Below are 103,307 nucleotides of genomic sequence, written 5' to 3' on the forward strand. Positions count from 1 at the left end.
CTGGGCACGCGCGCGGCGGGCCTCGTCGGACTCCCGGCGCGCCGCCCGCAGGTGCTGTGCCACGGCCGGGGCCGCCGCCCGCAGAGCCGCGCGCTGACCGGCGTCCGGGGCGGCGTCGGTGACCGCCCAGATGGATCCGAGCAGTTCGCCGTGCGCGCGGACCGCGATCACCGCCCGGGGCAGCATGTCCAGCTCGGCCACCTCGACGACGACCACGTCGTCGGAGGTGCGGAGCCGCTCGAACACCCCGGCCCGCTCCAGCGCCTGGCGGACCTGCCGCGGGACCTGCCGGTTGAGGATCGTCTCGACCCGCGTCCGGTCCGCCCCCGCATGGTCACCCGCGTGCGCGACGACGACGGTGTCGGGATCCTCGATGGTGATCGGGCAGCCGAGGCGCTCGGCGAGGTCGCGCGCCAAGCCGAACAGGTCGTTCTCGCCGGACATGCACCCTCCTTTCCGGGATCGTCGCACGGGCTGTGCCGGTTCCGTCCAATACCTCGGTGCCGACGCCCGGATAGGTTCCGTCGCGACCCGACGGTGACGACCGACGACACGAGACGATCTGCCAGGAGGAACCGGTGACCCGCGAACTCGTCTACACGGGATTCATGACGCTCGACGGTGTGCTCGACTCGCCGGGCGGCACGGAGGAGGGGCACCGCAGCGGCGGGTGGGTGATGAAGACCGAGTTCGTGCCGGAGGCCTTCTCGCTCAAGGAGGACGAGCTCGCCGAGACCTCGGCACTGCTGCTCGGGCGCCGCAGCTACCAGGCGTTCGCGCCCTACTGGTCCACCTCCGAGGACCACGCCGCCTACCAGGACCTGCCGAAGTACGTGGTGTCGTCCGGCCTGACCGACGCCGATCTCGTCGACGGGTGGGGGCCGAGCACGATCCTGCGCTCGCTCGACGACGTCGCCGAGCTCAAGCGTGGTGACGGGGGCGCGCTCTTCGTGCACGGCAGCGCGGAGCTGGCCCGCGGCCTCGCCGACGCCGATCTGGTCGACCGCTACCACCTACTGGTGTTCCCGGTGCTGCTCGGCGCGGGCAAGAGCCTGTTCGACCGGGCCGATCGGGACGCCCGCCGGCTCCGGCTGCGCGACACCGCGTCCTACTCGAACGGGGTGGTCAAGCTGGTGTACGACGTCGTCCGGTGAGGCTGCGGTCCGGCGTCGCGGCCCGCCCGAACGCGTCCAGCGCGATCGCGCCGCCGGTGCCGCTGCGCAACCGCCCGGCGGTCCGGCCGACATAACGGCGCAGGTCCCGGGCCAGGTGCGGCTCGTCGTAGAAGCCGTGGGCGGCGACGACAACGGCCACGTCCTGTCCGGCGGCCAGCGCCTCGGCCGCGGACCGGGCCCGCCTGATCCGGCGGACGCCGTTGCGGGTCAATCCGGTGGCGCGGCGGAAGCGGCGTTCGACGGTGCGTTCGTGCGCGTCCGGCCGGGCACCACCGGCGACGGCGGTGACCAGCGGGTCCCGCTCGACGGCGCCGTCCCGCACGAGCCGGGCGACCAGTGCCTCGGCGTCGTCCGCCGACGGGATCTCCCAGCTGCCGCCGGGAAGCTCGAACCGCCGGCGGACGGTGTCCGGCAGCGTGATCCCGGAGTCGAGCAGGTCGGGCATCCGGGCCGCCCGCAACGTCGTGCCGACCGCGAACTGGATGCCGACGAACCGGGCGTCGCTCGGGACGGGTGCGGTGCCGGTGCGGGTCTCGGGACCGGTGACGGCGGCGTGCACGGCGCCGTGCCGCTCCCAGAACACCAGGCCCCAGGTCTCGCAGGCCACCGAGGTCATCGAGGTGACACCGTCGCTGGTCGAGGTCCAGACGGAGTCCACCCACGACGAGTCGGACTCGCGGGTGTCCAGCACCAGCAGCGGCTCCATGGCGGTCATCATCCCGCGGCGGCGGAGCCGGTGCGGCGCGACGGCCGTCCCGCTCAGCGCAGGGCCTCGACCACCCCGGCGACGAGGGGATCGACGTCGGCGCCCCGGTCGGTCTCCTCGACCAGGTTCGCGATCATCACCGGTGCCCAGAACTTGCGCAGGTGCCCGGCGATGGTCTCGACCGCCTCGTCGTGCGGGCGGCCGGCGAACTGGCGGGCGATCTCGTGCGCCATCCGCAGCTCCGGGGTGGTGGTGCCGGACATCGTCAGTCCCCCGCCACGGCGACGGCGGACTCCCGCCCCGATCCCTGCTCCGCGGCCTCCGGCTCCACCCGCAGCGCGACCTGGACCGCGGTGACCTTGTACTCCGGGCAGTTGGTCGCCCAGTCCGAGTTCTCGGTGGTGACCACGTTCGCCCCGGACACCGGATGGTGGAAGGTCGTGTAGACGACGCCGACCGGCATCCGGTCCGACAACCGGGCGCGCAGCCGGGTCGAACCGACCCGGGAGGTGATCTCGACGAAGTCCCCGTCGGAGATCCCGCGGTCCTCCGCGTCGTGCGGGTGGATCTCCAGCAGGTCCTCGGCGTGCCAGGACGAGTTGGCGGTGCGCCGGGTCTGCGCACCGACGTTGTACTGGCTGAGGATCCGTCCGGTGGTCAGGATCAGCGGGTAGCGCCGTGTGCTGCGCTCCAGGGTCGGGACGTAGGTCGTGGCCATGAGCTTGCCCTTGCCGCGGGCGAAGCCGTCGACGTGCATGATCGGCGTCCCGAGCGGGGCGGCGTCGTTGCACGGCCACTGCACCGAGCCGACCTCGTCGAGGTAGCGGTGGCTGACCCCGGCGAACGTCGGGGTGGTCGCGGCGATCTCGTCCATGATGTCCGACGAGCTCTGCCAACCCATGTCGAAGCCCATCAGGCCGGCGATCTCGGCGACCACCTGCCACTCGTGCTTGCCGGTGCGCGGCGCGGTCGTCGGCCGGACCCGGTTGATCCGGCGTTCGGCGTTGGTGAAGGTGCCGTCCTTCTCCAGGAACGACGTGCCGGGCAGGAAGACGTGCGCGAACCGGGCGGTCTCGTTGAGGAACAGGTCCTGCACGACGAGGCAGTCCAGCGCGGTGAGCGCCGCCTCGACGTGGCGGGTGTTCGGGTCGGACTGGGCGATGTCCTCGCCCTGCACGAACAGGCCGCGGAAGGTGCCGCGCACGGCGGCGTCGAACATGTTCGGGATCCGCAGCCCGGGGTTCGGGTCGAGCGTGGTGCCCCACAGCTGCTCGTAGATGTCGCGGACGGACTCGGTGCCGATGTGCCGGTAGCCGGGCAGCTCGTGCGGGAACGACCCCATGTCGCAGGAGCCCTGGACGTTGTTCTGCCCGCGCAGCGGGTTCACCCCGACGCCCTCGCGGCCGATGTTGCCGGTCAGCATGGCCAGGTTGGCCATGCCCATCACCATCGTCGAGCCCTGGGAGTGCTCGGTGACGCCGAGGCCGTAGTAGATGGCGCCGTTGCCGCCGGTCGCGAACAGCCGGGCCGCGGCGCGCACCTCGTCGGCGTCGACGCCGGTGACCTCCTCCAGCATCTCCGGCGAGTGCTCCGGGCCCGAGATGAACTCCAGGTACTCCTCGACGCCCTCGCAGCGGCCCGCCAGGAACTCCTGGTCGGTCAGGCCCTCGGTGACCACGACGTGGGCCATCGCGTTGATCAGCGCGACGTTCGTGCCGGGCTGCAGCTGCAGGTGGTGGGCGGCCTCGATGTGCGGTGAGCGGACCAGGTCGATCCGGCGCGGGTCGGCGACGATCAGCTTCGCGCCGGCGCGCAACCGGCGCTTCATCCGGGACGCGAACACCGGGTGCGCGTCGGTCGGGTTGGCGCCGATCACCAGCAGCACGTCGCTGTGCTCGACCGAGGCGAACGTCTGGGTACCCGCCGAGGTCCCGAACGTCTGGTTGAGCCCGTAACCGGTGGGGGAGTGGCAGACCCGGGCGCAGGTGTCGACGTTGTTGTTGCCGAAGGCCCCGCGCACCATCTTCTGGACGGCGTAGACCTCCTCGTTCGTCGTCCGCGACGAGGTGATCCCCCCGATCGCGCCCGGCCCGACCGCGGACCGGATGGCGGAGAACCGGCGGGCCACCTCACCGAGCGCGGTGTCCCAGTCGACCTCGCGCCACTCCTCGTCGATCGAGTCGCGGATCATCGGCGAGAGCACCCGGTCGGGGTGGTCGGCGTAACCGAAGGCGAACCGTCCCTTGACACAGCTGTGGCCCTCGTTCGCGCCGCCGTCCTTGTAGGGCACCATGCGGACCAGCTGGTCGCCGCGCAGCTCGGCCTTGAACGAGCAGCCGACACCGCAGTAGGCGCACGTGGTGAGCACCGTGCGGTTCGGCATGCCGAGATCGACGACGCTCTTCTCCTGCAGCGTCGAGGTCGGGCAGGCCTGCACGCAGGCGCCGCAGGAGACGCACTCGCTGGACAGGAAGTCGGCTGCACCGCCGGGGGCGATCCGGCTGTCGAAGCCGCGGCCCTCCATGGTGAGCGCGAGGGTGCCCTGCACCTCGTCGCAGGCGCGCACGCAGCGCGAGCAGGCGATGCACTTGCTGGGGTCGTAGTCGAAGTACGGGTTGGAGGTGTCCTTGCCCTCGTCGAGGTGGTTCGAGCCCTCGTAGCCGTACCGGACCTCGCGCAGCCCGACGACACCCGCCATGTCCTGCAGCTCGCAGTCGCCGTTGGCCGGGCAGGTCAGGCAGTCCAGCGGGTGGTCGGAGATGTAGAGCTCCATCACGCCCCGGCGCAGCTCCTCCAGCTGCGGGGTCTGCGTGGACACCGTCATACCGTCCGCGCACGGCGTGGTGCAGCTGGCCGGGGTGCCCTTGCCGCCCTCGATCTCGACCAGGCACAGCCGGCACGAGCCGAACGGTTCCAACGAGTCGGTCGCGCACAGCTTCGGGATGGCGATCCCGGCCTCGGACGCCGCCCGCATCACCGAGGTGCCGGCCGGGACCTCGACGGTGTGCCCGTCGATCTCGACGGTGACCGTGGTGTCCGAGGTCCGGGCGGGCGTGCCGTGGTCGGTCTCCTTGAGCAGGGCCATGGCTACTCCTCCGTGCCCATCAGTGCCGCATTGCGGGCGGCCGTGTCGGCGGCGAACTTGTCCGGGACCGGCGGTCCGGTCGGTGCCGGGGGCCGGTCGAAGTCCTCGGCGAAGTCGGTGACGGCGCTGCGCACCGGCATCGGGGTGAGGCCGCCCATCGCGCACAGCGAACCCTTGGTCATGGTGTCGCAGAGGCTGTCGAGCAGGACCAGGTTCCGTTCCCGGTCCACCCCACCGATGATCTTGTCGATGGTCTCGACGCCACGCACCGCACCGACCCGGCACGGCGTGCACTTGCCGCAGGACTCGATCGCGCAGAACTCCATCGCGAACCGGGCCTGACGGGCCATGTCGACGGTGTCGTCGAAGACCACCACGCCGCCGTGCCCGATCATCGCGTTCGCCGCGGCGAACCCCTCGTAGTCCATCGGCAGGTCGAACCGGTCGGTCGGCAGGTAGGCGCCCAGCGGGCCGCCGACCTGCACGGCGCGTACCGGCCGACCCGACGCGGTGCCGCCGCCGTAGCCCTCGACCAGCTCGCCGAGGGTGATGCCGAACGCGGTCTCCACGATCCCGCCGCGGCGCACGTTGCCGGCGAGCTGGAAGACCTGGGTCCCGCGGGAACGCTCGACGCCCAGCTCCTGGTAGGCGGCCGGACCGTCCGCCATGATCATCGGCACGGAGCCGAGGGTCAGCACGTTGTTGACGACCGTCGGCCGGCCGAACAGCCCCTGCAGCGCCGGGATCGGTGGCTTCGCCCGCACCGTGCCGCGTCTGCCCTCGAGGCTCTCCAGCATCGAGGTCTCCTCGCCGCAGATGTAGGCACCGGCACCGACCCGCACGAACAGGTCGAACGACAGCTCACTGCCGGCGATCCGCTCGCCCAGTCGGCCGCGCGAATAGGCGATCTCGATGGCCTGGCGCATCACGCGGACCGCGTCGGGGTACTCCGAGCGCAGGTAGATGTAGCCCTCGGAGGCGCCCACCGCGTACGCGGCGATGGTCATGCCCTCGATCAGGGTGAACGGGTCACCCTCCATCAGCATCCGGTCGGCGAAGGTGCCCGAGTCGCCCTCGTCGGCGTTCGCGCAGACGAACTTCAGCCCGGCCGGGGCCTCGTGCACGGTCTTCCACTTGATCCCGGCGGGGAATCCGGCGCCACCGCGACCGCGCAGGCCGGACTCGGTGACGGCCGCGACCACCTCGGCGGGCGACATCTGCAGGGCCCGGTCGAGGCCTGCGTAGCCACCGTGGCGGGTGTAGTCCTCGATGCTCAGCGGATCGACCACCCCGACCCGCCGGAAGGTGACGCGCTGCTGGGACGCGAGCCAGTCGATCTCCTCGGTGCGGCCGTGGCAGAGCCGGGTCGGCGCACCGTCGAGCAGCCCGGCGCCGACCAGCTCAGCGACGTCGGCGGCGTCCACCGGCCCGTACGCCACCCGGCCCTCGGGCGTCTCGACCTCGACCAGCGGTTCGCGCCACAACATGCCGCGGGAACCGTTGCGGACGATCCGGATCTCGCGCCCGGCGTCGGCGGCGGCGGAACGCAGGGCGTCCGCGACCTCGTCGGCGCCGACCGAGCGTGCCGCGGAGTCGGCGGGGACGTAGACCGTGGTCTGTGCGCTGGCCGGCGTGCTCGTCGGTGTGCTCATGGGGCGGCCTCCCGCAGGAGCGCGTCGAACCGGTCGGGGGTGACCCGCCCGTGCAGCCGTCCGTCGACGGTGACGGCGGGGCCGAGCGCGCAGTTGCCGAGGCAGAAGATCTGTTCCAGCTCGTAGGTGCCGTCGTCGGTGCGGGCGTCCATGGCGATGCCGAGCGCGGTCGTGGCGTGCTCGACGAGCTCGTTCGCGCCGACCGCCTGGCAGGCCTCGGCCCGGCAGATCTGCACCACGCACCGTGCGGCCGGGGTGCGCCGGAAATCCTTGTAGAAGGTCGCGACGCCGTGCACCTCGGCCTCGGAGAGGTTGAGCACCTCGGCGATCACCGTCGTGTCGGCGTGGGTGACGTGGCCCATCTCCTCGACCACCCGGTGCAGGATCGGCATCAGCGCGCCGCGCTCGCCGGACAGGCCGGCGGCGATCTCCCGGACGGCGGCGGCCCGCCCGGTGTCGAGTGCCACCTCGGACATGTGCCTCCCCATCGCCGGTGATGCTCCTCACACAGTGACAACAGGGGGCGGCAACGGACAAGGGGCCTGTGAGTCGACCTGTCGATCTGCTGATAAGTAACGTCGATCACAGCTGGTTAGACTCGTGCAGATGGCGGCCGACATCCTCATACGTCAGCTGGAGTACGTCGTCGCGCTGGCCCGCGAGGAGCATTTCGGCCGCGCGGCGGTGGCCTGTCACGTCAGCCAGCCCGCGCTGTCCGCCGGGGTCCGCAAGCTGGAGCGGGAGCTGGGCGTGACGATCGTGCGCCGGGGCCGCCGGTTCGCCGGGTTCACCGAGGAGGGCCGCAGGGTGGTGGCCTGGGCGCACCGGATCCTCGCCGAGCGCGACGGGCTGCGCAGCGACCTGGGCCGCATGCACGACCAGTTGACCAGCACCCTGCGGATCGGCGCCATCCCCACCGCGGTGCCGCCGAGCCCTCTGGTGACGATCCCGTTCCGCCACCGGCATCCGCAGTCGCGGGTACGGATCGAGGCCCTCCCCTCGACCGAGATCCTGCGCAGGCTCGACGGGTTCGAGATCGACGTCGGTCTCACCTACATCGACCAGCACACGCCGGAGTCGACCTCGGCGATCCCGCTCTACCGCGAGCACTACCTGCTGCTCACCCCGTCCGGCGGCGAGCTCGCCGCACGCGAGGTCGTGCGCTGGACCGACCTCGGTGCGCTGCCGCTGTGCATGCTGGACACCAGCATGCAGAACCGCCGGATCCTCGACCACTCCGCCGCCGCGGCCGGGGCCCGGCTCGCCCCGGTCGTCGAGACGAACACCGTCGACTCGCTGTACGCGCACGCCGCGAGCGGTGGGTACTCCAGCATCATCGCCCACACCTGGCTGCACGCGTTCGGCATCCCGGCGGGCATGACGACCGTCCCGCTCGCCGGGCCGGGGCCCCGGCCGACGGTCGGGATCGTCACCGGCCGCCGGCCCCACTCGATCGCCGCGCAGGCCCTGCTGGAGGTCGTCGGCGGGCTCGACGTCGCCGCCGAGCTGGACCGTTCGGCGACCGCGGCGACCGCGGCGACCGGGTGAGCGGCCCGGGGGCACCGGCCGGCCTCACTGCCCGACGAGCTCGATCCAGCCCCGGATCATCTCCGGTGTGACCTGCCCGACGAGCTCGGGATGGTTGTCCCGGACATGTCGGCGCACCGTCTCGACGAGCGCCTCCTGGTCGGTGTCGCGCGCCTGGTAGCCGCACTCACAGGTCACCTGATGCTGCATGACGGTTCCTCCGCGGGGTCGACGGTCCTCCGGACTGATGAGAACGGGACTATGGCCACCGCCGGTTGCCGCGGGGCGGTCGCGACGTTGCAGGAACCTTGTCACCATGGCCGGGTGCGCATCCAGCTGCACGGGCAGTTCATGGTCGTGGTCGACGGCCGGGTGGTGCAGGGCCGGCTGCCCGGCCGCCGGGCGCGCATGCTCGTCGCGTACCTGGCGGACCGTCCGCGGCCGATCGAGCGGACGGCGCTGATGGAGGTCCTCTGGGAGCCCGGGCCCCCCGGCCCGGGCGGCCCGCGGGTGTTCGACGCGCTGTTGTCCAAGACCAGGGCGGTCCTGAGACCGGTCGAGATCCGCGGCCGGGACGCGGTGAACCTCGTCGTTCCCCCCGGCGGGCTGGTCGACGCGACGACGGCGGCGATGGCACTGCACGAGGCGGAGGCCGCCGCGGGCGTGCGGGACTGGCGGCGCGCCTGGGCGCACGCGCTCAGCGCCGTGTTCGTGACCCAGCGCGAGTTCCTGCCCGGCTTCACCGGGGAGTGGGTCGCGCGCCGCCGGGACGAGGCCCGCCTGGCCCACACGGCGGCGACCGCCTGCTACGCCGAGGCATGTCTGGAGCTGGGCGGGTCGGAACTGGCGAGTGCCGAGCGCTGTGCGCGCCGGCTGCTGGCCGACGACCCGCTCGGTGAGCGGGGATACCGCCTGCTCATGCGGGCGGTGGCCGGCCGGGGCGACCGGGCCGCTGCCCTGGCGGTCTACCAGCAGCTCCGGCGGACCCTGCGCGACGAGCTCGGCGTGTCACCGGACCGCCGGTCGACCGAGCTGAACCGGGCCCTGCTCGCAGGCGAGGTCTGAGCGGCCCGGGCGGAGCGGCCGCCGAGGTCCTCGGCCGCAGAGCCGAATCAGCCGGCGCTTCACCTCGCCGTCGCGCGGCCGTCACCGGGGACACCACGGCGGTCTCCTGGCGGGGCGGCGCCACACGGGGTCAGGCCCGGCGGGCCTCCTCGGCCGCACGCGGGCCGTCCCCGGCCGACCCGGTCGCGGTACTCCACGAACACCACAGCTGGGCGTACGGTCCGTCGGACGCGGTCAGCTCCGCATGGCTGCCGCTCTCGACGACCCGCCCGCCCGCCATGACGACGATCCGGTCGCACACGGCTGCCTGGGAGAGGCGGTGCGCGATCACCAGGCCCGCCCGGCCGTGCAGCGCGGCGTCCGCGGAGCGGTCCAGGAGCTCCGCGTAGCTGGATCCGGCCTCCGCGGTCGCCTCGTCGAATATCGCCAGTTCAGGGTCGGCGAGCACCACTCTGGCCAGCGCGATCTGCTGGGCCTGGGCCGGTGTGAGCGCCCGCCCGGCTGCGCCGAGTGCGGTGTCCAGGCCGTCCGGCAGGTCGAGCAGACCGGCCGCACCCGTCCGGTGCAGCGCCGCCTCGAGATCGAGGTCGGAGGCCCCCGGCGTGGCCAGGGTCAGGTTGTCCCGCAGCGTCCCGGCGAAGACGTGGGTGTCCTGGCTGATCATGACCGTGTCCACCGGGCGGGTCACGGTCCCCTCGTCCGGGATGTGGATTCCGGCGAGCAGCGCCGCGAGGGTCGTCTTCCCGGCCCCGGACGCGCCGACGACCGCCACCCGCTCGCCCCGCCCGACGGTCAGGTCGACGCCGTGCAGCACCCGGCCGCCACCGGGATAGCCGAAGGCCACCCCGCAGAGCCGGGCGACGGCCGGATCGGACGGCGGCGCGGAGGGTGGCGTGTCCCCGGTGGTCGGCATGGTGACCACACCGATGATGCGGTTGAGCGAGGCCAGCGCCGACTGCAGGACGTCGATGACCATCAGCAGCTGGGTGACCGGCCGGGCGAGCCGGAGAAAGACGAGCATCGCCGTGGTGGCGGCTCCGATCGTGGACTGTCCGGCGCCGATCAGCAGGCAGCCGGTGACCAGGATGGCGGACAACCCCACGTACTCGGCGACGTTGAGCCGGCCCACGAACATGTTCTGCACGGTCCGGGCGCGCAGGCTGTGCCGCACCACCTCCCAGGACGCACGGATCACCCGGTGGTGCCTGCGGTCGCCGAGCCCGAGCGCCTGGACGGTCTCGAAGCCGCGCAGAGACTCCAGGATCTGCTGGGCGCGGTCGCCCGTCGCCGTCCGTTCCGCCTGGTACACCTGCGGCGCCGTGCGGAGGTACCAGCGCAGGGCAAGCAGGTACACGGGCAGCGTCACGGTCAGGGCCAGCCCGTAGCGCCAGTCCAGCGCGGCCATCCCGGCGAACGAGACGACGATCGTGAACGCCGCCGAGGTCAGGGCCGGGACGACCCGCTGTGCGGCGTCGGCGACCTGTGCGACGTCGTCGCTGGCCCTGGCCACCAGATCCCCGGTGCCGGCGCGTTCGACGACGCCCTGCGGCAGCTGCATCGCCTTCGACACGAGGCGCTCGCGCAGTTCGGCCAGCATCGTCTGGTAGATCCGCCCGGCGAGCACCGCGGTCACCGCGGCACCGACCGCACCCGCCGTCGCCGTCGCGACCATGACCGCGACGGTCCACCAGACGGTGGCGGCGTCCGCGGTGCCGGCGTGCACCGCGTTGATCAGGGTGCCGAGCACCACCGGCATCGCCAGCCCGAGTGCCGCGGACACCAGCCCGACCACCGCGACGGCGAACATCCCGGCGCGACGGCCGCGACTGGTGCGCCACAGCTCGCGCCCGGTCTCCCGCCAGCCGGCGACCGGCAGGCCCGTGGCGTCCGGCCGGCTCCGGGTGGACGTCATCGGGTCCCTCCGTTCTCGTCGCCGTCCACCGGGGGGAGTGCCGGCGCCAGCTCGACCACCCGGTCGCACCCGCCGAGCAGGGCCGGGGACGCGGTGATCACCAGTGTCGACCGGGGGTGCCCCGACTGCGGTTCCCGGGCCCGGCGCAACCGGGCGGCGATGGTCGTCCCGGTGACGGAATCGACCGCGGTCGCCGGTTCGTGCAGGACCAGGACGGGGGGATCCGCGGCGTACGCCCTCGCCAGCGCGAGGCGCTGGCGCTGGCCGCCGGAGAGCCGGTTGCCGTTCTCCCCGACCTCGGTGCCGAGCCCGTCGCGCGAGCTGTGCACGAAGTCGTCGCAGGCGGCCGCCCAGAGCGCGGTACGACGGTGCTGGGCGGTGGCACCGGGCAGGTCCAGGTTGTCGGCGACGGTGCCACTGAACATGGTCGCCTCGTGCGGTGCGACGACGATCCGCGAGCGGTACTGCGCGGGATCGAGCCGGTCGGCGCGGATCCCGTCGACCCGGACGTCGACGAGATCGTCCGGCGCCCGCGGGGCGAGCAGGGCGGTGACGATCCGGGCGGCCGTACGGTCGTCGGTGCGCAGACCGACCAGCGCGCCGGGTTCGACGTGGACGGGCTCGTGCCCGCCGACGGCGAGCTCGAGGGACGGAACCGGGGTGACGTCCGGTACGCGGCCCTCCGGCGTCGGTGCGGACGTGGCGCTCCGCAGCAGGTCCAGCACCCGGCCGCCGGAGCCGACCGCGGCGGCACCGACGGCGCCGGCGTTCGCCGTCAGCAGGTTCAGCGGCACCAGCAGCGCCTGGGTGAGCCCGGCCACCGTGATCAGCTCGCCGATCGTGATGTCTCCGGTGACCGCGAAGAAGCCCGCCAGGCCTGCGACACCGGCGACGAACACTCCACTGATCGAGTTGCTCCCGGCGAGATAGCGGCCCAGCGAGCCGGTGTTGCGGTACGCGCCGTCGAGCGCTGCCCGGCTCTCCCTGCGGTAGCGACGGGTCGCTTCCTGCTCGGCGCGGACACCCTTGATCACCCGGTAGCCGGTCACCAGGTCGGTGGCCCGCCCCACGGCATCGGCGAGCAGCGCCTGTGCGTGTCGTGCACTGCGGGCGAACGGTCCGCTCAGCGCGCCCATCAGCCACACCATGACGGGGGCGCCGAGCAGCACGGTCAGCCCGAGCGGCCAGTGGATCGTGAACAGCGACACCGCGACGAACGCGATCCCGGCGAGCTCACCCACCGGGTACACGCCCAGGTTCACCGCAGTGGACAACCGGGTGAGGTCGTTGGTCGTGGTGGCCAGAATGACGCCGTCGGCCTGCGGCACCCGCCCGTCGGGTGGATGCAGCACCGACCCGGACAGCGTGCTGCGGAGCCGGTGCTCGACCAGTTCGACGGCCCGGGCGGCGAGCAACGCGCTGAACCGCAGGGACAGGGTCAGCGCGACGAAGACGGCCCCGAGCAGAACCAGCCAGCCGCTCAGCCGGGCCAGGTCCCCGGTCTGCAGGGCCCGGTCGATGGCCAGCCCCATGATCACCGGCACCAGCGCCCCGGCCACGTTCTGGACGATGCAGAGTGCTGCAGCCGGAACGGTGAGCCGCTTCGCCGAGAGCGCCACGCGGGTGGTGAACCGGCGGGCCCCCTCGCCCGCCACGAGGGGGAAAGGGGTCGTCGCCGGCGGCTCGGCGGACGCCTGCCCGAACACCGGGAGCCTGCGGGTGAGCGGGCCGCGCCCGAGCCCCGCCCGGTCCCCGGGGCTCACCGGGCGCCCGGCCGGCGGTGACCGGTGTCCGCCACGAGGTGGCGCGAGCGGTCGTCGACGGTCAACCGGAGTGGGCCGGGACGGCGGCGGACGGGGTCGCAGGACGCCTCCGCGCGGTGTTGGTCATATCGTCCTCTCCGGTCGTCGACGGTCCGGTCGGGTTGCACGCCCGGCGTGCAAAGGGCAGCCTAACCATCAGAGATCCGCAACGAGGGCGGTACTCACGGTGATCGTGACCACGAAGGTAAAGGTAGCCTCAGTTAACTTCACGAGATAGCCTCCGTTTCGGCGCGACAGCCTGCCGGTCCGCGTGTCGGTCCACAGCCGGTGCGAACCCGTGACCCGGCGCTGTGGGTATCGCGGATGCGGATGATTCGCGGGAATTCGACGACGATCCGCGTCGACCGAGGCCGCACGTCCGGTGACGGTTCGGATCGGCGACGGCACGGACCCGAGGACACGGACCCCGACGGAGAGGACCGAACGATGGCCCCCAACCCGTTCGACGACGATGAAGGCGCGTTCTACGCGCTGGTCAACCATGAAGATCAGTACTCGCTCTGGCCGACCTTCACCCCGGTTCCCGATGGTTGGACGGTCGCCTTCGGTGGTCCCGGCGGGAAGCCGCGCCAGGAGGTTCTCGACTGGATCGAGGCCACCTGGACCGACCTGCGACCGAAGTCGCTGCGTGACCACATCGCCGCGCACACGGCCGCCGCGACCGCCGACGGTCCGCGGGCCGGCGCCGAACGCCCAGCTGACACCTGATCAGGAGAGGAATCCGATGCTTCGCACCGTGCTCGGCGGGAAGATCCACCGCGCGACCGTGACCCAGGCCGACCTGCACTACGTCGGTTCGCTGACCCTCGACACCGAGCTGGCGGGTGCCGCGGGTCTCGTCGAAGGCGAGAAGGTCCAGGTCGTCGACATCACCAACGGGGCCCGGCTCGACACGTACGTGATCCTCGGTGAACCCGGTTCCGGTGTGGTGTGCATCAACGGTGCGGCGGCGCACCTCGTCCATCCCGGCGACCTGGTGATCATCATCTCCTTTCTGCAGGCCGACGATGCCGAGCTGACCGGGTACGAACCACGGATCGTCCACGTCGATGCGGACAACCGGATCGTCAAGCTCGGTGAGGACCCGGCCGAGCCGGTTCCCGGGGCGACCGACCAGTTCGCGTCGAGGACCCTGTGAGCGCTGTGATGCCCGAGCCGGCCCCACTGGTTCTGGACGGTGTCGTCCCGTATCCCGAGGAGTTCGCCGATCGTTACCGCCGGGAGGGTTACTGGACCGACCAGACCTTCGCCGAGATGCTGTTCGAGACGGTCGAGCGGGTGCCGGAGGACATCGCGCTCGTCGCCGGGGACGTCGAGCTCAGCTACGCCGAGCTCGGTGACCGGGTGCTGCGCCTGGCCGCCGGGCTGGAATCGCTCGGCATCGGACGCGGTGACCGCGTCGTCGTCCAGCTTCCCAACGTCGTCGAGTACGTGCCGCTGGTGTTCGCGCTCTTCGAGATCGGGGCGATCCCGGTTCTCGCACTCGCCGCGCACGCGCGCAACGAGATCGCCTACTTCGTCGACCTGGCCGACGCCCGTGCCTACATCACCGTCGAGTCGCACGACGGCAGCGACCTGGCCGCACTCGCCGCGGAGCTGAAGGGGGCCTCGCCGACGCTGGAGCACACGATCCTGCTCGGCCGCGGGGGCGGTGGCCCGGACCTCGATCGGCTGCTGGCCCACGAACCGCTCCGGCACGAGCGCCGCTCGCTGCCACAGGACGTCGCGTTCCTGCAGCTCTCCGGCGGGACCACGGGAACGTCCAAGCTGATCCCGCACACCCACGAGGCGTATCTCGGCTCGATGCGGGAGGCGGCGCGCGTCGGCGGGGTCACCGCCGCGTCGGTGCAGCTGGTCGTCCTGCCGATGCCGCACAGCTTCGCGATGCGCTCACCCGGGTACCTGGGTGCACTGCACGCCGGCGCGACCGTCGTGCTCGCGCCCGACGGCAGCCCGGACACCGCATTCCCGCTGGTCGAGCGGCACCGTGTCACCGAGACCGCGCTGGTGCCGCCGCTCGCTCTGGCCTGGCTGAACTCGTCGCTGCGGCCGCGGTACGACCTGAGCAGCCTGCAGGTGGTGCGGGTGGGCGGCGCGAAGTTCGGCGCCCAGGCCGCCGGCCGGATCCGTACCGAGCTGGGTGCGACCCTGCAGCAGAGCTACGGCATGGCCGAGGGCCTGCACACCTTCACCGAGCTGGACGAGGACGAGGAGACGATCACCACCTGCCAGGGCAGGCCGACCTCGCCCGCCGACGAGATCCTGATCGTCGACGAGCAGGACCGGCCGGTGCCGCCCGGCTCCGCCGGGCACCTGCTCACCAGGGGGTTCGCCACGATCCGGGGTTACTACCGCGCCCCCGAGCACGACGCGCAGGCCTTCACCGCTGACGGCTTCTACCGGGTGGGTGACCTGGTCCGCCAGGATCCGCGCGGTTACCTGACCGTCGTCGGGCGGGCCAAGGACCAGATCAACCGGGGTGGGGAGAAGATCGCCCCGGAGGAGGTGGAGAACCTCCTGCTCGCCCACCCCGCGGTCCACGACGCCTCGGTGGTGGGCGTCCCCGACGAAGTACTCGGCGAGCGCACGAAGGCGTATCTGGTGCCCCGCGCGGACACCGACCGGTCGGGGCTGGACCTGCCCGGCGTCCGGTCGTTCCTGCGCGAACGGCAACTGGCCGCGTACAAGCTTCCCGATCTGGTCGAGGTCGTCGAGGCGTTCCCGAGCACGGTCGCCGGCAAGGTCAGCAAGCGGGCTCAGCGGAAGAAGGCGTGATACGAATGCCCTCGGCACCCCTCCCGTTGTCCGTCGCACAGCGCGGTGTCTGGTCGGCGCAGGTACGGTTCCCGGAATCGCCCGTCTACCGGGTCGGCCAGGTGATCTGGCTGCAGGACCCGATCGACCCCGACGAGTTCGTCCGCGCCGTGGACGACGCGGTGGCCGAGACGCGGGCGCTGCACGCCCGCTTCGGCGAGATCGACGGGACGCCGGTCCAGTGGCTCGACCCGTCCACGGCGGTGCACACCGAGGTGGTCCGCTACCCGCTCGACGACGGTGAGATCGTCGACCGGGTCCGGGTGGACTACGACGCCCCGATCACCGGGGACGCGCTCTACGCGCCGGAGTCCCGGCTGCTGTGCCGCTCCGGAGGGGGGTGGGCGTGGGCCTTCACCCACCACCACCTGATGCTGGACGCCTACGGGACCTCGTTGTTCGTCCGGCGGGTGTCGGAGCTGTACACGGCCCGGGTCACCGGTACCGCGGCGGCGGAGCCCTGGTACGGCGATCTGGCGGACACGCTCGACACGGAACGGTCCGAGGCCGGTGGACCCGGTCGTTCCGGCGGTCCGGCCGGCCGGGACGGGGACCAGGCGTACTGGCAGCGGATCCTGGACGTCGACCCCGGCCCGTCCGGTGCGGATGAGCTGGACGGGGCGTTCTCCTTCCGACCGCACACCGTGCAGGTGCCTCTGCCCGAGGACACCCGCGACCGGCTCACCGCGTTCGCGCGAGCGGCCCGGTCCAGCTGGCCCGACGCCCTGGTGACGTTGTGGGGCCTCTACACGGCGCGGGTGCAGCACCTGGACCGGGTCGCGGTCCGGGTGCCCTTCATGATGCGTAGCGGCGGTGCGCTGCTGCGTACCCCGTCGATGTCCTCACGGATCCTCCCGGTCGTCACGGGGATCGCACCGGCCGGGTCACCGGCCGGAATCCTGCGCGAGATCACGGCGCAGATGCGCGAGGTCGGAAAGCACGCCGCGGTAGAGGACTCGCAGATCGCGCGGCTGTGGCCCGGTGGCGAGGTGGGTTACCTCGAGCTTCCGATGATCAATATCCTGGCGCTCGACCAGACCACGGACTTCGACGGCGCGCCCGGAGTTCCGGACACGGTCAACCCCGGACCGGTCGGGCGGCTCGACCTCTGGGTGCACCACGGTCCCGTGCACGGGTTCCGGTTCGACCTGCGCGGCCGGGCGCCGGTGTTCGCAGGACTGACCCTGCAGGAGCACGCCGCCCGGTTCGTCGCGTTCCTCGACACCGCGTTCGCGCTGTCCCCTGACACAACCCTCGCCGAGCTGGACCGGAGCGCGTCACCGGCCGAGCGCACGCCGGAGCCCGCCGGGGCCGACGGCGTCACCCTCGATCTGCCCGCCGAGACGGTCGACGCCATGGTGCGCACGCAGGTCGCCCGGACCCCCGACCGGCTCGCGGTGCTCGACGACGCAGGCAGAACCCGCTGGACGTTCACCGAGCTGGACTCCCGGGTCAACGCGATCGCCGCCCTGCTGGTCGAGCGCGGTGTCGAGCCCGGTGACCGCGTCGGCGTGCTGCTGCCCCGCAGCCCCGACCTGGTGGTGGTCCTCGCCGGGGTCCTCCGGGCCGGTGCGGCCTATCTGCCCCTCGATCCCGGCCGGGCCGCGGAACGGTCGGCCGCGATCCTGGAGGATGCGGCGCCACGGCTGGTGGTCACCGTCGGGGAGCTCGCGCGGCGATCGGTGCCGGCCGACGAGAGCGTCCTGCTGGTCGACGACCCCGCCGTGGCCGCTGCGCTGGACCGCGGCCGGCTGAGCGCCCCGGAACCGGTGCGCCGGACCACGGCGGACGACCCGGTGTACGTCATCTTCACCTCGGGCACGACCGGACGCCCCAAGGGTGTCCAGGTGCCGAACCGGGCCCTGGTGAACCGTCTGACCTGGGGCCGGGACCGGTACCCGCTCGGCGACGACGGGATCGTCCTGATGAAGACCCCGGTCACGTTCGACGTGTCCGCACCCGAGGTGTTCACCCCGCTCACCTCCGGTGGGGCCCTCCTCGTCGCGGCCGACGGCAGGCACGGTGACCCCGACTACCTGCGTGCGGTGATCCGGCGGCACGGGGTGACCCGGGCGAACTTCGTGCCGTCGATGGGCGAGGTGTTCGCCGCGGCCGACGCCGGCCCCGCCACCTCACTGGCGACGACGATGGTCGCCGGGGAGGCGTTCCCGACCCGGCTCGCCGAGGCGCTGTCCGACCTCACCGGGGGCACCGTCGTCAACATCTACGGCCCCACCGAGGGCGGGGAGATCACCTTCCACGAGTTCGATCCTGCGGCGGGCCACCGGGCCCCGGTCGTACCGATCGGGACGCCGGTGTCGAACACCCGGCTGCGGGTCCTCGACGCCTGGCTCCGCCCGGTCCCGCCCGGTGTGCCGGGGGAGCTCTACCTCGGCGGCGCGCAGGTGGCGCACGGCTACGTCGGCCGTCCCGGCCTCACCGCCGAGCGGTTCGTCGCCGACCCGCACGCAACGGCCGGGGAACGGCTCTACCGCACCGGCGACCTCGTCGCGTGGAACGCGGACGGCACGCTCGACTACCTCGGCCGCGCGGACGACCAGATCAAGATCCGCGGGCACCGGGTGGAGCCCGGTGAGGTCCGCAGCACGCTGGAGGCACATCCCGACGTGTCCGCAGCGGTGGTGGTCGCCCACGACAGCCCGGTGGCGGGCACCCGGCTCATCGCCTACGTGACCGGCCCCCACCAGCCCACGGACCGGTCCAGGGACCTGGCGCGGGAGCTGCACCCGTACCTGGCGGCCCGCCTCCCGGACCACATGGTCCCGGCGGCCGTCGTCGAGCTGGACGCGTTCCCGGTGACCGCGAACGGCAAGATCGACCGGCGCGCCCTGCCCGAGCCCGGTCCCCTCGCGACCGCGTCGGCGACCGGGCGGCCGCCGCGCACGCACACCGAGATCGCGCTGGCCGACGCGTTCCGCGACATCCTGGCGCTCCCCGACGACACCGAGCTGGGTGTCGACGACGACTTCTTCCGGCTCGGCGGCCATTCGCTTCTGGCGACCCGGCTGGTCGCCCGGATCAACGCGGTGCTGGGGGCCGGGGTGACTCTGCGCGAGGTGTTCACCCGGCCCACCGTCGCCGGGCTCGCCGGGCTCGCCGAGATCACCGGGAGCGCCGGCACGTCGTCGGCACCGGTGCCGGTCGTCCGGCCCGAGCGGATCCCGGCGTCACACGGTCAGCGGGCGCTCTGGCTCGTCGACCGGATGGGCGGGCCCGGCGGGCGCTACGTCGTGCCGACCGTGCTGCGGCTGACCGGTCGGCTCGACGCGGACGCGGTCGATGCGGCGCTGCGCGACGTCGTCGCCCGGCACGAGGCGCTGCGCACCGTGCTGCGTGAGGACGACGAAGAGCTGATCCAGGTGATAGTCCCGCCGCAGGAGGCCGTGGACCGGCTCACCGTCACCGTCACCGACCTCACCGGTGAGGCACCCGAGGTCGTGCGCGAACGGACCGCCGAGGTGGTGCGGGCTCCGTTCGACCTGGGCGCGGACCTCCCGGTCCGGGCCGGCCTCTTCCGCACCGGTGCACAGACCTGGCGGCTCGTGCTCGCCGTGCACCATCACGCCGTCGACGAGTGGGCGCTGCCGACACTGCTCGCCGACATCGCCACCGCCTACCGGGCGCGCAGCACCGGCGGGGCCCCCCGCTGGGCGGCCCCGGCCGCACAGTTCGCCGATCACGCGCTGCGCCGGCTCGCGGCCCTCGGCGACCCGGAGGACCCGGGCTCCGCGATCGCCGGGCACCTGCGTCACTGGCGTGAGGTGCTCGCCGACGCCCCCGACGAGTCCACGGTCGGCCTCGACCGGCCCCGCCCGGCCCGGCCGACGCACCGCGGCGTCGACGTCGGGTTCGCGCTCGAACCGGCCACGGTCACGGCACTGCACGCGACGGCCCGGGACCGTGGCGTCACCCTGTTCATGGTCGCCCAGGCCGCGGTCGCGCTGACCGTCTCCGCGCTGGGCGCCGGTGACGACGTGGTGATCGGTTCGCCGGTCGGCGGCCGGACCGACGAGGGGGCGACCGAGGTCGTCGGCTACTTCGCCAACACCCTGCCGCTGCGGCACCGGATCGGGCCCGGTGACACCGTCGCCGACGTGCTCACCCGTACCCGGGAGGCGGTGCTGGACGGGTTCGCCCACCAGGACGCGCCGTTCGAGCAGATCGTCGCCGCGCTCGGCGCGCGGCGCGACACCAGCCGGAACCCGGTCTACCAGGTGATGCTGACCCACCAGCACGGCACGGGGGAGCGGCACCCGCTCGTGCTGCCCGGGATCGACGTCGCGCCAGAGCCGGTGAGCATCGGTGCCGTCAAGACCGATCTGGACATCTACCTGACCGACACCCCGACCGAGGTCTCCGGGTTCGTCAGCGCGGCGACCGACCTGCTGGACACGGCGACCGTCGAGCAGTTCGTGGCCGTGTTCACCCACGTCCTGGCGACGATCGCCACCGACCCGCAGCGGCCCGTCGCGCGGTTGCAGATCCGGCCGGACGAACCGGATGGCCGGACGGCCGGCCCGGCGGCACCGCCCCCGGACACGACCGTCGACACCCTCCTGCGCCGCATCGCACTGTCCACGCCGGACACGACTGCGGTGGTCGGTGCGGACGGCGAGCGGTGGACGTTCGCCGAGCTGGACGCCCGGATCGACGCCCGCGCCACCGCGCTCGCCGAACGAGGCGTCACCGTCGGTGACCGGGTCGGGGTGCTGCTCCCGCGCAGCGCCGGGGCCGTCGTGACCCTCGCCGCGGTGCTGCGTGCCGGGGCGGCGTACGTACCTCTGGACGCCGCCCACCCGCCGGCTCTCGTCGCGCGGATCGTGCAGGCCTGCGAACCCCGGCTGGTGGTCGGCGACCGCACTACGCTGGCCGCGCACCGGGCGGACCTCGACCGGGTCGGCACCGCGCTGCTCGACACCGACGAGCTGCCGGCGGGACCGGGGGCGGTACCACCCCCGGTGCTGACGCGGCCGCTGACCCCGCAGGACACCGCGCAGGTGATCTACACGTCCGGAACGACCGGGCTGCCGAAGGGGGTCCAGCTCTCGCACGGCGCCCTCGTGAACCGGCTCCGCTGGGGCGCGGACCTGCTCGAACTCGACGGTGACGCGATCGGCCTGGTCAAGAGCGGTGTCGGCTTCGTGGACGCGGTCACCGAGCTGTTCGGCCCGCTGACCGCGGGCTCCGCGGTGGTCGTGGTCTCCGACGAGACCGCGCGCAGTGCCGGCGACCTGGCCCGGACCGTGCGCGCGCAGCAGGTGACCCACCTGCTCACGGTCCCCGGTCTGGCCGACGCCCTGGTCGATGACGGCACCGGGGGCCCCGAACTCGGATCGTTGCGGCACTGGGTGTCGTCGGGGGAGCCACTCACCCCGGACACCCGGGACTCCATGCACCGCGCCGCGCCGGACGGCGTCCTGCACAACTTCTACGGATCGACCGAGGTCACCGGGGACGCGACCGTCGCCCGGGTCGACCTGGACCGGAACGGGGACAGGGTGCCGATCGGCCGCCCCCAGCCGGGAGTCTCGGCCCGGGTGCTCGACCGATGGTTGCGACCGGTGGCCGACGGTGTCGTCGGGGAGCTGTACCTGGGGGGCGCACAGCTCGCCGACGGCTACCTGGGGCAGCCTGATCTGTCCGCGTGCCGGTTCGTGGCCGACCCGTTCGACGGCTCCGGCGCCCGGCTCTACCGGACCGGGGACCTCGTGCGCCGCAACCGCCGCGGCGAACTGGAGTACCTCGGACGGGCCGACGACCAGATCAAGATCCGCGGGCACCGGGTGGAGCCGGACCAGACCCGTGCCGTGCTGCGCGAACATCCGGCCGTCGCCGACGCCGTCGTCGTGCCGGGCGACCACCCGGCCGACGGGAGACAGCTGGTCGGGTACGTGGTTCCCGTCCCCGGTGCCGAGCCGGTCGAGTCGCTGTACGAGTACCTCGCCGCCCGGTTGCCGGGGCACCAGGTTCCGGCCGCGATCGTGGAGCTGGAGACGCTCCCGCGCACCCCGAACGGCAAGCTCGACCGGCGTGCACTCCCGCCACCGGTCCGAGCCACGGCCGCCGACGGGCGGGTCCCGGTCACCGGGACCGAACGTGTGCTGGCCGCCGGCTTCCGCGACGTCCTCCGGCTGGGCGACGACGCCCCGGTGGGGGTCGACGACGACTTCTTCCGCCTCGGCGGGCACTCGCTGCTTGCCAACCGCCTCCTGAGCCGGGTCAACGCCACGCTCGGTACGGAGCTGCGGATGCGCGACCTCTTCACCACCCCGACCATCGCCGGGCTGGCCGCCACCGTCGACACCGCGTCCGGTGGGCGCGGTGCCGGGCGGTCGGGCCCACCGCTACCGTCGATCACCGGGTTCGCCGGGGCCGCCCGGCCCGACCCGATCCCGGCCTCCTACGGTCAGCAGGCGCTCTGGCTGGTCGACCAGCTCGGCGCAGGACCGGCCTACCAGGTCGGCATCGTGCTGCGGATCCCCGGTAGCGCCGACATCGGTGCGCTGCGGGCAGCACTCCGGCGGTTCACCGACCGGCACGAGATCCTGCGTACTGTCTTCGTCGACGACGGCTCCGGCGGTCTGAGCCAGGTCGTGCGACCGAGCGGGGCCGCACCGGGCCTCACAGTCGAGGACGTCGATGCGGGTCGCGCCGCGGCCCGCGCCGGTGAGCTGCTCCGAACACCGCGGGACCTGGCCGTCGACGGCGGAGTCGCCTTCACCCTGCTGCGTACCGGCGACGAGAACCGGTTGGTCGTGCACGGTCATCATGTCGTGATCGACGAGCGTTCGGTCCGGCCCCTGGTCCGCGATCTGAACGTGCTCTACGACGCCGAGCTGACCGGTTCGCCCGCTGAGCTGCCGGTGCTGCCCGTGCAGTACGCGGACTTCGCGATCTGGCAGCGCCGGGTGCTCGGTGACCGCGCCGATCCGGCCTCCCGGTTGCGGGCCGAGCTGCAGTACTGGGTGAACGAGCTGGCCGACCTGCCGGTCGAGACGCCGCTGCCGCTCGACCGGCCGCGGTCGGGGACCACGACCAGGACGGTCCGGAACACTCGGGTCGGCCTGGCCCCCGAGGAGACCGCGGCCGTCGAGGAGACGCTCGCCGAATGCCGGGCCACCCCGCTGCAGGGACTCGTCCTGGCGCTGGCGCTCGGCCTGTGGTCGGCGGGCGCAGGGCGGACGGTGCCGGTCGGGACCCCGGTGGACCTGCGCGACCAGCCCGAGCTGGACGATGCGATCGGCTACTTCGTCAACACCGTCGTCGTCCGCGCGGACGTCGACGAGGCGGCCGGTTTCGGCGCGTTGCTGCGCAGCGTCCGTGACCGGACCCTCGAAGCGGGTGAGCACAAGAGCGCGCCGTTCGACAGCGTCGTCGAGGCGGTCGGCCCGCGACGGGTCCCCGGCCTCAGCCCCCTGTTCCAGGTGATGGCGGCCTTCATCGACGACGGTGAGCGGCTCGGAGACCCGGCAGCCCGGTTGGTCCCCGACGACCCACCGGCACCCGACGACGAGGACGGTTCGCCCCGGCCCGCGTTGTTCGATCTGGTCTATGCGGTGGTCCGGCACCCGGACCGCACCCTCGGACTTCGACTGAACAGCACCCGCGAGTTGTTCGACCGGGAGACCGCGGAGCGTCTGCTCGCCGAGACCCACCGATTCCTGGTGGTCGGCTCCCGCTACCCGACACTGCCGGTCCGGCATCTCGCTCAGCTGGTCCGGGCCGGCCTCGGAACCCCGGACGCCCCGGGCGGCGGTCCCCGCACCCGGCTGCCGCTGCCCCGCTTCGACGTGACGCGGGCCTCGTGGTGGCGTGCCGCGATCGAGTACCTGGATCACACGGTGCCCGGTGTCGGGCCGCTCGCGTTGCACGTGCGCGACGACGGGAGCGGGGAGCTGTCCGGAGTGTCGGGGGAGGGTACCCCGCTGGAAACCGTGTGCGAGCTGGCGGCGGAGGTGGTCGAGTCCTACCGGTCGGACACCGCGGTCGGCATCGAATGGCCCACCGTGGGGGACGGGGGTGGTCCGCGGCTGCGTCGCGCCGACCGGATCCACCTGCCGCGGGCCGCCGCGGACCGGATCCGCGGCCGCTACGGCGAGGGCAGCCGGTTGCTGCCGCTGTCCGCGCTGCAGAGCGGGCTGCTCTACCACATGGTGCGGGCCCGGGAGGCCGGTGACCACAACGCCTACGTGTCCCAGGTCCTGCGGGAGGTCACCGGCGAGCTCGACCCGGTGCGTCTCGAGCGGACCGTCGCCCGTGTGGTCGCACGCTATCCGAACCTGCGGGCCGCGTTCGTGACGCTCGGTGACACCGAGGTGCAGGTGATCCCACCGTACTCCGACGTCCCGTTCCGGGTCCTGCGCCTCGCCGACCGGCGGGACCGGGTGGAGACCCCGGCCGCGTTCCTGGAGCGGGAACGCCGGGAACCGTTCGACTTCGAGACCGGGCCGTCGATCCGGTTCACCCTCATCGAACACGCCCCGCGGGCCTGGACGCTGGCGATGACCTTCGAGCACATCCTGCTGGACGGCTGGTCCATCACCGCGCTGCTCGACGAGGTGTTCGCCGCGTACACCGATCCCGGCGTCCTCGACCGGGTGCAGCCGGCGTCCTTCCTGGACTATCTGGACTGGCTCGACAGCCGTGACGCCCGGGCGGCCCACCGCGCGTGGGACGACTACCTGGCCGACGTCACCGAACCCACGCTGCTGTGGCCCGAGGGCGGCGACCTCGGACTGGCCCGGGTGGAGACCGGTGACATCCACCGTGACCTGGCCCCGGCGGACGCGGCCGCGGTCGTCGACACCGCACGCCGGGCCGGTGTCACCCTCGGTACGTTCCTGCAGACCGCATGGGCCCTCACCCTCGGCCGGATCACCGGTCGCGGTGACGTCCTGTTCGGCAACACGGTCTCCGGGCGGCCGCCGGAACTGCCCGGCTCGGACCGGATGGTCGGGCTGCTGTTCAACACCCTGCCCATGCGGGTTCGTATGCGGCCGTCGGAGACGGTCACCGAGCTGCTGACACGTGTGCAGTCCGAACAGCTCGCGGTGATCGACCACCCCTACGCCTCGCTGACCCGGATCCAGCACACCGCCGGTCTCGGGGCACTGTTCGACACCTTGTTCGTGGTACAGAACCTGCCCCCCGAGACACCCGGTGGGGGCCCGGCCGGACCGGACGCCCCGAGGGTGGTCGGTGCGACGGTCAACGACGCCACGCACTACCCGGTGACGTTCGCCGTGAACCCGGGCGAGCGCGCCGGCGCGGCGTCGGTCCACGTCCGGCTCTCCTATCGCCGTGACGCGTTCGACCCGGGGGAGGCCGGGCGACTCGTCGACCGCTACCTGCACGTCCTCGGTGAGCTCGCCGGGCACCCGGACATCCCGGTCGGCCGCGTGTCGGCCTACCTCCCCGATGAGCGACCACCACCCGCGGGTGAAGCCGGACGCGAGGTGCCCGACGTCGTGGTGGCCGATCTGCTGCGCGAGCAGGTCGAGCGCTCACCGGCGGAGACGGCGCTCGTCGCGGGGGGGACGACCCTCACCTTCGCCGGGTTCTCCGAGGAGGTGAACCGGTACGCACGCCAGCTGCTCACCCACGGGGTCCGCCCCGAGCACCGGGTGGCGCTGCTGCTGCCCCGCGACGAGCGGATGGTGGTCGCGATGTTCGCGGTCTTCGCGGTCGGTGCGGCCTACGTCCCGGTCGACGCCGAGCACCCGGACGACCGGATCGCGACGATGCTCAGGATCGCCGGCCCCACGGTGACCCTGGTGACCGACCGCGACGCGGGCCGGCTGCACACCACCGCGACCGGTGAGGTGGTGAACCTCGACGACGCCGCGGTCCGCGCGGCGATCACCGCCCGGGCCGCGGGCCCGATCACCGACGCCGAGCGTGGTGGCCCCGTCTCACCGGAGCACCTGGCGTACATCATCTTCACCTCGGGATCGACCGGGCGGCCGAAGGGCGTCGCCGTCGGCTACCGCGGCCTCACGAACATGTACGCCAACCACGTCGAGAAGATCTTCGACCGGGTCGTCGCCCACCAGGGCGGGCGCCGGATGCGGATCGCGCACACCACGTCGTTCTCCTTCGACGCCTCCTGGGAACAGCTGTTCTGGCTGCTGGACGGGCACGAGGTGCACGTGATCGACGAGGAGCTGCGCCGCGAGCCGCAGCATCTGCTGGCGCACTACGACGACGTGCGGATCGACGGGTTCGACGTCACCCCGTCCTACGGGCAGCTGCTCGTCGACGAGGGGCTGCTGGAGCGTGACCGCCCGGCGGGACGTTCCGTCGCGGCGGACGCTCCCGGCGTGGTGTTCGTGTCGCTGGGCGGCGAGGCGGTCCCGGACACCTTGTGGAGACAGCTGCGCGAGGCCCCCGGAGTGGAGGCGTACAACCTCTACGGCCCGACCGAGTACACGATCAACGCACTCGGTGCCGACCTCGCCGACAGCCCGACCTCCAGCGTCGGCACGCCGATCTTCAACACCCGGGCCTACATCCTCGACGAGAACCTGCAACCCACCCTGCCGGGCGTGCCCGGTGAGCTGTACCTGGCCGGTGCCGGGATCGCCCGTGGCTACTGGTCGCAACCCGCGCTGACGGCCGAGCGGTTCGTCGCCTGCCCGTGGGAGCCGGGCGCCCGGATGTACCGGACCGGTGACCTGGCCCGGTGGACCCCCGAGGGCGACATCGACTACCTGGGCCGGATCGACGACCAGGTCAAGATCCGCGGATACCGGATCGAACCGAGCGAGGTCGCCGACGTGCTCGCCGGCGACCCACAGGTCGCCCGCGCGGCCGTGATCGCCCGGGAGGACGGCCGGGGCGCCACGGTGCTCTACGGCTACCTGGTCCCGGCCGCCGGCCGGGCCACCGAGGTGGACCTGGACGCCGTGCGCGCCCGGGCCCACACGATCCTGCCCGACTACATGGTCCCGGCGGGCCTCACGACCGTGCCGGACATCCCGCTGACGGTGAACGGGAAGGTCGAGACCCGTTCGCTGCCGGTCATCGAGGCCGCCGCGAGCGAATACGTCGAGCCGGCTACGGACACCGAGGCCGCGGTCACCGCGACGGTCGCCGAACTGCTCGGCGTCGAGCGGGTGTCGGCGGTCGCGAACTTCTTCGAGGTCGGTGGGAACTCGCTGCTCGCGATGCGGTTGGTCGCCCGGCTCAACGAGCGGCTCGGGACCTCTCTGCTGGTCAAGGACGTCTTCGCGGCGCAGGGGATGCGCGCGCTGGCGGCGGTCGCCGACGGTGGCGCGGCGGAGGACGGCGACGGCCTCGTCGACGCCGTGCTGGTGCCGCTGGCGGCCGCGTCGAACGGCCGCCGCCTGTTCTGTGCACACGCCCGCTACGGGCACGCATCGCTGTACTCGGCGCTCGTCGCCCACCTGCCCGAGGGGGTGGGCGTGGTCGGGTTGCAGGATCCGGCGCACGCCGGGTTCGACACCGAGTTCGACGACATGACCGCGTTGGCCGCGCTCTACGCGGACGCCGTGCAGCGGGTCCAACCGGCCGGCCCGTACGACCTGCTCGGCTGGTCGTTCGGCGGGCACATCATGTTCGCCGTCGGACAGGAGCTCGTCACGCGGGGGGAGACCGTCGGCTCGCTGACGATCGTCGACACCACCCCGACCGGTCCGGACCACCGGCCCGGACCGGGGGACGTCCTGCCCCGGCCGGGGGTCCGCGTCGCCGACGACGACGTGGCACAGCGCGAGTTCCTGGAGGCGAACCGTGCCGAGCTGCGGGCCGTGCTCGGCGAGCGGGCGAGCGAGGAGGTGTTCGCCGACCGGGCGCAGCTCACCGCGTTCGCGGTGTCCGGGTTGCGCTGCGAGCGCCTGATGGCCCGTCAGACCATCGGTCACCTGCACTGCCGGACGCTGCTGGTGGCCGCGGGCGACGCGGCGGAGTCCGGCGCCGGAACCGGCACCGGGATCGCCGCGTGGCGGCGGCACACCCCCGACCCCGAGATCGTCCACCTGGCGGAGGAGGACCACCACTCCGTCATGCGTCCCGATCGCGGCCTGCTGCGCTGGGCGCACCGCCTGACCGGGTTGCTCCGACCGGGCGACCCGGCCACCGAGACCGAAGAGGATGAGAGATGAGCCCGAGCGCCGACCAGATCGTCGCCGACGTCGCGGAAGTCCTGTACCTGGAGCCCGCCGATCTCGACCATCAGCTCGACCTGCGCGACCAGGGGATGGATTCGGTCCGGATCATGGAGCTGGCCGACCGGTGGCGACAGAACGGCGCCGGGGAGGTCAGCTTCATCCTGCTGGCCGAGGACCGGCGGTTGGAGCGCTGGATCGAGCTGGTCGGTGGGCCGGCCCGGGAACCGGAAGACCCGGCCCAGCGGTTCCGCACCGTCATGGCGACGGTGTCGCTCGGCGGGACGCTCGTCGAGAAGCTCGACGCGATCGCGGCGGCCGGGTTCGACGGCATCGAACTGCTCGATTCCGACCTGCGGGACGCGCCGGTGTCCGCGGCGCAGGTCGCCGCCCGGTGCGCCGACCTGGGACTCACCATCGACCTCTACCAACCGTTCCGGCGGGCCGAGGGCGTGTCCGACGCCGAGTTCCCCGATGTGCTGGAACGGTTCCGGCGTGAGCTGGACGTGATGGCCGAGCTCGGTGCTACGTCGATCCTGGTCGTGTCGAACACCGACGACGACGCCGACCCGAGCCCCGACCGTTCCGCGGAGCAGCTGTGCGCGCTGGCCGACACCGCGGCCGCACACGGCATGACGGTCACCTACGAGGCGCTGGCCTGGGGCACGCACATCGGCCGGGTGGCCGAGGCCCGTGACGTGGTCCGACGCGCGGCCCACCCCGCGTTGTCGCTCACCGTCGACACCTTCCACCTGGCCAGCCGGGGCGACGGCAGTGACGTGCTGGGCGGCATCACGGCGGACGAGCTGGGCCTGATCCAGGTCGCCGACGCGCCGTGGCGGTCGATGGACCTCGTGCAGTGGAGCCGGAACCACCGTTGCTTCCCCGGCGAGGGCGAGTTCGACCTCGCCGGTCCGCTGGCGGTTCTGCTCGCAGCAGGGTACCGGGGGCCGCTGTCGCTGGAGATCTTCAACCCGGAGCTGCGTGCGCTGCCGCCGCACGAGGTCGCCGCCCGCGGCGCCGGGGCCCTCGACACCCTGGTGGCCGATCTGGGCGGTACGACCGGCGCGGGCGCGGGCGCGGTGCGGGATCCGGCGCTGCGCGGTTCGGGTTGACCCCGGCTCCGGCCCCGGACTCAGTCCGGGGCCGGAGCCTCCGCGCCGTTCCGCTCCGCGGTGCGGGGGTCCAGCGGTACCACGGTGGGGGTGCCGGTCACCGGATCGGGAACGACGAGCGAGCGGAGTCCGAAGACCTCCTCGATCAGCTCGGTGGTGATCACCGCGTCCGGCGGCCCGGTGGTGACCACCCGGCCCTGGTCCATCACGATCAGGTGGTCGGCGTAGCGAGCGGCCTGGTTGAGGTCGTGCAGCACGGCGACGATGGTCCGCCCGTCCTCGTGCAGGCTGCGGAAGAGCTCCATCAGTTCGTACTGGTGGGCGATGTCGAGGAAGGTCGTCGGCTCGTCCAGCAGCATGATCGGGGTGTCCTGGGCGAGCAGCATCGCCACCCACACCCGCTGCCGCTGCCCGCCCGACAGCTCGGCGACGAGCCGGCCGGACAGATCGGTCAGCTTCGTGGCGGCCAGCGCCGCCGCGACGGCGTCCTCGTCGGACGGGCGCCACTGGTGAATCAGGTTCTGGTAGGGCGCCCGGCCACGGGAGACCAGGTCGGCGACCCGGATGCCGTCGGGCGCCGGCGAGCTCTGCGGCAGCAGTCCGAGCAGCCGCGCGGCCTCCTTGGGCGGGTAGCTGTTCACCGCCCTGCCGTCCAGCAGCACCGAGCCTGCGCTCGGCGGAAGGATCCGGGACAGCGCGCGGAGCAGGGTCGACTTGCCACAGCCGTTGGGGCCGATGATCGCGGTGAAGGTCCGGTCCGGGATGTCCACCGTCAGGTTCTCGGCGACCACCCTTCTGCTGTAGCCGATGGTTGCCTCGCGGGCGACCAGCCGCGCGGTCGCGGCCGGTGCCGTCGTGTCGAGGGGCTCTGTGGTCATCGAGGAGGGGTTCTTCCGTGTCGGGTCATGGGAGCGTCCCGTGCTGGCGGCGGGCCTCGTACACAAGGAGCCAGATCAGGTAGACACCACCGAGGCAGACGGTGAGCAGCCCGACCGGGATGGCCCGGTACACCTCGGCGATCAGCAGGGTCAGCAGGTGCGCGGACGCCAGGAGCGCGGCGCCCATGGCGGCGGCGGAGAGCACGCTCACCCCGGGTGAGCGGGTGAGTCGTCGGGCGATCTGCGGGGCCAGCAGCGCGATGAACGCGATCGGCCCGGCCGCGGCGGTCACCAACGCGCTCGTCGACACGCCGACGACCAGCAGGAGGAGTCGCACGGTGCCGACCCGGGTCCCCTGGGTGACCGCGGCGTCGTCCCCGAGCTCCAGCCGGCGCAGCGCCGGAGCCAGCACGATCGTCGCACCCATGATCACCGTCGCGGTCAGCAACGCCGGGAGCATCCCCGACCAGGTCACCCGGGAGAGCGAGCCCGCCTGCCAGAACCCGACGCTCATCGCCTCGTCGATCTGCGCCCGGGTGATCAGGTAGGCGTTGACCGAGTTCAGCATGGCCGAGATCCCGATGCCGACGATGATGAGCCGGAACCCGGAGATGCCCCCGCGGTAGGCCAACAGGTACACCGCGAACGCCGTCAGCAGGCCGCCGGCCAGCGCGGCGCCCGCCACGTTCCAGTAGCTTCCCGCACCGAAGAGCAGGATCGTCAGGACCACCCCGGTGTAGGACCCGGCGTCGAAGCCGATCACGTCCGGCGAGCCCAGCGGGTTGCGGGTCAGGGACTGGAAGATCGCCCCGCCGATCCCCAGCAACGCCCCGAAGACCAGCGCGGCCAGGGCCACCGGCAACCGCCACTCCGTGACGATGATCCGGTGGAAGGCCTCGCCACTGCCGAGCAGGGCGCGCCTCACCTCGTCGAGGCCGAGCCCGTAGTCGCCGAGTCCGAGAGACAGGACGCTGACGACGACCCCGAGGGTGAGCAAGCCCGCCGACACCGCCATCAGCCGGACGCCGATCCGCCCGGAGAACCATCGGGTCCGGACGGTGCGCGTCGGGTAGCCGAAGTCCACCCGGTCCCGCACGGTCGTCACAGTCCGCTCGCCCCCCTCCGGCGCACCAGCGCGATCAGCACCGGCGCCCCGATGACGGCGGTGAGGATGCCGACCTCGATCTCACCCGGCCGGGCGATCACCCGGCCCAGTACGTCGGCGACCAGGACCAGCGCCGGAGCGGCGAGCGCCGAGTAGGCGATGATCCACCGCTGGTCGGGTCCGACGAACCAGCGCACCACGTGCGGCACCATCAGCCCGACGAAGGCGATTCCGCCGGTCAGCGCGGTCGCACCGCCGGCGAGCAGGGTCACGACCACGACGCCCAGCACCCGTGTGCGGCCGACCCGGGTGCCCAGCGACGCCGCCAGGTCGTCACCGAGCGCGATCGAGTTCAACGAACCGGACAGCAGCAGCGCGCCGAGCAGCCCGACCAGCAGGAACGGCGCCACGAGCAGCGTGTCCTCCAGACCGGTGCGGGCGAGCGACCCCAGCCCCCAGTTCCGGATCGCGCGGAAGGTGTCCGCGTCGATCAGCGTGAGGAACGTCGAGAACCCGTTCAGCACGGCACCGAGCGCCACCCCGGCCAGGACCAGGGTGATCGGCGAGGCGGTGCCGCCACCGGCGGAACCGATGACGAACACGGTCACCGTCGTCACCGCGGCGCCGAGGAAGGCGAACCAGACGTACTGGCTGATCCCGTCCAGGCCGAGGAGGCCGGCCCCGAGCGTGGCCGCGAACCCGGCGCCCGCGTTGACCCCCAGGATCCCGGGATCGGCGAGCGGGTTGCGGGTGAGCGCCTGGATGAGCGCCCCGGCGACCCCGAGTGCGGCACCCACCAGGATCGCGACGACGGTGCGCGGCCATCGCTCGGTCCACACGATCAGGGACGCCTCGGATCCGTCGGGCGACCGGAGCGCGGACCACACCTGCATGTACGAGAGCGGGTTCGCCCCGTGCATCAGACTGACCGTGACGGCCACGAGCACGGCGCCGAGAATGCCGACGAGCCCGAGGGCGCGACGACGGTGCAGCGACGACCGGGCGGGAGGCTCCTCCCGCCCGGTCCGCCGCTCGGTCCGGGCCGTCACCGCGGGACGACCGCCCGCGCCCGGCCGGCCACGTTTAGCCCGGGTGTGTGCGACAACGGATCGGCCCCTCAGGTGAGGTCGACCTGGTTGACCCGGTCGGCCAGTACCTCGACGGTCCACGGAAGGCTCGACGCGCTGGCACCGCGGCGAAGCACCCAGGTGATCTCGCTACCCGGGTCGTCGGCGAGGAGTGACACGTACCGGTTCTCGGCGACCGCCGGTAGCGACCGGAACAGCGGGTTCTGCTCCCGTTCGGCACGACCGGCCTCCTCGGTGAAGTAGAACATCACGAGGACGTCGGCATCCAGCGAACCGATCTGCTCGTCGGCGACCTTGCGCTCGGCGACGAAGTTCTCCGCGAGCGGGTTCGGTGCGAAGCCCATCCGGCGGATGACCCCCTCGGCCGTGGACCCGGTCGCGGTCAGGTACTCGATCCCGGTCTCGGCGTAGTCGGTGGCGATGGTGATGGTCCTGCCCGCGAACTGCGGGTTGGCCTGTCCGACGGCGTCGATGGCCTGTTCGGCCTCGGTGACCACCCGATCCGACGCGGCGGAGAGGTCGAGTGCCTCCCCGATCAGTCGCTGGGTGTCCTGCCAGCGGATCTGGTCACCGGGAACCTGCTCGGGGTTCTCGAGCACCGGGGCGATGGTGCTCAACCGCTCGAAGTCGACCTCGTCCTGGATGTAGTTCACCGCGACGATCAGATCGGGGTTCGTCGACGCGATCCCCTCGAAGTTGATCGGGTCACGGCGGGTGGCGGTGTCGGTGAACTCGATCTCGGAGAGCCATGCCTGGTCACGCCACGGCCACTCGCTCTCCTCACCCTGGGCGTAGACCGGCGTCACGCCGAGGACTTCCAGCGCGTCGTAGTTGGGCGAGAACCCGATCACCGCGACGCGCTCGGGCCGCTGCTCCAGCACCGATTCCCCGGCCCACGTGGTGAGTGTGAGCGGGTACTGGGTCGTACCCTCACCGGCCGGGAGCGCGCTCGCGGCCGGATCGCCGCCGCCGGCCTCCTCGGTGTCGTCGGCCGGCGCGCAACCGGTGAGCGCGATCAGTGCGGCCAGCGCGATGGCGGGCACGGCCGACCACCTGCGGCGCCGGAGCGTGGAGAGTGCCATGACGTCCTTTCGGATGCGAGGGGTGCTCGCGGTCGCCTCACGGGTGAGGCGACGCGGCGCTCAGGCTAGGTTAGGCATCGCTGTGCAAGGCGGCATGCAGATTGCGACAGGATACGCGCAGTTTGCGGCAAGATCGGGAGGTGGGCCCGTGCGAGGGCGAAGACTGGGGAGATGTCGGACCCGAGAGCCGTCGATCCAGGGTCTGCCATGACTCCCTGGCGTGTCCATGTGCCGTCGGTCTCCATCGACAGCCGGGTCGAGCGCGATCGGCACGTCCTGTTGTGGCAGGTGCAGGGGCGGTCCGACTTCACGATCGAGGGCCGGCCGCTGTCCCTGCGGGACGGCACGGCGGTCTGGATCCCGGTGGCGACCCGGCACTGCTTCACCACCCGGGTGAACTCGGTGGTGCTGCCGATGTCCTTCGACGCCGCGACGACCGCCACCACGCTGCGCACCCCCACCGTCATCTCTGCCGACCGGGACCTGTGCACCCTGTTCCTGGCCTTCATCCAGGCCACCCACAGCATCATCCGGCCGAGCACGAACATCGCCCGCCAGATCCTCGCCCTGATCGAGGAGTCACCGGTGCTGGTCACCGCGCTGCCGCTGCCGACCACCGAGTCGGCCCTGGTCGTGGCGGAGGCGCTGCGTTTCAACCCCGGCGACGAGAGGGGGGTCGAAGAGCTCGCGGAGTCCGCACACACCTCCGTCCGCACGATCGAGCGGGCGTTCCTCGCGGAGACCGGCATGACCCTGCGGCAGTGGCGGATCAGGAACCGGATGGAGGCGGCCGCGATCCTGCTGCGGTCGCGGACCACCTCCGACGCCGTCGCGCGCCGGGTCGGTTATGCGAACACCAGCGCCTTCCGGCGGGTGTTCAAAGGGCACTTCGGGATGACTCCCGGCCAGTACATCGAGCGGTTCCGGACCGACACCTGACCGGACGCTACGTTGTGTCACGCAACACTGTCGCACCGTGCATCTGTCGGAACCTGGTCACGTGGCCGCAGGCCGGTAGGTCAGCCTGCGCAGCAGGGTCTCGGCCGGGCCCGGCCTTACCCGTCGCTCCAGGACGACTGCGTAGCCGACGGTGAGCAGCCAGACTCCGACGGCGAACGCGGCCGTTGCGGCGCTGTGCATGTCCGCGCCGAGGCCGAGGCCCCATGCGGCCAGCAGTGGAGCGCAGAGCACCGACTGGGCGAGGTAGCAGGTCATCGACCGCTTCCCGACGGCCGCGACGGCGCCGGCGACCGGCCCGGCGGGGCCGGCCGGTCGCCGGGTTAGCCGGTCGCCGATCAGCCCGAAGGCCGCGACGTAGCCGAGTCCGCAGGCCAGCCCGGTCACCATCTGCGGCAGGGAGAACGAGGTCAGCACCGGCGTGAGCGCGTCGAGCACGCCGATCTGGGTCAGTGCGTGCGGGAGGCCACCCAGCCAGCCGATCGCGATCCCCGTCGTCGCTGTGATCCACAGAAGGCGCCGATGCTCCCACGGCCGTTCCAGGACGCCGCGGCGGGCAGCCCAGAACCCGAGCAGGATCGACACCGGCACGACCATCCCGACGAGGCCCTGGATCACCAGCACCTGGATCGGCCACATCGTCATCCGGGCCAGGGCGGACGCCAGGTAGTCAGGGTCGGCCACGCTGGCGGTCGCCAGCGCGGTGACCGTGCTTCCGACATCGTTCGACACCCCCTGCCCGGCCAGTACGGCCAGTGCCTCCAGGGTCGTCAGCACGGTCAGCACGAGGAGCAGACCGGTCCCGATCCCGGCCCAGACCAGCAGGGCCCGGTCGGATCGGCGCAGGAACAACCACCCGAGGACGAGCCCGCACACCCCGTAGGCACCCAGCACGTCACCGCCCCACAGCAGGAGGGCGTGCACGGCACCGAATGCGACCAACCAGAGGTTGCGACGGCGCAGCAACCGCATCGCATCGGGTTCGGACAGTCCGTTGCGCAGCTGCCTGCGCAGGATCATCACGAGTCCGTAACCGAAGAGGAAGGCGAACATCGGGTACACCCGCAGGTCCACCGCGGTGATCAGCACGGCCTGCACGATCCGATCACTGACCGATCCGCCCGCCGGGTGCGCAGCGGCGCCGGTGTGCTCACCCGCGTAGAGGTAGTACGGGGTGTTCGCGAGGACGATCAGGAGCAGCATGAACCCCCGCGCCAGATCCGGTGCGGGCAGCCGTCGCCCGGCGCCGGGCGGCCCGGGTGCGTCCCTGATGTCCGACGTGCCTGAAGCCATGGTTTCCCCCCTGGTCGTGGTGTATCGCTGCTACGGCTGTGGTGTCGCGACGACGGCACGCTCGAAGAGGTCCCCCAGCTCCTCGGCGTGCCGCTCGATGTCGTGCTCGGGATGGGAGTCGGTGTAGGCGACCATCGCGTCGATGGCGGCCTGGACTGTCACCGCCATCACGCGGGTGTCGAAGGTGCGCAGCTCGCCGGACTCCTGTCCGGCGCGGAAGACGTCCTCGAGGCTGCGGTAGTACGGCTCGTTGACGGCGTCGCCGTAGCGGAGCCGGCCGTTCTCGTCGCGCAGGTTGTCGAAGATGACGCTGAGGGCGACCATCTGCGCCGGGTGGGTCCGCATGTAGGCGGCGACCGCGCGGATGCGTGCCCGCAGTCTGCCGACCGCGGTCGACTCGGCGCTCACGTGCGGCACGACGAACTCGATGATCTGCTGGTAGAGGTGGTCGACGACCTGCTCGACCAGGTTGTCCCGCCCGGCGAAGTGGTAGGCGATCACGCCCTTGCTGATGCCCGCGCGCTCGGCGATCCGGGCCAGCGAGGTCTGGGCGTAGCCGAACTCGGCGAACGTCGCGACGGCGCTGTCGATGATCTGTGCGCGCCGGACCTCCTCGATCGCCGACCGCCGCTTCTGACCGCTCGGACTTTTTTCTGACCGCATGGATTAGAAGTAGCACGGGTGGTCAGAATCATGCAATCGTGGGGTGGCGGCGACGAGGAGGGCCGGATGGGCAGTGGTGAGACCTGGACGACCGCCGTAGTGACGGAGCCGTCGGTGCTCGTCCGGAACGGAGGCTTGTTCGATCGCCCTGTGACCCTGCAGGGGGCCGGCGACTTCCTGCGCCGGCAGGGGCACGTGCTGGTTCTGGCGACGGTCCCGGACGGGACCGGCATCGGCTTCGTCTCCGGTGTCGTGATGCGGCACCCGGACAAGGCTCCCGAGATGTTCGTGTACGAACTCGCCGTCGATGAAGCGTGGCGGCGCCGCGGAGTGGCGGGCACGTTGCTGCGTGCACTGCGCGACGACGCTCTCCGGCGGGGGTGTGACGGCATGTGGACGGGGGCCGGGCGCGACAACGCCGCCGCACTGGCGACCTACCGCTCGCTGGGGGCCGCGGTCGACGACGGTTCGGTGTTCGTCACATGGGACGATCTCGCCCAGCGGGGCTGAACCGGGCCGGTCCCGAAACGGGCGCCGGCGCGCGTCGTCTCCAGGAGTGGTCCCGGGAGGCGCTACGGCGCTCCGCCCTCGCAGGAATGCTGCTGGCCGCATCACCACGGCCCGTCCGGCGGTCGTGAGCCGGGGGATCGGCAGCACTGCGACGGACCGGGACGGAATGGGGATGATCGGTTACCGCGCCGAGTGACCCGGCGTGACGGTGTCCGGTTCGCCTGTCCGTCCCGTTCGAGGTAACCGTCCCTTTCTGTTCGCCCCTCGGTCACCACGATGCAGACGCCTCGGCACGAGCGGGGGACAACCTCCTTTCGTCCTCGCCTGCGTGCACCCGGCACGCGGCGGACCCAAGGAGAACTCATGACGTCGTATCGTCGCCGTGCAGCGGCCGCCCTGATCGGCGCCGCGGTGCTGGCACTGGCCGCGTGCGGGCAGAGTGCCGCCGACAACTCCGACCCGGCCGAGCCGGCCGGTGGGGCGGCGGCCGGCGGAGCCGGTGAGACGCTGGTGTTCGCGGCCGTGCCGTCGGAGGAGTCGACCAGCCTCCAGCAGGGCTTCGAGTCGATCATTGCGATGCTGGAGGAGGAGACCGGCGCGACCATCGAGTTCCAGAACGCCACCGACTACGCGGCCGTGGTGGAGGGCATGCGCGCCGGGCAGATCGACATGGCGATGTACGGGCCCTTCACCTACGTGCTGGCCAAGGAGCAGGACCCGGGCATCACCCCGGCCGCCGCGGTGATCGACTCCGAGGGTGCCGAGCCCGGTTACGAGTCCTACGGCGTCACCCGGCCGGACACCGGCATCACCGACATCGCCGGGTTCGCCGGCCGCACGGTGTGCTTCGTCGACCCGAACTCCACCTCCGGCTACCTGTACCCGACCGCCGGCCTGATGGAGGCCGGGGTCGACGTGGAGAACGGCATCACCCCGATCTTCGCCGGTGGTCACGACGCCAGCGCCCTGGCCGTGGTCAGCGGCCAGTGCGACGCCGGGTTCGCCTACGACGCGATCATCGACACCCAGCTGATCGAGTCCGGGCAGCTCCAGCCGGGCCAGCTGGAGACGGTGTGGGTGTCGGAGACCATCGCCGGTTCGCCGATCGCGCTCGCCTCCGGTCTGTCCCCCGAGCTGCGCGAGCAGATCTCGACCGCGCTGATCGAGCGGGGCAACGTCGATCGGCTGGTCGCCGACGGCTTCTGCGACACGGCCGACTCCTGCTCGGTCGGCGAGGTGGACAGCTGGGGTTACACCGAGGTGGACGACTCGTTCTACGACGGTGTCCGGCGGGTCTGCGATGTGACCCAGGCCGAGTCCTGCACCAGCCTCGGCTGAGCGGCGAGATCACGATGACCACGGAGAGGACCGGCGCCCCGGTGCTGGAGCTCAGCGGTGTCGACAAGTCGTTCACCCCGCAGGTGCGCGCCCTGCAGGACGTGTCGCTGACCGTGCGGGAAGGCGAGTACGTGGTGCTGCTCGGGTTGTCCGGATCCGGCAAGTCGACACTGTTGCGCCACGTCAACGGCCTGCACCGGCCGACCCGCGGCACGGTGCGGGTGCTGGGCACCGACGTGGCGACGGCGGGTGTCGCGGAGCTGCGCCGGTTGCGGACCCGGATCGGGTTCGTGTTCCAGCAGTTCCACCTGGTGGGGAGCCTCTCGGTGCTGGAGAACGTCTGCACCGGGGCGCTGGGCGGCATGCGGTGGCCCAGGATCGGCCTGCCGACCTACCCCCGGTCGGTCCGGCGGGCCGCGCTGGAGCAGCTCGACCGGGTCGGCCTGGCCGACCAGCGTTTCCAGCGTGCCGACACGCTCTCCGGTGGTCAGCAGCAGCGGGTCGCCGTGGCGCGGGCGCTGCTGCAGCGCCCGCGCATCCTGCTCGCCGACGAGCCGGTGGCCTCGCTCGACCCGGAGTCCTCGGCGCAGATCATGCAGCTGATCGCCGACGTCAGCCGGGAGGACGGGCTCACCGTGCTGTGCAGCCTGCACCAGGTCGACGTCGCACTCACCTTCGGTGAACGGATCGTCGGCCTGCGCTCGGGGCAGGTCGTGCTGGACCGGCCGGTCGCCGGGATGGACCGCTCCGAGGCGATGGCCATCTACGGCCGGATGGTCGAACCGGCGGCGGCGCTGCAGTGACCGCGGCCCGGACGCACCCCGAACCGGTGCGCACGCTGCCGCGGCCCACCGGCTCGGGCACCGCCGTGGTGCTGGTCCTGCTGGGTCTGTTCGCGGCGAGCCTGTGGGCCGTCGTCGACCTGCGGATCAACGTCGCGACCCTGGTGGACAGCGTCGGCAACGCCGCCGACTTCCTGTCCCGGACGCTGCCGCTGGACTTCCCGCCGCTGATCGAGGTGCTGGCCCTGACCGGCCAGACACTCGCGATCGTCGTCTGCGCGACGTTGCTGGCGGTGCTGGTCAGCCTGCCGGTGGCGGTGCTGGCCGCGGCCAACACCAGCCCCGGCCCGGTGTCGCGCTACGGCGCCCGCGGGCTGATCGTGGTGGCCAGGGCCGTCCCGGACATCGTGCTGGCGATCGTGTTCTTCCGGCTGTTCGGCCTCGGCGGGCTGGCCGGGGTGCTCGCGATGGGGCTGCACTCGGTCGGCATGGTCGGCAAGCTCTACGCCGACGCGATCGAGCAGATCGACGAGGGCCCGCGGACCGCCGTGCGCTCCACCGGGGCCCGGCGGCTGCAGGAGCTCGTCTCCGGGGTGCTGCCGCAGGTGCTCCCGGCCCTGGTCGCCACCGCGCTGCACCGGTTCGACATCAACCTGCGGATCTCGGTGCTGCTCGGCTTCGTCGGTGTCGGCGGTCTCGGGTTCGAGATCGCCGGTGCGCTGCGCAGGCTGGACTACCAGCGGGGCATCGCGCTCGCCCTGGTCGTGCTGCTGCTGTGCATCGCGGCTGAGCTGCTCTCCGGCGTGATCCGCCGGGCGCTGCTCGGCGCCGACCGGGACGGCACCCGGCCGGTGGGTCCGCTGACCCGCCGGATCCGGGGGATCCGGGCCGAGCTGGCGGCCGGGCCGGGACGTGCACCGGGCACCGGGCCGCGAGCGCTCGCACCGGACGTCGTCACGCCGCCGTGGACGGCGCGGCGGATGCGCGGCGCCGGCTACGCGGTGCTGACCGGGCTGATCGTGGTGGCGTCCCTCTGGGGCGCCGACCTCTCACCCTGGCACGTGCTGGCGGGCCTGCCGGGAGCGATCACCACCATCGGGCTGTTCTGGCCACCCGACACCGGCGGCATCCTGGACACCCTGTTGGCCGAACTGCTGGTCACCGTGCAGATCGCGCTGGCCGCGACGCTGCTCGGGGCGGCGCTGGCGCTGCCGATCGGGTGTCTCGCCGCCCGCAACGTCGCACCCGCCCCGTGGGTGGCGAGCGCGGCCCGCTTCGTCGTCGTGCTGGTGCGCGGACTGCCGGAGCTGGTGCTCGCGATCGTGTTCGTGGTGATCACCGGGCTCGGACCGGTGGCCGGCACGCTCGCGCTCGCGATCGGTTCGGTGGGGCTGCTCGGCAAGCTCGTCGCGGACTCGCTGGAGGAGACCGACGAGCGGGTGCAGCAGGCGGTGTACTCGGCGGGGGCGGGCCGGGCACAGGTGTTCGTGGCCGTCACGCTGCCGCAGGCGGCGCCCGCGTTCGTCGGGCACGTGCTCTACCAGCTCGACGTCAACCTGCGGTCGGCCACGCTGCTCGGCGTCGTCGGTGCCGGCGGCATCGGGTTCTACCTGCTCAATGCCTCCCGGGTGATGGAGTTCGGGGTGGTGACCACCGTGATGTTGATGATCTTCGCGGTGGTGATGGCGGTGGAGCTGCTCGCCCTGTGGCTCCGTCGCCGGGTGGCCTGAGCCGGGACCGGACAACACGCGCGGTCGTTCACCGTCGTTTCCCTGCGGGTTACCTCCCGTGCCGTCACCCGGACGGCGCGGGAGGGCACCGTCACAGGGGTGACGGAGGGCAAGTACCTGAAGATCGCGGACGAGCTGGCGGACGAGCTCGCCCGCTCCGCGCCGGGCACCCGGGTGGCGGGGGAGTACGCGATCGGACGCCGCTTCGCGGTCGGCCGGGCGGCGGCCCGGGCCGCCCTGCAGGAGCTGGAGCGCCGGCTGGTCGTGCGCCGGGTCCAGGGCGTCGGGACCTTCGTCAACCGCAGGCTGGACTACACGATCTCGCGGGACCGCCGCCCCTCGTGGCACGAGACCGTCACCGCGGCCGGCGGGGCCCCGCGCTCGGTGATCCGCGAGATCGACGTGCATCCGCTGCCCGAGCAGTTCGCGGCGCTGCTGCGCAGACCGGTCGGAACCCCCTGCCACCACCTCGTCCGGCACTCCTACGCCGACGACCTGCTCGCCGCCGTCGGGCACGAGTGGGTGCCGACCGACGTGGTCACCGACCTCGAACCGGCGATGCGCGCCGGCGAGTCGCTGGACCTGGTGCTGCGCCAGATCGCCCCGGCCGACCCGGAACGGGTGTGGTGCCGGGTGAGCCTGGACGTCGCGCCCGCCGAGGTCTGCGCCGGTCTGCTGGTCGACCGCAGCCGCCCGGTGTGGCTGGTGGAGAGCCTGAGCCGGGACCGCACGAGCGGGCGGCCACTGATGTGCAGCACGTCGTGGATGCGCGCCGACGCCGTCCGCGTGGTGGTCGAGATGGGCTCGACCGCCGACGACAGCAGGAAGGGAGACGATGGTGCGCACTCGTGAGGAGCGGGCGGGCCTGCTGGCCCTGGCCACCCGCGCGGAGCTCGTCGGGTTGGCCGACGCCTGCCTGGCCGAGTCGGAGCCGCCCCGGCTGCTGCGCGGCCCGGAGGTCGGCTGCGTGTCGACCGAGGTGATCGAACCGATCGCCGGTGACCGGTTCCTGCTCGGCGACGTGCTCGCCTGCCGGGCCGAGGTCGAGCTCGGCGGGTCGCGGGGCTGGGCGATGCGCCTGGGCGACGACCGCACCGCCGTGCTCGCCGCCGCCGTCTGCGACGCCGCCGCCGAGTCGGCGACCGCGAGTGCCGGCGCCGTCGACGCGCTGTGCGATCGGGTCGCGGCGCGAGAGGCCGCCGCGGAGACGGCCGAGTGGGCCCGCCTGGCCCCGACCGTCGTCGAGTTCGAGGAGCTGCCATGACCGCGCTTGCCCCGTTGCGCCCGGAGCGCACCCAGCAGATCTTCCGGGTGGTGTTCGAGGCGCTCGCCCGGCCCGGCACGGTGCAGCGGCTGCCCGCTGCGGACGCGCCGCCCGGTGTCGCACCCGCACTGCTGCCGGTGCTGGCGCTGGCCGACCTGGACACCCCGGTCGCGGTACTGCACGACGCAGACGACGGCTGGCGCGACGCGATCGGCACCGCCACCGGTGCACCGGCGGCCGAACTGTCCGACGCCCGGCTGGTCGCCGCCCTGCGGCCGCTCGCCGCGGACGAGCCCGGCCGGTTCGCTACCGGCTCGGCCGCCGCGCCGGAGGCCGCGGCGCTGATCAGCCTGTCGGTCCCGGCACTGCGCGGCGGACCGGACCGGACGCTGCGCGGCCCCGGCGTCCCGGGGACCCGCACCATCGCCCCGCTCGGGACCGTCGCGCAGCTGTGGTCGGCGCGCCGGGCCACCGCGTTTCCGGCGGGGTTCGACCTGCTGCTCGTCGACCCGGCCGGACAGGTCGTCGGAATCCCGCGCAGCACCCGGATCGAGGAGGACTGATGGGGTACTCGGGAGCACGTGGCGGACTGGCGGCGATCCTCGCCGCCGAGGAACTGGTCCGCACCGAACGGGACCACGCACCGGATCCGCCGGTGTCCACCGGGCAGATCACCGGCCGGTTCCGGCTGGCGGTGGACCGGGTCCAGGGAGAGGCGGGCCTCTACCACGAGGAAACCTCGGCCGATGCGTTCCGGCAGGCGGAGGGGGACACCCTGGAGGCGGCGCACCTGGTCCGGGCCCACCGGTCGACGCTGCCGCAGCTCGCCAGGAGCCTGCCCGTCGACCCGGACGACATGGTGGTGGCACGCCGCATCGTGCCCGCGCACCGCACGCCCGACGGCCCCCAGCTGCTCGGGCGGACCACCGACTACACGGGACGGATGCTGCAGCGCGACGCCGACCCGGGGCCGCCGCCACCGGATCCGGCACCGGCCGCGGCACGGACGGACGCCCAGCGCCACCCGGGTCGCTTCTCGGCGTTCCTGCGCTCGGCCGACCTGCTCGTCGAACATCCCCGCGACGAGTCCGAACCGTTCGACGTCACCCGCCGCCCGGCCCGCCCACCGGCGCCCCGGTCCGCGGTGCTGGCGTCGATGGCCCGCGCCGAGACCGGTGCGCTGGTCGGGCTCTGGTACCGCTCGATCCTCGGCCCGGACGGTGACATCCACGAGGTCACCCTGGGCGAGGTGCGGCACGGCAGGCTCCCGTTGCAGGTGACGCACCCGCACACCGGACGTCCGGTCCGGATCGGGTGGTTCCGGGCCAGCGAGGCCGAGGCGATCGAGGACCTCGACGGTGCCGACGAGGACCGCAGCCGGTTCGACGTCGGTTACGGCCTGGTGTTCGGCCACAACGAGCGCAAGGCGATCGCGATGGCCAACCTCGACGTCGCCTGCCGCCGGTTCGGCCGCTCCGGGCCGCTGGAGCAGCTGCTGCTGATGACCACCGACGGCCTCGACTCGGCCGGGTTCCTGGAGCACCTCAAGCTCCCGCACTACGTCACGTTCCGCTCGATGGTCGAGCGCAAACGGGCGGTGCGGGCGTCCGGCCCGGCCGCCCGCACCACCGAGCCAGCCGGGAGGGACTGCCGATGACCACCACCACCGTCGCGACCGGTGTCGCCGATCTCGTCGCCGCCGCCGGCCCGGTCCCGGCCGACATCCTCGACGAGGGTGCGCGGCGGGAGATCCGGCGGGCCGTGCTGAGCGCGATCTGCGTACCCGGCTACCAGGTGCCCTTCGGGTCCCGGGAGATGCCGGTGGCCCGCGGCTGGGGCTCGGGCGGCCTGCAGGTGACCCTGGCCGTGATCGGGGCCGACGACACCGTCAAGGTGATCGACCAGGGCGACGACGCCGGGGTCAACGCCACCAACCTGCGACGGCTCATCGTGGACAGCACCGGCTGCGCCGACACCGACGACACCCGGGAGTCCACGGTGGTGCAGAGCCGCCACCGGGTCCCCGAGGAGCCGATGGTCGAGGGGCAGACCCTGGTGCTGCAGGTCCCGGTGCCCGAGCCGTTGCGCGGCGTACAGCGCTCGGTCGCCGAGTGCGCCCGGATGCACGCCGAGGGCGACTACGCCGCGATGTGGGTCAGCCTGTACGAGGACGTGGTCCGCAACGGCGTGATCACCGCCTCCACCGGCTACCCGGTGCTGGTCGGGGGGCGTTACGTCGCCGCCACCACCCCGATCCCGCGCTGGGACGTGCCGCGGCTGCACCACAGCGCGTACCCGGTGCTGTTCGGCGCGGGCCGGGAGAAGCGGATCTACGCGATCCCACCGGACACCGACGTCGAGCCGCTCACCTTCGACGACATCCCGTTCGAGGTCGAGGGCGACCCGGCCGAGCGTTGCGCACGGTGCGGGTCCGACGACACGTTCCTGGTCGAGGCCGGGACGGACCGGTTCGCCTGCAGCGACATCGAATGGTGCTCGCGGGTCCTCGACGGCGACGTCGACGCCGCCGCGCACCGGGCCGTCGCTCCGCTGCACCTGCTGCCCGACCCGCGCCGGCGGGCCCGTGCCGTGACCGCCACGACCACGACCACCCGGGGGCCGGCAGCGGAGCCGGCACCGCGGGCCGACCCGGTGGGGGCGGGCTGGGCGCTGTGCGCCGACGGGATCGGCAAGGTGCACGGCCCCGGCGGGGCCGCGGCGGTACCCGGGACCGGGCCCGATCACGGGACCGCCGTGAGCCCGGTGACCGGGGCGGTCGTCGCGGCCTGGGACGTGGGGTTCGACGTCGCGCCCGGCGAGGCGATCGGCCTGATCGGCGAGTCCGGTTCCGGCAAGTCGACGGTGCTGCGCTGCATCGTGGGTGACGAGCAGGCCACCGCGGGGAGACTGCTGCTCAGCGACGTCGACGGGGGCCGCACCGACGTGCTGACCCTCGACGGCCCCGCGCGACGCAGGCTGCGGATCGCCACCCTGGGCATCGTCCACCAGGACCCGGCGGCCGGGTTGGCGATGGACGTCTCCGCGGGCGGCAACGTCGCCGAGCGGCTGACCGCGGCCGGTTGGCGCAGCTACGGCGCGATCCGGGCCCGGGCGGCGGAGCTGCTGGACCGGGTCGAGGTGCCACTGTCCCGGATGGACGACCCGGTCCGCACCTTCTCCGGCGGGATGCGCCAGCGGGTGCAGATCGCGGCGGCCCTGGCCAACGATCCGGCGGTGCTGCTGCTGGACGAACCCACCACCGGCCTGGACGCCTCGGTGGCGGCAGGCGTGCTCGACCTGCTGCGCGGCCTGCTGGCCGAGCGGGACGTCGCCGCGGTGGTGGTCAGCCACGACTTCGGCGTGGTCGAGACGCTCACCGACCGGACCGTGGTCATGCAACTCGGCCGGGTCGTCGAGCGCGGCCTCACCGACCAGCTGTTCGGCGACCCGCACCATCCCTACACCCAGCGGCTCGTCGCCGCGGCCCGGAGGTGACCCGTGACTCCCGTCCTGGAGATCCGCGAACTGCACAAGACCTTCACCCTGCACGCGGTCGGCCGCACCGTCACCTCGCTGCGCGGCGTGGACCTCGACGTGGCGGCCGGTGAGCACGTGGCGCTGGCCGGGTCCAGCGGGGCCGGCAAGTCCAGCCTGCTGCGCTGCGTGCACCGCAGCTACCTGCCCGACTCGGGCACCGTCGTGCTGCACACCGAGGACGGTCCGCGGGAGCTGACCGGGCTCGACGACCGCGCCCTGGTGCGGTTGCGCTCGCGCGAGCTCGGCTACGTGTCGCAGTTCCTCGCCGCGCCCCCGCGGACCGGGCCGTGGGCGCTGGTCGCCGCGGCGGCCCGGCGGCGCGGGATCGAACCGGCCGACGCCGCCGACGCGGCAGCGGCCTCGTTGCGCCGGTTGGCGCTCGACGAGGCGCTGTGGGACGTCGACTGCGGGGTGCTGTCCGGCGGTGAACGCCAGCGGGTGAACCTGGCCGCGGCCACCGTCGCGCCACCGCGGCTGCTGCTGCTCGACGAACCGGTGTCGGCGTTGGACCCGGCCAACCGGGAACGGGCACTGGACCTGGTGGCGTCGCTGTCGGACCGGGGTGTGGCGGTACTGGCCGTGTTCCACGACGGCGACGCGATGCACCGGCTGGCGACTCGGGTCGTCGAGCTCCGGGACGGCCGGGTGCTGCGCGAGGGCACGCCGGCCCAGGTCCTGGCCGGTGCCGCATGAGCGCCCCGGCCACGACCGGTCCGGCGTGGACGCTGGACGCGCCGCCCGCCGACTACGTGCTGGGCCACGTCCGCGCGGTGCTGCCCGACCGGGTGGTCGACGATGCCTGGGTCGCCGTGCGGGACGGACGGATCGCGCAGGTCGCACCGCACCCGGGCGGGGCGTCCGCGGACGTCGACGGCCGGGGCCTCTACTGCCTGCCCGGGCTGGTCGACGTGCACTCCGACGGTCTGGAGCGCGAGCGGCTGCCCCGGCCCGGCGCGGAGCTGCCGTGGCCGTTCGCGCTGCGCTCGTTCGAGGGGAAGCTGCGCGCGGCGGGGGTGACGACGGTGTTCCACGGCGCCTCGTTCGAGCAGGCCGTCGCGCCGTCGTTCCCGCGGACCGTCGCGACCACCCTGGAGCTGTGCCGGGAGGTCGAGCACCGGGGCGCTGCTCCGGTCGAGCACCGGATCCTGCACCGGCTCGACGTCCGCTGCCCCACCGGGCTGGCCGCGTTGCGCGAACGGCTCAGCACCCTCGACGAACAGGCCGTCGTCTCGCACGAGGACCACACCCCGGGGCAGGGCCAGTACGCCGACCGCACGTACTTCGAGCGGTACGTGTCCGGGACCCAGGGACTGAGCGAGGCGCAGGCCCGAGCCCATGTGGACGAGATGATCGCCCGCCGGGAGGCGCTGCTCGACGTGCGGGACGAGGCGCTGGAGCTGCTCGGCGAGCGGGCCCGGTCGGGGGCGGTACGGCTGTTCGGGCACGACCCCGCCTCGGCCGAGGAGATCGCGGTCCTGGCCGAACGGGGTGGCGCGGTCGCCGAGTTCCCGACCACCGTGGAGGCCGCCCGGGCGGCGAGAGCCGCCGGGATGCCGGTGGTGATGGGCGCACCGAACGCGCTGCGCGGGACCTCGCACGCGGGCAACGCCTCGGCCCGCGAGCTGGTGGCCCGTGGACTGGTCACCGCGCTCGCGTCGGACTACCTGCCGTCGGGGCTGCTCGCCGCGGTGTTCCTGCTCGCCGCCGAGGGGCTGGCCGACCTGCCGGCCGCGGTCCGGCTGGTGACCCTGGGCGGCGCGGAGGCGGCCGGGCTGGCCGACCGCGGAGCGCTCACCCCGGGGCTGCGCGCCGATCTCGTGCTCGCCGAGCCGGGCCGCCCGTGGCCGTTGGTCGGCGCGGTCCTGCGGGCCGTGGAGAGGGGACGGTGAGGGCTCCGGCCGGTCACCCGGGCTCGTCCGCCTGCTGCTGACGCAGCAGTGCCCCGAGGCGTTTCATCACGTCGATCTGGGCCGGGTTGTAGAGGTCCTGCATCGCGGCGCCCATCGTGCGCTGGGCGAAGCTCGCCCCGCGCGGGGCGTCCTCGCGGATCGTCCTCATCGACGGGTGTGCCGCGTGCAGGTCCCGGACGTAGGGTGTCATCCGTTCGGCGAGGTCCTGGCGGGTCTGCTCGTCGGCGTCGGCCGGCAGGTTCTCGAACTCCTCCGCGTGCGGGTCCGGCGGCATGTCCCGCAGCATGTCCGCATATGCTTGCAGGCTCTGCGGGCCCAGCACCCGGGTCATCACGACGATCAGCGAGCGGTCGCTGTCGGAGAACTCCGGCTTGGCCGTGACCGGAGCGAAGCTCGGCGGCAGATCGGTGGGCGTGCCTTCGCGAATGATCACGCCGAGTTCGGCCCGGATCCGCTCGAGCCGTTCGATGGTCTCGGTGAGTTCGGCGTCGAGGGTGCGCAGGGCCTGTTCGGGATGGTCGTCGGCGTCACCCATGGCGGCGACCTGGGCGAGCGAGAAGCCGAGATCGGTGAGCCGCTTGATGCGCAGCAGCCGGACCAGATGCGCGACGCCGTACTGCTTGTATCCGTTGGAGCGCCGCTCGGGTTCCGGGAGCAGACCGACCTCGTGGTAGTGCCGCACCGCGCGCAGGCTGGTGCCGGCGAGCTCGGCGATCTCACGCGTGCTCCAGGCCATGGCCTTTTCCCCTCCCCGGATCCCGCACGTCGCGGCCCCGCCCCGAGATCGTGCCGTTGCGCCGCGGACCGGTACAACCCGGCCCGTCACCAGGGGTGAAGGTGCGACCACCGGGGACGATTCCGGGGTGTGATGCAGGTCGCGCCCGGTCGCTGCACGGGGACCGGCCGGGGTGTCGGTCCCACCGGATCCGCTCACCGGGTGAGCGGATCCGGTGGGCACGCAGTGCCCGGGATCAGGTCACCGGCCCGAGCCCCAGGTTGCCGCGCAGCGTCTCGTGCGCATAGTCGGTCTGGAACGCCCCGCGCTCCTGCAGGATCGGCACGACCTCGTCGGTGAGCAGCGTGAACCCCTCCGGCACGTAGGACGGCAGCAGCACGAACCCGTCGGCCGCGCCCGCCTCGAACCGGCGCAGCAGCAGCTCCGCGATCTGCTCGGACGACCCGACCGGGACGTGGTGCCCGGCGGAGGCGACCTCCCACTCGATGAGCCTGCGCAGCGTCCACCCCTCCTCGACGAGCGCCCGGTAGACCCCGAACCGGGACCGCCGCCCCTGCACCTGCGACTCCTGCGGCAGCCGCTCCAGCGGGACCGGCTCGTCGAGCTCGAGATCGTCGAGGTCGACACCGGCCAGCTGGCGGGACAGCTTCGCCCGCCCCGAGACGAGGTCGATGAAGCCGTTGAGCTCCCGCTGCACGGCCTTCGCCTCGGTCTCGGTCCGCCCGATGATCGGTGAGACGCCGGGCAGGATCTTCACCGAGCCCGGGTCGCGGCCGGTGCCGGCGACCCGCTCCTTGAGCGACCGGTAGAACCGTCTGCCGTCCTCGACGGTGGTGCGTCCGGTGGTGAACACTACGTCGGCGAACCGGGCCGCGACGTCCTGCCCGACGTCCGACGATCCGGCCTGCGCGACGATCGGGCGGCCCTGCGGCGGGCGGGCCACGTTGAGCGGCCCGCGCACGTCGAAGTGCTTCCCGACGTGGTCGATCGCGCGGACCTTCGCCGGGTCGGCGTAGACCCCGGTGGCCCGGTCGATGGTGATCGCGTCGGCGTCCCAGCTGTCGAACAGTGCGAACAGCACCTCCGCGAACTCCGCGCCCCGCTCGTAGCGCTCGTCGTGCGGGGGCAGCGTGCGTCCGTAGTTCTCCTCGCCCCACGCCGAGGTCACCAGGTTCCACCCGGCCCGGCCGTTCGAGATGTGGTCGAGCGAGGCCAGTTGGCGGGCCACGGTGTAGGGCTCGGAGAACGTCGTCGACACGCTCCCGATCAGCCCGATCCGGCTGGTCACCGCGGCCAGCGCGCTGAGCAGGGTGATCGGTTCCAGCCCGGCGAAGGGCTGGCTGCGCAGGGTGTCGGTCTCCAGCCGCAGGCCGTCGGCGAGGAACACGGCGTGCAGCTTCGCGGCCTCGGCGCGGCCGACGAGATCGGCGAACAACCGCAGGTCGTACTTCTCCTCGACCCTGCTGTTCGGGCGCCGCCAGGCGCCGGCGTGGTTGCCGACACCGCCGATCAGGGTGGCGAGCACCAGCTGCTCACCGCGGGCGACCCGATCGTCTCCGGGAACGGTCATGATGGCTGTACCTCTCGCTCGGGTCAGGACCGGGAACGGAACTCCTGCGGCACGAGCCAGTGCTCGGGGCGCGGGGTCCACTCCAGGTCCTTGCGGACGACGTAGGTGAGCGGCTGCGGCCACAGGAAGACCACGTGTGCCTGCTCCCGGAAGTGCGCGGTCGCCCGGTTCACCAGTTCCTGCTGCTGCTCGGGTGTGGTCGCCGCGGTGACCTGGGTGACCAGGTCGTCGTAGACCTCGTCCGGCTGGGCGTACTGGCTCTGGCCGTTGCCCGAGGTGTAGATCCGCAGCCGGTCGGCGGGCGCACGGTAGCCGGAGGTGTAGCCGATGTAGTACAGCGCCGGGGCATCCTCGGCGCTCCGGGTGCGCTCCACCCAGTTCGGGAACGACTGGGTGGTGATCTCGACGGTGATCCCGACCTCGCCGAGCTGGCGGGCGATCGCCTGGGACACCGGGTCCTGCGCCACGTAGCTGCCGTTGGACAGGCCGAGCTCGACGGTGAACCCGTCGGCGTGCCCGGCCGGGCGTACGTGGGGGTCGTCACACGGCGGGTGAGTCCACGGTGGGCGGGTATGCCCCTCACCGGGCCGCCACCGGCGGACCCGTCCGTCCGACGGAAGGCGCCCCGTGACCGATACCGCCGCGGCCCCGGTGACCACGTTCCTGTTGAGCCCGCCCGGGGTCTACCGGCCGCAGTCCGACACCGGTGCGCTCGCCGCCGTGATCGCCGCCGGCGGCGCCGCCCGGGGCCGGGACGTGCTCGATCTCGGCACCGGTACCGGCGCCGTGGCGCTCGCCGCGGCCCGGTCCGGCGCGCGGTCGGTGACCGCCGTCGACCTGTCCCGGCGCGCGGTCGCCGCCGCCCGGCTCAACGCCCGGTTGCACCGGTCCCGGGTGCGGGTGCACCGCGGTGACCTGTTCGGCCCGGTCCGGGGCCGCCGGTTCGGCCTGATCACCGCCAACCCGCCGTACGTGCCGTCGCGCTCGGACCGGCTCCCCCGGCACCGCAGCTCCCGCAGCTGGGACGGTGGCCGGGACGGCAGGCTGCTGGTCGACCGGATCTGTGACGGTGCCGCCGAGCATCTCGATCCCGGTGGCGTGTTGCTGCTCGTGCACGGCGGCGCCTGCGGTGCGGACCGTACGCTGGAGCGGCTCGCCGCCACCGGTCTGAGTGCCCGGGTGACGATGCGCACCCGGGTCCCGCTCGGCCCGGTGATGCGGGCCCGGGCCGCGCTGCACGAGGCACGCGGGCTGGTCGAACCCGGCGCCGTCGACGAGGAGCTGGTCGTGATCGAGGCGAGCCGTGCCTGCTGAGCCCACCCGCGTGACCCTGACCGACGACGGACCGGTGCTGGTGCACGGCCCGGTCGAGATCGAGACGGCCGACGGGCGCCGGGTCCGGTCCGACCGTCCGGTGACGGCGGTCTGTACCTGCCGCCGCACGCGGCGGCCACCGTTCTGCGACACCAGTCATCGCACCCGGGTCCGGGAGGAGCAGCGGACATGACGGTCGTACCCGCGACCCCGCACACCGGTCGGGCCCCGCTGCCCGGTGCCCGTGGCCCGTGGTCGGAGACGGTGCTGGAGCTGCTGCGCGGCGGGGACCCCCCGCCCGCCGGGGAGCCCGCGGACGCCGACCCGTACGGCGACGACCTGCAGCTGGCCCTGCACTGCTGCTACGAGCTGCACTACCGCGGTTTCGCCGGGGTCGACGACGACCGGGAGTGGGACCCGCGGCTGGTGACGCTGCGGGTCGCGCTGGAGGAGCGGTTCCTGGCGGCGCTGCGCGCCGACGTACCACCCGGTGACGACGTCGCCGCCACCGTCGAGGCGCTGCTCGTCGAGCCGGTCGGCCCGGCCGCGGAGACCGGGGTCTCGCACCACCTGTACCGGAGCGGGGAGCTGTGGCAGCTGCGCGAGTACGTCGTGCACCGGTCGGTCTACCACCTCAAGGAGGCCGACCCGCAGGCCTGGGTGATCCCGCGGCTGCCGGACGCCGCCAAGGCCGGGCTGGTCACCGTCGAGCACGACGAGTACGGCGCGGGCGATCCGGCCCGCATGCACGCGGTCCTGTTCGCGGACATGATGCGCGAGCTGGGACTGTCCACCGGCTACGGCCACTACGTCGACGTCGTTCCCGCGGCGACCCTCGCCGAGGTCAACTTCATGTCGCTGTGCGGGCTGCGGCGCAGCCTGCGCGGCGCGCTCGTCGGCCAGTTCGCGCTGGTGGAGCTGACCTCCTCGCCCGGGTCCGAACGGCTGGTGCGCGGGATGCGCCGGCTGGGTTGCGGTCCGGCGGCGATCCGCTTCTACGACGAGCACGTCGAGGCCGACGCGGTGCACGAGCAGGTCGTCCGGCGCGGCGTCCTGCGCCCGTTGCTGGCCGCGGAGCCCGCGCTCGCCGCGGACGTGGTGTTCGGGATCCGGGCCGCCGGGTTCCTCGGTGACCGGCTCGGGGAGCTGCTGCTGGGCCGGTGGTCGGCGGGCCGGTCAAGCCTGCGTGGACCGCTCCCGGACGGGCCGCCCCGGTGAGCGTCGTCGAGCTGGAGTCCGGCGCCGCCTTCTTCGACGACGTCGCCGGGATCCGGGCCTGCCTGACCGAGCCGTTGCCGCGGATCCCGCCCTGGTTCGGCTACGACGAGCGCGGCTCGGAGCTGTTCGAGCAGATCACCGAGCTGCCGACGTACTACCTCACGCGCGTCGAGTGGGCCCTGCTGCGCCGGCACGGCGCCGACATCGCGGCCCGGCTCGGCTGCCCGCGGGTGGCCGAGCTGGGCTCGGGCAGCGCCAAGAAGACCCGGTTGCTGCTGGCGGAGTGCGCCGCGCGACGCCCCACCCACTACCTGCCCGTCGACGTCAGCCGGGAGATGCTCGAGCACAGTGCCGACCGGTTGGGCGATCTGCCCGGCCTGTCCGTCACCGGTCTGTGGGGACGTTACGAGGCGGGTCTGGACCGGCTCCACGACGACGGCGGCGCCCCGCTGGCGGTGCTGTTCCTCGGCGCCAACGTCGGCAACACCACCCCGGGCGAGCGGTCGGCGCTGCTCGCCCGGATCGCCGCCGCGCTGCGTCCCGGTGACGCGTTCGCGGTCTCGGCCGACCTGCTGAAACCGGCCGCGGTGTTCGAGACCTGCTACAACGACCCGCCCGGGTACTCCGCGTTCGCCGATTTCCGGCTCAACCACCTCGCGCATCTCGCCCGCCGCTTCGGTGGGCAGGTCGAGCTCGACGACTTCCGCGCCGCCGCCCACTACGACCCGGACCACCAGGTCGTGGACGGTCGGTTGTGGGCGCGCCGGGACCGGAGCGTCGAGCTCCCGGTGCTGGGGCTCTCGCTGGACGTGCGCCGGGGCGAGGGGATCAACGTCGGGTTCTCCGCCAAGTTCGACCGCGACGGCTTCCGCCGCGACGTCGAGGCGCACGGCCTGCGGGCGGAGGCCGAGTGGGTCGACGACGAAGCGGGCTACGGCATCTTCCTGTTCCGGCGCTGAGCCCGCTGCGGCACCGTCCCCGTTCCGGCACCGTCCCTGTTCCGGCACCGTCCCTGTTCCGGCACCGTCCCTGTTCCGGTGCCGGCCTCTTTCCGTGCCGTCCGGGACCCGCCCGGGCACGGCCGGGCGATTCGGTGTGCGGCGAAATCCACGGTTGACGTGCGCCTCCTGCGGCCGCATCCTACCGTTGCGCAATACATGGCGAGTTCCGCGATGCGCAACGTGGAGGTAACAATGATCTTCGTGGGCGCGCTCTCCGACCTTCCGGCCGGGGAGTCCGTTCGGGTTCACGGTGAGGTCCCGATCGCCGTGTTCAACGTCGACGGCGAGCTGTTCGCGATCGACGACACCTGCACCCATCAGGACGCATCGCTCGCCGACGGCTGGCTGGAGGGCTGCGCGGTCGAGTGCCCGCTGCACGCCGCCTGCTTCGACCTGCGCACCGGCCGGCCCAGCGGCCCGCCCGCGAAGACACCGGTGCGCACGCACACCGTGCTCGTCGACGACGGCCGGGTGTACGTCCGCGAGTCCGCCCCGGTCACCGTCGCGCAGCCCGCCCGCTACATCGACGAGGTCGCGAGCTGATGCCGGCCCCGGTCGGGTCGGTCACCGTCGTCGGCGCCTCGCTCGCCGGGCTCGCCGCGGTGCGGGCCCTGCGCGCGCAGGGGTTCACCGGTGCGGTCACCGTCGTCGGGGCGGAGCGGCACGTCCCGTACGACCGGCCACCCCTGTCGAAGGGCTACCTCGCGGGCACCGTCACCGACGAGGAGCTCGGCCTCACCGGGCCGGACGACGCGGCGCTCGGTGTGCGGTGGCGGCTGGGCCGCACCGCGGTGGCCCTGGACGGGCCGAACCGGGTCGTCTCCCTCGACGACGGGGAGGAGCTGGCCGCCGACGCGGTCGTCCTCGCCACGGGCGCCCGGGCCCGCCGGTTGCCCGGGCCGGTCCCGGGTGGCGTGCACACGCTGCGCACCCTCGACGACGCCCGCGCCCTGCGCGCCGACCTGGCGACCGCCCGCCGGCTGGTCGTGATCGGCGCCGGGTTCGTCGGCGCCGAGGTCGCCTCGACCGCGGCCGGGCTCGGGCTGGGCGTCGACGTCGTCGAGGTCGCCCCGGTGCCGCTGCAGCGCGCGCTCGGCGCGGAGATGGGTGAGGTCTGCGCGCGGTTGCACGAGGCGAACGGGGTGCGGCTGCACCGGGGGGTCGGCGTCGAGCGGCTGCTCGGCTCGCCCCGGGTGCGCGGCGTGCGGCTGGCCGACGGACGGGAGCTGCCCGCGGACGTCGTGCTCGTCGGGATCGGCGCGGTGCCGAACACCGAGTGGCTGGCCGGTTCCGGGCTCACCCTCGACGACGGTGTCGTCACCGATGCGCAGGGGCGGACCGGCCTGCCCGGGGTGGTCGCCGTCGGCGACTGCGCCAACTCGCACCGGGACTACACCGGCGGTCTGCTCCGGCTCGAGCACTGGACCAACGCGCTGCAGCAACCCGCGGTGGCGGTGGCCGCGCTGCTCGGCGCCGAGCACGCGCTGCCCGCGCACCACGCCGTGCCGTACTTCTGGTCCGACCAGTACGGCAGGCGGATCCAGTTCGCCGGGCACCGTGCGCCGGGCGGTGCGGTGCGGCTGGTGGAGGGCGAACCGGACGGGCCCGGTGGTTTCGTCGCCGTGTTCGACGACGCCGCGGGCCAACCGGTCGGCGTGCTCGGGATCGACCGGCCACGCCCGTTCGGCGGCTGGCGCAGGCGGCTGGCCGCGCGCGTGTAGCCGGACGGCCGCAGGGCACCGACCGGCCACCCCGCCGGCGATGGATGTACCAGTCCGCACGATCAGATGTCCGAGGTGACGGCATGAGCAGTTCCCCGCCGGTGGAGCTCCCGGAGCACCCCGACTTCCTCTGGCGCAACCCGGAACCGAAGCGGCACTACGACGTCGTGATCGTCGGCGGCGGCGGGCACGGTCTGGCGACCGCCCACTACCTGGTGCGCAACCACGGCATCACCGACGTCGCGGTGCTGGAGAAGGGGTGGCTGGCCGGGGGCAACATGGCCCGCAACACCACCGTGATCCGGTCCAACTACCTCCTGGACGCCTCGGCCGCGATCTACGAGCACGCGCTGAGGCTGTGGGAGGGGCTGGAGGACGATCTCGGCTACCCGATCCTGTTCTCCCAGCGCGGCGTGCTGAACCTCGCGCACACCGAGCAGGACGTCCGCGACTCGGTCCGCCGGGTCGAGGCCAACCGGCTGGGCGGGATCGACGCCGAATGGCTCGGCCCGGACGACGTCGCCGAGCTGTGCCCGATCCTCAACGTCTCCGACGACATCCGGTACCCGGTGCTCGGCGCGACCCACCAGCCGCGCGCCGGGATCGCCAAACACGACTACGTCGCCTGGGGTTTCGCCCGCCGGGTCGACGCGGCCGGGGTCGACCTGATCCAGGACTGCGAGGTCCTCGGCTTCGACACCGACGGCGACACCGTCACCGGGATCCGCACCACCCGCGGCGAAATCGGCTGCGGCCGGGTCGCGCTGTGCGCCGCCGGGCACACCTCGACGCTGCTGGACCGGCTCGGGATCCGGGCCCCGCTGCAGTCGCACCCGCTGCAGGCGCTGGTGTCGGAGCTGCTGGAGCCGGTGCACCCGACGGTCGTGATGTCCAACGCGGTGCACGTGTACGTGTCCCAGGCGCACAAGGGCGAGCTGGTGATGGGCGCCGGGATCGACTCCTACACCGGGTACGGGCAGCGCGGCGCGTTCCACGTGATCGAACGGCAGATGGCCGCCGCGGTCGAGTTGTTCCCGGTGTTCGCGCGGGCGCACGTGCTGCGCACCTGGGCCGGGATCGTCGACACCACCCCGGACGCGTCGCCGATCGTCGGCCGCACCCCGTTCGCGAACCTCTACCTCAACTGCGGCTGGGGGACCGGCGGGTTCAAGGCGACCCCCGGTCTGGGCTGGTGCCTGGCGCACCTGATCGCCCACGACGAGCCGCACCCCTACATCGCCCCGTTCGGCCTCGACCGCTTCGTCACCGGCGCACTGGTCGACGAGCACGGCGCCGCCGCCGTCGCGCACTGACCCCGTCACCCGAGGAGCCCCAACGTGCAACTCGTCGACTGCCCCTGGTGCGGCCCCCGCGAGGAGGTCGAGTTCCACCACGGCGGCCCGGCACACGTCACCTACCCGGCCGATCCGTCCGCGCTCACCGACGAGCAGTGGGCACACTTCGTGTTCTTCCGGGAGAACCCGGAGGGCCCGGTCGCCGAGCGCTGGAACCACACGGCGGGTTGCCGGCGCTGGTTCAACGCGGTGCGCGACACCGCCACCTACCGCTTCCTCGCGGTGTACCCGGCCGGTGCACCGCGCCCCGAGCTGCCGGGGGCCCGGGACGTGACCGGCGGCCACCGGGTCGCGGGGCACGGCCGGATCGACCGGACCCGCACGCTGAGCTTCACCGTCGACGGCGTCACCCGCACCGGGCACCCGGGCGACACGCTGGCGTCGGCCCTGCTCGCCGCCGGGGTGCGGGTGCTCGGTGCGAGCGTGAACCGCCGTCGACCGCGCGGGATCGTCTCGGCCTGGACCGACGACCCGGCCGGGCTCGTCCAGATCGAGGCGCCGTTCCCCGAACCGATGCGCCAGGCCGCCGCCGTCGAGCTGTACGACGGGCTGGTCGCCCGCAGCCTGTGCGGCCGCGGCCGGCTCGCCGCGGTCGCCGACCCCCAGCGCTACGACCACCGGCACACACACTGCGACACGCTCGTCGTCGGTGCCGGCCCGGCCGGGCTGCTCGCCGCACGGACCGCCGCCCGCCGCGGCGACCGGGTGGTGCTGGTCGACGACCGTGCCACCGCGGGCGGTTCGCTGACGCCCGCCGAACGGATCGGCGGGCTGCCCGCGCCGCAGTACGTGGCCGGGGTGCTCGCCGAGCTCGCCGAAAACCCGGAGGTGCTGCACCTGCAGCGGACCACCGCGTTCGGCCACTACGACGACGGTTTCGTGCTGGCCTGCGAGCGCCGGACCGACCATCTCGGGCCGGACGCGCCGCGGAACATGTCCCGGCAGCGGGTGCACCGGATCCGGGCGGGCCGGGTGGTGATCGCGACCGGCGCGCACGAGCGCCCGGTGGTCTTCGCGAACAACGACCGGCCCGGCGTCATGCTGGCCTCGGCCGCCCGCGAGTACCTGCACCGGCACGGTGTGCTCGCCGGCCGGGAGGTCGTCGTGTTCACCACCGACGACCACGCCTACCGCGCCGCCGCCGATCTCGCCGGGGCCGGTGCGCGGGTGACCCTGCTCGACGCCCGGCCGGACGGCCCGCCGCAGCTGAGTGCGCGGTGCCGGGCCGCGGGGGTGACGGTGCGGGCCGGGACCGTCGTGGTGGACACCACGGCCGGCCCGGACGGCTCGGTCGCGGCCGCCCTGGTGCGGCCCGCCACCGACCCCGGTGCTCCGGGGCCCGATGGCACCGACCCCGGTGCTCCGGCGCCCGACGGCACGGCCCCCGGTGCGCCGGGGCCCGACGGCACGGGGCCCGACGGCACGGGGCCCGACGGCACGGCCCCGGGCGGGGCCGGGGAGCTGCCGTGCGACCTGCTGCTGGTCTCCGGTGGCTGGATCCCCGCGACCCAGCTCGTCGGCCAGGTGCGCGGCGCGCTGACCTACGATCCCGGGCCGGGCGCGTTCCGGCCCGCGCGACCACCGGCGGGGACCGAGGTGATCGGTGCCGCGAACGGCACCCTCGAGCTGGCCGGATGCCTCGCCGAGGCGGCGGGCGCGGACGCGCCGAGCGTCCCGGCCGAGCCACCGCGGACCCCGGCTCCGGTGCTGTGGCGGACCCCGGGCGACCCGGCGCAGCAGTTCGTCGACATCGCGCGGGACGTCACGGTCGCCGACATCGCGCGCGCGGTCGGTGCCGGACTCCGCTCGATCGAGCACGTCAAGCGCTACACGACCATCGGCACCGGGCACGACCAGGGCCGGACGTCCGGGACGGTCGCGGCCGGGATCACCGCCGAGCTGCTCGGCCGTCCGGTCGCGGAGCTGGGCACCACCGGCTCCCGGCCGCCGTACACGCCCGTGGCGTTCGCGGCGCTCGCCGGGCGGGAACGCGGTGAGCTCTACGACCCGGTCCGCACCACCGCCGTGCATCCCTGGCACGTCGCGCACGGCGCGGTGTTCGTCGACGTCGGGCAGTGGCGGCGGCCGCGCTTCTACCCGCGACCCGGTGAGGACATGAACGCGGCCGTGCTGCGCGAGTGCACCGCCGTCCGTTCCGGCGTCGGCATCATGGACGGCTCCACCCTCGGCACGATCGACGTGCAGGGCCCGGACGCCGGGGAGTTCCTGGACCGGGTCTACACCAACACGATGTCGACGCTGCGGGTCGGCCGGGTGCGCTACGGCGTCATGTGCGGCGACGACGGCATGGTCGTCGACGACGGCACCGTCGCCCGGCTCGACGAGCACCGGTTCCTGCTCACCACCACGACAGGCAACGCCGCGTCGGTGCTGGCGGACCTGGAGGACCGGAGCCAGACCGACTGGCCCGGCCTGCGGGTGTGGCTGACGTCGGTCAGCGACCACTGGGCGGTGTTCCCGGTCGCCGGGCCGCGCTCCCGGGACCTCATGGCGGAGGTGTTCCCCGAACTGGACGTCTCGCACGCCGCGTTCGGGTTCATGGCCTGGCGGGACACCGCGCTCGACGGGGTACCGGTCCGGCTGGCCCGCATCTCGTTCTCCGGCGAGCTGGCCTACGAGGTGAACGTCGACTCCCGGTACGCGCTCTCGGTGTGGGAGCGCCTGCTCACCGCGGGGGCCCGGCACGGGATCACCCCCTACGGCACCGAGGCCATGCACGTGCTGCGCGCCGAGAAGGGCTACCCGATCATCGGCCAGGACACCGACGGCACCGTCGCCCCGCACGACCTGGGTCTGGGCTGGGCGGTGTCGGCGACGAAGGCCGACTTCGTCGGGAAGCGCTCCTTCAGCCGGGTCGCGAACCGGGACCCGCTGCGCAGGCAGCTGGTCGGGTTGCTGGCGACCGACGCGGTGACCCGGTTGCCGGAGGGCTCGCAGATCGTCGAGTTCCGGCCCGACGGCACGTTGCCCCCGCCACCGGTGCCGATGATCGGCCACGTCACCTCCAGCTACCTCAGCGCCGAGCTGGGCCGCCCGTTCGCACTGGCGCTGCTCGCCGGCGGGCGCGACCGGATCGGTGAGGTCGTGCACGTGCCCTGCGGCGGGTCGCTCGTCCCGGCGCGGATCACCGGCCCCGTCCTCGTCGACCCCGAAGGAGCCCGCCGTGACGGCTGACATCCGGGACGGCACCCCTCCACCGGCACCGCCGTGGGTCCTCGCACCCGTCGATCCCGCCGCCGGACGGCCGGACGGCCTCTCGATCACCGTCGTGGACCGGGGCCGGTTCACCGACCTGCGGATCGACCCGCACGGACCGGGCGCGACCGCGGTCGCCGAGCTGCTCGGTGCCGCCCCGCCGACCGGGCCGAACACCTGGACCGCGACCGCCGACGGCCGGATCGTCTGGCTCGGTCCCGACGAGTGGCTGGTCGCCGGCAGCCCGGCGGAGACCGAGCTGCGCGCGGTGCTCGGCCCGCACGGCGCCGCCACCGACGTGTCCGGGCAGTGGACCGCACTGCGCATCCGCGGCCCGCTCACCCGTGAGCTGCTCGCGCTGGGTTGCGCGCTGGACACCCATCCGGCCGTGCTCGGGCCTGGACGCAGCGCGCAGACCACGATCGCGCGCGTCCCGGTGCTGCTCGTCGTCCTCGGGCCGGGCGACGACCTGCTCGTGCACGTCCGCCCGTCGTTCGCCGGGCACCTCACCGCCTGGCTGCACGACGCCACCCACGAGTTCCGGACCGACCTGAGGAGCGCCCCATGAACCCTCGTGTCGTCATCATCGGAGCCGGGATCGTCGGGACGAACCTGGCCGACGAGCTGACCGTGCGCGGCTGGACCGACGTCACCGTCGTCGACCAGGGCCCGCTGCCGCTCACCGGTGGCTCCACCTCGCACGCCCCCGGCCTGGTCTTCCAGACCAACGCCTCGCGCACCATGACGGCGTTCGCCACCTACACCGTCGAGAAGCTGATGAGCCTGCGCACCGACGACACCGGTGGATGCTTCCACCAGGTCGGCGGCCTGGAGGTCGCCACCACGCCGCGGCGGCTCGCGGACCTGCACCGCAGACACGGCTGGGCGACGGCGCGCGGGGTGCCCGCCACCGTCGTCGATCCGGCCGGGTGCGCCCGGCTGCACCCGTTGGTCGATCCCGGGCAGGTGCTCGGCGGGCTGCACACCCCCACCGACGGGCTGGCGTCGGCGACCCGCGCGGTCGTCGCGCTGACCGAGCGGGCCCGGGCCCGCGGCGCAGTGTTCCGCGGTTCCACCCGGGTCACCGGGATCAGCCGGGCCGGTGGCCGGGTCAGCGGGGTGCGGACCGAGCAGGGGGAGATCCCGGCCGACGTCGTCGTATGCTGTGCCGGGTTCTGGGGGCGCGAGCTCGGGAAGCTCGCCGGCATGCGGGTGCCGCTGCTGCCGCTGGCCCACCAGTACGCCCGCTCCGGCCGGGTCGAGGAGCTGGCGGCACGCAACGGCACCGGGATCGAGGCGCAGCTGCCGATCCTGCGCCACCAGGACGCGGATCTCTACTTCCGTGAGCACCACGACCGGATCGGGATCGGCTCGTACGCGCACCGTCCGATGCCGGTGTCGCTCGCCGAGCTGCCGGAGACCGGAGGCTCCACCTCGGAGAGCGCGCAGCCCTCGATGCTGCCCTTCACCGAGGACGACTTCGCCGAGCAGTGGGAGCAGAGCCGGGAGCTGCTGCCGGCCCTGCGCGGGACGAAGGTCGAGACCGGGTTCAACGGAATCTTCTCCTTCACTCCCGACGGTGGCCCGCTGATCGGCGAGTCCGCCGACGTCGCCGGCTTCTGGATCGCCGAGGCGGTGTGGGTGACGCACTCGTCGGGGGTGGCCCGGGCGGTCGCGCAGCTGCTCGTCGACGGGCGCAGCGAGCTGGACCTGCACGGCTGCGACGTGCACCGGTTCGACGAGGTCGAGACCACCGACGCGTTCGTCGACGAGACCGCGCAGCGCAACTTCGTCGAGATCTACGACGTGGTGCACCCGCTGGCGCCCCGAACCTCGCCGCGGGACCTGCGGACCAGCCCGTTCCACGACCGGCAGCGTGAGCTGGGCGCGGTCTTCCTGCCGGCGCACGGCTGGGAGCGCCCGCACTGGTACGAGGCGAACGCCGCGCTGCTGCCGGAGCTGCCGCCCGACCGGCGGGAGCCGGAACGCGACTCCTGGTCCGCGATGTTCCACTCGCCGGTCGTCGCGGTCGAGGCGTGGCGCACCCGCACCGCGGTCGGGCTCTACGACATGACACCGCTGACCCGGATCGAGGTCGCCGGGCCGGACGCGTGCGCCTTCCTGGACCGGCTCACCACCGGTGCGGTGGACCGCCCCGCCGGGTCGGTCACCTACACCCTGATGCTCGACGACGCCGGCGGCATCCGCAGCGATCTCACCGTCGCCCGGCTCGGCGACGACGTCTACCAGGTCGGCGCGAACGGCAACCTCGACGTCGACCGGCTGCGCCGCGCCGCGGCGGGGGAACGAGGGGTGGGGGTCCGCGACATCACCGGCGGCACCTGCTGCATCGGCGTCTGGGGGCCGCTGGCCCGCGAGCTGGTGCAACCGCTGACCGGCGACGACCTCTCGCACGACGGCCTGAAGTACTTCCGGGCGCGGTCCGCGCACATCGCCGGCATCCCGGTGACGGTCATGCGGCTGTCCTACGTCGGCGAGCTCGGCTGGGAGATCTGCACCGGCGCCGAGTACGGGCGGAAGCTCTGGGACGTGCTGTTCGACGCCGGCCGCCCGCTCGGCGCCGTCCCTGCCGGCCGGGCCGCGTTCAATGCCCTGCGGTTGGAGAAGGGCTACCGGTCCTGGGGCACCGACATGACCAGCGAGCACGACCCGTACCAGGCCGGGCTCGGATTCGCGGTGCGCGACAAGGAGACCGCCTTCGTCGGCCGGGACGCGCTGGAGGGCGTCGGAGACGACGCCGTCGACCGGCGGCTGACCTGCCTGACCGTCGACGACGGATGCAGCGTCGTGCTCGGTGGCGAGCCGGTGCTGCTCGACGGTGAACCGGCCGGGTACGTCACCTCGGCGGCGTTCGCGTACACCCTCGGGTTCCCGGTCGCCTACGCCTGGCTGCCCGCCGGGTTGGCGGTCGGGAGCGCGGTCGAGATCCGCTGGTTCGACCGCGGTGTCGCCGCGACGGTGGCCGCGGAACCGCTGCTCGACCCGGGGATGACCCGGATCCGGCGGTGAGGTGCGGGCGCCGGTCCGGGAACGGGTGGGAGGCCCGCTCACCGGGTCGTCGTCACGGGTCGGGCGTTCCCCCGGCTTCGGGTTCGCGGCGGCCCGCAGGTCGTTCGCACCTCGATCGCGGCACAGCCGGACCGGTGCCGGTCATCCGATGTGGCCGCGGACCCAGTCGTGGAACTCGCCGATGTGGTGCTCACCGGGCACCAGCACCCCGCCCTTCTCGTACGCCCGGGAGCCCATCGCGACCTGGCAGCGCTCGCAGGCGGCGAAGTCCTGCTGGTTGACCCGGTGGAACAGCTCGACCGAGCGGTCGATGTCGGCACCGGACTCGATGACACCGGGCAGGTAGAGCCAGTCGCAGACGACCTGCGTGCGATCCGGTGCGAGCGGGAACATCCGGTGGAACACCACGTGATCGGGTACCAGGTTGAGGAACACCTGCGGGCGGATCGTGACCGCGTAGTAGCGGCGGTCCTGCTCGGGTGTGACGCCCGGGATCCGCTCCACGCCGGGTGAACCGTCGACGGTGAACCCCGCCACATCGTCGCCGAACGCCGCGCCGTGACCGACGAAGTACTGGGCTGCGAGACCGTCGGCGAACTCGGGGAGCACGTCGGTCAGCTCGGGATGGATCGTCGCGCAGTGGTAGCACTCCATGAAGTTCTCGACGATCTGCTTCCAGTTCGCCGCCACGTCGTAGGAGATCCGGCGGCCGAGCCGCAGGTTCGCCACGTCGTAGCCGACGATCGCGTCCGGCGAACCGAGCCGGCCGGTGACGTCGGCGATCACGGTCTCGTCGAACGACGGCGGGTGCTCGGCGAGCGAGAGCCACACGTAACCCAGCCACTCGCGGACGTGCACGGCGTGCAGGCCCCACTCGGACTTGTCGACGTCGGGCATCCGGGTCAGGTTCGGGGCGGCGACGAGCTTGCCGTCCAGGCCGTAGGTCCAGGCGTGGTACGGGCACTGGAACGAGCGCCGGACCTCCCCCCGCTCCTCGGTGCACAGCCGGGCGCCCCGGTGCCGGCAGACGTTGAGGTAGGCGGCGATTCGCCCGTCCCGGCGGCGGGTGACGAGCACGCTCTCCCGCCCGACCCGGACGGTCTCGTACTGCCCGGGCCGCTCCAGGTCGGCGGCGAGCACCGCGCAGAACCAGCCGGTGTGGAAGATCCGGTCCTGTTCGGCCCGGAAGATCTGCGGATCGGTGTAGTAGTGGCCGGCCAGGGTCTCCCGCAGGCTCGGCGGGAGACCACGCTCCTGCTCGACGGGGGTCGGCAGCTCACCGGTCGTCATGGCGGTGCTCCTCGGGCAGGAGGGTGGATGCCGGCACCGGGCCGCACCGCCCGTCCCGGAGATTGAGTTGCGGAGCGCGCAACTTGATGTGCACTGCGCACCGAAATGGGACCGCGTGCGGTGGGGAACTGTCAAGGGGACCCGTTGCGTGACGTCATCGCGCGGGTTCGCGGGAGCGGCAGGGGTCAGCCGCGCAGCACCCGCGGGATCGCGCCGCGCACCTCCTCGAGCGAGGAGAAGACGTCCCGGGCGCCCGCCTCACGCAGCTCGTCCGCACCGAAACCACCGGTGCGCACGGCATAGGCCGGGCACCCGGCCGCGACCGCGGCGCGCACGTCCCACACCGAGTCGCCGACGACGAACCCGGCCGATCCCGCGACCCGGCGCAGCGCGACCCGGACGAGCTCCGGATCGGGCTTGGTGCGGGTGACGTCCTCGCGGGTCAGGCACTCCCGGGCGAGCGATCGGCCGTCGAACAGCTCCAGGTAGGCCTGCACGTGCTCGGGCGCGCCCGAGCTGGCCAGCACCACCGTCAGGCCGAACCCCTCGGCCAGGTCGGCCAGCAGCTCCCTGGCCCCGGGCAGCGCCCGCACCTCGGGCAGCAGCGGCTCGAACTCCTCCTTCCAGGCGGCACGGGCGTCGTCGCCGTGCTCGGCCTCGAAGCGGTCCCCGGCGACGGCCGGGACGAGCTGGTCGCCGCCCATCCCGACCGCGCGGTGCAGCGTCCAGAGCGGCACCGTGCGGTCGAACCGGCGCAACGCGCGCGACCAGGCGAGCGCGTGGTGGTAGTTGGTGTCGACGAGGGTGCCGTCGACGTCGATCACCGCGGTGTCCGGCGTGGTCATCGGGGCGGGGTACCCGCTCCGCGCGGGTCCACTCCGGCTCGAACGTCACGGGCCCGCTCGCGCTCGAGCGAATCGGCGACCACCGTCCGGGCCACCTGCCACAGCTTGTTGTTCGTGACCTGGGACAGCTCACGCAGGAACGCGAAGGCCTCGTCGGGGCCGCAGCCGCGGGTGGCCATCAGGATCCCCTTCGCCTGTTCGATCACGACGTGCCGGTCGAACCGGTCCCGCAACCGCCGGTTCTCCGCCGTGACCTCCCTGGCCAGCGCGGTCGTGCTGATCGGGTCGGTCGCGACGGGCGCGTCCGGGTCCGCCGGTCCCGCGGCGGGCTCGGCGGACCGGCCGTCGTGCCGGTGCGCCCACAGCTCGGTGACGTCCTCGACGTGCACCAGGATCCCGATCGTCCGGCCGTCGGCGTCGTGCACCGGGGAGTTCACCGCCACCCACAGCTTCTGCACGTGGCCGGTCGCGTCCCGGGGGGCGGGGACGTCGTAACGCTGCAGGCCCATGTGGTCCCGCTCACCGCTGCGCAGCACCCGCAGCAGCGACGCGGTGACCCGGGCGACGCCGTCGGATCCGGGACGGTCGGGATCGTCGGGCAGGACGTCGAACAGCACGTGCCCGTCGAGCTCACCGGGTTCGCGCAGGGTCACCTCGTGGTACGCCCGGTTCGCCGCGTGGACCCGCAGCTCCCGGTCCAGGACCAGGTACGGGGACCGGGTGGCGTGGAACAGGGGGCCGTCGAGGACGGCGCGCAGTGCCCGCGTCTCGGCTCCGGATCGCATCTGACCTCCGCGGCCACCGGAGGCGCCACGACGGTCCCGCGCGCGACGCGTCGTCGGGTCCCGGATCGGGCGCGTACCGGCAGCGCCTGCTCGTGCGCTGTCGGACTCCCCGGCCCGGCCGTCGCGGCGGGCCCGGGAAGCGGGCCGGTCGTTCCGGCCTCGGGCGGCGCTCCCGGGGATACCCCCTCCCCGGGTGCTCGGACCCGAATCTAGGACACCGGCCGGGCAGCGGCAACGCGGTGCCCGGCCGGCAGGCCGCGCGCCGTCACCGCGCGCCCTGCCGGAGGAGCTCGGTACCCCGCTCGTGGTCGGCGTCGGCGAGATGCGCGGCCACCCCGCAGAGCACACCGCGGTGGCGGTACCAGGCGGTGAACCCGCCGTGGTCGTGCGCGTCGAACTCGATCTCGTCGAAGCCGTCGCCCCAGGCCGTGTACTTGAGCGTGTGGTCGCCGATCTCGGTCCAGAACCCGGGCGGGGAGTCCCAGCGGGCGTCGCCGCCCGCCGCGGTCGTGCCTGCGATCGTGCCCATCGCCTCGGCCTCCCCCCAGTGCTCGACGGGCAGGTGCCTGCCGGCGGCGGTGTTGTACGCCAGTGCGACGTCCCCGGCGGCGAGCACACCGGGCACCGAGCTGCGCATCCGCTCGTCGACGACCACCCGGCCCGAGGAGACCGGGATCCCGGCGTCCTCGGCGAGCCCGGCCCGCGGGGTCGCCCCGGCCGCGACGAGCACGAGATCGGCGTGCTCGGGGTCCCCGCCGGCGACGTGCACGACCCGGCCGGACACGGACGGCCCGCTCCCGGAGACCGTGATCCCGGACACCTCGGACCCGCCGCGCAGCGTGACGCCCTCCTCGCGCAACCAGGCGGCGAACCGCTCGCCGACCGCGTCGCCGAGCCGGGCCGCCTGCGGCACCCGCTCGTCGCTGCACACGGTGACCCGCAACCCGCGCCGGGCGAGCGAGACGGCGGCCTCGCAACCGATGAACCCCGATCCGACGACGACCGCCGAGCCGGCCTGCCCGAGGCGCTCGTCCAGCGTCCGGGCGTCGGCGAGCGTGCGCAGGTACAGCGCGGAGTCCGCACCCGGGACCGGCAGCGGGGTCGGGGCCGAACCGGTCGCGAGCAGGCACTGCCGGTAGGTGACGGTGCTGCCGTCGTCCAGGCGGGCCGACCGGTCATCGGTCGAGAGCGACTCGACCCGCCGCCCGGTGCGGATCTCGGCCCCGGTCGTGCCGGGCAGCAGCAGCTCGGACTCCTCGGTCTCGCCGCGCAGCAGCTCCTTGGACAGCGGGGGCCGGAAGTAGGGCGGGGTGTCGTCGTCGGAGACCAGAAGGACCGGGCCGGCGCCACCGTGCTCCCGGTAGGCGAGCGCCGCATGGTGCGCGGCGGGACCACCACCGACGATCAGCAGCGCGGCCGTCATGACGGGCGCGTTCATGCCACCGGGCTACCCGCGACGCGCCCCCCGACACCTGCGTGCCGGGCCAGCAGATCGGCGAGCCCGCCACGGGCCCGCCCCACGGTTCTGGCGCTGGTGCGGACGTCGTCCACCGGGCCGGGCAGCACCCGGTACCCGCTCGCCCGCAACCGGGCGACGATCCCGTGGTCCTCGCCGCAGTCGATCGCCGGGAAACCGCCGACCGCGGTGAACGCGGTCGCCCGGACACCCAGGTTCGCCGCGTACACCGGGCGGTCCGGTGGCGGGGGCTCGCCGGGCGGGACCGGGGAACCGGGGAGGTCGAGCACGACCCCGCCGATGACGGCGTCGGCGCCGGAGTCGGCGCGGGCCAGGTGGCCGCGCACCCACCCGGGCTCGACCGTGCAGTCGGCGTCGGTGCTGAGCAGCCAGGTCCGGCCGGCCTCGGCGCCGGGCGGGCCGGGCGACCCGAGCAGGGTGAGCACGGTGGCCGCGGCACGGGCCCGGACGGCGCCCACCGGCGCCGGCGGATCGCCCGGGCCGGTCTCCAGCACGGCGTGCCGGACCCGCGCACCGGCCGGATGCCGGGCGATCGCGTCCCGGGCTCGGGCCGCGGTGCCGTCCGAGCAGCGGTCGGCCAGGACACACAGTGCCCGCACCCGCAGGCCCGGGACGGCGTCCAGCGCGGTGAGCACGGACCGGACGCAGGCGCCGATCGTCTCCGACTCGTCGTGCGCCGGCACCAGCACGCCGACGGCCTCGACCGGCCTCACCGGCGGCGCACCACGTGCAGCAGGAAGTCCTCGTCGAGGTGCTCGACGAGCGGGGTGAACCGGTCGTCGTCGACGATCCTGCGGTGCACGGCGGCGCCGTCGCACGGGGCCTCGGCGGGCCATTGCCGCCAGTGCGCGACCACCAGGTCCCCGCCGGGGCGCAGCGCCGCGGCGATCCGGTCGAGCACGGCGTCGACCCGCTCCGGGGGCAGGTAGTAGAGCAGCTCGGACGCCACGACGAGATCGGCCCCGTCCGGCATCGCCCGCGGGTCGTCCACATCGGAGCGGAGCACCTGCACCCCCGGCAGGCCGGCGACCCGGCGCGCGGTGGCCGCGACCGCCTCCTCGACGACGTCGGTGGCGACGACGCGGTCGCAGCGGCCGGCGAGGGCGCGGGTCAGCTCACCCAGCCCGCAACCGGGCTCGGCGGCCAGCCGGTAGCGTTCCCGGGGCAGCGCGGCGAGCAGCACCTCCCGCTTGCGACGCTCGTACCAGGAGCTCCGGACCTGCCACGGGTCTGCGCCATCCCGGTAGAGCCCGGCGAACAGCTCGGGCGGTGCACCGGTCGAGGACGGCTCCCGGAAGTAGATCTCCCGGTCGCCCACGAAGTGCGCGAGGGTCTGCGCGGACAGCACCGGGCGGTTCCCGCCGGGCGGGACGGTGCGCTGCGAGACGTGCGCGTCGATCGCGCGCCGTTTCGCCGCGCGGTCGGCATCGCCGAGCCGTAGCCGGTAACCGCGGTCCCAGGGGACGATCGGATCGGTCGGGTCGATCCGGGTGCGCGCCCAGATCGGGAAGCCGAAGCCGTGCGCGGTGACCGGGGCGGCCGCGACGCACGCACGCCCGACGGCGGCGTGATCGGGGTGCGGGTCCTCGCGCCACGGCGAGATCCAGGCGTCGGCGCCGGCCAGGTACGGGGCCAGTGCCTCGGCCAGCTCGTCGTCCCGCAGGGCGGAGTCGGGCATCCCGAGCCGGTGCACGGTCGCGGGAACCTCCAGCGCGGCGAGGGCGGCGTCCAGCTCGCGCAGCCGGGTGCGGGCCAGCTCGGCCCGGTCCATGCCGGTGACCTCGGGCAGTGCGGCTTCGCCGTCGCTGGCCAGCACCAGCTCCACGGTGCCGCCCGCCCGCGCGACCCCGCGGAGCAGCCCGGCGGCGCCGAGCGTCTCGTCGTCGGGATGCGCGCTGACCACGACCAGCCGCCGGAACTGCGCCGGGTCCAGCTCGCGATGCGTGAGGGCGTCGGCGGCGTCGGTCCAGACGTCCTCGCCGTGGCGGGGCTCCATCAGACGCCACCACCCAGAACGACGCGGCCCAGCTCGGCCCGGTCCCGGGCGCCGTGCTGCTGACGCAGGTAGATCTGCAGGTCGGCGAGCCGTGCGGTCAACCCGCGGGACCCGGCGAGGGCGCTCACCCCGGCGCATTCCGGCGCGACGTCGAGCACCGTGCGGCCGGCCCGCTCGACGGCTGCCCTGACCGTCGCCACCGCGCCATGGTGCGGTTCGCCGGGGTCGGCGTCGATCCGCGCGGCGGTGGCGCGCAGCAGCGTGTCGGCGCCCGCGACGGCGGCGTGCATCTCGCCGAACCCGGCGAGGCGGTGCGGATCGCCGCCCCCGTCGAGCGCCCCGGGGCGCAGCGTGGCAGCGACCTCGTCGACGATGCCCGCGGCGCCACCCAGCCAGACGGCGGCCACCCCGGCGCCGCCGTGCGCGAAACCCGGTCGGTCGGTATAGGCGTCCGGGCCGCCGACGACGGCCTCCGCCGGCACCGGCACGTCGTGCAGCACCACGTCGTGGGTGTCGCTGGCCGCCATCCCGGCCGCCCGCCACGCGTCCCCGAGTCGTTCGATCCGCGGGTCGTGCAGGTCCAGCTCCACCAGCCGGGTGCTGCCGTCGCCCGCGTCGGCGACGACGAGCGCCCGGTCCAGCAGGTGGGTGCCCGAGCAGAACCGGACGGTGCCGTTCAGCCGGGCGCCGTCGGCGGCCCGTCCGATCCGGGCACCACCACCGGCCCGCGACGCCCAGACCCCGTAGCGGGCGCCGGGGTGGGCGGCCCGGTCGTACCCGGCGAGGATCGCGACCGCGTCGGTGTGGCCCTCGGCGAGCCGGGCCACCGGCAGATCGCGGCGGCCGAGCCGGGCGAGCCGGGCCCAGCGCTGCGGGGTCGATCCCGACCCGGGCAGCGGGAGATCGAGGTCACCGGCGTCGAGCAGGGCGGCGAGCACCGTCGCCGCGGGTGCCGGATACGGCTCGGGAGCACCGTGCGGTGCGGGCACGGGATCGAGGATCCCGGCGTCGGGGGCAACGCTCACCCCCGAGAGTGCCCACTGATCAACGTTTCACACCCGGCCGGCCGCGGAGCGGGCGAGGCCGAACCGCAGCGCGTACGGGTTGAGCCCACGCGGGAGCGGCCGGGCGGCGTCGAACGACTCCGGCGGCAGCAGCACCGCGTGATGGTCCTCCAGCAGGGTCGCGAGCACCGTGGAGGCCACGAACAGCACCAGCTCCTGGCCCGGGCAGGCCGCGTGGCCACCGCTGAAGGGGGTCAGCATCCAGTCGTCGCGGGCGCTGCCGTCGAGCCACTGCTGCACGTCCAGCCGGTCGGCGTCCTCGCGGCGACGGTCGTCGCGGTGCAGGAACCAGGTCGGTACCAGCAGCGACGTCCCGGCCGGCAGCTTGCCGCCCGGCCAGGTGGTGTCCGCGGTGGACTCCCGGATCAGCAGGGGAGTGGTCGGCCACAACCGGGTCGACTCCAGGACCGCGGCGCGCAGCACCGACAGCTCGCGCGGCCGGTCGGCGGGCCCCTCGGCGGCCGCCTCGGCGCGGGCCCGGCCGCGCACCTCGGGATGGGTGGCCAGCAGCGCCAGTGCCCGCAGGGTCACCGCCGCCCCGGGGTCCCAGGCGAACAGCCAGTGCCCGATCTGGTCCTCGGGGGTGGTGCCGTCGTCCGGGTCGGGCGCGGTCTGCGCGATCCGGGCCGCGAGGCTGCCCTGCTCGGCCCGCCGCAGGTGGGCCCGGACCCCGGAGGCGAAGCGCTCCCGCAGGTGCTCGCTCCGCGGCGCCAGGTGCGACCAGTTGCCGCGGCGCCGCAGCCGGGTCAGGGTGTCGGTGAGTTCGTGGTCCTCGCGGGCGCCGTTGCCGAGCACGATCCGGCGCACGATCCGCCACCAGGCGACGACGAACGCGTCCCAGTCGAAGGCCCCGCTGCGGGCGGCGTCGTCGCGCAGCAGCTCGGTCTCCTGGCGGGCGACGGCGTTGATGTGGTCGGCCTGGGCGTGCAGCGGCGACCCGGTGTCGAGGACGGCCTCGGTGAACCGGCGGCGTTCGGCGCGGGCGGCGCCGTGGGAGACGAGCACACCGTGCGGCTGGAAGTGGCCCAGCGCGCCCCGTTTCTCCCAGGACGCCGGGGTGAACGGCTCCGGGCCGTCCTCGAGCACCCGGCGGACCCCGTCGGCACCGAGCACCAGCGCGCTGGGCCTGCCGGGTATCGGGACCTGCACCGGGCCGTCGCCGTAGCGGTCCCGCAACGTCTGCAGCAGCCGCACCGACCGGTCGTCGGTCCCGAGCCGGCCCGCGGCCGCGACGATCCTGGGCCGGCGCGCGATCACGCCCTGCGCGACGATCGGGCCGAGCGCGGTGCCCAGCAGGCGGGCCGTGTCGGCGCGGGACAGGACCGGCAGGGCCGTGCCGGTCGCGGTACCGGATGGGCCGGTCGTGGTCGAGGTCTCGGTCCGGTTCTGCGTCGGGGCGGGCATGTTCTGGGGCTACCCGCTCCCCGCGTGCTGAATCCGGGGTCAGCGCTCCCGGTCCTCGGCACGGTCGTCAGCACGCTCCTCGGCACGGTCCTCGGCACGGCCCCGGGCACGGGCCTCGGCGCCGGTCTCCCCGGCGTAGCCCTCGTCTCGGCCGGCGACCCGGCCGACGTACCCGCCGGTGGCACCGGTGCCGGTCGTGGACGGTGCGTCCCCGGCCTCGGAGGCGGTGCCGCCGGTGTCGCGGGCGTTGGCGAGGTTCGGATCGGGCTCGACGTCCTCGGCCGGGCCGCGGCCGCGGAGCCGGTCGATGATCCGGGTCAGGAACGACGGAGTGCTCATGCCCGACCGGCTACCCGCCCGTCCGGGTGCGCACACCCTCCGGCCCGCCGCCGTTCAGCCGGCCGTCGCCGCGGCCCGCGCCGGGGCGGCCCCGGTGTCCGGGGTGGTCGGCCGGCACCACCGCCGAGTACAGCGCCGTCCAGCACGACGCCCCGGGCGCCCGGGATCACCCTCGGGCGCCACCGTAGGCCGCCGCGATGTCCGGCGAGTCGGGCCACCAGTGGTAGGTCGGCGACTGCGGCCACCCGTCGGGCGAGTCCTGCCACTGCTCCTGGCGGCCGTAGGGGAGCAGGTCGGCCAGCGCGAACGTGTAGGAGAGCTGTTCGGTGCCGCGGCCCTCGGTGTGCCAGGTGCGGTACACGGTGTCCCCGTCGCGCAGGAACACGTTCACCGCGAACCCGCCGCCGGGCGGGGCGCCGACGTCGGCGCCGAACGGGCTGTTCGCGGTGGAGTACCAGGTCATCGTGTTCCCGACCCGCTCGGCGTAGGCGAGCGCCTCGTCGATCGGCCCCTGGGTGACGACCACGAACCGGGCGTCGAGGTTCGCGAGGAACTCCAGCCGGGTGAACTGGGAGGTGAAGCCGGTGCAGCCGCCGCACTGCCACTGCGCGCCCGGGTGCCACATGTGGTGGTAGACGATCAGCTGGGACCGGCCGTCGAAGACGTCGGCGAGCCGGACCGGGCCGTCCGCGCCGTCCAGTACGTAGTCGGGCATCTGCACCATCGGCAACCGGCGGCGCTGGGCGGCGATCGCGTCGAGCTCGCGGGTCGCGGCCTTCTCCCGTACCCGGAGCGCGGCGAGCTCGTGTTGCCAGGTCTCGGCGTCGACGACGGGCGGCAGGGTGTTCGTGGTCATGTCGGATCCCCTCGGCCGTGGACTGTTCACCGGGTTGACCGGAACCGGGCGGCGGACTCATCGGTCGTCGCCGCGACCGCAGGACGACCACCCCGGCGACCACCGCGACCACGACGAGTGCCGGCACCCCGAGCGCGAGCGCGACGCCGTCCCGGGTGGCCTTCCCGACCTGGTGCCCGACCGTGACGAGGGTGCTCGCCCAGGTCGTCGCCGACACCGACTGGACGATCGTGAACGCGACCGGCGGGGTCGCCCCGGCCCAGCCCGTGGTCCGGGGCACGACGATCCGGCCGTAGGACAGCCACTGGCCGGCGGCGACCGCGACCAGCGGCCTGCGGCGCAGCGCCGCGGCCGCCCGTTCCCAGATCCCGAACGGCAGCCGCGCGGTCCCGGCGAACGGCGCCGGACGGTCCGCGCGGCGCCTGCCGAGCCGGTACCCGAGCTGCCCGCCCAGCACGGCACCGGTCGCGGCGGCCGCGCAGACCAGCGGCAGCCGCAGCCCCAGCGGGGGGACGAGCGCGCCCGCCCCGAGTGCCAGGGCCGTCCCGGGGATCAGCACCCCGGCGAGCAGCCCGGCCTCGGCGGTGACGGCGGTGGCCAGGACCAGCAGCAGCAGCGGACCGGGCAGCGCGTCCAGCAGGGTCGTCACGGTCATGATCCGATCCTCGGCGCCGGTCCGGGCCGGCGGGAGGAGGCTGCGACCACCCCCGGGGTGGAGTTTCCTCCACCCCGCCGGGGGCGGTTCTGCGCCACTATGGACGGGTGCTGCGGAGGATCGGGACCGGGCTGGCCGGGATCGGCAGGCTGGTCCTGACCGCGGTCGCGGCGTCGGTGCTGCTGTTGCTGCTCCTGATCGGTGTGTTGCTGCTGCCGGTGCTGGGTGCGGGTGTCCCGGTGCTGCTGGAGACGCACGCGCTGGTGCGCAGGCTGGCCGGGACCGAACGCCGGTGGGCGGGCCGCGTGCTGGGGTCGCGGATCGACGAGCCGCCGGACGCCGATCCGGCGGTCGACGAGCCGTTGCTGCGCCACCGGTTTCTGCGGATGCTGCGCAGCCACACGTTCAGCAAGCACAGCGCGAGCATCTTCGACAAGCTCGGCCTGGCACCCGGTGAGGACGACAACCGGCGGGTCCTCGCCGTCCTGGCCTACCTGGAACACCGCGGCTGACCGGGTCTCCGTCGTTTCGTCGTGCGCGAAGCTGCCCTCGGCAGAACCGTGCCCGCCGGGCGGTCGGGCCCGGCACGGTGGGCCCATGACCGACACCCCACTGTTCGACGAACGGGCCCGCCGTGACCTGTTCGACCAGCGCGTCCTGGTCCTGGACGGCCCGCTGGACGACGACAACGGCACCCTGCTGACCACTCAGCTGATCACTCTCGCCGCCGCCGGGCCGGACTCCGATGTGGCGCTCTGGATCCACTCGCCGGGCGGTTCGGTCCCGGCGATGCTGGCACTGCGCGACATCATCCGGCTGGTGCCGTGCGACGTGTCGACGCTCGTCCTGGGGATCGCCTACAGCGCCGGGCAGTTCCTGCTGTCCTCGGGCACCCCCGGCAAGCGCCGCGCGCTGCCGCACTCGCGGGTGCTGATGCACCAGGGCTCGGCCGGGATCGGCGGCACCGCGGTCGACATCGAGCTGCAGGCGGACGACCTGCGGCACACCCGGGACACCGTGCTCGGCCTGATCGCGCAGGACACCGGCCAACCGGTCGAGCGGATCTTCACCGACTCGTTGCACGACCGCTGGTACTCCGCGACCGAGGCACTCGAGTACGGCTTCGTCGACGCGATCGTGTCCCGGTTCGACGACATCGCGCCGCGCCGCGTCGCGCTCCCCGCCGGATTCGGGAGCGCACGATGAGCAGCTACACCATCCCGAACGTGATCACCAGGGACCCGCGCGGTGAGCGGATCATGGACGTCTACTCGCACCTGCTCACCGAACGCATCGTCTACCTCGGCACCGCCGTCGACTCCGGTGTCGCGAACGCGCTGATCGCGCAGCTCCTGCACCTGGAGGCCGACAGCCCGGAGCAGGACATCCAGCTCTACGTCAACTGCGACAGCGGTGACCCGAGCGCGATGCTCGCGATCTACGACACCATGCGGCACATCCGCCCGGCCGTCGCGACCACCTGCGTCGGGCAGGCCGTCGCGGTCGGTGCGGTGCTGCTCGCCGCGGGGGCGGAGGGCAAGCGCGCCGCGCTGCCGCACGCGCGGGTGATCCTGCACCAGCCCGCCGCGCAGGGGCGCGGGACGATCCCGGACCTGATCCTGCAGGCCGACGAGCTGGTGCGGATCCGGGCCGACATCGAGTCGATCCTGTCCCGGCACACCGGGCGCAGCGTCGAGACGCTGCGGGCCGACACCGACCACGACCGGATCTTCACCGCGGCCGCGGCGCGGGACTACGGCCTGCTCGACATGGTCCTGGAGGAGCGATGAGCCCGGTGCTACGCCGCCAGCGCGTATCCGGCCCGGCAGGTCGGCCCGCGCAGCGTCGCGGCGACGGCGCGGGTCAGCTCGGCCAGGGTCACCTCCAGTGCCCCGGCGACCGCGGCGATCATCTCGCTGGAGGGCTCCTTGCGCCCGCGCTCGATCTCGGAGAGGTACTGGGGTGAGATCCCGGCCCGCCGCGCGGTCTCCTCCAGCGTGTCGCCGCGCCGATGGCGGGCGGCCCGGAGCTGGTGGCCGAGCAGGTGCCGCCACAGCGGTTCGGGGGTCATCGTCGGAGCGTAGGCCGGGCGCCCGCTGCGGACACCACCGTTTCGCCCGGAGCGGACGGGTGGTCACGGCCGCGGCGCGCGCCGTCACCGGTCGACCTCCCGACCTCCCGGCGAGTCCGGTGCAGGCCCGTGCACGATCCGGTCCAGCGCCTGCACCACGACCGCGGCGGACACACAGACCAGGATCACCACCGCCATCGACGGCACGCCCCCCAGGTCGGGGACGATCCCGACCAACGGTGCGCTCAGCGACGCCAGACCGAACTGGGCGACGCCGAGGACGGCGGCCGCACGCCCGGCCGCGGCCCGGTCGACCGACATGCCGACGGCGACCGCGTTGGGTTGTACGAAGCCGTTCGCACCGAGCATGAGCACCAGGCTGAGGACGACGATCGGCAGCGGTGCCGTCACGGTGATCGCGACCGCGAAGGCCGCCGAGCACAGCAGCAGCCCCGGCACCGAGTAGGCCAGGATGCGGCGGGCCGCGACCCGGTTCAGCAGGGCCCGGTTCGCGGCGTTCGCGGCGACCAGGGCGAGCGCGTCGAGCGCGAACACCAGGCCGTAGAACCCCGGTCCCGTACCCCGGTCCACCTGCAGGTAGAACGACAGACCGGCGAGATGGGCGATCATCCCGGCGGTGCACAGGCTCAGCACGAGCGCCGGGACCACGAGTTCGCGCCTGCGCAGCAGCGTCAGCAGGCCCGGCCCCTGCTCGGGTGTCGCCGTCGCAGCGGGCCGATCGAGCGGCGGCCGGGTCTCCGGCAGCGTCCGCGCGGCCGCGAAGGCGACGACCCCCAGTGCGACCGTCACCCCGAAGACCCAGCGCCACCCGAGTCCGGCCTCGAGGATGCCCGCGCCGGCGAGCGGCCCGATCACCGGAGCGACGGCGGTCGCTCCGGTGAGCACCGAGTAGAACCGGGCCAGCTCGCGTCCCGAGTGCAGGTCCCGTCCGATCGCCCTGGCGATCGAGATGCCGGTCGCCGCCGTGATCCCCTGCAGCAACCGGGCCACCAGCAGCGACTCGATCGACCAGGCCAGCGCACAGAACACCGACGCGACCACGTAGCCGGCGAGCCCGATCAGCAGCGGTCCTCGCCTGCCGTACCGGTCGCTCGTCGGCCCCACCAGTACCTGCCCGACCGCGAGGCCGAACAGCGTGGCGGTGAGTGAGGCCTGCACCATCCCGGGTGAGGTGGCCAGGTCCTGCTCGATCCACGGGAAGGCCGGGGTGTAGGCGTCCATCGCGAACGGGCCGATCCAGCTGACCAGCGCCAGGATCGGGAGCAGCCGGCGCCCGCCGGACGGCGGCGCCTCCGCGGCGGAGGGCGCCGCCATCAGAAGTCGAGCAGGTTCTCACGCAGTGTCGCGTGTGGATACCCGTCCCGGATGAGTCCGCGACGGCGCAGGGCGGTGCACAACCCGTCGGAGATCTCCGCGATCGAGCGCCGGTTCGGCTGGGGATAGAGCAGGAACCCGTCACCGCCGACCTCCTCCATGATCTCGCCCATCCGTGCCGCGACGGTGTCCGGCGACCCGGACAGGCCGAGCGTTCCGCCGAAGTGCGTGCCCTCGACGACCGCCTGACGCAGGGTCTTACCGCGGTTGTTCTCGACGAAGGCCGCCATCGAGCTCTGTTCTCCGTTGCCGACGACCTCGGGCACCGGCCCGTCGAGATCGAAGGTCGAGAAGTCGACGCGGCCGCCGCTCACGTACGACATCGACCAGAGCCGGGTCCGGATCTGGTCCGGGTCCTCCGCGCGCAGGCGGTTCACCCGGTTGCGCTCCGCCGCGTCGGCGTCGGTCGCACCGACCGTCGGGGTGACCAGGTAGAGGATCTTGACGTCGTCGGGTTCGCGGCCGTGTGCGACCGCCCGCTCCCGGATGTCGTCCCGGAACGCCTTCATCGACTCGACGCTGCTGGCGTGGGCGAGAAGGGTGTCGGCGTACTTCGCCGCGAGATCGCGGCCCGGGATCGAGTTGCCGGCCTGGGCGACGACCGGGCGACGCTGTGGTCCGGGGATGGTGTTGAGCGGGCCGCGGGTGCGGAACCATTTCCCGGTGAAGTCGACGGGGTGGACCTTGGTGTGGTCGGCGTAGGTGCCCGACTCCTCGTCGAGCACCACGGCGCCGGGTTCCCAGGACTCCCACAGCTGCCCGCACGCGTCGAGCCACTCGTCCGCCATCTCGTAGCGGAGGTCGTGGTCGAAGTGCTGGTCGTGGCCGAAGTTCTGGGCGACCCGGTCGGTCACCGAGGTGACGACGTTGAGCCCGACCCGCCCCTCGCTCAGGTGGTCGAGGGTGGTCATCAGGCGAGCGGCGAGGTACGGGTGGTAGGCGATCGTGGAGATGGTCGGGATGACTCCGAGGTGCTTCGTCGCGGCGGTGAGCAGCGGTACCAGCGGCACCGGGTCGTTCTTGGGTGCCATCAGGCCGTACTTCAGGGTCAGTTCCATGGAGCCGCCGTAGCTGTCCTCGACCATCGAGGAGTCCTCCATGAACAGGAAGTCGAACCCGCCCCGCTCGAGCGAACGAACGAGATCGACGTAGAGATCAGGCTTCATCCACTCGTGGTGCGCGCGGCCGTCGAAGACGGTTCGGCGCGGCCCCCACGGGACGTTGCCCAACCCCATGAACGGTGGGACGCCGAAGCCCTTGCCGAGGAACCAGCCGAGATGGAACACGTCATGCACCTCCGGGAGGAGTGCCCGGTTGCGTGACGGGATCGTCCGGGGAATGGACGCTCTCGCGCAGCGGGCGGTCGATGATGGAGAGGCTGATCAGCAGGCCGACGGCGGCGACGGCCGCGGCGATCAGCACGATGTGCCCGATCTCCGTGATGATGGTCTCGGAGATGCGGGCCTGGAGTTCGGCGGGCAGGCTCGCGAGTTGTGCCGGCGATCCGAGGACCCGGTCGGGGGTCCAGCCGACGGCGGCGAGGGGGGCGACCAGCACGGTGTGCAGGCCCGCCGCGAGCACCGTGCCCAGCACGGCGACACCCAGGGTGCCGCCGACCGACCGGAAGAAGATCACGCTCGCGGTGACCACCCCCATCTCGGACGCGACGGCCGCGTTCTGCGCGACGACGATCTGGAGCGGTGACACGGTCCCGATCCCGAGGCCGAGCACGGTCTGCGCCGCGACGAAGAGCCAGATCGGGGCGCCGGGTGGCAGCAGCCCGATGACGACCAGCGCGGCCGTCACCATCGCCGATCCGGTGACGCAGATCGTGCGGTACCGCCCGGTGCGGGTCACCAGCCGGCCACCCATGATGTTGCCCGCCACCACGGCGACGGCCTGCGGGACGAGGAGCAGCCCGGCCACCGTGGCCGAGAAGCCGTGACCGACCTGCAGGTAGATCGGCAGGAACGTGAGGCTCCCGAGCATCGCGAAGATGGTCGCGAAGCTCAGTACGGCACTGGTGACGATGGTCCGGTCGGCGAGCGAACGCAGCGGCAGCAACGGGTGCGGGGTCCGCAGCTCGTGCACCGCGAACAGGGTGAGCAGCACCAGCCCGCCCACCAGCGTCCCGGCCGTCGGCGCCCCGAACCCGGACCGCAGCGACGACAGACCCAGCAGCACGCTGCCGGCACCGATCACGAACAGGCCCGTCCCGAGATAGTCGATCGGCACCCGTCTGCGTATCCCGATCGGCCCGCGGAGCGCCCGCACGATCACGAGTGCCGCCACCAGGGCGACCGGAATGTTCACCAGGAACATCGCCCGCCAGATGCCGGCGTCGACGAACACCCCGCCGAGGAGCGGGCCACCGAGACTGGCGACCGCGAACACACCGCCGAGCCAGCCGGAGTACCGGCCCCGCTCCCGCGGCGGGATGAGGTCACCGAGGACCACCTGGGCGAGTGAGATCAACCCACCGGCACCGGCCCCCTGCACGGCCCTCGCCGCGATGAGCTGTGGCAGGTCGACGGCCAGTGCGGCCCCGGCCGAGCCGAACACGAAGATCGTGATGGCGAACAGGTAGAGCCGCCTCCTGCCGTACATGTCCGAGAGCCGCCCGTAGAGCGGGGTGGACACGGTCTGGGTCAGCAGGTAGGTGGCGACGACCCAGGCCACCTGGTCCAGCCCGCCGAGCTCACCGGCGATGGTGGGCAGGGCGGAGGCGACCGCCGTCTGGTCGACCGCGGCGAGGAACACCCCGACGAGCAGGGCGGCGAGGACCATCCGGATACGCGCCGGGGACAGCGTCGGATGCGGGGCCGGATGCGGGGTCGGATGCGGGGCCGGACGTGGGGTCGGGTGTGAGGGTGGAGCGCCCCCGGCGACGGCCTCGTCGCGCGTCACCGGGGGCACGGGTGTGGGTGGTTCAGAAGGCATGGAGGTTCGCGCGGAACGTCGCGTGCTCATAACCGTCGCGGATCAACCCCCGGCGCCGCAGTGCGGGGGCCAGACCGTCGGTGATCTCGGCGATGGAGCGCCTGGTCATCGCCGGGTAGAGCAGGAATCCGTCCCCACCGACCTCGGCCATGATCTCGCCCATCTTAGCCGCGACGGTGTCCGGTGATCCGGACAGCCCCAGCCGGTGCCCCTGTGGCTGCGGTGTGGACACCGCCTCGCGCAGGGTCCGGCCCACGTTGCGTGCGGCGAACGCGGCGAGCGAGCTCTGCTCGCCGTTGCCGACGACCTCCGGGATCGGGGCGTCGAGATCGAGCGAACCGAAGTCGACCCGTCCACCGCTGACGTAGGTCAGGCCCCAGAGCCTGCCCTCGATCGCGTCGGGATCACTCGCGTGCAGGTCCGCCATCCGGTCCCGTTCGGCGGCCTGCTCGTCGGTCTCGGCGACGGTCGGGGTGACCAGGAAGACCATCTTGCAGTCCTCGGGCGCCCGGCCGTGCTGCCGCAACCGCTCGTGCATGTCCTCGCGGAACTCCTTCATCGCCTCGATGCTCGTCGCGTGCGCGAGCATGGTGTCGGCGTGCCGGGCGGCGAGATCACGGCCGGGACCCGAGTTCCCGGCCTGGGCGACCACGGGTCGTCGTTGCGGTCCGGGGATGGTGTTGAGCGGGCCGCGGGTCCGGTACCACTTCCCGGCGAAGTCGACGGGGTGGACCTTGGTGTGGTCGGCGTAGGTGCCCGACTGCTCGTCGAGCACCACCGCGTCGGGTTCCCACGAGTTCCACAGGGCGGTGACCGCGTCCATCCACTCGCCGGCCATCTCGTAGCGGAGGTCGTGGTCGAAGTGCTGGTCGTGGCCGAAGTTCTGGGCGACCCGGTCGGTCACCGAGGTCACCACGTTGATCCCCACCCGCCCGTCGGTGAGGTGGTCCAGCGTGGTCATCAACCGGGCGGCCAGGTACGGGTGGTAACCGATCGTCGAGATCGTCGGGATGATCCCCAGGTGCCGGGTGGCCTGGGCCATGATCGGGACCAGGGGTACCGGATCGTTCTTCGGGGCCATCCGCCCGTACTTGAGAGTGGAGCGCATCGAGCCCTCGAAGGTGTCCTCCACCATGAGGGTGTCCTCGATGAACAGGAAGTCGAAGTTCGCGCGCTCGAGCGAGGTCGCGAGGTCGACGTAGAGGTCGGGTTTCATCCAGGTCCGGCCGTTGACCCCGTGGAAGGTGCCGTCCCAGGTCTGAGTGTTCCATGGCTGGATGCCGAACCCGGCACCCAGGAACCAACCGAGGTGGAACATCGATTCGTGTCACCAATCAGTCAGAAGGCGAGCAGGTTCGCCCTGAACGTGTCGTGGTCGTAGCCGTCGCGGATCAGACCGCGCCTGCGCAGCGCGGGTGCCAACCCGTCCGCCACGGCGGAGATCGAACGCCGGGTCATGTCGCCGTAGATCAGGAAGCCGTCGCCACCCACCTCGGACATGACCTCACCCATCCTGGCCGCCACCGTGTCCGGGGAGCCCACCAGACCGAGATGGCCGCCGAACGGGACGAAGTCGACCAGCAGCTCGCGCAGCGTCCGGCCGGCCCCGCGGTCGGTGAACGTCGCCATCGAGCTGCGCTCACCGTTGCCCACGACGTCCGGCACCGGCCCGTCGAGGTCGAACTTCGAGAAGTCGACCCGGCCACCGCTCACGTACGACATCCCCCACAACCGGGACTGGATCCGTTCCTCCGAGCCGGCTGCCGCTCGCCACTGCTCCCACTGGGCCGCGGCCTGCGCGTCGGTCTCGGCGATGAGCGGGGTGACCAGCCAGAGGATCTTGCAGGAGTCCGGGTCCCGGCCCTGTTCGGACAGCCGCCTGCGCATGTCCGCGCGGAAGGTCTTCATGTCCTCCACGCTCGTCGCGTGGGCGAGCATCGTGTCGGCGATCCCGCTCGCGAGATGCCTGCCGGGCGGGGAGTTGCCGGCCTGGGCGACGACCGGGTGGCGTTGCGGTCCGGGGATGGTGTTGAGCGGGCCGCGGGTCCGGAACCACTTCCCGGCGAAGTCGACGGGGTGGACCTTGGTGTGGTCGGCGTAGGTGCCCGACTGCTCGTCGAGCACCACGGCACCGGGTTCCCACGAGTTCCACAGGGCGGTGACCGCGTCCATCCACTCGCCGGCCATCTCGTAGCGGAGGTCGTGGTCGAAGTGCTGGTCGTGGCCGAAGTTCTGGGCGACCCGGTCGGTCACCGAGGTCACCACGTTGACGCCGACCCGTCCCTCGGTGAGGTGGTCCAGGGTCGTGATCAGCCGGGCGGCCAGGTACGGGTGGTAGGCGATCGTCGAGACGGTCGGGATGATCCCGATGTGTCGGGTGGCCCTCGCCATCAACGGGACGAGCGGGAGCGGGTCGTTCTTCGGGGCCATCCGCCCGTGCTTGAGGGTGTAGCGCATGCTGCCCTCGTAGGTGTCCTCGATCATCATGCTGTCCTCGATGAGGATGAAGTCGAAGCAGGCACGTTCGAGCGAGGTCGTCAGGTCCACGTAGAGGTCCGGCCGCATCCAGTCGGTGCCGTCGCGCCCGTTGAACTCGCCACCCGGGGCGACGGTGTTCCACTGGTGGATCCCGAAACCGTCGCCGAGGAACCAGCCGAAGTGCATGGGGCCGCGCGCAGAGCTCATGAGGACCTCCGGGGGTTGAGCGAGACGAGGGTGACCCGGTCACCGCGGTACTGGGTGAAGTTGAGAATCAGCGGACGCCCGGACGCTCCGCGGATGAGCGTCTCGCGGAGCAGCAGCGGCGACCCCGGTGCGACGCCCAGCGACGCCGCCGTCTGCTCGCTGCAGGAGATCGACTCGATCGCGCTCTCGATCTCCCCGACGGCCTCGCCGAAGATGCGTTCGACGACCGGTTCGAGCTCCTCGATGTCGTCGGTGATCGCCTCGCGGTCGACCGACTCGGACAGGTAGGCCTCCCGGACGCTGACCGGGCTGCCGTCGAGCTCCACCAGCGTCTCGATGAGCTGTATCCGGGGGGCCCGGCTCTCCAGCCTGTCCTGGACGTACGGGGCCGCCGGGATGATCTTGTGTGTCAGCCGGGAACAGTGCAGCCGGGGCCGGCCCCGCTCGTCGGTGAGCGAGACCGCGGTCAGCTCGTCGAGCCCGACCTTCATCGTCTGCCCGGCCAGGGTCGTGCCGACGCGTGGTGCCCGCGTCAGCACCCCCTCCTCGACGAGGGCGTGCATCGCGTACCGGACGCTGCCGCGACTGGTGTTGAACAGGGCGGCGACGTGCTCGTCGAGAATCCGCTGCCCGGGCTGCACCTCGCGCAGGTAGGAGCGCAGCATGTCGTAGGCCCGGCGTGAGGACCGCTGCCGGTCGGGCCGGCGTGGCACGTGCACCTGCCTGGGCCGGGGGACGGCGGGGCAGAAACCCGGGTCGATGGTCACGCCGGCTCCATCAGGCGGAAGGACAGGATGTTGTCGGATCGCCAGCCGTAGCCCGCGATGGACGAGCTGAACGCCTGGGAGGGCTGCAGGCCCGTGACGAAGACCCACGGCAGCTGCTCGGTGAGCACCCGCTCCGCGGCGTTCCACCGCACCCCGGCCTCGTCGCTGAGCGGATCGGCGATCTCGGTGGCGGCGTCCAGCGCGGCGTAGTAGTCCGGGTCCTCCCACTTGGCCCAGTTGATCCGCGAGTCGGGCTGGGTCCAGACCGACAGCTGGTACAGCGGGGCCATCACGACCGAGTAGTCGCGCTGCAGGAACGCCTGCATCGTGCCGTTCGCACGGGCCTCGGCGAAGGCCGGGCTCGGCAGGGTCTCGATCTCCACGGTGAAACCGGCCTCGGCCGCAGCGGTCTGGATCTGCACCGCGGTGTCCTCGATGTCGGGGATGCCGGCCGCGATGGTCAGGGTGAACGTGACACCGTCCGGGTGTCCCGCCTCGGCCAGCAGCTCCCGTGCGCGCTGCGGGTCGTGGTCGTAGGAGGACAGTCCGGATCCGTCGTAACCGGGCTGGTTCTCGGGCAGCATGCTGTGCCTGCGGGTGGCGCGTCCGCCGTAGACGTCGGAGATGATCCGGTCGTAGGGGATCGCGTGCGCCATCGCCTGCCGGACGAGGACGTTGTCGAACGGCGCCTTGTTCACCACCATCGGCATGATCGCCATCTCGTTGCTGTCGACGGTGTACAGCTTGACGTCCTCCGAGGCGGCCAGTGCCTGCTGGTCGGAAGGACGCAGCTGCTCGGCGATGTCGGCGTCACCCAGCAGCACCGAGTTCGCCCGGGTGGCGGGGTCCTGCACGATCCGGTAGACGATCCGCTGGACGGCCAGCTCGGAGAGCGTCCAGTTCGGGTTGGCGACGAGCACCGTCTCCTCGTTCGGCGTGACCGACTCGACCATGTACGGCCCGAAACCGTGCTGGGGGTTGGTGGCCGACCAGGTGACCGCGTACGGGTCCTCGGGGGTCGCGTGCTGCTTGAGCAGCGTGCTGTCGTAGATCTGGGCGGTCGAGTTCGCCAGGATCGACAGCAGGTCGAACCCGTAGCTGGCCTTGGGGATCGTGATCGTGAAGGTGCGGTCGTCCACCTTGGCGAACTGCTCGGCCGGGTCGGTCACGATGTCGGCGAGCACGCTGATCGCCGTGCTGGTGGGGGTGGCGAACTTGCGCTCGTAGGACCAGAGCACGTCGTCGGCGGTGAGCTCGTTACCGGCGTGGCTGAGGATGCCGTCGCGCAGCGTGAACGTGTAGGTCAACCCGTCGTCGGAGACCTCCCAGCTCTCCGCCAGCTGACCTTCGAACGTGAACACGTCCTGCCGGTAGGCGGTGGGATCGGACTCGAGCGGTACGTTCGCGTTCTGCAGCAGGTAGCCGTGCGTGTTGACCAGGACCTCGGCCTTGTTGATCCCCCCGTTGACGCCGGTGTCGGCGGCGAAGTCGAGGGTCTGCGACGAGGTGGTCACGACGAGCTGGTCGATCGTTCCGTCGGCCCCGGCGGCCTCACCGGGGCCCTCGGCCCCACAGGCGGCGAGCGTCAGCGCGGCCACGGCGGCGGCCAGGATGGTGCGTAACCGGCGACGCCGGGGCGGTCGATCGGCGGACATGACAGGTCCTCCTGTGGGAGCGGGATGAGGGTTCGGGCTCACCGGCGGGCTGCCGGGGGGCGAAGTGCGGTCAGCAGGCCGCGCCCGGCACCGGCGACGGAGGCGACGGCGGCGATCAGGGCGAGGGTCGGGAACGTGACGGCCCACCAGCGGCGCAGACCGAGATCGCTGGCTCCGTTGGAGATCATCGCGCCCCATTCCGGGGTCGGCGGGGGGAGGCCCACGCCGAGGAAGCCGAGGGCGGCGCACACGATGATGGCGACACCGAACACGAGCGAGCTGTTCTCCAGCGCCGGCAGTGCCGAGTTGGGCACGACGTGGAGCAGGGTCGTCTTGCGGTTGCTCAGCCCGGAGACGGTGGCGGCCTCGACGTAGGCCTCGTGCCGGACTCGGAGCGTCTCGGTCCGGGTGAGCCGGGCCTGGTTGGGCAGCAGGATGAACGCGAGCGCGCCGACCAGCGCCGCACCGGAGGCGCCGAACAGCGCCACCACGACCAGACCGACCACCACGGCGGGCACCGCGTCGATGAGGTCGAGCACCCGCCCACCTGCCCTGGCGAGCGCACCGATCGGTCCGGGCCGGGACTCGTGGAGTCCGATGAGGACACCGCTCGCGATGCCGACGACCGTGGCGAGGGTGGTGACCAGCAGCGCGATCGTGAGGTTGAGCCGGAACGCGGCGACGGTGCGGCTGAAGACGTCCATGCCCTGCGAGTCGGTCCCGAACCAGAACTCCGCACCGGGTGGCACGGAGGGCGGGCCGACGACCCGGGTGGGGTCGTAGGGCACCAGCAGCGGGCCGAACACGGCGAGCAGCAGGAGCACCAGCAGCGGGGTGAAGCGCCACCAGTGACCCCAGGCGCGGAACCGCACCGAGGAGCGGGGGGCGGAGATCGTCGCCATCGCTCAGGCCTCCCTGGTCGTGACGCCGGGGCGCAGGCGCGGGTCGAGCAGCATGTTGATCAGATCGACGATCAGGAACACCACCAGGGACGCAGCAGCGGTGACCAGCAGGAACCCTTGGAGGGCCGGCAGGTCGTAGGAGTTGACGGCATCCACCGCGTACTGGCCCATCCCGCCGAGGGAGAACAGCGACTCCATGATCACCGCGCCGCCGAAGAGCCCTCCGAACAGCGAGCCACCCATGATCACCGCACTGGGCAGCGCCCTGCGGTACAGGCTGAGGATCACCGCGCCCCGGGTCGCGCCGCTGGCGATCCGGAAGCGGACCTGCTGGGAGGTCGCGGCGTCCTCGAGGCCGAGCACCAGCTGCTTCATGATCAGCGGGGTGTAGGCGATGATCATCACGATCACCGGGAGCGCGAGATGGGTCGCGATCGACCAGAACTGGGTCAGGTGCCGGTCACCAACGCGTCGAACAGCGAGAAGCCGGTGACCCGTGGCGGCGGCTCGAGGCGGGTGGACAACCGGCCCAATGGCGCGGGCGCCCACCGCAGGACCACGTAGAACACCACGATGCCGATGACGGCCAGACAGAAGTCGGGCAGTGCGCCCGCGGTCCGCGCATAGACGCGTGCCGCCCTCGCGAAGCGGGTCTGCGGCCGGGTCACGACCAGGTAGCCGCCCAGGAGCGAAGCGACGACGGCGCCCGTCACGCCGAGGAGCGCGAGCTCGACCGTGGAGGGCAACCGGGTCAGCAGGTCGGACAACACATCCCTGCTCGTCACGAACGAGGCACCGAGATCACCGGTGACGAGTCCACCCAGGAAACGGCCGAGCTGGGAGAGCAGACTGCCGTCCAGTCCCAGCCGCGCCTCGATCTGCGCGTACTGCTCCGGTGTGACGTCGCTGTCGGCGACCACCAGCACCGGATCGCCGGGGACCAGACGGACCAGGAAGAACACCGAGATCGCGAAGAAGAACAGGTGCACCGGCAGGGCCAGCAGCCGGGTGATCCACCAGCGGTGCCGGCCGAACACCGCCCCGATCCGGGAGCCGGTACCGGTGAGCACCGGATCGTCGACGGCGGTGGTCACGGTGTCACGCCCGCGGTGAGTACGGCGTCGGCGTCACCGGGGCCGGTCTGGGCGGCGAGCAGACGACGGGTGTAGTCGTGCTGCGGGTGCTCGACGACCTGCTCGGTCGGTCCGTGCTCGACGAGCCTGCCGCGGTACATCACGGCGATCTCGTCGGCGATGAACGCGGTCGCGGGCAGACCGTGGGAGACGAAGACGATGGAGGTGCCGAACTCGTCGCGGATGTCGCAGAGCAGGTTGAGGATGGCGCCCTGCACCGACACGTCGAGTGCGGAGACCACCTCGTCGCAGACCAGGACGTCGGGCTGGACGACCAGTGCCCGGGCCAGCGAGAAGCGCTGCCGCTGCCCGCCGGAGACCTGACCGGGCAACCGGGAGAGCATCGCCGGGTCGAGGCCGAGACGGGCGACCGTCCGCACCGCGAGCGCGGCGGAGTCCGATCCGTTCATCCCGAGCAGCTCCCTGGCGGGTCGGGCCAACGTGTCACCGAGGGAACGGCGCGGGTCGAACGACGATGTCGTGTCCTGCGCGACGAACTGCACCCGCCGGCGGAAGGCCACCAGGCGTGAGCGGACCGACAGGATCTCGGTCAGATCCTCACCGTCGAGCTCGATGCGGCCGTCGGAGGGGGAGGTGAGGCCGAGGAACAGGCGGGCGAGCGTGCTCTTCCCCGAGCCCGACTCGCCGACGATCCCGATACTGCGGCCGGCCTCGATCGCAAGGTCCACGCCGTCCACGGCGACGTGCGAGGGACGTCGACCACCGCCGGCGAACCGTTTCGTCACCCCCGCGGCGACCAGCCGGGTGCGGTGGTGCTCAGCCATCGACGAGCTCACCGGTACCGAGGAAGGAGTCGACCGTCGGCAGGCGGCGGACGGTGAAGTTGGCCATGGTCGGCACGCAGCGCAGCAACGCGCGGGTGTAGGGGTGCACGGCGTCGTCGACGGCGTTCGCAGCGAGCTGCTCGACGACCTTTCCCCGATGCATGACGAGGATCCGGTCCGCGTACTCGCGGCACAGCCGGATGTCGTGGCTGATCATGAGCAGCGACGTCCCGGAGTCGCGGGCCAGGTCGATGAACGACGCCATCGCCGCCCGCGAGTTCTCGGCGTCCAGCGAACCGGTGGGCTCGTCGGCGACGACCAGCGCGGGGGCACTGCACAGTGCGAGCGCGATCATGACCCGCTGGCGCATACCGCCCGACAACTCGTACGGGCGCGAGGCCATGACCCGGTCGGGATCGGTCAGGCCGACCTTGAGCAGCCACTGTGCGGTCCTCGCGCGTATCTCGGCCCGATCGGTGACACCGGTACCTCGCAGCACGGCGGAGAACTGGCTGCGCACCGTCCACACGACGTCGAGCGAGCTCATCGGGTCCTGGAAAACCATCGAGACCCCGGCACGGCGATACGGCAGCAGCGTGGCCGCGGGCGGGGGGATCGACCGACCGGCGAGCCGCAACTCTCCGGTGACGGTGGCTGCGGGGTCGGAGAAGCCGCCGACCGCCATGCCGAGGGTCGTCTTGCCGGATCCGGACTCACCGACGAGCGCGACGAGTTCACCGGGGGCGATGGAGAAGGTGACGTCGTCGACGGCGGGTGCGTCCACCTGACCGGAGTAACGAACCGTGAGACCGATGACCTCGAGCTGGGCGGTGCCCGGCGTGGTCACAGGTGGGTGATCGACAAGAACCGACTGGGACACGGAACCCGTGGAAGCTGAAACCCGGGGCGTGATGTGAGGTGGGAGCGGCGTCGCTCCCGAACGGTGGAGCCTGCGGTCGCGCATCGGACGGATGATCGGCGCTCGAGAGAGCTATTCAGGTACGACAGGACCGGCATCCGCCATGTCCGCGGCAGATGGCAAGCGTACGAAGCTGGCGTGTCGAGTACGGTCACCAATGGTAAACCGGCAATTAATGTGACTCCCTCAGAACTGCATGAGGTTCTCTCGCAGGGTGGCGTACTCGTAGTTCGAACGGACCAGGCCGCGTCGTTGAAGGGCAGGCACCAGCCCGTCGGTGATCTCGGCCAGGTAGCGGCGGGTGATCCCACCGCTGATGAGGAAGCCGTCCCCGCCGACGTCGTCCATGACCTCGCCCATCTCCTCGGCGACCGAGTCGGGCGTGCCGACGAACCGGACGTTCTTCATGGACCAGCCGAGGGCGGCCTCGCGCGGGGTGTCGCCGTAGGACATGAAGTCGGCGAGCGTGGTCCGGTGGCCGTTCGTCTTCAGGTCACCGAACGGCTCGTCGAGCGGGACGCCGGACAGGTCGTTGTCGGTCAGGGCGCCGATGTGGCCCAGCGTGGACTCGATCCGCGAATCGATCGCGGCCTCCATCGCACGACGCTTCGCGCGGGCTTCCTCGATCGTGTCACCGAGGATCGGCGAGGTGATGAACAGGACCTTCACAGCGTCGGGGTCGCGACCGGCCGCAGCCGCGCAGGACCGGATGTCGTCCCGGAACTCCTTCATCGACCGGTTCCCCGAGCCTGCTCCGGTGAGCAGGGTGTCGGTGTGCTCGCCGGCGAAGCGTCTGCCGCGGGGAGAACCACCGGCCTGGCAGTACACGGGCCTGCCCTGAGGTGACCGCGGCCCCGGCACCGTCGCGTCCATCCGGACGTAGCTGCCCTTCACCTGTATCGACGGCAGCGGATCGGCCGGATCGACGGGGGCGGCCGACCAGTACTGCTCGACGGCGTCGACGTACTCGTCGGCCATCTCGTAACGCTTGTCGTGCTCGGGCAGCCGCGGGAGGCCGAAGTTCTGCGCCGCACGGTCCTCGCTCGAGGTCACGATGTTCCACCCGATCCTGCCCCGGCTGAGGTGATCGAGCGTGTGGAAGCGACGGGCCAGGATCTCGGGCGGGTAGAAGGAGGTCGAACAGGTGGCGACGATGCCCAGGTGCCGGGTCGCGGCAGCCAGCACGGGAGCCAGCATGACCGGATCGTGTTTGGGTGCGTAGAGCCCGTACTTGAGGTCCACCCGCGACGAGCCCTCGTACTGGTCGGAGACCATCGACGAGTCCTCGAGCATCATGTAGTCGAAACAGGCACGCTCGAGTGCCCGGGCGAAATCGACGTGGAACTTTCCGTTCGGCCATTCTCGGCCGTCCCTACCGGCCCATTGGCCGTTCCACGGCGGATTGCTGAAGTTCATGAACCAGGCGAGATGGAAACGGCGATCGGGCATGGCGGTCACCTCCGGGTCGCAGCGGTGAGGCGGGAGCGCAGCATCCCGCCGGCCGACGGGGCACCGATCCCGGCGGCGTGCAGGGCGGGGACCAGCTCATCGATCAGCTCGCTCGCGCCACGACGGGTCCCGTCCGCCGGGCGAAGGAGCACCCCGGCAGCACCGGTGCCGGTGAGCAGGGCGGCGAGCCGGTCGACGATCCGGGCGACGGGCCCGCCGAGCAGGTGGGTGCCGTCCGGGGTCGTGTCCTCGACGACGGCATCGGTCACCGGTGTGACGACGAGCAGGTGTCCCGGCCCCGCCCCACCGACGAAGGCGTCGCTGTTGCCGATCGGGGCCGCCCGGTCCGGCCCGCCGAGAGGTTGCACGAGGGGCGGGGCACCCTGAGGCGGGCGCAGGGTGTTCAACGGTCCTCGCGAGGCGTAGAAGCGACCCGTGAAATCGATCGGCCGGACCTTGGTGTGGTCCACGTAGACGTTGGCGGCGCGGTCCATGACGAGTGCATCGGCGTCCCACGAGGCCCACAGCCGGCGAAGGAGGTCCACGTACTCGTTCGCACGCTCCGTGCAGTCGGCACCGGGACCGGTGAGGTACCACCCCACCCGCCCGTCCGCGAGATGGTCGAGAGTCGCAATGGCGCGGGCGGCCATCCACGGTGGCAGCCCGACCGGGTCGACCGGGACGACCACCGCGAGGCGCTCGGTGTGGGCCACGACCAGCGGGGCCACGGCCAACGGGTCAGGGCCCGCCTCCGCCCCGTCGAGGACGAGCATCTCGACGCCTGCACACTCCAGCTGGGTCGCGAGCCAGGTGTGACCGGTCGCGTCGGGCCGGTCGAGGAATCCGGGGCCGGGACCGGAATCGAGTGGTGCCTGGAACCAGCCCAGGATCGGGTCGTCGGTGGACGGTGGCGTGGTGTGTCGGGTGACGCCGGGCGCGGTGGTCACGGGCCCTCCTGCCGTTTCGGTGTGGCATTAGCGAAACGGGCCGGGATTGCCTGGACGGAACGTGGCCGTTCCGAGTCGTTTGCGCGGGTCGTACTCCGTGTCCCGAGTCGATGAGCTGCGGCGATGCAGGGAGGTCGGCCGGAATCCCGCCGATCCGGTGAGCGATTTCCGGCCGGTCGAGCGGCCTCGCGTGCCTCGGGACCGGGGTCGAGACCGGCTGACGCTCGATCCCGTCAGCCCACGTGCTCGATCAGCCGCTGCCGGGCGAGCCGCTCCACCATCTCCGGCAGGGCCGGGGCGGGAACACTGTCGAGGTCGTCGCGGGAGCCCCGCACGATCTGCTCGACGAGCGAGGTGGGGGCCCGTCCGGCGAACTCGGCGGCGAGCCGGTCGACGGCGTCGCGGACGGTGGGGTCGTCGGGACTGAGCAGTGGGACGCGCACGGTTCTGTGGTCGATTCTTCGGAGGTCGGGTGCCCGGGCGCACCACCACGTGGTGGTGCCGGGCGGGTCGAGGGGCGGTGCCCTGCACGACCGGGCGACGGGCCGGTCGTCGGCCCGTGCGATCGCCACCCACGGTAGGTGTCCGGAGCGCGGCCGTCGACCGATATACCCGGAAGTGGTGAGCATGCTCAGTGTCGACGCAACGATCTGATACGTCCTGGCGCCGATACGCGTGTTCGTTGCGTGTCGGAGGCCGGATCGGTCGAGGATCTTGCTCGGGGGCCCGGCGGACGCTGGACTGCCGTGGACGGCCCACACCCCCGGGCCCCGCCGCCGCTCCGTGGAGACCCCATGAACATCCTCGACATCCTCGACGCCGACGACTTCGAGCAGCTGACCCTCGTCCGGGACCCGGACTCCGGGATCCGGTCGGCGGTCGCGATCCACGACACCACGATGGGCCCGTCGCTGGGCGGGGTACGGATGCGCGCCTACCCGAGTTTCGACGACGCCGTCCGGGACGCGATGGCGCTCGCCCGCGCCATGACCTACAAGTCCGCGCTGGCCGGGCTTTCGCTCGGCGGCGGCAAGAGCGTCGTCGACGCCGCGCCGACGCCGGCGAACAAGGCGGCGTTCCTGCCGGTGCACGCCCGGCACGTCGCCTCGCTGGGCGGGCGCTACATCCCGGGCGCCGACATGGGCACCGACGCGTCCGACATGGAGATCCTGGCGAAGGACGTGCCGGTGGTGTCCTCCCGCAGGGACCCCTCACCGTTCACCGCCCGCGGTGTCTTCCGGGCGATCGGAGCCACCCTCGGGCGGGCCGGCCACGACGGTCTCGCCGGTCGCCGGGTCGCCGTGCAGGGCCTGGGCAAGGTCGGGGCGTCACTGGTCGGGCTGCTGCGCGCGGCCGGCGCCGAGGTCCTGGTCACCGACGTGGACGACGCCCGGGTGCGGGCGGTGCGGGACGCCGCGGGTGCCGTCGCGGTGCCGGTCGGTGAGATCCTCACCGCCGACGTCGACGTGCTCTGCCCCTGCGCAGCAGGCGGTGTGCTCACGGCGACGGTGGTCGACCGGCTGCGCGCCGGGGCGATCGTCCCCGGTGCGAACAACCCGCTCGCTGCCCCGGAGCTCGCGTCGACCCTGGCCGCGCGCGGTGTCGACTACGTCCCGGACTTCGTCGCCAACGCCGGCGGTGTGATCGTCTGCGAGGCCGAGGTGCTCGGCAGCGACGACGGCATCGACGACAAGATCGACGCGATCGGTACCACCGCGGTCCGGATCCTGGACGCCGCGGCCGAGCGGGGGACCGACACCGTCACCGTCGCCCACGAGCTGGCCAGGGCCCGGCTGACCGCACAGGCCGCGGCGCGCCCGGCGTTCCCCGCGCTGGCCTGATCCGCCGGTCGCTGCACGGCCGTCGGTCATCCGTCGAGGTGCACCTCACCGTCCGGCTCGACGGAGCCGACGCCGGGCAGCCCGGCCAGGTCCGGCGGGTCGTCGTCGTAGGTCCCGACGACGACACCGACGGCGTGCAACACCTTCTCCACCTGCAACCCTGCCGCCGCACAGGCCCTGGCCACGTCGTCGACCGGGTGTCCGCGGGTCACCGACACCAGCACCCTCGCCATCTCAGCCTCCGGTCGCGCGGACGAGCCCGGCGCCGACGTCGCCCGAGGGCAGCGGGAGCCGCTGCGCCGCCTGGGTGAGCCCGGTCCACAGATCGCGGCCACGGGCCCCGGTCCGCTGGGCGAGCAGCGCGGCGATCCCGGAGACGTGCGGGGTCGCCATCGACGTCCCGGAGATCGTGTCGTTGCGCTGCGGCATCGGCCACGACGAGTAGACGTCCACGCCGGGCCCGGCGATGTCGACCTGCCCGCCGTCGACCGCCGAGCTCGCGGCGGAGAACTCGGCGATCGCGAGCGCGGCGTCCACCGCGCCGACCGCCATGATCGACGGGCTGTTCGCCGGGACACCGACGAAGCCGACGTTCCCGGCGGAGCGCTCGGCGTTGTTCCCGGCCGCGGCGATGATCAGCACGCCGGCGTCGAGCGCTCTGCGGCCGGCGTTCTCGTAGGCGGCGGACACCTCGTCGAGGTCCGCCCCGAGCGACAGCGAGACGATCTGCGCGCCGCTCGTGATCGCCCACTCGATGCCTTCGAGGATCCCGGCGTCGGTCCCTGAGCCGTCGTCGCCGAGCACCTTGCCGACCAGGATCCGGGACTCGTACGCGACGCCGTAGCGGCGACCCGAACCGGGAGAGAGGGGACCGCACGCGGTGCCGACGCAGTGCGTGCCGTGCCCCTGGAGATCCTGCACCTGCTGCCCGTCGACGAACGAGCGGGATTCGATGTCGCGGTCCGCGAAGTCGGGATGACCGAGATCGAGACCGGTGTCCAGCACCGCCACGCCGATCCCGGCCCCGGTCTCGGGCACCGCGTCGACCCCGGTGGCCTGCAGCCCCCAGGTCAGCTGCTCGGTGTCACCGAACCGGGCGGGCACCGGCGCCTCGGCTGCCGCGCCGGCGATCGCCCGGTCGCGCAGGAACGTCGCGGCGTCGGCGAACCCGCGCAGGTACTCCGCGGACAGCCCGGAGCCGGAGCCCAGTGCGCGCTGCACACGCTCCGGTTCGACGGCGATCAGCCGCCGGTCGGCGCGGGCGGCCCGCAACCGGTCCGGGTCGAGCTCCGCGACCGCGACCCCGAGCCGGGCGAGCAGCGTCGGGTGGAAACCGGACGGGGACAGTGGTAGGGCGTCGCGGCTGCTCGTGACCTCGGTGAGCCCGGTCAGTTCCCGGACACAGGCGCGGGCGGCCGTGTCGTCGTCGCCGAGCAGGTCGTCCCCGAGCACCAGCAGGTAGCGACCGGTGAGGGTGCCGCCGGGCCGGCTGCTCCCGGTCGGGAACGGTGCGGTCATGTCGCCTCCGGTGATCTCGACGTCCGATCACCCATCGTGCCGCAACGGTCCACCCCGGGCATCCGGACGGGACCGTCGGTCCCGGCCACGGGGGCCGGACGACCCGGGTGCCGCAGCCGGACACCGGTGCATCCTGGACATCGGGCGGGCCGGGCACGACCGGTCCTCGGGGGAGGAGCGCGAGCATGGCAGCACGGCACACGGGTCCGGTCGTCGCCGGCGTCGACGGGTCGGAGTCCGCACTCGACGCGGTCCGCTGGGCGGCCGACGAAGCGGCGTCCCGGCACGTCCCGCTGCGCCTGGTCGCCGTGTTCACCCCGCTGCCCGCGGCCCCCCGGCACGACCTGGGCCTGACCGCGGCCTACCGGGAGCAGGTCGCGACGTCGTTGCGGGCGACCCTGGAGCTGGCCACGGAGGTGGCCGCCGGTGCGGCGCCCGGGATCGAGATCGACTCGGAGCTGCGCACCGGCCATCCGGCCCAGGTCCTCACCGAGGAGTCCCGCTCAGCCGTGCTGACCGTGGTGGGCAGTCGCGGGCTGGGCGGGTTCACCGGCCTGCTGATCGGATCGGTCGCCGTGACGCTCGCCGCGCACGGGGGCTCACCGGTACTGGTGGTGCGCGGTGAGCGGGCGCCCGGCTCCGGGCTCCCCGTGCTGCTCGGGGTCGACGGGTCACCGGCCGGGGAGGCCGCCGTCGGCGTCGCGTTCGAGGAGGCGTCCCGGCGTTCGGTGCCGCTACGGGCGTTGCACGCCTGGTCCGACGTGGTCGTCGACCCGGCGGTCGCCGTCCTGATCGACAGCGAGGCCTGGGAGACCGAGGAGCGGGCACTGCTCGCCGAGCGGCTGGCCGGATGGTCGGGCAAGTATCCCGACGTCGAGGTGGAGCGCGTCGTCGTGCGGGACCGGCCGGCCCGTGCGCTCGTCCGGCACTCGGCCGAGGCCGGCCTGGTCGTGCTCGGCTCGCGGGGCCGCGGCGGGCTGGCGGGGTTGCTGCTCGGCTCGGTCGGTCAGGCCGTGCTGCGTCACGCGACGTGCCCGGTACTGATCGTCCGCGGCTGAGGGTGCTACCGGCCGAGTTCGGCGAGCAGGGCGTCGGCCACCGCGTAGAGCTTGGTGTTGCTGTTGTGCGACAGGGTCCGCAGCAGAGCGAACGCCTCGTCCGCCGTGCAACCGCGCCGCGCCATCAGTACTCCCTTGGCCTGCTCGATGCTGGCGTGCCGGTCGAACCGCGCACGCAGTCCGGCGTTCTCGGCGGCCAGCGTGCGGGCCAGCACGGCCGCCCCGGTTCCGTCGTCGGGAGCCGCGCCGTCCAGCACACCGGTGACGTCCTCCACGTGGTGCAGCAACCCGATCACGTGACCGTCCGGGCAGCGCAGCGGTGAGTTCACCGGCACCCACACGCGCTCGACGAACCCGGTCGTCCCGGTGGGGCCGGGCACGTCGTAGCGCTGCACCCGCATCGCGTCGCGGCGGCCGCGGCGCAGCACGCGTTCGAACGAGGACGTCAGGTTCACGACACCGTCGGCCCCGGGGAGGTCCGGATTGTCCGGGAACACCTCGAACATGGGGCGCTCGGTGAGCTCGTCCGGTGCGCGCAGGGTCGCCGCACAGTAGGCGGGGTTCGCGGCGACGATGCGCAGGTCCCGGTCGAGGACCAGGTACGGCGAGCGGGTGGCCAGGAAGGCGGGGTCGTCGCGGCAGCCGCGCAGGTACCGCAGGTTCGACGACCCCGTGGACATCAGACCTCCGCCGTCGCGGACGGCGCGAGGTCGGTGGTACCACCCGGCGCGGTCCACGGCATCTCGTGCGTACGTGAACCGTCCTCCCCGGAGGAAGGACGCCGGGCCGGCTGCTCGACCCATCGACTGTGTCCACCCGGCCGGATCGACCGGCGGACACCGGAACACATTACGACACCCGGCCCACCGGAGGGCACCGTGCCGCACGGTACGGAGCGTCGGCGATCATCCGGTCCCCGTCGCGGCGACGGTAGTGTCGCGGTGACCGACCTCACCGGACACGACGGCGCCAGGAGCAACGATGCTCGGACTGATGCAGGACCGCCCCCTCACGCTGCCGCACGTCTTCCACCGTGCGGAGCAGTACTTCGGGCACAAGGAACTGGTCACGGCGACACCAGCGGGGACCACGGAGGCGATCACGATCGCCGACTGGGCCGTCCGGGTCCGGCGGCTGGCCACCGTCCTGGACACGCTCGGGATCTCCCCGGACGGGCGGGTCGGCACCTTCTGCTGGAACACCGCGCGCCACCTCGAGCTCTACCTGGCCGTGCCGTGCACCGGCCGGGTGCTGCACACGCTGAACCTGCGGCTGTTCCCCGAGCAGCTCGTCTACGTCGCGAACCACGCCGGTGACGAGGTCGTCTTCGTCGAACGGTCGCTGCTGGGGCTGTTCTGGCAGCACGTCGACCGGTTGGAGTCGGTCCGCCACGTCGTCGTCATCGACGACGGGGCCGGTCCCGAGCTCCCGGATGACCCCCGGGTCTCCGACTACGAGGAACTGCTCGCCGCCGCGACCCCGGTCGGCGGCCGCTTCGTCGTCGAGGACGAGAACACCGCCGCCGCGATGTGTTACACCTCCGGCACCACCGGGAACCCGAAGGGCGTCGTCTACTCGCACCGTTCCACGTTGCTGCACTCGCTGGCGACGCTGTTCGCCGACGGCGTCGGGCTCCGCGAGCGCGACGTCGTGCTGCCCGTCGTGCCGATGTTCCACGCGAACGCCTGGGGCCTGCCCTACGGCTGCCTGCTGGCCGGCACGTCGCTGGTGCTGCCCGGGCCCGGCATGACACCGGACGCGATCCTCTCGCTGATCGCCGAGCACCGGGTCACGGTCGCGGCGGGCGTCCCGACGATCTGGATGGGGTTGCTCCCCAAGCTGTCCGACTACGACGTGTCCTCGCTGCGCACGATCCTCTGCGGCGGATCGGCGGTGCCGAAGTCGTTGTCGGAGGGGTTCCGGGAGGCGACCGGGCTGCCTCTGCTGCAGGGCTGGGGGATGACCGAGACGTCCCCGTTGGCGGCGCTCGGGGTGCTCCGCGCCGAACACGACGGGCTCCCCGAGGAGGCCAAGGCCGACGTCCGCGCGATGCAGGGGCCCGCCGTCCCGCTGGTGGAGCTACGGATCGCCGATCCGGACACCGGCGAGGAGCAGCCCTGGGACGGGGTCTCCACCGGTGAGGTGCAGGCCGCTGGGCCGTGGATCGCCAAGGAGTACTACCGCGGGGAGGGCGGAGGCAGCCAGTTCACCGACGACGGCTGGCTGCGCACCGGCGACGTCGCCGTGGTCGACCGGCTCGGCTACGTCAAGCTCGTCGACCGCACCAAGGACCTGATCAAGTCCGGTGGTGAGTGGATCAGCTCGGTGGAGCTGGAGAACGAGATCATGGCGCATCCGAAGGTCGCCGAGGCCGCGGTGATCGCCGTACCGCACGAGAAGTGGGTGGAACGTCCGCTGGCCTGTGTCGTGGTGGCCGACGGTGAGCAGCTCACCGCGGACGAGCTGATCGAGTTCCTGTCCGGCAAGGTCGCCAAGTGGTGGCTGCCCGACGCGGTGGAGTTCATCGACGAGGTGCCCAAGACCAGCGTCGGAAAGTTCTCCAAGAAGACGCTGCGGGACAAGTTCGGCGGGTACACCCTTCCGTCCTGACCGGGTCCTGGACCGTCCTGGTCGGCTCAGCTCCGCAACAGCCTCCGGAACAGCGGGGTCCGGCCGCCGGCCGGCTCCGCCTCCCCGCTCGCGCTGCCGGTGCCGGCGGACCGCCCGCCCGGTGCCGGCTCGGCGTCCCGTGGCCCGGGGATCGCGGACGCGCCGGGCCCCTGCTCCGGGATCGTCCCGGCCGGGAGCGGCGCCCGCTCCAGCACGTCCAGGCAGTGCGTGTCGCCGCATGCGTCGCCGACCGCGATCTGCCCGGCGACGGCGGCCACGGCGGTGAGCGGCGCGTCCAGCGGGGCCCGGCCGAGAATCTCGGCGTGGGTCAGGTCCCACAGCACCACGCTCCCGCCGGAGCCTGCGGTGACGGCCCGGTGCCCGGCCAGCCCGGCCACCGCGCGCAGCAGCACCGGGTCGGCGCGCACCGAGGTCACGGCGGCCGACCCGACCGCCCAGGTGTGCACCCGGCCGTCCGCGTCGGCCGCGACCGCATGGCAGCCGTCGTCGTCGATCGCGACGCCGGCCAGTTGCGAGCCGGGCAGCGCAACCTCGTGCAGCTCACCGGATGCGGTGTGCCACACCATGAGCGCAGTGTCCGAGCCGAGCAGCACGGTGCTTCCGCCGGGGGTGAGCGCGGCCCGGTGGGCAGGTCGGGGCAGCTGTACGGAGCGGAACTCCCGGCCGCTCCGGGCATCGGCGACGGTGATCCGCCCGGGGTCCTGGCCGGTGTCGCCGAGCACGGCGAGCCCACCCCTCCCGGCCAGCACGGCGCCGTTCACCGCGGTCGACCCGGCCAGGACCCCGGTGGCGGCGTGCCGCTCCTCGATCCGGTCCGCGGCCCCCTCGGTGACGGTGAACAGCCGCGTCCCGCCCGTGTCGGACCACACGTGCCGGGCGTCCGTCGAGCACCGCCAGCGTTCGTCACCGGTCTGCCGGTCACGGGCCACCAGCGGTCCGGCCCCGCGTGCGGCGGAGACGACGAGATCCCCGGCCACGGTGATCACCCCGACCGCGGCGGGCAGGCCCGGCCGGTCCCCGTCGCCGTCGACACCGGTGGTGTCCCACAGCAGGATCCGCCCGTGATCGTCACCGGTCGCCGCGATCGCGCCGTCGGCGTCGAGGGCGGCGGCGCGGACGGCGGCCCCGTGCCCGGCCAGCACCACCGGCGCGGGGTCGTCGTCACCGGTCCGCCAGAGCTCGACACCGCCGTCCGCGCGGGCGACCAGCGCGGTCCCGGTGTCGGCCCCCGCCGCGGCGGTCGTCGCCGTGCCCCCGCCGATCCGCTCCGATGCCTGCGGGAGGCCCGCGACGAGATCGAGCCGGTGCACGCCGCCGTCCGCGGTGGTGACCAGCAGCTCGGCCGGACCGGTACGGACCAGCCCGGTCACCGCCGAGTCACCCTCCAGCCCGGCGAGCAGGGCACCGGAGGAGGCGTCCCACGTCCGCAGCGCGCCGTCGACGCCACCGGACACGATCGTGCCGGGTCCGCCGGCGGCGAGCGCCCGGACCGGGCCGGTGTGGGCCGCGGGGATCGTGACCGCGGTCCCGCCGATCACGTCCCAGATGCGGACGGTGCCCAGCGCGGATCCGCCGGCCAGCCTGGTCGCCCCGGCCGCGGTGCAGGCGAAGGCGAGCACGCCGGGTTCCGTCCCGTCGGTGGGGAGTTCCCCGACCTGCACGCCGTGGGTGGCCAGCACGCGTACGACGCCGCCCGCCCCGGCCACCGCGATCAGGCCGCCGTCGGCGGAGACGGCGAGCGCACGCGCACAGGGCGAGGCCGGCGCGGGCCGGGGCCCGTGGGTGCCCGCGACCGGATCGGTCGCCGCGGCCAGCCCGGTCGCCGTGTCCCAGGCGAGAACGGCTCCGGACGCGTCGACCGAGAGCAACCGTCCGTCGGGCTCCAGTACCAGCCCGGTGACGGCGTCGCCGTGACCGTCGAGGATCCGCCGCAGCGCGGTGGACGGCGGCCGGGTCCGCCATCGGGTGGCCAGCACCAGCAGTCCCCGGGCGTCGATCCGCTGCCGGGCGGCGCCGGCCAGCGCCTTCTCCCCGGTGGCGACCGCCCGGGCGAGGAGCTGCTGGGGGACTGCCGCCGGACGGCCGGCGAGGTCGGGATCACGCAGGTGGTGAGCCTCGAGGTCCAGGACACGGCGCAGCGACTCGGGCGTCACGCCGTCCGGCGGGGTCAGCCCCCCGAGCCCCCCGGACAGTGCGTCGCCGGTGGCGACGCGCCGCTCCAGGCCGTCCCAGAACTTCTCGACGGGCATGCGGTGGTCCTTCCCGGGGGTCGCGGTCGGTTCCGTGTCGGAGGCCCGGGAAGCATCGTTAACGAGAGGAGGGGGTGTCGCGGGGCGACTGGCGGTGACCGGTCGCGGGCGCTCGGTGACCGGCGGACCGTTGCGTCACGGGTGGTTTCGGTCGGGGGTCGGGGCTACCGTCCGGCTCATGGCCCGTACCTCTCGTGCTCCCGCCTCCCGCGCCGGCGGAGTCACCGCGTTCGTCGCCCCCTGGCTCGCGATGGCCGAGATCGCGGTCACCGCGCCCCTGGTGATCGCACACCGGACCGCGCGGCTCGTCACCGGCGGATGGCCGCCACGGCCCCGGGAGCAGCGCGAGCTCGTCCGGATGTGGACGGAGAAGGTCGATGCCTTCACCCGGGCCGCCGTCGTCGCCGCGACCGCGGTCCCCGGGCCTGCGACGGCGGCCCGGGCGCTGGCACCGGTCCGGTCCCGGGTGCGGGGCAACGCCCGGCGGCTCGGCCACCGCCGGTAGCCGCCCCGCCCCGCCCGCCCCGAGAGCTCACTCGACGGTCACCGACTTCGCCAGGTTCCGTGGCTTGTCGACGTCGCGGCCCAGTGCGACGGCGAGGTGGCGCGCGAAGAGCTGCAGCGGTACGGCGAGCAGGATCGGTGCCAGCTCCGGTTCGGTCCGCGGTACCCGCAGGACGTCGTCGGCGAGCCCGCCCGGGAGCGTCGCGTCGGTCACCGCGACGACCGGGCCGCCCCTGGCGCGGATCTGCTCGATCGTGCCGACGTTCTTGGCCAGCAGCTCGTCGTCGGGCACCAGGACGACGCTCGGCATGTCCGGGGTGACCAGCGCGAGCGGCCCGTGCTTCAACTCGGACGCCGGGTAGGCCTCCGCGTGGATGTAGGAGATCTCCTTGAGCTTCTGCGCGCCCTCCCTCGCGACCGGCCGGCAGCGGGTGCGCCCGACGAAGAACATCGACGACGCACCCGCATGACGCTTCGCGACCTCGGCGATCTCACCGTCCCGCTCCAGGATCTCGGCGACGTGGCCCGGGAGCGACTGCAGGCCTGCGACCAGTCGGCGGCCGTCGGCGACGGACAGGTCGCGCACCCGGCCCAGCAGGATCGCGAGCATCGCGAACGTCACGGCCATGTTCGTGACCGCCTTCGTCGAGGCGACCGACACCTCCGGCCCGGAGTGCAGGAAGACACCGCTGCCGCACTCGCGGGCGATCGCCGACCCGATCACGTTCACCGCGCCGATCACCCGGCCCCCCTTGCGCCGCAGCTCCTGGACGGATGCGAGGGTGTCGGCCGTCTCCCCGGACTGGCTGACCGCGACATAGAGGCACTCCGGGTCGACGACCGGGTTCCGGTACCGGAACTCACCCGCAGGCTCGGCGGCCGCCGGGATCCGGGCGAGCTCCTCGACCAGCCCGGCCCCGATCTCACCGGCGTAGTAGGCGGATCCGCATCCGAGGAACAGCACCCGGCGGACCCCGCGCAGGTCCCGCGGGTCCAGATCCAGGCCGCCGAGCCGGGTGGTGGCAAAACGGGTGTCGAGCCGCCCGGCCAGTGCGCGGCGGATCGCGTCGGGCTGCTCGGCGATCTCCTTGGCGAGGAAGTCGGGATGCCCGCCCAGCGCGTAGTCGCCGGTGTCGGCGTCGACCGTGGTGGGTGCGATCCGGGTCGAGCCCTCGATCCCGTCGGCGCGGACGGTGACGAGCTCGCCGTCGTCGAGGAACACCACCTGCCGGGTGTGTCGCACGACAGCGGCCAGGTCGGACGCGACGACCATCTCCCCGTCGCCCACCCCCAGCACGATCGGGCTCCCGTTGCGGGCGACGACCAGTTCCTCGGGGGCCCTGGCGTCGAGCACCACCAGCCCGTAGGTGCCCTCGACGTGGGTCAGTGCGGCCGGGACGGCCTCGGCGAGCGACCCGGCACCGGCCTGCAGGGCCTCTGCGACGAGGTGCGGGAGCACCTCGCTGTCGGTGTCCGAGGAGAGCGCCACACCACGGGCGGTGAGCGCGGCGCGCAGGGCATCGGCGTTCTCGATGATCCCGTTGTGCACCACGGCGACACGGCCGGAGGTATCGGTGTGCGGATGGGCGTTGCGCTCGCTGGGTTCGCCGTGCGTCGCCCAGCGCGTGTGCGCGATCCCGGTCCGCCCGTGCAGTGGGCCCCGGTCCAGCAGATCGCGCAGGTCCTCCACTCGGCCTGCGGTGCGACGGACGCTCACCTTCCGTCGGTGTACGAGCGCCAGTCCCGCGGAGTCGTAACCCCGGTACTCCAGGCGAGCCAACCCGTCCAGCAGGACGGGGGCGGCTTCCCGCGACCCGACGTATCCCACGATGCCGCACATGCGACGTCCTCCTCAGCCGTAGACGATCCTGCGCAGCCGACGCGCCGACACCGCGCCCGGTGCGACCACCCGGGCGTCGAGCTCTGCGCCTACCCGTGGCCAGATCTCGTCGTTGCGCAGACCACGGGCCTGCAGCTCGCGATGCCTGCGCCGGACGAACTCCTCGGTGGTCTCGGCGAAGTGGGCGACGACGTCGGTGACCACCCGGGCCGCGACCTCCGGCGGGAGACCGGTCGTCACCGCGACGTGTCGCACCAGCTCCGGATCCACCGTCCGAGCATGACCGTCCGGGGTCGTGGAGGCCAGGATCCTGCCCGGATCCGGGCAGGATCCTCGGTCGAGCGGCAGGTCGTGCCCCCCCCAGCCCTCCTGGGACGGGCTCGTGATCCACGACTCGGCCCCGCGGAGCGGGCGCCGGGCGTCGCCCACGCCGGGGATCGGCCACCCCCCGGGCGACGGTCGAGCCACCGGGCCGGTCGGTCGATCGGGGAGTTCGAGTGCCCGGCCGGGCAGCCAGGCAGCCAGGCCGGCCGGTGTGCCCCGGAGGTGCATCCGGGGCGCTCTGACCTGCGGCGACACCGGAAGGGGACCCCCCTGTTCATGGGCCCAGAGCGCTGCTGTAACTTTATCCAGGTCAGCGAGTGAGCCGGACAGAACGGGCCTTGGTTGCCCGGTCAACAGGCCCCGTTGGCTGGTGGCCCCCCGGGTGGATGTCCGATGTTGTCGGGTGTTTATGGTGGTGGGGTCGAGGCGGTCCGCCTTCGGATCCGGTTGTGGCCGGTGGTGTGGTGCGGGTGTCTTTTGAGAACTCAACAGTGTGTCGAGCTATTTTTTGGCGTTTTGTGCCATGTTGTTTGTGCCATGGTTCGTCGATCCCGTCGGCGAAGTTGTGGCTTTTTTTGTCAGGGTTTTTGTTGGAGAGTTTGATCCTGGCTCAGGACGAACGCTGGCGGCGTGCTTAACACATGCAAGTCGAGCGGTAAGGCCCT

At 73.0% G+C, this 103,307-nt stretch carries 86 protein-coding genes, 1 rRNA gene and 2 pseudogenes (1 of these 89 running past the window's edge); 39 read left to right on the forward strand and 50 right to left on the reverse strand.

Annotation, left to right across the window (positions count from 1 at the left end; genetic code table 11):
* Positions 1-444: the 5' portion of a helix-turn-helix domain-containing protein gene (locus AB0J24_RS07845; RefSeq protein ID WP_358677122.1), read on the reverse strand. 693 nt of this gene lie to the left of the window's left edge; only the first 444 of its 1,137 coding nucleotides appear in the window; it begins with the start codon at positions 442-444; its stop codon lies beyond the left edge, outside the window.
* Between the two features lie 134 nt (positions 445-578).
* On the opposite strand from AB0J24_RS07845, the gene AB0J24_RS07850 reads away from it, so the two are divergent.
* On the forward strand, positions 579-1,154 hold the full coding sequence (locus AB0J24_RS07850) for a dihydrofolate reductase family protein (RefSeq protein WP_358677125.1): 576 nt from the start codon (positions 579-581) through the stop codon (positions 1,152-1,154).
* On the opposite strand, the gene AB0J24_RS07855 is transcribed toward AB0J24_RS07850, so the two are convergent.
* Genes AB0J24_RS07855 through AB0J24_RS07875 form a run of 5 tightly spaced genes read right to left on the reverse strand, consistent with a single transcriptional unit; the run spans position 1,126 to position 7,106 of the window.
* Complete coding sequence (locus AB0J24_RS07855; protein ID WP_358677128.1) at positions 1,126-1,881, reverse strand: helix-turn-helix domain-containing protein; 756 nt, start codon at positions 1,879-1,881, stop codon at positions 1,126-1,128. The two genes, AB0J24_RS07850 and AB0J24_RS07855, sit on opposite strands and share 29 nt — an antisense overlap.
* Positions 1,882-1,934: 53 nt before the next feature.
* Positions 1,935-2,144 carry a formate dehydrogenase subunit delta gene (locus AB0J24_RS07860; RefSeq protein WP_358677131.1) on the reverse strand — a complete coding sequence of 70 codons (210 nt, stop codon included), beginning with the start codon at positions 2,142-2,144 and terminating at the stop codon, positions 1,935-1,937.
* A gap of 2 nt (positions 2,145-2,146) precedes the next feature.
* The gene (fdhF, locus tag AB0J24_RS07865) at positions 2,147-4,966 is read right to left on the reverse strand and encodes a formate dehydrogenase subunit alpha (RefSeq protein WP_358677134.1); all 2,820 of its coding nucleotides are present in this window, start codon (positions 4,964-4,966) and stop codon (positions 2,147-2,149) included.
* A 2-nt stretch (positions 4,967-4,968) separates the two neighbouring features.
* Complete coding sequence (locus tag AB0J24_RS07870; RefSeq protein ID WP_358677138.1) at positions 4,969-6,618, reverse strand: NADH-ubiquinone oxidoreductase-F iron-sulfur binding region domain-containing protein; 1,650 nt, start codon at positions 6,616-6,618, stop codon at positions 4,969-4,971.
* Positions 6,615-7,106 carry an NAD(P)H-dependent oxidoreductase subunit E gene (locus AB0J24_RS07875; RefSeq protein WP_358677141.1) on the reverse strand — a complete coding sequence of 164 codons (492 nt, stop codon included), beginning with the start codon at positions 7,104-7,106 and terminating at the stop codon, positions 6,615-6,617. The genes AB0J24_RS07870 and AB0J24_RS07875 overlap by 4 nt, the downstream gene beginning before the upstream one ends.
* A 118-nt stretch (positions 7,107-7,224) precedes the next feature.
* Here AB0J24_RS07875 and AB0J24_RS07880 point away from each other — a divergent pair, with 118 nt between their 5' ends.
* Complete coding sequence (locus AB0J24_RS07880; protein ID WP_358677144.1) at positions 7,225-8,166, forward strand: LysR family transcriptional regulator; 942 nt, start codon at positions 7,225-7,227, stop codon at positions 8,164-8,166.
* A 24-nt stretch (positions 8,167-8,190) separates the two neighbouring features.
* Here AB0J24_RS07880 and AB0J24_RS07885 read toward each other — a convergent pair whose 3' ends face one another.
* Entirely contained in the window at positions 8,191-8,355 is a 165-nt protein-coding gene (locus AB0J24_RS07885; RefSeq protein WP_358677147.1) for a DUF1059 domain-containing protein, read from the reverse strand.
* 114 nt (positions 8,356-8,469) lie between these two features.
* On the opposite strand from AB0J24_RS07885, the gene AB0J24_RS07890 reads away from it, so the two are divergent.
* Complete coding sequence (locus AB0J24_RS07890) at positions 8,470-9,210, forward strand: bacterial transcriptional activator domain-containing protein (RefSeq protein ID WP_358677150.1); 741 nt, start codon at positions 8,470-8,472, stop codon at positions 9,208-9,210.
* Between the two features lie 130 nt (positions 9,211-9,340).
* Here the strand turns inward: AB0J24_RS07890 and AB0J24_RS07895 are convergent, their stop codons facing one another.
* A complete protein-coding gene (locus AB0J24_RS07895; protein ID WP_358677153.1) occupies positions 9,341-11,122 on the reverse strand; it encodes an ABC transporter ATP-binding protein in 1,782 nt (593 codons plus the stop codon).
* Positions 11,119-12,885, reverse strand: a complete 1,767-nt coding sequence (locus tag AB0J24_RS07900) for an ABC transporter ATP-binding protein (RefSeq protein ID WP_358677155.1) — start codon at positions 12,883-12,885, stop codon at positions 11,119-11,121. The genes AB0J24_RS07895 and AB0J24_RS07900 overlap by 4 nt, the downstream gene beginning before the upstream one ends.
* A 486-nt stretch (positions 12,886-13,371) precedes the next feature.
* On the opposite strand from AB0J24_RS07900, the gene AB0J24_RS07905 reads away from it, so the two are divergent.
* The 5 genes from AB0J24_RS07905 to AB0J24_RS07925 are packed head-to-tail and all read left to right on the forward strand — an operon-like array spanning position 13,372 to position 29,020.
* The gene (locus AB0J24_RS07905; RefSeq protein ID WP_358677157.1) at positions 13,372-13,653 is read left to right on the forward strand and encodes an MbtH family protein; all 282 of its coding nucleotides are present in this window, start codon (positions 13,372-13,374) and stop codon (positions 13,651-13,653) included.
* 16 nt (positions 13,654-13,669) lie between these two features.
* Positions 13,670-14,083: an aspartate 1-decarboxylase gene (panD, locus tag AB0J24_RS07910; RefSeq protein ID WP_358677159.1), complete on the forward strand. Its 414-nt coding sequence runs from the start codon at positions 13,670-13,672 to the stop codon at positions 14,081-14,083.
* An 8-nt stretch (positions 14,084-14,091) separates the two neighbouring features.
* The gene (locus AB0J24_RS07915) at positions 14,092-15,720 is read left to right on the forward strand and encodes an AMP-binding protein (RefSeq protein ID WP_358677383.1); all 1,629 of its coding nucleotides are present in this window, start codon (positions 14,092-14,094) and stop codon (positions 15,718-15,720) included.
* Positions 15,721-15,725: 5 nt separating this feature from the next.
* On the forward strand, positions 15,726-27,902 hold the full coding sequence (locus AB0J24_RS07920) for an amino acid adenylation domain-containing protein (RefSeq protein WP_358677161.1): 12,177 nt from the start codon (positions 15,726-15,728) through the stop codon (positions 27,900-27,902).
* Entirely contained in the window at positions 27,899-29,020 is a 1,122-nt protein-coding gene (locus AB0J24_RS07925; protein ID WP_358677163.1) for a TIM barrel protein, read from the forward strand. Before AB0J24_RS07920 ends, AB0J24_RS07925 begins: the two co-directional genes overlap by 4 nt.
* Before the next feature lie 20 nt (positions 29,021-29,040).
* On the opposite strand, the gene AB0J24_RS07930 is transcribed toward AB0J24_RS07925, so the two are convergent.
* From AB0J24_RS07930 to AB0J24_RS07945, 4 genes are all read right to left on the reverse strand, one after another.
* Complete coding sequence (locus AB0J24_RS07930; RefSeq protein WP_358677166.1) at positions 29,041-29,898, reverse strand: ABC transporter ATP-binding protein; 858 nt, start codon at positions 29,896-29,898, stop codon at positions 29,041-29,043.
* Positions 29,899-29,923: 25 nt separating this feature from the next.
* The gene (locus AB0J24_RS07935) at positions 29,924-31,003 is read right to left on the reverse strand and encodes an iron chelate uptake ABC transporter family permease subunit (RefSeq protein ID WP_358677169.1); all 1,080 of its coding nucleotides are present in this window, start codon (positions 31,001-31,003) and stop codon (positions 29,924-29,926) included.
* A complete protein-coding gene (locus tag AB0J24_RS07940) occupies positions 31,000-32,052 on the reverse strand; it encodes an iron chelate uptake ABC transporter family permease subunit (protein ID WP_358677172.1) in 1,053 nt (350 codons plus the stop codon). Before AB0J24_RS07940 ends, AB0J24_RS07935 begins: the two co-directional genes overlap by 4 nt.
* Before the next feature lie 68 nt (positions 32,053-32,120).
* Positions 32,121-33,173 (reverse strand): ABC transporter substrate-binding protein, encoded by a 1,053-nt coding sequence (locus AB0J24_RS07945; RefSeq protein WP_358677175.1) that lies wholly within the window; start codon positions 33,171-33,173, stop codon positions 32,121-32,123.
* A gap of 207 nt (positions 33,174-33,380) precedes the next feature.
* Here AB0J24_RS07945 and AB0J24_RS07950 point away from each other — a divergent pair, with 207 nt between their 5' ends.
* Positions 33,381-34,112 carry an AraC family transcriptional regulator gene (locus AB0J24_RS07950; protein WP_358677178.1) on the forward strand — a complete coding sequence of 244 codons (732 nt, stop codon included), beginning with the start codon at positions 33,381-33,383 and terminating at the stop codon, positions 34,110-34,112.
* A gap of 57 nt (positions 34,113-34,169) precedes the next feature.
* On the opposite strand, the gene AB0J24_RS07955 is transcribed toward AB0J24_RS07950, so the two are convergent.
* Both AB0J24_RS07955 and AB0J24_RS07960 read right to left on the reverse strand, forming a co-directional pair.
* Positions 34,170-35,423 (reverse strand): DUF418 domain-containing protein, encoded by a 1,254-nt coding sequence (locus AB0J24_RS07955; protein WP_358677180.1) that lies wholly within the window; start codon positions 35,421-35,423, stop codon positions 34,170-34,172.
* 30 nt (positions 35,424-35,453) lie between these two features.
* Positions 35,454-36,086, reverse strand: coding sequence for a TetR/AcrR family transcriptional regulator (locus tag AB0J24_RS07960; protein WP_358677183.1), 633 nt, complete (start codon positions 36,084-36,086; stop codon positions 35,454-35,456).
* Positions 36,087-36,236: 150 nt separating this feature from the next.
* Between AB0J24_RS07960 and AB0J24_RS07965 the strand changes: the two genes are divergently transcribed.
* The 11 genes from AB0J24_RS07965 (at position 36,237) to AB0J24_RS08015 (ending at position 47,136) form a co-directional block, all read left to right on the forward strand.
* Positions 36,237-36,596: a GNAT family N-acetyltransferase gene (locus AB0J24_RS07965; RefSeq protein WP_358677186.1), complete on the forward strand. Its 360-nt coding sequence runs from the start codon at positions 36,237-36,239 to the stop codon at positions 36,594-36,596.
* A gap of 363 nt (positions 36,597-36,959) precedes the next feature.
* Positions 36,960-37,934 (forward strand): phosphate/phosphite/phosphonate ABC transporter substrate-binding protein, encoded by a 975-nt coding sequence (locus AB0J24_RS07970; protein ID WP_358677189.1) that lies wholly within the window; start codon positions 36,960-36,962, stop codon positions 37,932-37,934.
* A 14-nt stretch (positions 37,935-37,948) separates the two neighbouring features.
* The gene (gene phnC, locus AB0J24_RS07975) at positions 37,949-38,737 is read left to right on the forward strand and encodes a phosphonate ABC transporter ATP-binding protein (RefSeq protein WP_358677192.1); all 789 of its coding nucleotides are present in this window, start codon (positions 37,949-37,951) and stop codon (positions 38,735-38,737) included.
* Positions 38,738-38,763: 26 nt separating this feature from the next.
* On the forward strand, positions 38,764-40,446 hold the full coding sequence (gene phnE, locus AB0J24_RS07980; RefSeq protein WP_358677194.1) for a phosphonate ABC transporter, permease protein PhnE: 1,683 nt from the start codon (positions 38,764-38,766) through the stop codon (positions 40,444-40,446).
* A 99-nt stretch (positions 40,447-40,545) separates the two neighbouring features.
* The gene (locus AB0J24_RS07985) at positions 40,546-41,298 is read left to right on the forward strand and encodes a GntR family transcriptional regulator (RefSeq protein ID WP_358677197.1); all 753 of its coding nucleotides are present in this window, start codon (positions 40,546-40,548) and stop codon (positions 41,296-41,298) included.
* The gene (locus AB0J24_RS07990) at positions 41,282-41,710 is read left to right on the forward strand and encodes a phosphonate C-P lyase system protein PhnG (RefSeq protein WP_358677200.1); all 429 of its coding nucleotides are present in this window, start codon (positions 41,282-41,284) and stop codon (positions 41,708-41,710) included. The genes AB0J24_RS07985 and AB0J24_RS07990 overlap by 17 nt, the downstream gene beginning before the upstream one ends.
* Positions 41,707-42,273 carry a phosphonate C-P lyase system protein PhnH gene (gene phnH / locus AB0J24_RS07995; protein ID WP_358677203.1) on the forward strand — a complete coding sequence of 189 codons (567 nt, stop codon included), beginning with the start codon at positions 41,707-41,709 and terminating at the stop codon, positions 42,271-42,273. Before AB0J24_RS07990 ends, phnH begins: the two co-directional genes overlap by 4 nt.
* Positions 42,273-43,367 carry a carbon-phosphorus lyase complex subunit PhnI gene (locus AB0J24_RS08000; RefSeq protein ID WP_358677206.1) on the forward strand — a complete coding sequence of 365 codons (1,095 nt, stop codon included), beginning with the start codon at positions 42,273-42,275 and terminating at the stop codon, positions 43,365-43,367. The genes phnH and AB0J24_RS08000 overlap by 1 nt, the downstream gene beginning before the upstream one ends.
* Complete coding sequence (locus AB0J24_RS08005; protein WP_358677208.1) at positions 43,364-45,205, forward strand: alpha-D-ribose 1-methylphosphonate 5-phosphate C-P-lyase PhnJ; 1,842 nt, start codon at positions 43,364-43,366, stop codon at positions 45,203-45,205. The genes AB0J24_RS08000 and AB0J24_RS08005 overlap by 4 nt, the downstream gene beginning before the upstream one ends.
* Positions 45,206-45,208: 3 nt before the next feature.
* Positions 45,209-45,940 (forward strand): ATP-binding cassette domain-containing protein, encoded by a 732-nt coding sequence (locus AB0J24_RS08010; RefSeq protein WP_358677211.1) that lies wholly within the window; start codon positions 45,209-45,211, stop codon positions 45,938-45,940.
* Complete coding sequence (locus tag AB0J24_RS08015) at positions 45,937-47,136, forward strand: alpha-D-ribose 1-methylphosphonate 5-triphosphate diphosphatase (RefSeq protein WP_358677213.1); 1,200 nt, start codon at positions 45,937-45,939, stop codon at positions 47,134-47,136. Before AB0J24_RS08010 ends, AB0J24_RS08015 begins: the two co-directional genes overlap by 4 nt.
* 13 nt (positions 47,137-47,149) lie before the next feature.
* On the opposite strand, the gene AB0J24_RS08020 is transcribed toward AB0J24_RS08015, so the two are convergent.
* The 3 genes from AB0J24_RS08020 to AB0J24_RS08030 all read right to left on the reverse strand — a co-directional run bounded on the left by AB0J24_RS08020 (position 47,150) and on the right by AB0J24_RS08030 (position 49,930).
* Complete coding sequence (locus AB0J24_RS08020) at positions 47,150-47,893, reverse strand: MerR family transcriptional regulator (protein WP_358677216.1); 744 nt, start codon at positions 47,891-47,893, stop codon at positions 47,150-47,152.
* 235 nt (positions 47,894-48,128) lie between these two features.
* The gene (locus tag AB0J24_RS08025) at positions 48,129-49,463 is read right to left on the reverse strand and encodes an LLM class flavin-dependent oxidoreductase (protein WP_358677218.1); all 1,335 of its coding nucleotides are present in this window, start codon (positions 49,461-49,463) and stop codon (positions 48,129-48,131) included.
* Between the two features lie 23 nt (positions 49,464-49,486).
* A complete protein-coding gene (locus AB0J24_RS08030) occupies positions 49,487-49,930 on the reverse strand; it encodes a hypothetical protein (protein WP_358677221.1) in 444 nt (147 codons plus the stop codon).
* A 160-nt stretch (positions 49,931-50,090) separates the two neighbouring features.
* Here AB0J24_RS08030 and AB0J24_RS08035 point away from each other — a divergent pair, with 160 nt between their 5' ends.
* From AB0J24_RS08035 to AB0J24_RS08080, 10 genes are all read left to right on the forward strand, one after another.
* Positions 50,091-50,777, forward strand: a complete 687-nt coding sequence (locus AB0J24_RS08035; protein ID WP_358677223.1) for a HemK2/MTQ2 family protein methyltransferase — start codon at positions 50,091-50,093, stop codon at positions 50,775-50,777.
* Positions 50,767-50,970, forward strand: coding sequence for a CDGSH iron-sulfur domain-containing protein (locus AB0J24_RS08040; protein ID WP_358677226.1), 204 nt, complete (start codon positions 50,767-50,769; stop codon positions 50,968-50,970). The genes AB0J24_RS08035 and AB0J24_RS08040 overlap by 11 nt, the downstream gene beginning before the upstream one ends.
* Positions 50,967-51,995: an iron-containing redox enzyme family protein gene (locus AB0J24_RS08045; protein WP_358677229.1), complete on the forward strand. Its 1,029-nt coding sequence runs from the start codon at positions 50,967-50,969 to the stop codon at positions 51,993-51,995. Before AB0J24_RS08040 ends, AB0J24_RS08045 begins: the two co-directional genes overlap by 4 nt.
* Positions 51,992-52,954, forward strand: a complete 963-nt coding sequence (locus AB0J24_RS08050; RefSeq protein WP_358677231.1) for an L-histidine N(alpha)-methyltransferase — start codon at positions 51,992-51,994, stop codon at positions 52,952-52,954. The genes AB0J24_RS08045 and AB0J24_RS08050 overlap by 4 nt, the downstream gene beginning before the upstream one ends.
* 234 nt (positions 52,955-53,188) lie before the next feature.
* Entirely contained in the window at positions 53,189-53,539 is a 351-nt protein-coding gene (locus AB0J24_RS08055; RefSeq protein WP_358677386.1) for a bifunctional 3-phenylpropionate/cinnamic acid dioxygenase ferredoxin subunit, read from the forward strand.
* A complete protein-coding gene (locus AB0J24_RS08060; protein WP_358677234.1) occupies positions 53,539-54,717 on the forward strand; it encodes an FAD-dependent oxidoreductase in 1,179 nt (392 codons plus the stop codon). Before AB0J24_RS08055 ends, AB0J24_RS08060 begins: the two co-directional genes overlap by 1 nt.
* Positions 54,718-54,800: 83 nt before the next feature.
* Complete coding sequence (locus AB0J24_RS08065; RefSeq protein ID WP_358677237.1) at positions 54,801-56,030, forward strand: sarcosine oxidase subunit beta family protein; 1,230 nt, start codon at positions 54,801-54,803, stop codon at positions 56,028-56,030.
* A 24-nt stretch (positions 56,031-56,054) separates the two neighbouring features.
* Positions 56,055-59,267: a sarcosine oxidase subunit delta gene (locus AB0J24_RS08070; protein WP_358677240.1), complete on the forward strand. Its 3,213-nt coding sequence runs from the start codon at positions 56,055-56,057 to the stop codon at positions 59,265-59,267.
* Positions 59,257-59,856: a sarcosine oxidase subunit gamma family protein gene (locus tag AB0J24_RS08075; protein WP_358677243.1), complete on the forward strand. Its 600-nt coding sequence runs from the start codon at positions 59,257-59,259 to the stop codon at positions 59,854-59,856. The genes AB0J24_RS08070 and AB0J24_RS08075 overlap by 11 nt, the downstream gene beginning before the upstream one ends.
* Positions 59,853-62,318, forward strand: coding sequence for an FAD-dependent oxidoreductase (locus AB0J24_RS08080; RefSeq protein ID WP_358677245.1), 2,466 nt, complete (start codon positions 59,853-59,855; stop codon positions 62,316-62,318). The genes AB0J24_RS08075 and AB0J24_RS08080 overlap by 4 nt, the downstream gene beginning before the upstream one ends.
* 141 nt (positions 62,319-62,459) lie before the next feature.
* Here the strand turns inward: AB0J24_RS08080 and AB0J24_RS08085 are convergent, their stop codons facing one another.
* The 10 genes from AB0J24_RS08085 to AB0J24_RS08130 form a co-directional block, all read right to left on the reverse strand.
* Positions 62,460-63,608, reverse strand: a complete 1,149-nt coding sequence (locus AB0J24_RS08085; RefSeq protein ID WP_358677248.1) for an aromatic ring-hydroxylating dioxygenase subunit alpha — start codon at positions 63,606-63,608, stop codon at positions 62,460-62,462.
* A 185-nt stretch (positions 63,609-63,793) separates the two neighbouring features.
* Positions 63,794-64,453: an HAD family hydrolase gene (locus AB0J24_RS08090; protein ID WP_358677250.1), complete on the reverse strand. Its 660-nt coding sequence runs from the start codon at positions 64,451-64,453 to the stop codon at positions 63,794-63,796.
* A complete protein-coding gene (locus AB0J24_RS08095) occupies positions 64,450-65,238 on the reverse strand; it encodes an ANTAR domain-containing protein (protein WP_358677253.1) in 789 nt (262 codons plus the stop codon). Before AB0J24_RS08095 ends, AB0J24_RS08090 begins: the two co-directional genes overlap by 4 nt.
* Positions 65,239-65,503: 265 nt before the next feature.
* Positions 65,504-66,676 (reverse strand): FAD/NAD(P)-binding oxidoreductase, encoded by a 1,173-nt coding sequence (locus AB0J24_RS08100; protein WP_358677256.1) that lies wholly within the window; start codon positions 66,674-66,676, stop codon positions 65,504-65,506.
* The gene (locus AB0J24_RS08105; RefSeq protein WP_358677259.1) at positions 66,673-67,428 is read right to left on the reverse strand and encodes a glycosyltransferase; all 756 of its coding nucleotides are present in this window, start codon (positions 67,426-67,428) and stop codon (positions 66,673-66,675) included. Before AB0J24_RS08105 ends, AB0J24_RS08100 begins: the two co-directional genes overlap by 4 nt.
* The gene (locus tag AB0J24_RS08110; RefSeq protein WP_358677262.1) at positions 67,425-68,711 is read right to left on the reverse strand and encodes a bifunctional PIG-L family deacetylase/class I SAM-dependent methyltransferase; all 1,287 of its coding nucleotides are present in this window, start codon (positions 68,709-68,711) and stop codon (positions 67,425-67,427) included. The genes AB0J24_RS08105 and AB0J24_RS08110 overlap by 4 nt, the downstream gene beginning before the upstream one ends.
* Positions 68,711-69,736 (reverse strand): acyl-CoA dehydrogenase, encoded by a 1,026-nt coding sequence (locus AB0J24_RS08115; RefSeq protein ID WP_358677265.1) that lies wholly within the window; start codon positions 69,734-69,736, stop codon positions 68,711-68,713. Before AB0J24_RS08115 ends, AB0J24_RS08110 begins: the two co-directional genes overlap by 1 nt.
* Before the next feature lie 27 nt (positions 69,737-69,763).
* Positions 69,764-71,179 carry a cytochrome P450 gene (locus tag AB0J24_RS08120; RefSeq protein WP_358677268.1) on the reverse strand — a complete coding sequence of 472 codons (1,416 nt, stop codon included), beginning with the start codon at positions 71,177-71,179 and terminating at the stop codon, positions 69,764-69,766.
* Between the two features lie 39 nt (positions 71,180-71,218).
* Entirely contained in the window at positions 71,219-71,518 is a 300-nt protein-coding gene (locus AB0J24_RS08125; protein WP_358677271.1) for a hypothetical protein, read from the reverse strand.
* 166 nt (positions 71,519-71,684) lie between these two features.
* Positions 71,685-72,374 carry a DUF899 family protein gene (locus tag AB0J24_RS08130; protein WP_358677273.1) on the reverse strand — a complete coding sequence of 230 codons (690 nt, stop codon included), beginning with the start codon at positions 72,372-72,374 and terminating at the stop codon, positions 71,685-71,687.
* Positions 72,375-73,136: 762 nt separating this feature from the next.
* Between AB0J24_RS08130 and AB0J24_RS08135 the strand changes: the two are divergent.
* From AB0J24_RS08135 to AB0J24_RS08150, 4 genes and pseudogenes are all read left to right on the forward strand, one after another.
* Positions 73,137-73,421, forward strand: a pseudogene (locus tag AB0J24_RS08135) (sensor domain-containing protein); the annotation flags it as partial.
* 18 nt (positions 73,422-73,439) lie between these two features.
* Positions 73,440-73,541, forward strand: a pseudogene (locus AB0J24_RS08140) (DNA-binding response regulator); the annotation flags it as partial.
* Between the two features lie 85 nt (positions 73,542-73,626).
* Entirely contained in the window at positions 73,627-74,235 is a 609-nt protein-coding gene (locus AB0J24_RS08145) for an ATP-dependent Clp protease proteolytic subunit (protein WP_358677276.1), read from the forward strand.
* Positions 74,232-74,819 (forward strand): ATP-dependent Clp protease proteolytic subunit, encoded by a 588-nt coding sequence (locus tag AB0J24_RS08150; protein WP_358677278.1) that lies wholly within the window; start codon positions 74,232-74,234, stop codon positions 74,817-74,819. The genes AB0J24_RS08145 and AB0J24_RS08150 overlap by 4 nt, the downstream gene beginning before the upstream one ends.
* Before the next feature lie 8 nt (positions 74,820-74,827).
* Here the strand turns inward: AB0J24_RS08150 and AB0J24_RS08155 are convergent, their stop codons facing one another.
* The 16 genes from AB0J24_RS08155 to AB0J24_RS08230 all read right to left on the reverse strand — a co-directional run bounded on the left by AB0J24_RS08155 (position 74,828) and on the right by AB0J24_RS08230 (position 91,120).
* Positions 74,828-75,100, reverse strand: a complete 273-nt coding sequence (locus tag AB0J24_RS08155; protein WP_358677281.1) for a helix-turn-helix transcriptional regulator — start codon at positions 75,098-75,100, stop codon at positions 74,828-74,830.
* A gap of 84 nt (positions 75,101-75,184) precedes the next feature.
* Complete coding sequence (locus AB0J24_RS08160) at positions 75,185-76,435, reverse strand: Bcr/CflA family efflux MFS transporter (RefSeq protein WP_358677284.1); 1,251 nt, start codon at positions 76,433-76,435, stop codon at positions 75,185-75,187.
* Positions 76,435-77,781 (reverse strand): NtaA/DmoA family FMN-dependent monooxygenase, encoded by a 1,347-nt coding sequence (locus tag AB0J24_RS08165; protein WP_358677287.1) that lies wholly within the window; start codon positions 77,779-77,781, stop codon positions 76,435-76,437. The genes AB0J24_RS08160 and AB0J24_RS08165 overlap by 1 nt, the downstream gene beginning before the upstream one ends.
* Position 77,782: 1 nt before the next feature.
* Positions 77,783-79,282: an MDR family MFS transporter gene (locus tag AB0J24_RS08170; protein ID WP_358677290.1), complete on the reverse strand. Its 1,500-nt coding sequence runs from the start codon at positions 79,280-79,282 to the stop codon at positions 77,783-77,785.
* Between the two features lie 142 nt (positions 79,283-79,424).
* Positions 79,425-80,753, reverse strand: a complete 1,329-nt coding sequence (locus tag AB0J24_RS08175) for an NtaA/DmoA family FMN-dependent monooxygenase (RefSeq protein ID WP_358677293.1) — start codon at positions 80,751-80,753, stop codon at positions 79,425-79,427.
* Between the two features lie 20 nt (positions 80,754-80,773).
* Positions 80,774-82,120: an NtaA/DmoA family FMN-dependent monooxygenase gene (locus AB0J24_RS08180; protein WP_358677296.1), complete on the reverse strand. Its 1,347-nt coding sequence runs from the start codon at positions 82,118-82,120 to the stop codon at positions 80,774-80,776.
* On the reverse strand, positions 82,117-82,887 hold the full coding sequence (locus AB0J24_RS08185) for a GntR family transcriptional regulator (protein ID WP_358677299.1): 771 nt from the start codon (positions 82,885-82,887) through the stop codon (positions 82,117-82,119). The genes AB0J24_RS08180 and AB0J24_RS08185 overlap by 4 nt, the downstream gene beginning before the upstream one ends.
* Positions 82,884-84,542 (reverse strand): ABC transporter substrate-binding protein, encoded by a 1,659-nt coding sequence (locus AB0J24_RS08190; protein ID WP_358677302.1) that lies wholly within the window; start codon positions 84,540-84,542, stop codon positions 82,884-82,886. The genes AB0J24_RS08185 and AB0J24_RS08190 overlap by 4 nt, the downstream gene beginning before the upstream one ends.
* A 38-nt stretch (positions 84,543-84,580) precedes the next feature.
* Positions 84,581-85,444, reverse strand: a complete 864-nt coding sequence (locus tag AB0J24_RS08195) for an ABC transporter permease (protein ID WP_358677305.1) — start codon at positions 85,442-85,444, stop codon at positions 84,581-84,583.
* A gap of 3 nt (positions 85,445-85,447) precedes the next feature.
* Positions 85,448-85,993, reverse strand: coding sequence for an ABC transporter permease subunit (locus tag AB0J24_RS08200; RefSeq protein ID WP_358677307.1), 546 nt, complete (start codon positions 85,991-85,993; stop codon positions 85,448-85,450).
* Positions 85,894-86,538, reverse strand: coding sequence for an ABC transporter permease (locus AB0J24_RS08205; protein WP_358677310.1), 645 nt, complete (start codon positions 86,536-86,538; stop codon positions 85,894-85,896). Before AB0J24_RS08205 ends, AB0J24_RS08200 begins: the two co-directional genes overlap by 100 nt.
* The gene (locus AB0J24_RS08210) at positions 86,535-87,362 is read right to left on the reverse strand and encodes an ATP-binding cassette domain-containing protein (RefSeq protein ID WP_358677312.1); all 828 of its coding nucleotides are present in this window, start codon (positions 87,360-87,362) and stop codon (positions 86,535-86,537) included. Before AB0J24_RS08210 ends, AB0J24_RS08205 begins: the two co-directional genes overlap by 4 nt.
* Positions 87,355-88,209 (reverse strand): ABC transporter ATP-binding protein, encoded by an 855-nt coding sequence (locus AB0J24_RS08215; protein ID WP_358677315.1) that lies wholly within the window; start codon positions 88,207-88,209, stop codon positions 87,355-87,357. Before AB0J24_RS08215 ends, AB0J24_RS08210 begins: the two co-directional genes overlap by 8 nt.
* Positions 88,210-88,467: 258 nt before the next feature.
* Complete coding sequence (locus AB0J24_RS08220; protein WP_358677318.1) at positions 88,468-89,730, reverse strand: NtaA/DmoA family FMN-dependent monooxygenase; 1,263 nt, start codon at positions 89,728-89,730, stop codon at positions 88,468-88,470.
* A gap of 5 nt (positions 89,731-89,735) precedes the next feature.
* Positions 89,736-90,677, reverse strand: a complete 942-nt coding sequence (locus AB0J24_RS08225; protein WP_358677321.1) for an LLM class flavin-dependent oxidoreductase — start codon at positions 90,675-90,677, stop codon at positions 89,736-89,738.
* 233 nt (positions 90,678-90,910) lie between these two features.
* Positions 90,911-91,120, reverse strand: a complete 210-nt coding sequence (locus tag AB0J24_RS08230) for a three-helix bundle dimerization domain-containing protein (protein ID WP_358677323.1) — start codon at positions 91,118-91,120, stop codon at positions 90,911-90,913.
* Positions 91,121-91,471: 351 nt separating this feature from the next.
* Here AB0J24_RS08230 and AB0J24_RS08235 point away from each other — a divergent pair, with 351 nt between their 5' ends.
* Positions 91,472-92,518 carry a Glu/Leu/Phe/Val dehydrogenase dimerization domain-containing protein gene (locus tag AB0J24_RS08235; RefSeq protein WP_358677325.1) on the forward strand — a complete coding sequence of 349 codons (1,047 nt, stop codon included), beginning with the start codon at positions 91,472-91,474 and terminating at the stop codon, positions 92,516-92,518.
* A gap of 26 nt (positions 92,519-92,544) precedes the next feature.
* Here the strand turns inward: AB0J24_RS08235 and AB0J24_RS08240 are convergent, their stop codons facing one another.
* On the reverse strand, positions 92,545-92,751 hold the full coding sequence (locus AB0J24_RS08240; protein ID WP_358677327.1) for a hypothetical protein: 207 nt from the start codon (positions 92,749-92,751) through the stop codon (positions 92,545-92,547).
* Position 92,752: 1 nt separating this feature from the next.
* Positions 92,753-94,036, reverse strand: coding sequence for a S8 family serine peptidase (locus tag AB0J24_RS08245; RefSeq protein WP_358677330.1), 1,284 nt, complete (start codon positions 94,034-94,036; stop codon positions 92,753-92,755).
* Between the two features lie 185 nt (positions 94,037-94,221).
* Here AB0J24_RS08245 and AB0J24_RS08250 point away from each other — a divergent pair, with 185 nt between their 5' ends.
* Positions 94,222-95,094, forward strand: a complete 873-nt coding sequence (locus AB0J24_RS08250; protein WP_358677332.1) for a universal stress protein — start codon at positions 94,222-94,224, stop codon at positions 95,092-95,094.
* Between the two features lie 5 nt (positions 95,095-95,099).
* Here the strand turns inward: AB0J24_RS08250 and AB0J24_RS08255 are convergent, their stop codons facing one another.
* A complete protein-coding gene (locus tag AB0J24_RS08255; RefSeq protein WP_358677335.1) occupies positions 95,100-95,774 on the reverse strand; it encodes an ANTAR domain-containing protein in 675 nt (224 codons plus the stop codon).
* Between the two features lie 301 nt (positions 95,775-96,075).
* Here AB0J24_RS08255 and AB0J24_RS08260 point away from each other — a divergent pair, with 301 nt between their 5' ends.
* Positions 96,076-97,704: a long-chain fatty acid--CoA ligase gene (locus AB0J24_RS08260; RefSeq protein ID WP_358677338.1), complete on the forward strand. Its 1,629-nt coding sequence runs from the start codon at positions 96,076-96,078 to the stop codon at positions 97,702-97,704.
* 26 nt (positions 97,705-97,730) lie between these two features.
* Here the strand turns inward: AB0J24_RS08260 and AB0J24_RS08265 are convergent, their stop codons facing one another.
* The gene (locus AB0J24_RS08265) at positions 97,731-99,974 is read right to left on the reverse strand and encodes a hypothetical protein (protein WP_358677341.1); all 2,244 of its coding nucleotides are present in this window, start codon (positions 99,972-99,974) and stop codon (positions 97,731-97,733) included.
* Positions 99,975-100,152: 178 nt separating this feature from the next.
* Between AB0J24_RS08265 and AB0J24_RS08270 the strand changes: the two genes are divergently transcribed.
* Positions 100,153-100,479 carry a hypothetical protein gene (locus AB0J24_RS08270; protein ID WP_358677344.1) on the forward strand — a complete coding sequence of 109 codons (327 nt, stop codon included), beginning with the start codon at positions 100,153-100,155 and terminating at the stop codon, positions 100,477-100,479.
* A 27-nt stretch (positions 100,480-100,506) separates the two neighbouring features.
* Here the strand turns inward: AB0J24_RS08270 and glmS are convergent, their stop codons facing one another.
* The gene (gene glmS, locus AB0J24_RS08275) at positions 100,507-102,318 is read right to left on the reverse strand and encodes a glutamine--fructose-6-phosphate transaminase (isomerizing) (RefSeq protein ID WP_358677347.1); all 1,812 of its coding nucleotides are present in this window, start codon (positions 102,316-102,318) and stop codon (positions 100,507-100,509) included.
* 12 nt (positions 102,319-102,330) lie between these two features.
* Positions 102,331-102,588: a hypothetical protein gene (locus AB0J24_RS08280; RefSeq protein WP_358677350.1), complete on the reverse strand. Its 258-nt coding sequence runs from the start codon at positions 102,586-102,588 to the stop codon at positions 102,331-102,333.
* Between the two features lie 641 nt (positions 102,589-103,229).
* Between AB0J24_RS08280 and AB0J24_RS08285 the strand changes: the two genes are divergently transcribed.
* Positions 103,230-103,307 (forward strand): 16S ribosomal RNA (locus tag AB0J24_RS08285); the annotation flags it as partial.

Source organism: Pseudonocardia sp. NPDC049635, assembly GCF_040659795.1.
Lineage (GTDB): Bacteria > Actinomycetota > Actinomycetes > Mycobacteriales > Pseudonocardiaceae > Pseudonocardia.

Excerpts from the sequence above, each read along its gene's own strand:
- AB0J24_RS07855 (WP_358677128.1), bottom strand. The coding sequence starts at position 1,881 with ATGGAGCCGCTGCTGGTGCTGGACACCCGCGAGTCCGACTCGTCGTGG.
- AB0J24_RS07860 (WP_358677131.1), bottom strand. The coding sequence starts at position 2,144 with ATGTCCGGCACCACCACCCCGGAGCTGCGGATGGCGCACGAGATCGCC.
- fdhF (WP_358677134.1), bottom strand. The coding sequence starts at position 4,966 with ATGGCCCTGCTCAAGGAGACCGACCACGGCACGCCCGCCCGGACCTCG.
- AB0J24_RS07870 (WP_358677138.1), bottom strand. The coding sequence starts at position 6,618 with ATGAGCACACCGACGAGCACGCCGGCCAGCGCACAGACCACGGTCTAC.
- AB0J24_RS07875 (WP_358677141.1), bottom strand. The coding sequence starts at position 7,106 with ATGGGGAGGCACATGTCCGAGGTGGCACTCGACACCGGGCGGGCCGCC.
- AB0J24_RS07880 (WP_358677144.1), top strand. The coding sequence starts at position 7,225 with ATGGCGGCCGACATCCTCATACGTCAGCTGGAGTACGTCGTCGCGCTG.
- AB0J24_RS07885 (WP_358677147.1), bottom strand. The coding sequence starts at position 8,355 with ATGCAGCATCAGGTGACCTGTGAGTGCGGCTACCAGGCGCGCGACACC.
- AB0J24_RS07895 (WP_358677153.1), bottom strand. The coding sequence starts at position 11,122 with ATGACGTCCACCCGGAGCCGGCCGGACGCCACGGGCCTGCCGGTCGCC.
- AB0J24_RS07905 (WP_358677157.1), top strand. The coding sequence starts at position 13,372 with ATGGCCCCCAACCCGTTCGACGACGATGAAGGCGCGTTCTACGCGCTG.
- panD (WP_358677159.1), top strand. The coding sequence starts at position 13,670 with ATGCTTCGCACCGTGCTCGGCGGGAAGATCCACCGCGCGACCGTGACC.
- AB0J24_RS07915 (WP_358677383.1), top strand. The coding sequence starts at position 14,092 with ATGCCCGAGCCGGCCCCACTGGTTCTGGACGGTGTCGTCCCGTATCCC.
- AB0J24_RS07920 (WP_358677161.1), top strand. The coding sequence starts at position 15,726 with ATGCCCTCGGCACCCCTCCCGTTGTCCGTCGCACAGCGCGGTGTCTGG.
- AB0J24_RS07925 (WP_358677163.1), top strand. The coding sequence starts at position 27,899 with ATGAGCCCGAGCGCCGACCAGATCGTCGCCGACGTCGCGGAAGTCCTG.
- AB0J24_RS07930 (WP_358677166.1), bottom strand. The coding sequence starts at position 29,898 with ATGACCACAGAGCCCCTCGACACGACGGCACCGGCCGCGACCGCGCGG.
- AB0J24_RS07945 (WP_358677175.1), bottom strand. The coding sequence starts at position 33,173 with ATGGCACTCTCCACGCTCCGGCGCCGCAGGTGGTCGGCCGTGCCCGCC.
- AB0J24_RS07950 (WP_358677178.1), top strand. The coding sequence starts at position 33,381 with ATGACTCCCTGGCGTGTCCATGTGCCGTCGGTCTCCATCGACAGCCGG.
- AB0J24_RS07955 (WP_358677180.1), bottom strand. The coding sequence starts at position 35,423 with ATGGCTTCAGGCACGTCGGACATCAGGGACGCACCCGGGCCGCCCGGC.
- AB0J24_RS07960 (WP_358677183.1), bottom strand. The coding sequence starts at position 36,086 with ATGCGGTCAGAAAAAAGTCCGAGCGGTCAGAAGCGGCGGTCGGCGATC.
- AB0J24_RS07970 (WP_358677189.1), top strand. The coding sequence starts at position 36,960 with ATGACGTCGTATCGTCGCCGTGCAGCGGCCGCCCTGATCGGCGCCGCG.
- phnC (WP_358677192.1), top strand. The coding sequence starts at position 37,949 with ATGACCACGGAGAGGACCGGCGCCCCGGTGCTGGAGCTCAGCGGTGTC.
- AB0J24_RS07990 (WP_358677200.1), top strand. The coding sequence starts at position 41,282 with ATGGTGCGCACTCGTGAGGAGCGGGCGGGCCTGCTGGCCCTGGCCACC.
- phnH (WP_358677203.1), top strand. The coding sequence starts at position 41,707 with ATGACCGCGCTTGCCCCGTTGCGCCCGGAGCGCACCCAGCAGATCTTC.
- AB0J24_RS08000 (WP_358677206.1), top strand. The coding sequence starts at position 42,273 with ATGGGGTACTCGGGAGCACGTGGCGGACTGGCGGCGATCCTCGCCGCC.
- AB0J24_RS08005 (WP_358677208.1), top strand. The coding sequence starts at position 43,364 with ATGACCACCACCACCGTCGCGACCGGTGTCGCCGATCTCGTCGCCGCC.
- AB0J24_RS08015 (WP_358677213.1), top strand. The coding sequence starts at position 45,937 with ATGAGCGCCCCGGCCACGACCGGTCCGGCGTGGACGCTGGACGCGCCG.
- AB0J24_RS08020 (WP_358677216.1), bottom strand. The coding sequence starts at position 47,893 with ATGGCCTGGAGCACGCGTGAGATCGCCGAGCTCGCCGGCACCAGCCTG.
- AB0J24_RS08025 (WP_358677218.1), bottom strand. The coding sequence starts at position 49,463 with ATGACCGTTCCCGGAGACGATCGGGTCGCCCGCGGTGAGCAGCTGGTG.
- AB0J24_RS08045 (WP_358677229.1), top strand. The coding sequence starts at position 50,967 with ATGACGGTCGTACCCGCGACCCCGCACACCGGTCGGGCCCCGCTGCCC.
- AB0J24_RS08055 (WP_358677386.1), top strand. The coding sequence starts at position 53,189 with ATGATCTTCGTGGGCGCGCTCTCCGACCTTCCGGCCGGGGAGTCCGTT.
- AB0J24_RS08060 (WP_358677234.1), top strand. The coding sequence starts at position 53,539 with ATGCCGGCCCCGGTCGGGTCGGTCACCGTCGTCGGCGCCTCGCTCGCC.
- AB0J24_RS08065 (WP_358677237.1), top strand. The coding sequence starts at position 54,801 with ATGAGCAGTTCCCCGCCGGTGGAGCTCCCGGAGCACCCCGACTTCCTC.
- AB0J24_RS08080 (WP_358677245.1), top strand. The coding sequence starts at position 59,853 with ATGAACCCTCGTGTCGTCATCATCGGAGCCGGGATCGTCGGGACGAAC.
- AB0J24_RS08085 (WP_358677248.1), bottom strand. The coding sequence starts at position 63,608 with ATGACGACCGGTGAGCTGCCGACCCCCGTCGAGCAGGAGCGTGGTCTC.
- AB0J24_RS08090 (WP_358677250.1), bottom strand. The coding sequence starts at position 64,453 with ATGACCACGCCGGACACCGCGGTGATCGACGTCGACGGCACCCTCGTC.
- AB0J24_RS08095 (WP_358677253.1), bottom strand. The coding sequence starts at position 65,238 with ATGCGATCCGGAGCCGAGACGCGGGCACTGCGCGCCGTCCTCGACGGC.
- AB0J24_RS08100 (WP_358677256.1), bottom strand. The coding sequence starts at position 66,676 with ATGAACGCGCCCGTCATGACGGCCGCGCTGCTGATCGTCGGTGGTGGT.
- AB0J24_RS08110 (WP_358677262.1), bottom strand. The coding sequence starts at position 68,711 with ATGGAGCCCCGCCACGGCGAGGACGTCTGGACCGACGCCGCCGACGCC.
- AB0J24_RS08120 (WP_358677268.1), bottom strand. The coding sequence starts at position 71,179 with ATGCCCGCCCCGACGCAGAACCGGACCGAGACCTCGACCACGACCGGC.
- AB0J24_RS08125 (WP_358677271.1), bottom strand. The coding sequence starts at position 71,518 with ATGAGCACTCCGTCGTTCCTGACCCGGATCATCGACCGGCTCCGCGGC.
- AB0J24_RS08130 (WP_358677273.1), bottom strand. The coding sequence starts at position 72,374 with ATGACCACGAACACCCTGCCGCCCGTCGTCGACGCCGAGACCTGGCAA.
- AB0J24_RS08145 (WP_358677276.1), top strand. The coding sequence starts at position 73,627 with ATGACCGACACCCCACTGTTCGACGAACGGGCCCGCCGTGACCTGTTC.
- AB0J24_RS08150 (WP_358677278.1), top strand. The coding sequence starts at position 74,232 with ATGAGCAGCTACACCATCCCGAACGTGATCACCAGGGACCCGCGCGGT.
- AB0J24_RS08155 (WP_358677281.1), bottom strand. The coding sequence starts at position 75,100 with ATGACCCCCGAACCGCTGTGGCGGCACCTGCTCGGCCACCAGCTCCGG.
- AB0J24_RS08160 (WP_358677284.1), bottom strand. The coding sequence starts at position 76,435 with ATGGCGGCGCCCTCCGCCGCGGAGGCGCCGCCGTCCGGCGGGCGCCGG.
- AB0J24_RS08170 (WP_358677290.1), bottom strand. The coding sequence starts at position 79,282 with ATGGTCCTCGCCGCCCTGCTCGTCGGGGTGTTCCTCGCCGCGGTCGAC.
- AB0J24_RS08175 (WP_358677293.1), bottom strand. The coding sequence starts at position 80,753 with ATGTTCCACCTCGGTTGGTTCCTGGGTGCCGGGTTCGGCATCCAGCCA.
- AB0J24_RS08180 (WP_358677296.1), bottom strand. The coding sequence starts at position 82,120 with ATGAGCTCTGCGCGCGGCCCCATGCACTTCGGCTGGTTCCTCGGCGAC.
- AB0J24_RS08190 (WP_358677302.1), bottom strand. The coding sequence starts at position 84,542 with ATGTCCGCCGATCGACCGCCCCGGCGTCGCCGGTTACGCACCATCCTG.
- AB0J24_RS08195 (WP_358677305.1), bottom strand. The coding sequence starts at position 85,444 with ATGGCGACGATCTCCGCCCCCCGCTCCTCGGTGCGGTTCCGCGCCTGG.
- AB0J24_RS08210 (WP_358677312.1), bottom strand. The coding sequence starts at position 87,362 with ATGGCTGAGCACCACCGCACCCGGCTGGTCGCCGCGGGGGTGACGAAA.
- AB0J24_RS08220 (WP_358677318.1), bottom strand. The coding sequence starts at position 89,730 with ATGCCCGATCGCCGTTTCCATCTCGCCTGGTTCATGAACTTCAGCAAT.
- AB0J24_RS08235 (WP_358677325.1), top strand. The coding sequence starts at position 91,472 with ATGAACATCCTCGACATCCTCGACGCCGACGACTTCGAGCAGCTGACC.
- AB0J24_RS08240 (WP_358677327.1), bottom strand. The coding sequence starts at position 92,751 with ATGGCGAGGGTGCTGGTGTCGGTGACCCGCGGACACCCGGTCGACGAC.
- AB0J24_RS08245 (WP_358677330.1), bottom strand. The coding sequence starts at position 94,036 with ATGACCGCACCGTTCCCGACCGGGAGCAGCCGGCCCGGCGGCACCCTC.
- AB0J24_RS08250 (WP_358677332.1), top strand. The coding sequence starts at position 94,222 with ATGGCAGCACGGCACACGGGTCCGGTCGTCGCCGGCGTCGACGGGTCG.
- AB0J24_RS08255 (WP_358677335.1), bottom strand. The coding sequence starts at position 95,774 with ATGTCCACGGGGTCGTCGAACCTGCGGTACCTGCGCGGCTGCCGCGAC.
- AB0J24_RS08260 (WP_358677338.1), top strand. The coding sequence starts at position 96,076 with ATGCTCGGACTGATGCAGGACCGCCCCCTCACGCTGCCGCACGTCTTC.
- AB0J24_RS08265 (WP_358677341.1), bottom strand. The coding sequence starts at position 99,974 with ATGCCCGTCGAGAAGTTCTGGGACGGCCTGGAGCGGCGCGTCGCCACC.
- AB0J24_RS08270 (WP_358677344.1), top strand. The coding sequence starts at position 100,153 with ATGGCCCGTACCTCTCGTGCTCCCGCCTCCCGCGCCGGCGGAGTCACC.
- glmS (WP_358677347.1), bottom strand. The coding sequence starts at position 102,318 with ATGTGCGGCATCGTGGGATACGTCGGGTCGCGGGAAGCCGCCCCCGTC.